Annotated in this window: 97 protein-coding genes, 3 tRNA genes and 1 pseudogene (2 of these 101 cut by a window edge); 16 read left to right on the forward strand and 85 right to left on the reverse strand. The window is 50.8% G+C overall.

Going from position 1 to position 115343, the window contains the following annotated elements; translation table 11 throughout:
• The 7 genes from BLQ82_RS11225 to BLQ82_RS11255 all read right to left on the reverse strand — a co-directional run.
• Positions 1–756, reverse strand: the 5' portion of a protein-coding gene (locus BLQ82_RS11225) for an endo-1,4-beta-xylanase (protein ID WP_341874796.1). The gene continues 267 nt to the left of window position 1, outside the view; the window shows 756 of its 1023 coding nt (coding positions 1–756); its start codon is at positions 754–756; its stop codon lies off the left edge, out of view.
• Positions 757–851: 95 nt separating this feature from the next.
• Entirely contained in the window at positions 852–2375 is a 1524-nt protein-coding gene (locus BLQ82_RS11230; RefSeq protein WP_062527172.1) for a response regulator transcription factor, read from the reverse strand.
• Positions 2368–4173 (reverse strand): sensor histidine kinase, encoded by a 1806-nt coding sequence (locus BLQ82_RS11235; protein ID WP_062527170.1) that lies wholly within the window; start codon positions 4171–4173, stop codon positions 2368–2370. Before BLQ82_RS11235 ends, BLQ82_RS11230 begins: the two co-directional genes overlap by 8 nt.
• 25 nt (positions 4174–4198) lie before the next feature.
• Positions 4199–5728 carry a response regulator transcription factor gene (locus BLQ82_RS11240; RefSeq protein WP_062527167.1) on the reverse strand — a complete coding sequence of 510 codons (1530 nt, stop codon included), beginning with the start codon at positions 5726–5728 and terminating at the stop codon, positions 4199–4201.
• A gap of 128 nt (positions 5729–5856) precedes the next feature.
• Positions 5857–6768, reverse strand: a complete 912-nt coding sequence (locus BLQ82_RS11245; RefSeq protein WP_062527166.1) for a carbohydrate ABC transporter permease — start codon at positions 6766–6768, stop codon at positions 5857–5859.
• 14 nt (positions 6769–6782) lie between these two features.
• The gene (locus BLQ82_RS11250; RefSeq protein ID WP_143013406.1) at positions 6783–7769 is read right to left on the reverse strand and encodes an ABC transporter permease; all 987 of its coding nucleotides are present in this window, start codon (positions 7767–7769) and stop codon (positions 6783–6785) included.
• 98 nt (positions 7770–7867) lie between these two features.
• Positions 7868–9535 carry a type 2 periplasmic-binding domain-containing protein gene (locus tag BLQ82_RS11255; protein WP_062527164.1) on the reverse strand — a complete coding sequence of 556 codons (1668 nt, stop codon included), beginning with the start codon at positions 9533–9535 and terminating at the stop codon, positions 7868–7870.
• Positions 9536–10394: 859 nt separating this feature from the next.
• Between BLQ82_RS11255 and BLQ82_RS31930 the strand changes: the two genes are divergently transcribed.
• Positions 10395–10568 carry a hypothetical protein gene (locus BLQ82_RS31930; RefSeq protein WP_157243855.1) on the forward strand — a complete coding sequence of 58 codons (174 nt, stop codon included), beginning with the start codon at positions 10395–10397 and terminating at the stop codon, positions 10566–10568.
• Positions 10569–11123: 555 nt separating this feature from the next.
• Here BLQ82_RS31930 and BLQ82_RS11260 read toward each other — a convergent pair.
• Genes BLQ82_RS11260 through BLQ82_RS11275 form a run of 4 tightly spaced genes read right to left on the reverse strand, consistent with a single transcriptional unit; the run spans position 11124 to position 16254 of the window.
• Positions 11124–13373 (reverse strand): glycoside hydrolase family 95 protein, encoded by a 2250-nt coding sequence (locus BLQ82_RS11260; RefSeq protein WP_425281077.1) that lies wholly within the window; start codon positions 13371–13373, stop codon positions 11124–11126.
• Positions 13374–13411: 38 nt separating this feature from the next.
• Positions 13412–14431: a zinc-binding alcohol dehydrogenase family protein gene (locus BLQ82_RS11265; protein ID WP_062527162.1), complete on the reverse strand. Its 1020-nt coding sequence runs from the start codon at positions 14429–14431 to the stop codon at positions 13412–13414.
• A gap of 2 nt (positions 14432–14433) precedes the next feature.
• The gene (locus BLQ82_RS11270; RefSeq protein WP_062527160.1) at positions 14434–15393 is read right to left on the reverse strand and encodes an aldo/keto reductase; all 960 of its coding nucleotides are present in this window, start codon (positions 15391–15393) and stop codon (positions 14434–14436) included.
• An 18-nt stretch (positions 15394–15411) separates the two neighbouring features.
• A complete protein-coding gene (locus BLQ82_RS11275) occupies positions 15412–16254 on the reverse strand; it encodes an amidohydrolase family protein (protein ID WP_341874797.1) in 843 nt (280 codons plus the stop codon).
• 128 nt (positions 16255–16382) lie between these two features.
• Between BLQ82_RS11275 and BLQ82_RS11280 the strand changes: the two genes are divergently transcribed.
• Complete coding sequence (locus tag BLQ82_RS11280) at positions 16383–17252, forward strand: AraC family transcriptional regulator (protein WP_062527156.1); 870 nt, start codon at positions 16383–16385, stop codon at positions 17250–17252.
• Between the two features lie 113 nt (positions 17253–17365).
• On the opposite strand, the gene BLQ82_RS11285 is transcribed toward BLQ82_RS11280, so the two are convergent.
• A complete protein-coding gene (locus tag BLQ82_RS11285) occupies positions 17366–19792 on the reverse strand; it encodes a glycoside hydrolase family 31 protein (protein ID WP_062527153.1) in 2427 nt (808 codons plus the stop codon).
• A gap of 120 nt (positions 19793–19912) precedes the next feature.
• On the opposite strand from BLQ82_RS11285, the gene BLQ82_RS11290 reads away from it, so the two are divergent.
• Positions 19913–20809 (forward strand): AraC family transcriptional regulator, encoded by an 897-nt coding sequence (locus BLQ82_RS11290; protein ID WP_163704260.1) that lies wholly within the window; start codon positions 19913–19915, stop codon positions 20807–20809.
• 775 nt (positions 20810–21584) lie between these two features.
• Here the strand turns inward: BLQ82_RS11290 and BLQ82_RS11295 are convergent.
• Both BLQ82_RS11295 and BLQ82_RS11300 read right to left on the reverse strand, forming a co-directional pair.
• On the reverse strand, positions 21585–23012 hold the full coding sequence (locus BLQ82_RS11295) for a family 43 glycosylhydrolase (RefSeq protein ID WP_074648158.1): 1428 nt from the start codon (positions 23010–23012) through the stop codon (positions 21585–21587).
• 16 nt (positions 23013–23028) lie between these two features.
• Entirely contained in the window at positions 23029–24870 is a 1842-nt protein-coding gene (locus BLQ82_RS11300; protein WP_163704262.1) for a family 43 glycosylhydrolase, read from the reverse strand.
• Between the two features lie 221 nt (positions 24871–25091).
• Here BLQ82_RS11300 and BLQ82_RS11305 point away from each other — a divergent pair, with 221 nt between their 5' ends.
• A complete protein-coding gene (locus BLQ82_RS11305; RefSeq protein WP_062527145.1) occupies positions 25092–26237 on the forward strand; it encodes a family 8 glycosyl hydrolase in 1146 nt (381 codons plus the stop codon).
• Between the two features lie 176 nt (positions 26238–26413).
• Here the strand turns inward: BLQ82_RS11305 and BLQ82_RS11310 are convergent, their stop codons facing one another.
• From BLQ82_RS11310 to BLQ82_RS11395, 18 genes are all read right to left on the reverse strand, one after another.
• Entirely contained in the window at positions 26414–27172 is a 759-nt protein-coding gene (locus BLQ82_RS11310; RefSeq protein WP_062527143.1) for a response regulator transcription factor, read from the reverse strand.
• The gene (locus tag BLQ82_RS11315; protein WP_062527141.1) at positions 27169–28914 is read right to left on the reverse strand and encodes a sensor histidine kinase; all 1746 of its coding nucleotides are present in this window, start codon (positions 28912–28914) and stop codon (positions 27169–27171) included. The genes BLQ82_RS11310 and BLQ82_RS11315 overlap by 4 nt, the downstream gene beginning before the upstream one ends.
• 100 nt (positions 28915–29014) lie before the next feature.
• A complete protein-coding gene (locus tag BLQ82_RS11320; RefSeq protein ID WP_062527139.1) occupies positions 29015–30628 on the reverse strand; it encodes a type 2 periplasmic-binding domain-containing protein in 1614 nt (537 codons plus the stop codon).
• A gap of 64 nt (positions 30629–30692) precedes the next feature.
• Complete coding sequence (locus BLQ82_RS11325; protein ID WP_062527137.1) at positions 30693–31574, reverse strand: carbohydrate ABC transporter permease; 882 nt, start codon at positions 31572–31574, stop codon at positions 30693–30695.
• Between the two features lie 17 nt (positions 31575–31591).
• Entirely contained in the window at positions 31592–32566 is a 975-nt protein-coding gene (locus BLQ82_RS11330) for an ABC transporter permease (protein ID WP_062527135.1), read from the reverse strand.
• Between the two features lie 183 nt (positions 32567–32749).
• Positions 32750–33556, reverse strand: a complete 807-nt coding sequence (locus BLQ82_RS11335; protein ID WP_062527134.1) for a Nif3-like dinuclear metal center hexameric protein — start codon at positions 33554–33556, stop codon at positions 32750–32752.
• Positions 33557–33583: 27 nt separating this feature from the next.
• A complete protein-coding gene (locus tag BLQ82_RS11340; RefSeq protein WP_039833155.1) occupies positions 33584–34477 on the reverse strand; it encodes a carbohydrate ABC transporter permease in 894 nt (297 codons plus the stop codon).
• Positions 34478–34489: 12 nt separating this feature from the next.
• On the reverse strand, positions 34490–35413 hold the full coding sequence (locus BLQ82_RS11345; protein ID WP_039833154.1) for an ABC transporter permease: 924 nt from the start codon (positions 35411–35413) through the stop codon (positions 34490–34492).
• Positions 35414–35482: 69 nt separating this feature from the next.
• Positions 35483–37027: an ABC transporter substrate-binding protein gene (locus tag BLQ82_RS11350; protein WP_062527131.1), complete on the reverse strand. Its 1545-nt coding sequence runs from the start codon at positions 37025–37027 to the stop codon at positions 35483–35485.
• 169 nt (positions 37028–37196) lie between these two features.
• Complete coding sequence (locus BLQ82_RS11355) at positions 37197–38792, reverse strand: helix-turn-helix domain-containing protein (RefSeq protein ID WP_062527128.1); 1596 nt, start codon at positions 38790–38792, stop codon at positions 37197–37199.
• Positions 38793–38803: 11 nt separating this feature from the next.
• Entirely contained in the window at positions 38804–40504 is a 1701-nt protein-coding gene (locus BLQ82_RS11360; protein WP_062527126.1) for a sensor histidine kinase, read from the reverse strand.
• Between the two features lie 107 nt (positions 40505–40611).
• On the reverse strand, positions 40612–41418 hold the full coding sequence (locus BLQ82_RS11365) for an alpha/beta hydrolase (protein ID WP_039833150.1): 807 nt from the start codon (positions 41416–41418) through the stop codon (positions 40612–40614).
• 26 nt (positions 41419–41444) lie between these two features.
• The gene (gene gtfA / locus BLQ82_RS11370; RefSeq protein ID WP_062527124.1) at positions 41445–42914 is read right to left on the reverse strand and encodes a sucrose phosphorylase; all 1470 of its coding nucleotides are present in this window, start codon (positions 42912–42914) and stop codon (positions 41445–41447) included.
• Between the two features lie 12 nt (positions 42915–42926).
• A complete protein-coding gene (locus tag BLQ82_RS11375; RefSeq protein ID WP_062527121.1) occupies positions 42927–43883 on the reverse strand; it encodes a carbohydrate kinase family protein in 957 nt (318 codons plus the stop codon).
• Positions 43884–44293: 410 nt separating this feature from the next.
• Positions 44294–45652 carry a glycoside-pentoside-hexuronide (GPH):cation symporter gene (locus BLQ82_RS11380; protein ID WP_062527114.1) on the reverse strand — a complete coding sequence of 453 codons (1359 nt, stop codon included), beginning with the start codon at positions 45650–45652 and terminating at the stop codon, positions 44294–44296.
• Positions 45653–45691: 39 nt separating this feature from the next.
• Positions 45692–47737, reverse strand: coding sequence for a beta-glucosidase (locus tag BLQ82_RS11385; protein WP_062527111.1), 2046 nt, complete (start codon positions 47735–47737; stop codon positions 45692–45694).
• A 195-nt stretch (positions 47738–47932) separates the two neighbouring features.
• Entirely contained in the window at positions 47933–50245 is a 2313-nt protein-coding gene (locus BLQ82_RS11390) for a GH39 family glycosyl hydrolase (protein WP_163704265.1), read from the reverse strand.
• Between the two features lie 378 nt (positions 50246–50623).
• The gene (locus BLQ82_RS11395) at positions 50624–51568 is read right to left on the reverse strand and encodes an RES family NAD+ phosphorylase (protein ID WP_163704267.1); all 945 of its coding nucleotides are present in this window, start codon (positions 51566–51568) and stop codon (positions 50624–50626) included.
• Positions 51569–52277: 709 nt separating this feature from the next.
• On the opposite strand from BLQ82_RS11395, the gene BLQ82_RS11400 reads away from it, so the two are divergent.
• Positions 52278–52835 (forward strand): class I SAM-dependent methyltransferase, encoded by a 558-nt coding sequence (locus tag BLQ82_RS11400; RefSeq protein ID WP_062527105.1) that lies wholly within the window; start codon positions 52278–52280, stop codon positions 52833–52835.
• Positions 52836–52978: 143 nt separating this feature from the next.
• Here the strand turns inward: BLQ82_RS11400 and BLQ82_RS11405 are convergent, their stop codons facing one another.
• From BLQ82_RS11405 to BLQ82_RS11440, 8 genes are all read right to left on the reverse strand, one after another.
• Positions 52979–53752, reverse strand: coding sequence for a helix-turn-helix domain-containing protein (locus BLQ82_RS11405; protein WP_062527103.1), 774 nt, complete (start codon positions 53750–53752; stop codon positions 52979–52981).
• A gap of 167 nt (positions 53753–53919) precedes the next feature.
• Complete coding sequence (locus tag BLQ82_RS11410) at positions 53920–54942, reverse strand: SGNH/GDSL hydrolase family protein (RefSeq protein WP_244280766.1); 1023 nt, start codon at positions 54940–54942, stop codon at positions 53920–53922.
• Positions 54943–55050: 108 nt separating this feature from the next.
• Entirely contained in the window at positions 55051–56661 is a 1611-nt protein-coding gene (locus BLQ82_RS11415) for a hypothetical protein (protein ID WP_062527101.1), read from the reverse strand.
• 21 nt (positions 56662–56682) lie between these two features.
• On the reverse strand, positions 56683–59727 hold the full coding sequence (locus BLQ82_RS11420) for an alpha-mannosidase (protein ID WP_062527099.1): 3045 nt from the start codon (positions 59725–59727) through the stop codon (positions 56683–56685).
• Between the two features lie 39 nt (positions 59728–59766).
• Positions 59767–61389, reverse strand: a complete 1623-nt coding sequence (locus BLQ82_RS11425) for an extracellular solute-binding protein (protein WP_062527098.1) — start codon at positions 61387–61389, stop codon at positions 59767–59769.
• Between the two features lie 96 nt (positions 61390–61485).
• Positions 61486–62382 (reverse strand): carbohydrate ABC transporter permease, encoded by an 897-nt coding sequence (locus BLQ82_RS11430; RefSeq protein WP_062527096.1) that lies wholly within the window; start codon positions 62380–62382, stop codon positions 61486–61488.
• An 11-nt stretch (positions 62383–62393) separates the two neighbouring features.
• Positions 62394–63248 (reverse strand): ABC transporter permease, encoded by an 855-nt coding sequence (locus BLQ82_RS11435; protein ID WP_425281147.1) that lies wholly within the window; start codon positions 63246–63248, stop codon positions 62394–62396.
• 339 nt (positions 63249–63587) lie between these two features.
• A complete protein-coding gene (locus BLQ82_RS11440; RefSeq protein WP_062527092.1) occupies positions 63588–64436 on the reverse strand; it encodes a helix-turn-helix domain-containing protein in 849 nt (282 codons plus the stop codon).
• Positions 64437–64592: 156 nt separating this feature from the next.
• Between BLQ82_RS11440 and BLQ82_RS11445 the strand changes: the two genes are divergently transcribed.
• Positions 64593–65534 carry an MTP-1 family protein gene (locus BLQ82_RS11445; RefSeq protein ID WP_062527090.1) on the forward strand — a complete coding sequence of 314 codons (942 nt, stop codon included), beginning with the start codon at positions 64593–64595 and terminating at the stop codon, positions 65532–65534.
• 306 nt (positions 65535–65840) lie between these two features.
• The gene (locus BLQ82_RS11450; RefSeq protein WP_062527088.1) at positions 65841–66920 is read left to right on the forward strand and encodes a substrate-binding domain-containing protein; all 1080 of its coding nucleotides are present in this window, start codon (positions 65841–65843) and stop codon (positions 66918–66920) included.
• Positions 66921–67183: 263 nt separating this feature from the next.
• On the opposite strand, the pseudogene BLQ82_RS33190 reads toward BLQ82_RS11450, so the two are convergent.
• From BLQ82_RS33190 to BLQ82_RS11465, 4 genes and pseudogenes are all read right to left on the reverse strand, one after another.
• A pseudogene (locus tag BLQ82_RS33190) lies at positions 67184–67246 on the reverse strand (helix-turn-helix domain-containing protein); the annotation flags it as partial.
• 107 nt (positions 67247–67353) lie between these two features.
• A tRNA-Leu gene (locus tag BLQ82_RS11455) sits at positions 67354–67439 on the reverse strand.
• Between the two features lie 145 nt (positions 67440–67584).
• On the reverse strand, positions 67585–68010 hold the full coding sequence (locus BLQ82_RS32360) for a WGxxGxxG family protein (RefSeq protein WP_062527086.1): 426 nt from the start codon (positions 68008–68010) through the stop codon (positions 67585–67587).
• Between the two features lie 71 nt (positions 68011–68081).
• On the reverse strand, positions 68082–68768 hold the full coding sequence (locus BLQ82_RS11465; RefSeq protein WP_062527084.1) for a M15 family metallopeptidase: 687 nt from the start codon (positions 68766–68768) through the stop codon (positions 68082–68084).
• 180 nt (positions 68769–68948) lie between these two features.
• On the opposite strand from BLQ82_RS11465, the gene BLQ82_RS31940 reads away from it, so the two are divergent.
• The gene (locus BLQ82_RS31940) at positions 68949–69110 is read left to right on the forward strand and encodes a hypothetical protein (protein WP_157243853.1); all 162 of its coding nucleotides are present in this window, start codon (positions 68949–68951) and stop codon (positions 69108–69110) included.
• A gap of 35 nt (positions 69111–69145) precedes the next feature.
• On the opposite strand, the gene BLQ82_RS11470 is transcribed toward BLQ82_RS31940, so the two are convergent.
• Together BLQ82_RS11470 and BLQ82_RS11475 are read right to left on the reverse strand one after the other, a co-directional pair.
• Positions 69146–69481: a YolD-like family protein gene (locus BLQ82_RS11470; protein WP_062527082.1), complete on the reverse strand. Its 336-nt coding sequence runs from the start codon at positions 69479–69481 to the stop codon at positions 69146–69148.
• 219 nt (positions 69482–69700) lie between these two features.
• The gene (locus BLQ82_RS11475; protein WP_062527080.1) at positions 69701–70363 is read right to left on the reverse strand and encodes a hypothetical protein; all 663 of its coding nucleotides are present in this window, start codon (positions 70361–70363) and stop codon (positions 69701–69703) included.
• 204 nt (positions 70364–70567) lie between these two features.
• On the opposite strand from BLQ82_RS11475, the gene BLQ82_RS11480 reads away from it, so the two are divergent.
• Positions 70568–71068, forward strand: a complete 501-nt coding sequence (locus BLQ82_RS11480) for a PH domain-containing protein (RefSeq protein WP_062527076.1) — start codon at positions 70568–70570, stop codon at positions 71066–71068.
• A gap of 123 nt (positions 71069–71191) precedes the next feature.
• Here BLQ82_RS11480 and BLQ82_RS11485 read toward each other — a convergent pair whose 3' ends face one another.
• Positions 71192–72262, reverse strand: a complete 1071-nt coding sequence (locus BLQ82_RS11485; protein ID WP_074648163.1) for a glycosyl hydrolase — start codon at positions 72260–72262, stop codon at positions 71192–71194.
• Between the two features lie 257 nt (positions 72263–72519).
• On the opposite strand from BLQ82_RS11485, the gene BLQ82_RS11490 reads away from it, so the two are divergent.
• On the forward strand, positions 72520–72960 hold the full coding sequence (locus BLQ82_RS11490) for a NucA/NucB deoxyribonuclease domain-containing protein (RefSeq protein ID WP_062527073.1): 441 nt from the start codon (positions 72520–72522) through the stop codon (positions 72958–72960).
• 234 nt (positions 72961–73194) lie between these two features.
• The gene (locus BLQ82_RS31945) at positions 73195–73332 is read left to right on the forward strand and encodes a hypothetical protein (RefSeq protein WP_157243852.1); all 138 of its coding nucleotides are present in this window, start codon (positions 73195–73197) and stop codon (positions 73330–73332) included.
• Positions 73333–73380: 48 nt separating this feature from the next.
• On the opposite strand, the gene BLQ82_RS32610 is transcribed toward BLQ82_RS31945, so the two are convergent.
• Positions 73381–73536: a hypothetical protein gene (locus tag BLQ82_RS32610; RefSeq protein ID WP_157243851.1), complete on the reverse strand. Its 156-nt coding sequence runs from the start codon at positions 73534–73536 to the stop codon at positions 73381–73383.
• Between the two features lie 215 nt (positions 73537–73751).
• On the opposite strand from BLQ82_RS32610, the gene BLQ82_RS11500 reads away from it, so the two are divergent.
• The 4 genes from BLQ82_RS11500 to BLQ82_RS11510 all read left to right on the forward strand — a co-directional run bounded on the left by BLQ82_RS11500 (position 73752) and on the right by BLQ82_RS11510 (position 75543).
• Entirely contained in the window at positions 73752–73928 is a 177-nt protein-coding gene (locus BLQ82_RS11500) for a YjfB family protein (RefSeq protein ID WP_074648164.1), read from the forward strand.
• A gap of 114 nt (positions 73929–74042) precedes the next feature.
• Positions 74043–74585, forward strand: coding sequence for an ImmA/IrrE family metallo-endopeptidase (locus tag BLQ82_RS11505; protein WP_062527069.1), 543 nt, complete (start codon positions 74043–74045; stop codon positions 74583–74585).
• 82 nt (positions 74586–74667) lie between these two features.
• On the forward strand, positions 74668–74829 hold the full coding sequence (locus tag BLQ82_RS31955; RefSeq protein ID WP_155990357.1) for a hypothetical protein: 162 nt from the start codon (positions 74668–74670) through the stop codon (positions 74827–74829).
• Between the two features lie 324 nt (positions 74830–75153).
• Positions 75154–75543: a hypothetical protein gene (locus tag BLQ82_RS11510; RefSeq protein WP_062527067.1), complete on the forward strand. Its 390-nt coding sequence runs from the start codon at positions 75154–75156 to the stop codon at positions 75541–75543.
• 400 nt (positions 75544–75943) lie between these two features.
• Here BLQ82_RS11510 and BLQ82_RS11520 read toward each other — a convergent pair.
• From BLQ82_RS11520 to lspA, 13 genes are all read right to left on the reverse strand, one after another.
• Positions 75944–76017 (reverse strand) — tRNA-Ile (locus BLQ82_RS11520).
• Positions 76018–76064: 47 nt separating this feature from the next.
• A tRNA-Met gene (locus BLQ82_RS11525) sits at positions 76065–76141 on the reverse strand.
• An 82-nt stretch (positions 76142–76223) separates the two neighbouring features.
• Positions 76224–76388: a hypothetical protein gene (locus BLQ82_RS31960; protein WP_019909365.1), complete on the reverse strand. Its 165-nt coding sequence runs from the start codon at positions 76386–76388 to the stop codon at positions 76224–76226.
• 201 nt (positions 76389–76589) lie between these two features.
• The gene (gene pyrE / locus BLQ82_RS11530) at positions 76590–77237 is read right to left on the reverse strand and encodes an orotate phosphoribosyltransferase (protein WP_062527065.1); all 648 of its coding nucleotides are present in this window, start codon (positions 77235–77237) and stop codon (positions 76590–76592) included.
• On the reverse strand, positions 77234–78013 hold the full coding sequence (gene pyrF / locus BLQ82_RS11535) for an orotidine-5'-phosphate decarboxylase (protein ID WP_062527063.1): 780 nt from the start codon (positions 78011–78013) through the stop codon (positions 77234–77236). The genes pyrE and pyrF overlap by 4 nt, the downstream gene beginning before the upstream one ends.
• A 182-nt stretch (positions 78014–78195) precedes the next feature.
• Entirely contained in the window at positions 78196–81417 is a 3222-nt protein-coding gene (gene carB / locus BLQ82_RS11540; RefSeq protein ID WP_062527062.1) for a carbamoyl-phosphate synthase large subunit, read from the reverse strand.
• A 1-nt stretch (position 81418) separates the two neighbouring features.
• Positions 81419–82597, reverse strand: a complete 1179-nt coding sequence (gene carA / locus BLQ82_RS11545) for a glutamine-hydrolyzing carbamoyl-phosphate synthase small subunit (RefSeq protein WP_062527060.1) — start codon at positions 82595–82597, stop codon at positions 81419–81421.
• 135 nt (positions 82598–82732) lie between these two features.
• Positions 82733–84013, reverse strand: a complete 1281-nt coding sequence (locus BLQ82_RS11550; protein WP_062527058.1) for a dihydroorotase — start codon at positions 84011–84013, stop codon at positions 82733–82735.
• Positions 84014–84115: 102 nt separating this feature from the next.
• Positions 84116–85024, reverse strand: coding sequence for an aspartate carbamoyltransferase catalytic subunit (locus tag BLQ82_RS11555; RefSeq protein WP_062527056.1), 909 nt, complete (start codon positions 85022–85024; stop codon positions 84116–84118).
• A 2-nt stretch (positions 85025–85026) separates the two neighbouring features.
• On the reverse strand, positions 85027–85608 hold the full coding sequence (pyrR, locus tag BLQ82_RS11560) for a bifunctional pyr operon transcriptional regulator/uracil phosphoribosyltransferase PyrR (RefSeq protein WP_062527790.1): 582 nt from the start codon (positions 85606–85608) through the stop codon (positions 85027–85029).
• Between the two features lie 729 nt (positions 85609–86337).
• Positions 86338–87591, reverse strand: coding sequence for an LL-diaminopimelate aminotransferase (locus tag BLQ82_RS11565; RefSeq protein ID WP_062527054.1), 1254 nt, complete (start codon positions 87589–87591; stop codon positions 86338–86340).
• Between the two features lie 111 nt (positions 87592–87702).
• Entirely contained in the window at positions 87703–88677 is a 975-nt protein-coding gene (locus tag BLQ82_RS11570) for an RluA family pseudouridine synthase (RefSeq protein WP_025707719.1), read from the reverse strand.
• Positions 88670–89173, reverse strand: coding sequence for a signal peptidase II (gene lspA / locus BLQ82_RS11575; RefSeq protein WP_062527052.1), 504 nt, complete (start codon positions 89171–89173; stop codon positions 88670–88672). Before lspA ends, BLQ82_RS11570 begins: the two co-directional genes overlap by 8 nt.
• 243 nt (positions 89174–89416) lie before the next feature.
• Between lspA and BLQ82_RS11580 the strand changes: the two genes are divergently transcribed.
• Complete coding sequence (locus BLQ82_RS11580) at positions 89417–90148, forward strand: TraR/DksA C4-type zinc finger protein (protein ID WP_062527050.1); 732 nt, start codon at positions 89417–89419, stop codon at positions 90146–90148.
• Positions 90149–90184: 36 nt separating this feature from the next.
• On the opposite strand, the gene BLQ82_RS11585 is transcribed toward BLQ82_RS11580, so the two are convergent.
• The 24 genes from BLQ82_RS11585 to BLQ82_RS11705 all read right to left on the reverse strand — a co-directional run.
• Complete coding sequence (locus tag BLQ82_RS11585; protein ID WP_062527788.1) at positions 90185–90553, reverse strand: DUF5665 domain-containing protein; 369 nt, start codon at positions 90551–90553, stop codon at positions 90185–90187.
• A gap of 355 nt (positions 90554–90908) precedes the next feature.
• The gene (ileS, locus tag BLQ82_RS11590; RefSeq protein ID WP_062527048.1) at positions 90909–94001 is read right to left on the reverse strand and encodes an isoleucine--tRNA ligase; all 3093 of its coding nucleotides are present in this window, start codon (positions 93999–94001) and stop codon (positions 90909–90911) included.
• Between the two features lie 1564 nt (positions 94002–95565).
• Entirely contained in the window at positions 95566–96051 is a 486-nt protein-coding gene (locus tag BLQ82_RS11600) for a DivIVA domain-containing protein (RefSeq protein ID WP_062527046.1), read from the reverse strand.
• A gap of 321 nt (positions 96052–96372) precedes the next feature.
• Positions 96373–97155 carry a YlmH family RNA-binding protein gene (locus tag BLQ82_RS11605; RefSeq protein WP_062527044.1) on the reverse strand — a complete coding sequence of 261 codons (783 nt, stop codon included), beginning with the start codon at positions 97153–97155 and terminating at the stop codon, positions 96373–96375.
• Between the two features lie 9 nt (positions 97156–97164).
• Positions 97165–97431, reverse strand: coding sequence for a YggT family protein (locus BLQ82_RS11610; RefSeq protein WP_020427824.1), 267 nt, complete (start codon positions 97429–97431; stop codon positions 97165–97167).
• A 7-nt stretch (positions 97432–97438) separates the two neighbouring features.
• On the reverse strand, positions 97439–97882 hold the full coding sequence (locus BLQ82_RS11615; RefSeq protein ID WP_020427825.1) for a cell division protein SepF: 444 nt from the start codon (positions 97880–97882) through the stop codon (positions 97439–97441).
• A complete protein-coding gene (locus BLQ82_RS11620; protein ID WP_062527042.1) occupies positions 97882–98574 on the reverse strand; it encodes a YggS family pyridoxal phosphate-dependent enzyme in 693 nt (230 codons plus the stop codon). The genes BLQ82_RS11615 and BLQ82_RS11620 overlap by 1 nt, the downstream gene beginning before the upstream one ends.
• A 3-nt stretch (positions 98575–98577) precedes the next feature.
• The gene (gene pgeF, locus BLQ82_RS11625) at positions 98578–99432 is read right to left on the reverse strand and encodes a peptidoglycan editing factor PgeF (protein ID WP_062527040.1); all 855 of its coding nucleotides are present in this window, start codon (positions 99430–99432) and stop codon (positions 98578–98580) included.
• A gap of 152 nt (positions 99433–99584) precedes the next feature.
• Entirely contained in the window at positions 99585–99896 is a 312-nt protein-coding gene (locus tag BLQ82_RS11630) for a YlmC/YmxH family sporulation protein (protein WP_062527038.1), read from the reverse strand.
• A gap of 192 nt (positions 99897–100088) precedes the next feature.
• Positions 100089–100871 (reverse strand): RNA polymerase sporulation sigma factor SigG, encoded by a 783-nt coding sequence (sigG, locus tag BLQ82_RS11635; protein WP_019909334.1) that lies wholly within the window; start codon positions 100869–100871, stop codon positions 100089–100091.
• 78 nt (positions 100872–100949) lie between these two features.
• Entirely contained in the window at positions 100950–101672 is a 723-nt protein-coding gene (sigE, locus tag BLQ82_RS11640; protein WP_025707241.1) for an RNA polymerase sporulation sigma factor SigE, read from the reverse strand.
• 61 nt (positions 101673–101733) lie between these two features.
• Positions 101734–102690 (reverse strand): sigma-E processing peptidase SpoIIGA, encoded by a 957-nt coding sequence (spoIIGA, locus tag BLQ82_RS11645; RefSeq protein WP_425281078.1) that lies wholly within the window; start codon positions 102688–102690, stop codon positions 101734–101736.
• 325 nt (positions 102691–103015) lie between these two features.
• Complete coding sequence (locus tag BLQ82_RS11650; RefSeq protein ID WP_074648170.1) at positions 103016–104020, reverse strand: Rpn family recombination-promoting nuclease/putative transposase; 1005 nt, start codon at positions 104018–104020, stop codon at positions 103016–103018.
• A gap of 116 nt (positions 104021–104136) precedes the next feature.
• Positions 104137–105246 carry a cell division protein FtsZ gene (ftsZ, locus tag BLQ82_RS11655; protein ID WP_062527034.1) on the reverse strand — a complete coding sequence of 370 codons (1110 nt, stop codon included), beginning with the start codon at positions 105244–105246 and terminating at the stop codon, positions 104137–104139.
• A gap of 63 nt (positions 105247–105309) precedes the next feature.
• Positions 105310–106575, reverse strand: coding sequence for a cell division protein FtsA (gene ftsA, locus BLQ82_RS11660; RefSeq protein ID WP_062527032.1), 1266 nt, complete (start codon positions 106573–106575; stop codon positions 105310–105312).
• On the reverse strand, positions 106562–106744 hold the full coding sequence (locus BLQ82_RS11665) for a hypothetical protein (protein WP_060861387.1): 183 nt from the start codon (positions 106742–106744) through the stop codon (positions 106562–106564). Before BLQ82_RS11665 ends, ftsA begins: the two co-directional genes overlap by 14 nt.
• 176 nt (positions 106745–106920) lie before the next feature.
• Positions 106921–107685: a cell division protein FtsQ/DivIB gene (locus BLQ82_RS11670; protein WP_062527031.1), complete on the reverse strand. Its 765-nt coding sequence runs from the start codon at positions 107683–107685 to the stop codon at positions 106921–106923.
• Between the two features lie 64 nt (positions 107686–107749).
• Complete coding sequence (gene murA / locus BLQ82_RS11675; RefSeq protein WP_062527029.1) at positions 107750–109033, reverse strand: UDP-N-acetylglucosamine 1-carboxyvinyltransferase; 1284 nt, start codon at positions 109031–109033, stop codon at positions 107750–107752.
• Positions 109034–109254: 221 nt separating this feature from the next.
• The gene (gene murG, locus BLQ82_RS11680; protein WP_062527027.1) at positions 109255–110370 is read right to left on the reverse strand and encodes an undecaprenyldiphospho-muramoylpentapeptide beta-N-acetylglucosaminyltransferase; all 1116 of its coding nucleotides are present in this window, start codon (positions 110368–110370) and stop codon (positions 109255–109257) included.
• Positions 110371–110375: 5 nt separating this feature from the next.
• Complete coding sequence (spoVE, locus tag BLQ82_RS11685) at positions 110376–111473, reverse strand: stage V sporulation protein E (RefSeq protein ID WP_062527025.1); 1098 nt, start codon at positions 111471–111473, stop codon at positions 110376–110378.
• A 49-nt stretch (positions 111474–111522) separates the two neighbouring features.
• Positions 111523–112941, reverse strand: coding sequence for a UDP-N-acetylmuramoyl-L-alanine--D-glutamate ligase (gene murD, locus BLQ82_RS11690; protein ID WP_062527023.1), 1419 nt, complete (start codon positions 112939–112941; stop codon positions 111523–111525).
• Between the two features lie 3 nt (positions 112942–112944).
• A complete protein-coding gene (gene mraY / locus BLQ82_RS11695; RefSeq protein ID WP_062527021.1) occupies positions 112945–113910 on the reverse strand; it encodes a phospho-N-acetylmuramoyl-pentapeptide-transferase in 966 nt (321 codons plus the stop codon).
• Between the two features lie 16 nt (positions 113911–113926).
• A complete protein-coding gene (locus tag BLQ82_RS11700) occupies positions 113927–115339 on the reverse strand; it encodes a UDP-N-acetylmuramoyl-tripeptide--D-alanyl-D-alanine ligase (RefSeq protein WP_062527018.1) in 1413 nt (470 codons plus the stop codon).
• Positions 115336–115343, reverse strand: the 3' portion of a protein-coding gene (locus tag BLQ82_RS11705) for a UDP-N-acetylmuramoyl-L-alanyl-D-glutamate--2,6-diaminopimelate ligase (protein WP_062527785.1). The gene runs 1480 nt beyond the window's last position; the window shows 8 of its 1488 coding nt (coding positions 1481–1488); its start codon lies off the right edge, out of view — the gene reads right to left on this strand; its stop codon occupies positions 115336–115338. Before BLQ82_RS11705 ends, BLQ82_RS11700 begins: the two co-directional genes overlap by 4 nt.

Here is a 115343-nt window from a genome sequence, read left to right on the forward strand (position 1 = left end):
CCGGAACATCGAGAGGTCCAGCTCGGTAATGTGGATTCTAACGCCAAGCGAAGTATACAACTCAAGCGCACTGCGGATTTCGCCGATTGAAGGACCATAAATATTCCAGTGCGCCTGCATGCCTATCCCGTGTATCGGTGTTTTTTGATCAAGCAGGCTGCGGACCAGCCTGTAGATTTTGTCGCGTTTGACAGGATCGGTCTCATTATAGTCGTTGTAGAACAGTAAGGCGTCCGGGTCGGCCTGATGGGCCATTTCAAAAGCCTCCCGGAGATAATCCTCTCCGAGGATTTCCAGCCATTTCGTATCCCGCAGGTATTGATCGGATTTATCCTCAATGGCTTCATTGACCACATCCCAGGCATAGGCCTTCCCCCGGTATCGTCCCACAACCGTATGGATATGGGTTTGCAGGCGGCTGAGCAGCTCTTTTCTGGTGCACGGCCCGCCCGCCGAATTGCGGAACATCCAATCGCCTGTCTGGTTATGCCAGAGAAGCGTATGGCCCCGGACTCCAATGTGATTGGCCTCCGCGAACTCAAAGATACGGTCGGCGGCAGCAAAGGTATAGACTCCTTCTTGCGGCTGGACTTCCTCCGGCTTCATTGCATTTTCGGCTGTAATGCTGTTGAAATGCTTGGCAATGAAGGGAGCTTGGGCGGATAAAATATCAGTGCTGACCGCAGCGCCAATTTTGAAGGCGTCCCGGAACAATGCATGCAATGCGGGTAATCCGCTGCTTGCCTGTGTCATCATCTATAACCTCCTAATTACAATGTTGTTCAGGCATTTAAGTCAATGATATCGCTTTTGTATGCGTTTACCATTACCAAATTAAAGAAACCTGCCCCTCATTCTTCAGAATGAGCCTGGTTGCGGTAAGCGACCGGTTTCAGCGCGGTCCGCTTCTCAAACTCTCTTAAAAAATGATGATAATGCACATAACCCACACTCTCCGCAATGCTCCGGACGGTTTCGTTTGTTCCGAGCAGCCGCTTTTTGGCATGTTCGATGCGCAAATTATGAATATATTCGAGAATGCTGATTCCATTCTTCTTGATAAAAGCCTGCCCAAGATATACCGGATTGAGATAAAAATGCTCCGCAATCTCTTTTACGGTCAACGGCCTGAAATAATTGTCCTTCAAAAAACACTCTACCCGTATAAGCGGATGCTCGGAGCCGCGTTCCTTAAACTGCCTGATATATTCCATACATGAATACAACAAAACCTCAAGGGTGTCTTCCAGCGCTGCAAGCGACTTCGGCTTTGTTTTAAAAAATTCAAAAGAGTCGCTCCACTGCTCAGCCGTCCCTCCGAATTCCTGCACCAGCTCTATGCTTTTCAGCATGATATCAATGCTCGTCATCTGTACAACTTCGGGCGCAGTCCTATTCCGTTCGAACAACCTGAACATCTCACTCAATTTATCCGAAGCTTTCTGCTCTTGCAATCTCTCCACTGCGCTCATCAGTTCCTCGGTCAGCTCTGCGGAAGGAAGAGAATAGTTAAGCTCGCTCCGGGCATCCGTGGAGGTGTCAATGGGCCCGCCCGCCTCCGAATAGAAATAGTGGCGGGCGGCAGCCCCTGCCGCCACCATATAGGAGACAGGCAGCTCCCGGAGAGACTGCACACTCGGCCCGATGCTCACAGTCCCCTTCACACCGTTCCTTGACAATGACAACCCGGCATATATCCGCCTAGCCAGCTCCGCCGCCCGTGCTGAGCTTTCCACGACAAGCCCCGCCTGATCGCCGGGCAAATCAATGAACAAGGCGCCCTCCGGGCCAGCCAATTCCCGGCAGATTTCTGTGATATTGCTTTTGAGGCCATCCACATGGATATAAGTCCATCCCGAAACCGTCTCGTCCAGACGGTCCATTTGTTCGGCAATCTCCTCTTCAGGCTCCACCCACTGCCCTTCAAGCATACGGGCGATCGCAACGGGAAGAAGCCGGTTCGCCAGCATGTTCTGCTGCATCTTCTGCTTAACGCGCATGTCCAGCTCGTTCGAAATGGCCGCAAGCGCCTTCTCCCATTCCGCTTCAACGACTGGCTTCAGCAAATAATGTCTCACACCATAACGGAGTGCTGTCCGTGCGTATTCAAACTCGCCGTAACCGCTGAGGACGATGAAGATGGGCTGCTCCATCTCCAACTGGCGTACACGCCGGATCAGCTCCAATCCATCGATGCCGGGCATGCGGATATCTGTAATCACAAGGTCCGGCGAGCACTCGGCAACCGCGGTCAGCGCTTCTTCCCCGTTCTCGCAGGCTCCGCAGATTTCGAAGCCCAGCTCCTCCCAATCGGTCAACGTTCTTAATCCCTCTAATGCAATCGTTTCATCATCAGCCAAAACCACTTTATACATGGGATACCTCCACTCTTGGAGCCATAGCCAAGTCTATGGGGATGTGAATGGTAATAGCCGTCCGTTCATACTCGGTGCTTTCAATGGTGAATCCGGCTCTGCCGTCGTAATACATCATCAGGCGCTTATAGACATTCCGGAGCCCGATATTTTTACCGGAGTCTTGCTCCGCCTGCAGGTGGGACTCGATCCAATCCAGCTTCTCTTTCTCGATTCCCTTTCCGTTGTCAGTCACAACAATCATCAAACCTGCATCGTTCATGGAAGCAGACACGTGAATCTTCCTTGCACCTTTGACTGATTGCAGGCCATGCTTGCAGGAATTCTCCACCAGTGCCTGGACGCTCATTTTGGGAATGCGGCAGTTCAGCACGGCGGGGTCAATATCAATGTCGTAGGTGAACCGGCTCTGAAAGCGGAATTTTTCAATCTGCAGATACATTTCAATAAAAGATATTTCTTCCTCGACGGTAATCAGATCGTCCTTCCAGCTTAGCAGCCTGCGCAGAATAAGGGCCAGATTCCGGATCACATCGGTGACCTCTTCATACTTGTATTTTTTGCAAATGACCAATATGGCGTTCAGCGTATTAAAGAGGAAATGCGGGTCCACCTGACTCTCCAGATAGTTCAATTCGGCTCTTACCCGCTCAAGCTCAAGGTCCTTTTTCTGAATTTCCAGCTTATATACATCATTGATCAAATTGCGGATTTTCTCCGTCATCAGATTGAAGCTGCGGATCAGGCCGCCGATCTCGTCCTTCCCTTCATACATATCAATGTTCTCAAAATGCTCGTATTTGACAAGCTTCATATGTTTGTAGAGCAGCCTTACCCTCAAATTATAGGATTGTAAAATAAAGATCATTAACAGGGTAGGGATAATGATCGTCAGCACAGCAAAAATCAGCGAAACCCGGAGCGCGCGGCTCATCTCATGATTGATCTCCCGGCCTTCCGGAGTTCCGGTCAGTTTCCAGCCTTTCGTATATCCTGCACTGCCCAAAGTACGGACAATCTGCTTGGACGACTGGCTGTCCGTGTCAACGTTTAACAGGACATTTTTATCCAGCGAGTAAAAGGAATGATCCGATTCCAGCACGACGCGGTTCTGCTCATCCAGGAGCTTGAACCGCAAATAGTCGCGCTCCTTCTGGAACAGCTCCTGCACATTGTTCAACCGCAGATCGATGCGCAGATACTTGCTGTAGGGCTGTCCCGTAAAGCTATCCAATTTGCGGATAAGGCTGACAAACACTTCCTGCTGAGGCGGATTCAGCGGGTTGGTCCCCTGATAAGAGGTTAACAGTACCTTGTCCTCGCTACCGGAAATTTTACGGTACCATTCACTTTCCTTGTCGCTGTCGGACAACACAAAGTAACTGTTGCCATTCTGGATGGTCGGATTCGTAGTATACACGCCCATCCAATAAATATAGGAATGCAGATTGCTGTATTGCCGCAGCTTATCCCTCAGAACATTGTCATAGACTTCATAATAAGCCTCGTTATCCGGATAAGCATAATCCATGATTTCATTAAAAGCACGGTCTGCGGCAACCGTATTGCTTATCGCCACACATTCATTCACGATTTGCATGAAATCATAAACCACCCGGTCTACAGAGATCTCAAGATTCCCTCTTTCACGGGCATCCACATTACGGCTGATCTGAACATAAAAGAGGGCGTTAATGCTGAGTATGGGGACAAGAACGCACAGCAAATAGATAAACAGAAATTTGTATTTGAGCGGAATATCATTGACGATGGCAGATGGTTTCCGTTTACCCTTCATGCCGCTCCCCTCCTCCCCTGTGAAATTAACCCTTTTTGTATACCGAAGGCGAGACGCCATTCAGCGCTTTGAACTTGGCAGCGAACAAATCCGCGTCGGAATAACCGACGCGCCCCGAGATATCCGAAATGCTCATATCCGTCCGGCGCAGCAGCTTCTTGGCTTCTTCAATGCGGTATTCATGGAGAAATTCGTTAAAAGAACTGCCACAGTGTTTCTTAATTCGTTGTCCCAGATAGGCGGAATTCACATGTAACACCTTCGCAATGTCCTGCAGCTTCAGCTTCTCCTGATAATGCGCCCGGACATAGTCCATTGCGGCCGATACGATCTCGTCCTCCCGATTGTTGTCAGCTGCGGCAAACCATTCCGCAGCTTCATGCAGCTCTTCCTCCGTCTGCTGCTGAAGCAGCGGCAGGCAGCAAGCGGTGACCCGTGGCGGAAACCACTTCTTCGCCCATATTGCCGGGTCCCCGCCTCTGGCACCGATTTCGCGGAGAAGCTCAGCTTTGATATTGGCCAGAAAGGCGTCGACCCATGCATTTGAAGCAACATCCGCCGAGAAAATTCTAAATACATCGCTCAATTGGGAGCTTAACCGGTCACACTCCCCTCCGGTAACGGATTGCAGCAGCGATTTCCTCAGTCCTGCCGGAAGCAGCGCCATTTGATCCTTGTCCTGCTTCCGAAAGAAACCAATATCGCGGCTGCCCGAATCCGGCCTGCATAATCCAGCCGCCAGCGCTTCATGATAGGCAGTATTCAGAAACTCCGCCCCGTGATGCTCAAGGCTTGCCGAGAAAAGAACAGGACCGCTGTACTCAGTCCGCACCTCATGGACCCAGCTTGCCAGCATTTCCGGGTCAAGCACCGGGCCTTCCTGCGGGGAAACCAGCAGATAGCCATGCTTATGGCTTCCGGCCGTAAAAGGATAAGCGGTGATATTGCGGAACTGCTCCTTGGCGTTCATGGCACAGCCTTGGCTTCTCAGCTGCATGCTGTCAAGCGAAGCCCCCCGGACCAATACACAGCAGATCCGGGAATCGGGGCGGATATTAAGCGCCTTCAACCCCGCTTCCAATTCTTCTTCCGGGGGGTTCTCCCGCATCAGAAGACGGGATACGGTTTCCACCTGCATGAAGGCGGAAACCGCTTCGCGCCGTGAAGCCAGCTTGCGCTCAGCGTGTATTTGCCGGGCTGCGGCCTGCAGTGCCTCGGTCAGTTCTTTTTCATCCAGGGGTTTGGTCAAGTAGTTGGACACACCATACTTAAGTGCCTTCTTGGCATACTCAAAGTCAGCATATCCGCTAAAGATGATGAACTTAGGCTGGAAATCGCTTTCAGAAAATTTCTCAATGAGTTCAAGGCCGTCGATCACAGGCATGCGTACATCGGTTATGACCACATCAGGCCGGGTGTTATGAATAAGCTGCAGCGCATCTTCGCCATCCAGGGCCTCGCCGCACACTTCGAAGTCCAGTTCCTCCCAGTCCACCAGGAACCGCAGCCCTTCCAGCATCAGCGGCTCATCATCGGCAAACACTACCTTTAGCATTGTATCACCAACTTATATCTGAATTTTGATTCCGGCAAGCTTGACAGTTGTTGAACAGGAGAAACCGCTTCGGTCACTGCCGAAACGGTTGTTCTTCACCTATGACCCTTTTAAATAGATAAGTTCAGTTATTCTTTAACACTTCCCAGGTTCAATCCTACCACGAAATATTTCTGCAAGAAAGGGTAGACGAACAAGATTGGCACTGCGGTAACGATGGTGATGGCTGCACGGATGGAAGCCGGTGTAACCAATGCCTGCGTCTGATTGTGCTGATTGCCTGCCAGCAAGGAAGGATCGTTGTTCGTGCTCATGGTGGACCCGAGCAGCTTCATCATTTCATATTGCAGTGTACTCAGCTTGATATCCGAGGATGCGTACAGGAACGTGTCAAACCAGGCGTTCCATGAGCCTACAGCGATGAACAAGGCTACAGTTGCCAGGACGGGAGTACACAACGGGAAAATGATTTTCCAGAAGATTCTGAAATCCCCCGCCCCGTCGATCTTCGCCGACTCCGTGAGACTCCCTGGAAGGCCGCGGATATACGTCCGCATGATAATCAGGTTGAACGCGCTGACCAGGCTTGGCAGGATATAGACCCAAAAGCTATGGAGCAAGCCCAGCTCTTTAATAAGGAAGTAGTTCGGAATCAGGCCGGCATTGAAATACATGGTCAGGATGAACAGCATGCTGATTTTTTTACGGAGAATGTATTGCGGCTGCGCCAGTGTATACGCCAGCATGGTGGTCAGAAAAACGCCGAATACCGTCGAGAGCACCGTACGGGACACGGAGATAAAAGCGGCATGGTAGATCGTCCCTGAAATAAAGACGGCTTTATAGTTCTCCAAGGTCCAGGCACGGGGCCAGAAATAAATTCCGCCGGCAAGAGTGTCACTGCCGTCATTTAAAGAAACAGCCAGCGTGTGGAGGAATGGATATAGCGTGATGGCCACCACAAAGAGCATAAATATCGTGTTGATCGTATGAAACACAACCGGCTCAATGCGGCTTGAACTTTTCGTCACAGCTTTCATATGGGCTTCCTCCTCTATACTAACCGCTCTTCGCCGAGGCGTTTTGCGATATAATTTGCGATGAATACAAGAATGACACTGACGATGGTTTTGAAGATCCCTGCCGCCGTAGCCAGAGAATAATTCCCCATAGAGATCCCATATTTCAGTACAAAGATATCAATGGTTTGCGACCAGTCTACAGTAAGCCCGTTGCCAAGCAAATATTGAAGCTCGAAGCCGGCATCCAGAATATGTCCGATGTTCATAATCAGCAAAATAACGAATGTGGCTTTAATCCCCGGAAGAGTGACATAGCGCATCTTCTGAAAACGCTTGGCACCATCCATGGACGCTGCCTCATACAGAGAAGGATCGATCGAGGTAATGGCCGCCAGATAAATAATGGTGCCCCAGCCCACCTCTTTCCACACGTTCGAAGCCCCGACAATGCCCCAGAAATATTTCCCTTCACTGAGCCACATAATCGGTTCCTTAATCAAGTGCAGCTTCATCAAGATTATATTGACAATCCCGTCGTCAACCGACAGCGAAGTGGCAACGATGCCCGCTGCGATAACCCAGGACAAGAAATGCGGCAAATACGATATCGACTGAACAATACGCTTGAAAAACTTGACTTTGATCTCATTCAGCAGCAAAGCCAGGCCGATTGCCGTAACAGTACCAAGCACAAGGTTAATAAAGCTCATGGCGACCGTGTTGCGCAGCACCATCATAAAGGTCTCATCCGAAAATAGAAATTTGAACTGCTGCAGGCCTACCCATTCCTGCTTGCCGAAGGATAGCGCCGGACGGTAGTTCTGAAAGGCCATCAGCCAGCCCCAAATGGGCGCATAGTTAAAGATAAGCAGATAAATGGCAATCGGCACTGACATGAAAATAAGCTGCTTCTGCATTTTTAGCGTTTTCCAGCTAAGGCTCACACCGATTTCCGGATCGACTCTGCGTTTTCGGGTCTTCTGTGTTTTGACCTGTTTGTCCAGTACGGTATCAGACATGTAGTGTTTCCCTCCTGTAAGATCATCTCTCCACACTATCCGGATTAATGAAGAGCGGGAAATCGTATTTCCCGCTCTGTTCCCGGCTTTGAATTACACTACTTCACGCTCCAGTTTTTGATGCGCTGCTGGATTCCTTCATTAATCCGGTCTTCATATGCCTTGATATCCAGCTTATGGATCTGGTTGACATAATCCGTCCAGACACTTTCAAATTCATCCGGACTGGCCATAATGGCCTTCGGCAAATATTTGACTTGAAGGTCATTAAGCTTGGACTGTGCCAGCTGGGCAGGCGAACCATCCTTAAGAACGATGGAGTAGGCAGGGAAGTAGATATTATTTTCTTTGGGTTCCTTGAAGAATTCAGACCATGATTTCTTGTTATACGCCTTCAGGATCTTCTGATCGTAAGGCTTCAGACTGTCGAAGAATTCCTGCGGCTGAGTTCCGGGATCTGCTGCATTCCCGTCGCTGTAGGTACCTTGAATCTTAGGCATATATCCATGCATGGTTGTGATTTTGTTAGCCACCTGCCAGCTGGTTTTATCTGCGTTCGCCCGTTGTTCCGGCGTCCGGTAGAATGTGCCGTCTTCCTTCACTTCATAATCTTCGCCTTTGATTCCCCATTGGATCGTTTTCTGCCATTCTTCTGTGATCATCTGATCCCAGAATTTGATAATCCGGACAGGGTCCTTGGCGTTGATGGAGATCCCGAAGCCGCGGTTGGTGCCGACCGCTCCGCGGTCGCGATACCATTCCTCAGCGCCCGGATAGAGCAGAGGGAAGCCGATATACGTATTTTCAATTTTGCCCTGGGAGATCAAAGAGGTTTCCCCATCCTGGAAGTTCCAGTGCTGGTCAAACATGCCGATGACCTTGCCGCTGGCGATTTTGGCCAAGTACTGGTCGTAGTTCTGCACGAAGGCTTCTTTATCCATCAAACCTTGAGCGTTAATTTCATTAAGCTTCTTGTAATAGGTCTTGGAAATGTCCTTATCGGCAAAAATCTGCGCTTTGTTGTTGTCTACAATAACGGCCCCGTCATTCGGATGTCCCGACAAGTGTTCAGGAGCGTTCTGAAGCGGGAATACCCGCCAGTCGAAGTTGAGCGATTCAAATCCAATCATATCCGGGTGCTTTTCTTTATATTTGGCAATGATATCGAAATACTCATCCAGGGTCTTCGGTGACGGATAGCCCATTTCCTCAAGTACGGCCTTTTGAAGCCAGAAGCCTGGTCCCTGGTAAGTCGGTTCAGTAATTTTACCTTGATATACACCATAGCTTGGCAGCACGTAGATGTGGCCGTCGCTCTCATCTTTAATCTGATTCCAGACCGCGGCATAATGCTTCTTCAGGTTGGGAGCATACTTCTCGATCAGATCCTCAAGCGGAATGTAAGCCTTGGCATTGATTAATTTGTCATCGCCCGACATAATGTCCGGGTAGTCGCCTCCGGCAATCATTACCCCCAGCTTCTGCTGCAGGTCGCCCACCAGAAACTCCATATTGAAGCTGACGCCGGTTTTGTCTTTCATCAGTTTGAGAATCTTGTTGTCGGCCGTAGGCTGCTGCCCGGGACCGCTCATAAATACCGAGAATGTTACCGGAGCATTGTCGTCTCCGTTCGCCGCTGGACTAGCGGTTCCCCCATTAGCAGTGTTGCTGTTCGTGTTGTTCGAGCTGCAGCCTGCCAGTGCCAGTGTAAGTGCGAATGCACCGGCTGCCAGTGCCCGGGCCGAACGTTTTGCCGTTTTATGCATGGTTATGCCTCCCCTTTTTGACTAGTGCTTGTGTTACTGTCAATTACCTGGTGACAACTATAATTATACCTTTCAAGAATGCGCTTCCAATTCATAAAATATAGTTCTTCCCCCCCAAAAATACGATACAATGAAAACGTTTGCTGTTCATGTACTCCGTAGACTTGTTTCTATACAAGGCTTGTCTACACCAGACTACAGAAATGGATTGCCCGGGGCGAAGCCCCTGTCCCGGCAGAATAGGGCTGGCGTTAATACGCCAACCCCAGCCAGCACTATTCTATTATACAGACAACCCGGCTGCTCCGTCCTTCGCTGGACAGGGGCGCCGGGTTGGATATGGACAAGATGGCCGCGCCTTCGCTGGACAGGGCAGGCGGGTTGGATATACAAGATGGCTGAGCCTTCGCTGGACAGGGCGCCGGGTTGGATATACAAGACGGCGACGCCTTCGCTGGGCAGGGGCACCGGGTTGGATACTCAAGACGGCTGCGCCATCCTTCATTGGACGGTGCAACCGTCTTGGATTTCAGTCTGGCGTCACCTGGAGCACAACTCCCCATAATCCTAAGGCAACTCCAAGTGGAAAAAGTATAACTAATTTGCTCGCGCACCCTATCTCCACAGAGCTAGGTGGAAAAAGGTACACTAATTTAGCTCATTTCGATCCTACTGAGGGAATATGGCCCAATTAAGTTTCCTTTTTCCACTTAAATCTCATAATTCTTGATTTTGGGGAGAAATAAGCTCCCTTTTTCCAACTAACGCTTGCGAAGAAGCCGGTTTGCAGGCGCTCGTTGGAATAAGGAGCTATAGACCGGCAGATCCCCCAGCTTTATATCTTCCAAAATACAAGCCAATGGGCAAGCGGCGCTTCAACAACGGCATTTCTACCGTTGTTTCCGGGCAAAACCGCCAGCGGCGCTTCAACAACGGCATTTCTACCGTTGTTTCCGGGCAAAACCGCCGGCGGCGCTTCAACAACGGCATTTCTGCCTTTGTTTCCGGGCAAAACCGCCGACGGCGCTTTTAACAACGGCATTTCTGCCTTTGTTTCCGGGCAAGACCGCCGGTGGCGCTTAAACAACGGCACTTTTGCCGTTGTTTACGGGCCAATCGGCCTTCGCCACTCTCGCCCGCATCGCGTGGGTAGAACATCGGTTGTTGACTATGCGATTTCATCATGTGCGTGTGAGTGCCTCTGCGGCACGATCAGCTCCCTTCACGATCGATCCGGGGCTGATGCAGACAGGAAATCCGTTATTTGACAGGGGTTTGTCCATTCAGCCGGGCATCCGGACTGAATTCTAGTTCCAGAGTTTCCGTTATTTGTCCTTTTCCCCCTTATTCCAGGCTCAATCGAACAATATAACGTCGCCTGAGTCCTTATCCGCTCGAAAGTCGGACTTTTTCACAAAATAAGAGCTTCTCTGTCCGCTTCTTTATCCCCTTCTCTGCCCCCTTCTCTATCCGCTTCACTCCGCAAATAGATCCCAATCCTGCTCCCCCGCCTATATCATCTCAGGCTGCCAAGTTATATTACATAACTTCCTAAACGATGACAGCACAGGCTTCTTCCTATTAACACTTACCGGATGAACGTATAAGAGCTTCCGGCTTCCCCGGTGAACACAACGGGATCAAGACCGGGACCTTCCAGCCGGCAAGGACCGGATACCGTGCAAGTCACAACTGCTTCCATAACCAGCCCCTCCGCCCAGGTAAAATCGAGGGTATACCCGCCTCTCGCCCGCAGGCCCTTGACGCTGCCCTCACTCCAGCTTGTCGGCAGCGCAGGCAGCAGCTTGAGTCCCCCGGCGTGGCTCTGGAGCAGCATCTCGGCAATCCCCGCCGTTCCTCCAAAATTCCCGTCAATCTGGAACGGAGGATGGTTGTCGAACAGGTTGGGCAGCGTAGAATGATCCAGCAGAGCGCGGACATTCGCATAGGCCTTGCCCCCATCCATCAATCTGGCCCAAAAGTTAATGATCCAGGCCCGGCTCCAGCCGGTGTGGCCGCCGCCGCCGGCCAGCCTGCGTTCCAGCGTCGTCCGGGCGGCTTTGGCCAGTTCCGGCGTATGCTCCACGGTGAAGGCATCGCCGGGGTACAGCGCAAACAGATGGGAGATGTGGCGGTGCCCCGGCTCCGCCTCTTCATAATCCTCCATCCATTCCTGAATCTGCCCGTATTTTCCGATTTGCGCTTTGGGCAGCCGGGCCAGTGCGGCGGCGAGTTCTTCGCGGAACGCCTCGTCCCTGCCGATGATCTCCGCACTGCGGATGCAGGCCCCAAACAGCGCTTCAATGATCTGAAAATCCATCGAAGCCCCGGCGCAGAGCACCCCCGACTCGCCGCCCGGCAGCTTATAGGTGTTCTCAGGGGAGACGGACGGGCAGGTAATCAGCCGGCCTTCGGCGTCTTCCACCAGATAATCAAGCAGGAATCTGGCCGCCTCCTTCATCGTCTCATACGCCTGCTCCAGAAAATAACGGTCCTGGCTGAACCGGTAATGCTCCCATAGATGCAGGCACAGCCAGGCAGCGCCCAGCGGCCAGAAGGACGCCGGCAGGTAGGTATCCTGCGGAGCCGTATCTGCCCAGATATCCGTATTGTGATGCGCCGTAAATCCTCCGCAGCCATACATGACCCTGGCCGTGACCCGCCCCGGCTCCCGCATCCGTTCGATCAAATCGAACAGCGGCTCATGGCATTCGGCCAGATTGCAGATTTCGGCAGGCCAGTAGTTCATTTGCGCATTGATATTGATCGTGAATTTGCTGTCCCAGGCCGGGCTGAAGCTGTCATTCCAAATGCCCTGCAGATTCGCGGGCAAGGAGCCCGGGCGGCTGGAAGAGATAAGCAAATAGCGGCCGTACTGGAAATAGGTCGCGATCAGGCCATTGTCCTCCTCTCCCTTCTGAAACCGCTTCAGCCGCTCGTCCGTCGGCAGCTCGTTCAGATGCGGGTTCTCCGGCAGCGTAAGCGTAACCCGCCCATATAGTCCGCGGTAATCTGCGGTATGCCGGGCCAGCAGCTCTTCGTAGGGAACCCGGCTCAGCTCTTCCAGCTGTCTTTTGGCGTAAAGCCCGGGATCGGGATGGCGGAATGTCGTTCCGGCAGCAAGCAGCAGCGTAACTGAGCTTGCCCCATCCACAAGCAAATACTCGCCGACGGTCCGGCAGAGGCCGTCTTCTGCAACTGCCTTCAAGACAGCGGCAAAGGAGCTGCCCCCATGGCCGCCGCAATCACCGCTCATAGCCAGTCCGCTGTTCTGCCATTTCTCCGTCTTCTCCAGGTATCTCCAGTTGTGGCGGTTAAACCGCGCTTTAAGAGAAATTCCGTTCTTATGGTCGGAGGAAAACCGGAGGACCATAACCTGATCCGGGCAGCTCGCAAACAGCTCGCGGGTATACCGGACCCCGCCAGTCACATAGCTGATCCGGGAAACGCCGCGCTCCAAATCAAGCTCTCTCCTGTAGTCCACGGCAGGCTGCCCGTGGCCGCCAAACGATAGCAGCAGTTCGCCCAGCGGCAAATAATGCCGCTGCGCTTCGGGCAGTCCCGCCATCGACATGGCAGCCAGCTCCTCAGCCTCCCCCAGCTTTCCCTCCAGAATCAGCCTGCGGATCTCGGGCAAATGCGGCAGCGCGTCTTCGTTGTTGCGGTCACGGGGACCGCCGTACCATACGGAATCCTCATTGAGCTGCAGCTTCTCCTCGGCTATGCCGCCAAAAATCATAGCACCGAGCCGCCCGTTTCCAATGGGCAGAGCCTCGTTCCATTCCCGCGCCGGTTGGCTGTACCACAACTGCTGCTTATGTTCCATGCTTGTCATCATTGATCCGCTCCTTCAATCCGCATAATACGGCCTCGTGATTAGTCCAACTCTACCAGCGCCTTAATCACCTTCGATTCAGGCTTGAGCCAGTTCTCGAACTGTTCGATCATGTCCTCGAACCTGCTACGATGGGTAATGTAATTGCTGACATCGATGTAACCGTCCCTGATGGCTTGAAGCACACGCTCAAAGTCCTCCCGGGTGGCATTTCTGCTGCCCTGCACCGTCATTTCGCGCGCATGAAAATCGGGATCATTGAAGGTAATCATACCTTTCACCAAGCCAACATAGGTCAAAGTTCCTCCATGGCCGACAAGCCCAAAGGCACTTTCCATCGAGGAGATGCTGCCGGTGGAATCGATCACATAGGGCAGGAAGCTGCCTTCTGTAAGCTTGGACAACTGTTCCTTCGGCTCCCGCAGTGCGCTCACCGTATGCTCCGCCTGCGCCCATTTCCTGCAAAAGTCCAGACGTTCATCGTTTACATCCATGGCGGTCACCTTGGCACCGGCATATCTGGCCATCGCCATGACGCCCAGCCCGATCGGGCCTGCACCGATAACCAGGACTTGATCGCCGGCGCCAAGACCCGACCGCCGGACGGCGTGCGCGCCGATCGCCAGCGGCTCCAGCATCGCCGCCTGATCCAGCGTCAGCCCATCTGTTTTTAATAGATTGTGTACAGGCAAGGACACCCGCTCCCGCATTCCGCCGTCCAAATGAACGCCGAATACCCTCATCTGCTGACAGCAGTTGGTTTTGCCGCTCAGGCAGGCCCGGCACTCGCCGCAATGAAGATAGGGAATGACACTGACCTGGTCACCGACCCGCAGCCCTTCCGGGTTGTCGCCGATGTGCTCAATCGTTCCGGACAGCTCATGCCCAAGCACGCGCGGGTAGGTGAAATAAGGCTGGTTGCCCCGGAACGCATGGAGATCGGTACCGCAAATGCCGATCCGGCGAATCCTGACAATCGCTTCGCCGGCCTGTGGCTGCGGCTCCGGCAGATCCTCCCTGTACACGAATTTCCCGATTTCCCCGCAGATAATTCCTTTCATTATTATATTCGCTCCCCGTTCTGATTTCGCTCTTCGTTCCACTCCGCCCGGCCGCTCGGCCATGTTGCACCGTCGACCGGCTTCAGAATGTCCAGCACTTCCTCCAGCAATTGTTCGTTCATCGGCTCTTCTGTCCACAATATATTGTTGCGGATATTTGCCGGTGTCGCCGTGCTTACCAATGTTGTCGGGATCTGTTCATTCGCTGTGGAGAACTGGACCGCCAGCTTCGCAATATCCTCTCCCTTGTCCCGGCAATATTCGGCGGCGCGCTTGCACGCAGCCTGGATGTCCCCGCCCGCCGGATGCCAGTCAGGCACCTTGCGGCTGCTCAGCAGGCCCATGGAAATGGGCGACGCATTCATCAGTCCGGTTCCCTGCCGCTCCAGCAGCGGAAGGAGGCGAAGCAGCGTCGTATCGTTCAGGGAATAATGGCAATACGACAGGACAACATCCAGAGTCGTACGGGATAATACCGTTTCGAAGATGTTCAAGGGCAGGCCGGTCACCCCGTAGAAACGGATCTTCCCGGATTGCTTCAATTCCTTAAGAGCCGGAATCCCTTCTTCCATCACCTGCCCGATCCGGCCGAATTCGATGTCGTGCAGCAGCAAAATATCCAGATAGTCTGTTCCCAGCCGGGTCATGCTTTCTTCCGCGCTGCGGATGACCCTTTCCTTGGAGAAATCAAATTCATCCTGGCCGTAACGTCCCGCCTTCGTGCTTAGAATATACCGGTCCCGCGGAACCGTCCGCAGTGCCTCTCCCAGCACCATCTCTGCCTTCGTCAACCCGTAATACGGGGATACATCAATCAGATTAATTCCCATGTCGATGGCGGTATGGACCGTACGGATTCCCTCTTCCTTCGGAACATCCCGGAATACGCTTCCCAGCGAAGACGCCCCGTAACTAAGCACAGAGACGTCCAGGCCCGTATTTCCCAGCTTTCTGTATTTCATCGCGTTGAACCTCCATTGTTATGATAATTTTAACTTGTAGAACCTCGCCGCATTTGCTCCGAAGATGGGCTCCATCTCTTGCGGCGACAGCCGCTCCTGCAGTACTTGCCGCAATGCCTCAACAACCTCATCATAGGTTGCAGCCATGAGGCACACGGGCCAATCGCTGCCGAACATCAGCCTCTCGGGTCCAAACAGGTCCAGCACTCCATGCACGTAAGCAGTGAAATCCTCTTGCTTCCAGCCCTGGGGATCAGCCTCCGTCACCATCCCGGACAACTTGCAGTAAATGCCAGGGTGCTGCGCAATTTCCGCCATATGGCTTCGCCACGGCTCCAAGCTGCCCGAAGCAATCGGCGGCTTCGCCAGATGGTCGATAACCCCCCTGAGTCCGGGAACCCGATCCAGCAATTGAATCAGCTGCGGAAGCTGATCCGCCAGGACAAGCAGGTCAACGGGAAGATCCTTTTCCGCAAAATATGAAAGCGCTTCTACATAAGGGGTTGATAAAAGAATGCCGGGATCGTCCATCTCCTGTATCATCACGCGGATTCCCATGAATTTCGGATGCCCGCAGAACCGCCGGTATTGCGCTTTGTATGACGGGTTCTCAAGGTCCAGCCAACCGACCACCCCGGCTATGAAATCGGCTTGACCGCTTAATCCAAGAATATATTCGGTTTCCTCCACCGTGGGTGCAGCCTGTACCACAATCGTGCGGCTGATCCCGTGTTTCTGCAAATGCGGTTCAAGGTCGGAGGGCAGATAATCCCGGAACAGCACCGGAATTTCAGGTGTAATCCAGCCGTAGTCGTTTCGGTCAATCCTCCAAAAATGCTGATGAGCGTCAATACGCATCATCCCACCTCCATTCCATCTTATTTTAAACATCCGATAAAAGAATAAAAATAGCTTAAACAAACAAATTTATACCTTATTTTGATATGATGACTGTAAGAAACTATAGGTTTAACTAAGGAGGCAGGGCCATGAAACCGATCCGCAAGGTTTTTGACAACGAGCTGCCGTTTTCTCTGCTTTTGGATTACAAGGAAACGAAAAGCCCGCAGCGCGAGCTTCCAGACCATCAGCATCACTGGTATGAGTTCGTATACGTCTACCGGGGAAAAGGGACTTTTTTTATCGATCAGACGTTTTACGAGATGCGCCAGGGCGATGTCATCGTCGTTCCCGGAAACACGGTGCACCGGGGATTTCCCGACAAAGAGGAGCCGGTGACGTCCTCCGCCGTTTTTTTCAGCCCGGATCTTATTCATAACCACGCATTCAGTGAGGCATACGCCTATCTGAAGCTGTTTGACGCAGCCAAGAAGAATAAGCAGTACAAATATTCCCTGCCTCCCGAACACGCCCAAATCGTAGAAAGCGATATCGGGGCCATCCACGTTGAATGGGAGCAGAGACGCCCGGACGGCGGGCAGGCCATGGCGCTGCTGCTCCATCTCGCGCTGCTTCATTTGAACCGGTACTGCTTGCCGCAGGCGGCCGAGCCGGGCGCACCGAACGCCTTGGTCCCGGATTGGTTCCGGGAAGCGCTCGCCTATATCAACGACCATCTGGACCGGCCGCTGGAGCTGGGGGCGCTGGCAAAACGGGCGGCCGTATCCCCGGCCCATTTCAGCCGCGTCTTCAAGCAGCGGTTAGGTATGAACGCGACCGATTATATTTCGACCAAACGGATTTTTGCGGCCAAGGACGGCTTGCTCCAGTCCAACGACAAAATTGAGCACATTGCCATGGCCTGCGGCTTTGAGAGCATGCCCCATTTTTACCGCACGTTTAAAAAATATACGGACATGACTCCCGCTGCTTACCGGAAGGGCAACCGGCCACACTGAGGCATTCATTGTTCTTTACGCCCGCTGCCAACCTGCGCATAAGAGAACGCGCTTCCTTCTGCTGCATGAAGCTCTCTCGTCCAACACATTACTGTGAACCCTGCGGACCCGTGCTAGCTCTTCAAGTCTTTTTCCCTGACAGCTACAGGTTCGCCTTGATAAGACACAATGCACCTTCCGGCAATTCCGGTGATCTCTACTGCAAATTGTCTTTCCGCCGGCATACCGGTGTAGCTCCCGCTGCGCTTCCCGATCGTCAGGGTACGGTCCGCTTCGCTCCACTTCATCTCAATCGTGGTGTACGAACCGTTCTCGTAATTATAGTTATCCCCTTCATCTTCATACAGTGTGTATGAAGCATCCTTGCCGGAATATACCTTCAAGACAATCATGGCTTCCGGCTGTTCATCCGCATATTGAACATCCGGACCAAGCGGAACAATCGATCCGGCACGGACAAAGAGAGGAAGCGTCTCCAAATCAGCTTTGGCTTCAATCGTCAAGCCGCCCTGAGTCCGTTCATCGCTCCAGTAATCGTACCATTCACCGGCCGGAAGGTAGACACTCCGCAGCTTGCCGATCCCCTGAAGCTCCCGCGAGCCGGGGCCATAATACATCGCAGTTGTGACAGGCGCAACCAGGAAGGCCGGTCCGAACATAAACTGATCGTCAATATTATGGACGCGCACATCTTCCCGGTAATCAAAAGCCAGCGCACGAAGCATCGTATATTTGCGATGTGCGACGGCCCCTGCCATAGAATAGATATAAGGCATCAGCTTGTAGCGGAGCTTCAGATACTTCACCAGCGTATCGTACATCAGCTCGCCCTCTTCGCCAAACCGCCACAGCTCTCTTGGCGTATCTGTTCCATGGGAACGGAACATCGGCAAAAAGGCCCCTAGCTGGAACCAGCGGACATACAGCTCACGATATCCGAGATCGGCGACACCTTCGTCGTAATCCCCGTTCCAGAACCATTGCTCCTTGAGATTGCGTACGAAGAAGGCACCGATATCCAGTGTCCAGTAAGGGGAACCTGTGACGCAAAAATTAAGGCCGTCTGCAATCTGCTTCCGCAGCGTCCCCCAATTGGCTGCTATATCTCCCGACCATGTAATCGTGCCGTAGCGGTGCTGCCCGGCAAAAGCGGAACGCGTCAGATTCACAACCCGTTTGACTGTGTCCGCCGCTCGCTGGCCTTCATAGATGCCCTTGGAATGCAGCAGCGAATAGGCATTGATAAGACCCGGATCAAGATAACGCTTGGATTCTGCCGTGTTAATCAGCATGCGCTGCTCCGGTTCCGGCTTCACCGCCCCATTCCAGTCGGCCTCGAACGGCTCGGTGCAGTCGCACCACCAGGCGTCAATTCCATGGGAGAACAGTCCGGTATTGGCCTGCTTCCAGTACAGCTCACGCGCTTCCTCCCGGAAGGCATCATATGTGGCCTGATTGCCGAGCAGGAAGCCGCGCCCGCTCATTTCTTGGTGATTATCACCGCCGGCTGCCATAATCGGCCATATAGATACCATTAGCTTTGCATTCATGGCATGCAGGCTGTGCATCATTTGCGGAGGGTCCGGGAAACGTCCAGGATCAAACGTCTTTTGTCCCCACAAATTGCCCGGCCACGACTGCCAATCCAGAACGATGCAATCGAGGGGAAGCGAACGGTCACGGTACTCCTGCACGGTGGCAATCAGTTCCTCCTGGGAAATGTAACGTTCCTTGGATTGCACATAACCGAAAGACCATTTCGGAAGCATCGGCGCGTCCCCCGTCAGGTGCCGGATTCCGGCTATAATCTGATCGAACTCCGGGCCGTAAATCACATAATAATCCATTTCTTCATCCACATCCGTCCAGAGATAGGAACCGAATGCATCATCATGAAAAGTCATGTACGAACAGGAGTCTATCAAAATCCCGTAGCCGCGCGTAGATACAAGCACCGGGACAACCGCTTTCATATTTTGCTGGTACAAATATTGATGCCGGCCGCGAAGATTCATCATCCCCTCTTCATGTGAGCCAAGTCCATAGAGAGCCTCATCCTCCTGCCATTCGAATTCCAGCTTCGTATGATAGGCTTGCCTGTCAAGCCTGCGGTTGATCCCTTCCGCTCTTGCGCGCAGGCCATCCGCACCCTGACCGGTTTCAACCTTATCCGCCGCAGCATCGAAAACCGTACGGTATACCTCTGTCCGCTCCAGCGTTTTGCCGCCCCTGGACGGTTCCTTTGTCAACAGCTTGCCATTGGCATCCCAATAACTGAAGGCGCAGGTCAACTTGTCCACCTGAATCGTAAGGAGCGCAGTCGAAATTTCCAGATGGCCCGGGTGGTCCGCAACCGTCCATTGAATGCCCCCCGCCTCCGGATGGCTCACCACCACAAGGCTCTCTTTCCTGCTGAGCTCCGAATCCAGGGTATAACGAATTCTGGCAATTCCCGGCGTGCTAAAAGCAATATGCATGATCCCTTCTGTAGTCTCCAGCCTGACGCCACCCGAACCGGAGTGCACATCCTTCAGTTTCACGGCTTATCCCTACCCTTTTTCAAGTTCAGCTTATATAATATAATGATATTATTGTTGGTATCGGGATATCTAACATATATTTCTGCATTATCAACACAATATTACGATTTGTGGGAGGGCATGATGTACGAGCACCGTTACCGGGAGGTCAAGCTGCACGGCCAGCCCGAATTTCCGCTTCATATCTATCAAGTAGAGCATCCGGCCAGCGTTCATTCCATCCTTCCCGTGCATTGGCATAATGAAATGGAAATTATCTATCTTGCCAGAGGGACTGCCGCCTTCACGATCGAAAACCGTGAGTCCGCCATTCAGGCAGGGGAAGCATTGATCGTTCATCCCGGAGAACTCCACTCGGGGATTGGCACTGCCTGTGACGGAACTTGCTATTACTCCATCGTGTTCAAGTTATCCTGGCTGTCTTCGCCGCAATCGGACCGGATTCAGGAATTATTCTTTGAACCCATCCTGCAGGGGACTGCCAGGCTGCCTGCCCTGTTATCGGCTGCAGACGAAGTCCACTCCAAATTGCTTCATTGCGTACGGGAACTGCTGGACCGCTATGAGCGCCAATCCACCGCTTATGAAATGAGCATGAAGGGCCTCCTGCTGCAGTTCATTGCGGATATTTACCAGTACGGGCTGATGGAGAGCAGCAATGTACCGGGAAGCCGACACGGGCGGGAATACAACCGGCAAATCAAGCAAGTGCTGGCATATATGGAGGCGCATTCAAGCGAGAAGCTGGAGCTGGATCAGCTGGCTTCCGTGGTGTCGCTTAGCCGCTCCCATTTCTGTACATTTTTCAAAACCCTGACAGGAATGCGGCCGATGGAATATTTGAACTATATCCGCATCAACAAAGCGGCCAGCCTGCTCCGCAGCGGATCGTACAATGTATTGGAAGCCGCGCTGGAGTCAGGCTATCAGCATGTCAGCTACTTTTCCAAATGGTTCAAATTTTATATGAATATGACGCCTTCAGACTACAAGGCCCGTTATTCTACCGGTCTTTAGCCGTCGGCCCCCTCATGTTCTACATTTAACCTGCGCCATTCCACCAAATGTTACGGACTCAGATGACCCTATTTACCTGTAAAACGAAGAAATGGGCTGCTTTCGGACTCAGATGCCGTTATTTGGCCGTTTCCCTCTCCTTTTGCCTCCAAACCTGCAATATAAGGTCATCTGAGCCCGCATCCCTGGATAAGCACGCATTTCGGCAAAATAACGGCTTCTCAGTCCGCATTGCTCTACATGCTGAAACTAAACATTCCAGCAGCGGACTGGCAGCCAACAAGGTTGGCAGCTAATGGCACCGGTAGCCATGAGAATTGGTAACCATGAGAATTGGTAACCATGAGAGCTGGTAGCCATGAGAATTGGTCGCCAACTCCATTTTCCCCCTTTAGTTCTCCTCGTTTCCCCCTTCTCTCCTTTTTAGCGCTACACCGTACTTGACTCGATAGATTTGCCTGGAGCACCCTTTATGAGCCCTGCGGCAATTACAAGTGGAAAAAGGGTAACTAATTTGCCCGATTCCCCTGTTCTCCACAGGTTAAGTGGAAAAAGGATAACTAATTCAGCTCATTTCGCTCCCTTCAGAGAAATATTGCCCAATTAAGTTTCCTATTTCCACTTCAATCTCACAATTGTGGATTTGTGAGGGAAATAAGTTCCCTTTTTCCAACTAACATTTCTCACCTGCTTCTTCGTAAGCACAAGAAAGCAGCACCAGAGAATCCCTGGATGCTGCTTTCCTTTTCCAAGCGAATTCAGATTCTCCTGCCGGTTATTCCAAAGTAAACGAAGCCAGACTGGCGCCGCCGTGGCCGGTATACGTCAAATACAGTGCTTGTATACCATCTGGAATGGCTACTTCCGTAGTGTATTCCTTCCAGACATTCGTAAAACCTACCGGTATCCGTCCCAGTGCCGGTCCGTCCCATGACGTTTTGACTTCAAACGCGCCCTGGCAATATCCGCGCACCTTGATTTTGATCCGGGTGACTCCCCCGCAGGCGAAATATTTAAAACCGGCGGTAGCCGAATCCGTCATATTGGCAATATAGCCGGTTTCCTCGTCGCCGTCCCTGCCGTCCTGGGTAATCTTCGGAAACCGGCTGTCCATCCATGCTCCCATAGGGCCAAAGCCTCCGGTGTACATTTCCTGATCTTTGCAGAACAAATGACAGGCCAGGTATGCCGGATATTCCCCCCGGCCTTCGAGCGGCCCCCCGTTCGGACCGCAGGATGTGATCTCCACCTGGGGAATAGTGCCATCCCCGCGGAATTCAATTCTCTCGATGCAGCCCTGCCGGCAGAACGCCGTCCCATTGGTATGGCGGTGATAAAAAATATACCATTCACCGTTGATTTGGGTGATGCTGCCATGGTTATTGCCGCCGTAATACATGGGCTGATCCCCCGGCTTGTACGTATTGATATGAAGATCGCAATTGCTGACAATGACTCCCTGGTAGGTAAACCCCCTGGTCGGATGCTTGCTGGTCGCATAGCACAGCTCGTGCATGGAGATCGAGGAATAGATAAGGTAGTAGGTATCTCCCCTTTTGCGGATGGAAGGCGCTTCAAAAAACTCGTAACCTTCGAATCCGCTCCCCTTGCTGTATGGCTGGCTTGGCGCAACAAATACAGGCTCTTCGGCAATGGTGAGCATATCCGGGCCAAGCACCGTTGCCATTGCCCCGTGTCTGGATTGATCTCCATACGCGCAGAATCCGGTGTACAGGTAGGTGTTCTCTCCTTCGGTCAGCACGCCGGGGTCAAACTGCGGTTCGTCGCCTTCCCGCTCACCAAGGCGTGTTCCATCGGCATATTTGACATAACCGTAGAACTCATACTTGCCGCCCGGCTTGTCGCAGACCGCCACCGAAACGACAGGAACCTTATCAAGCACATAGTAGAGATAATACCGCCCGTCCGGTCCCACGGTGACATCGGGAGCATACAGGCACATGCTGCCATCAGGATTCAACGGGTCATCCGTAGTCTGGTAGATTACACCTTCATACCGCCAATCGGCCAGATTGTCCTCCGGTGCCGACCAGCAGACATAGTCATTCAAGCAAAAAGCGTGTCCGTTAAAACGGTCATGCGAGCCATACACATACACTCTGCCTTCAAAAACATACGGCTCGCCGTCAGGGATATATTCCCAGGACGGGAGATACGGATTGAATCCTTGTTTTTTTGCCATTGCAATTTCACCCTTGTCATTTATTAATTTTGTCTGTTTCTGCGTGCACAATCACTTGCATGGAGCAATCGGCATAATCCGGGTGCACATCTCTTTCTTTAGCCACATCCAATACAGGTACGCCCTGGCGGTTGAAATGGACTCTGTGCATGGCCGAGCATCTTGTTCCGTGCTTCACCAGCTGCTCTTCCCCGTGATACAGCATCAGCACATTGCCGTCATAATCCCTGAAAAATGAATTGTGCCCGGCCCCATAGATCCCTTCGATTGAATAATAAGACATTACAGGCGTGCTCACCTTGCTCCATGCGTTGTTGTCCAAATAATCGCTTCCCCGCGGGATGCTTAACAGTCCCAGCGCATAGGTGTAACCCGTCGCGGCACCGCCGGAGTAGGCGATATATACCCTATCCTCCGTAATGAGAGGATAGGGGCCTTCATTGTTGATGGTGCCCTGTGCATTCTCCCAGCCGAACAGCGGCCGCGAGAGCAGTACTGGTTCACTGGTCAATACCGCAGGATTATCTTCATGTACCGTTGCGATATACAGCATGGAGCCGGTATCAAGCGGCGTGCCGATTCCCTTGCGGTAGGACCAGACCACACATGATGTACCGTCTGCCTTGTAATAAGTCATATCCAGCGTGATGCCGTCTTCTGCCAAATAAGCACCGTCCGCCCGCTTCACACGGACCGGCATATCCCAATCCGCCGCATTCATAATGCCGCCGCCCTTGTTCAGCTTCATGAGATGGCACTGCGGCCCCCATTCTCTGCCGCCTACGGCGAACAGAATATATAAATCCTCGCCAATGACATGAAATTCGGGTGCCCAAAATGTCTGGAAGAAGTTGTGTTCCTCATTCAGATCAAGAATGACAGCTTCCTGGTAACCGGGAGCGAATAAACCGTTCAATGTGTCCGCCTCACGGACGTAGATGCCGATATCATTAGCGTTGTCATTGGTGGCCAAGAAATAATATTTGCTGTGCCATAGAAGGATTACCGGATCGGCATAGCCGCTTGCCAAGGGGAACGGAAACTCATGCGTGACCACCTTGCCTGGTACGGTATACGTTCCGGGTGCGGTAAAATCAATGCCTTGGGCATCCCATGCTACCTGTTTGTCTGCGGTGGAGCCGTCGGAGTATACCGCAGTGGCTTTAACCGCTTTCAAATCTTCTGCAGAGGTGACGCTGACGCTCTCCGGCACGCAGATCTCAGTGTTGTGCAGCGGTGTCCAGGAAGCCTGCACCGAGCGGCCGGTCCGGCTGTCCACCGATATCACATTTCCGGGATTAATTCCAGGCAGCGTTTCATCAGGCCGTTCTACCGCAAAGGCTTCAGCCGGTTCCGGCGGTGAAATCCGTTCCGGCTTCATAAGATCGGACAAACGGTTCAAATAATAATTCCCCTCGTTGTCCCGCCAGCGTATCTCATATTCTTCGCCAGTGCTGTTAAGGTGACATATGGCCTCTTTGACATAAAGCTCCTGGTGCAGCTGAACCAGACCCTGATTATGAAAGGTAACCAGATCCGGGGATGTCCACAGAAGAATATGCCCTCTGCTGTCTTCGTCATCATTTCCGAGCGCATCAACTCTTACCGCGACAATGCCAAAAGAGCCGTCAGCCGTACGGAACAAATACGGGTTTTTGAGTCCTTTTTCATGAATCACGTTGTTCTCATCGACGGTTGCCGAAGCGAATAGTATGCCATAGTTCCGGTTCAATGCTTGAAATTCGTTATGATCATCCGTACAGGCTAAATGAACACTGTTGCTGAGAGAATCGGTGTAATCCTGATCCGATTTGCGCGTATAGACGGCAAGCTTCATATGATTTTGCACCCTAGTCATAACCATCACCCTTACATTTTTTTGGCTTCACGGTTTGTCCCTTACAGTATAGTGATGCGCCTTGACTGAAGTCCATGACTTATAGCCACTTAACATTGATCTATACTAAGATTATAGGCCCAACCCGAATCACCTATAAATTCTAAGGAAAACGCTTTAATTTCTATAGTTCCGGTTATGTTATACTTTGGGCAAAACCCTATCCATTGGAGGATTGTGTTATGAATAGCTTCACAGAAGGCTCCTTCTATACGCGAGAATACAGAAACCTGTTTCTGGAAAACGGGATGTCGGAAGAGGCAATCCGGCACAGGCTTGACGACACCTGGAACGAATTGTTCTACGGTGCGCCCGATGTCCGAATCTACCATCCCATGGGTGACGATAAGGGCTATATCGTGGATACCGGCAATACCGATGTGCGGACAGAGGGCATGTCCTACGGGATGATGATGGCTGTTCAAATGGACAAGCAGGAAGAATTCGACCGTCTCTGGAAGTTCGCCAAGGTATATATGCAGCATACGGAAGGCCGTTACAAGGATTATTTTGCCTGGCACTGCAAGCTGGACGGAACACGGCTGTCGCCCGGTCCGGCGCCGGACGGGGAAGAATTTTTCGCAATGGCGCTGTTCTTTGCCTCCAAGCGCTGGGGCGACGGCGCCGAACCGTTCAACTATTCCGAGCAGGCCCGAATCATCCTCCGCGCCTGTGTGCATAAAGGGGAAGACGGAGAGGGCGATCCGATGTGGGACCCGGCGACCAGGCTGATAAAATTCGTTCCTGAGACCCCTTTCAGCGACCCCTCCTACCATCTGCCCCATTTCTATGAATTATTTGCCCTGCAGGCGGATGAACAGGACAGAGCTTTCTGGAAAGAGGCTGCAGCCAGAAGCAGAGCTTATCTGCATAAGGCTTGCCATCCGGTAACCGGTCTTTCCCCCGAATATGCCAACTATGACGGAACCCCGGCTGAACCCCAGCCGCATGGAGACTACCGCCACTTCTTCAGTGATGCTTACCGGGTCGCGGCCAACATCGGGCTGGACTATGAATGGTTCGGCTGTGACCCTTGGCAGGTGGAGCAGTCTAACCGGATTCAGGCCTTTTTCCGGGATATTGATGTCGCCGATTACCGGCGCTACACGATTGACGGCCAGCCTTTTGAGGAGCCGTCCCTGCATCCAGTCGGCCTTCTGGCAACGCTGGCCATGGCCTCGCTCGCTGCCGATGGGCCGGATGCCGGACATTTCGTCAAGCTGTTCTGGAATACCCCGCTGCGGACCGGGGTCCGCAGGTATTACGACAACTGCCTATACTTCTTCAGCTTGCTGGCCCTAAGCGGAAACTACCGCATTTATTTATAAATAGAAACAAGAAATCGCTCTTTACAGGAGAATGAAGGCATAGTCCTCCTTCCTCTAAGGAGCGATTTCTTTTGGGCATAAACCGAAGTTCTCATACACAATTCCGAGCCATTCTTGGATTCCGTTCTCGTGTGCAGCCCCCACTTCATTTACAACACTTCTTGGTGGCACTTTCATTATTGGGAAAACCCGCCGGATGTACCGCCGCCATCAGCATTCCCCTCCGCTTCACCCTCTTCCCGGTAGGCGCCCGGCGTCATGCCCGTATACTTTTTGAATACTTTGGTGAAATAATGCTTATCTTCGAAACCGACCTTCTTTCCGATGACGTTCACGGATAGCTGCCGCTGGGACCTGAGCAGCTTACGGGCCTCCTTGATCCGGAATGCGTTCAAATAACTCACAAACGTCTCACCCGTCACTTTCTTGAACAGGCTGCTGATGTAGTTCGGGTGAAGATTCATCAATTCGGCAAGATGGTCCAGTGACAGATCGTTCATATAATGGGTTTTGGTATAGGCCAAAATGCGTTTCGCATGCCCTGAGCACTCCTGATCGGCTTCGGAAGGAAGCTCCTGGTTAATACGCGCCAATAGTACGGCAATCTCATTCTTGTCGATCGGCTTCAGCAGATAATCCACCACTCCCGTGCGGAGCGCCTTCCGTACATAGTCGAATTCATCGTAGCCCGTAAGGATTATAAAACGGTCGCACAGTCCATTGTCCCTGGCTGCCTCAATCAGCTCAAATCCATTTTTCTCCGGCATATGAAGATCCGTAACGGTCACATCCGGCATGTAGTCCTTCATGAGATCCAGTGCCTCAAAAGCGTTGTTCGCCTTGAACACCTCAGTCCCGAGCGGTGCCGCTTCACCGATGATCTTAACCAATCCGTTAAGGATAAGCGGCTCATCGTCTACAATCAATACTCTCATGCCGGACCTGTCCCTCCTTTTGAGATGATGATGTTTAGGCATGTCCCCCGGTCCTGCTCACTGTCAATAACCAGCCGCGAGGAGCCGCCGAAGAACGATTTGATCCGTTCACTGACATTGAACAGCCCCACGCCTCCCCCATTCTCCGCGGCCGCTCTGTTGTCGCCCCCCCTTGCCAGCCGGGAGCGTATTGCCAGCAGCTTGTCCTCCTGGATGCCTGTTCCGTTGTCCGTAATGGAGATGCGGATTTCATCTCCGGTTTCCCGGACCTGGAGCTTAATATGGACGGGCCTGAGTATGGCGGACGCCCCGTGAACGATGCTGTTCTCGACCAGAGGCTGAAGCATGAATCTTGGACAGTCAAGCTGCTCCGCATCCATGGCGACATCAATCTCGTAGGTCAGTCTGTGCTGGAGCCGCATCTGGTGAATATTCAGATAGAAGATGACCGTTTCGATTTCTCTGGCCAGAACGGTCCGGTCCCCTTCCGAGGACAGGCTGTAACGCATCAGCTTGCCGAACCAGAACGAAATATCAGCTACTTCCTTGTCATTATTGGACTCAGCCAACATCCTGATCGTCTCAAGGGTATTATAGAGAAAATGCGGTTTGATCTGGGCCTGAAGCACTTTATAAGCCGCTTCTTTATTCCGCAGCTCGGACCGGTGGACATTGTTGATCAGCTCGTCCATGCGCTGGATCATCGTATTGTAGGTCGAGGTCAGAAATCCGATCTCATCCTGGCGGTTCGGTTTATCGTGCTTGCTGATGAACTGCTTCATATTATCGTCGTCCAGATTGCGCATATGTCTTGCAAGGAGCAGGATGCGTTTGGTAATTGTTGATGCGAGCGCATAATACACAAATGACAAGGCGGCAAGAAGCGCGATGATCGTAAAGACCAAAATAATCTCCTTGCGCTTGATTGTGCGGAACACATCGTCAACCTTACCGGTCACGACGACCCTGACGCCCAGCTCCTCAATATACAACTGATTCACAATGGTTTTATTGTTGATGAAATAGGGCCGGGTATCATTTGAACCGAGCAGCTTCCAGGTTGCCTTGTCAATTCCTGCCGGGGCGCCTTCCGCCGGCGGTACCCCCTGTTCGGGAAGCAGGAAGGCTTGCCAATTGTCTCTCCCCCCGGCCGCCTCGTACAATTTCCGGATCAGACCGCTGCCGACGCGCAGCTCAAGAAGTCCAATTTTCTCGGTAAAATTAGAGTTGTAAATGTTCTGGTAGAACATCAGCGAAGGCGCCGCCGCCCCCGGATCGGGCAGTATCCAAATTCCTTGGCCGGGCTTCAGCGTGCGTGCGACCTCCTGGCCCTGCGGATCCAGAGATGAGATATCCAGAAAGCGGTCAGTAATCGGAAGCACCCGTTGTTTGGTCTTATAGATCCGAAAGCTCTCAATTTCGGGGTTGATAAACAGCGATTGGGTGATAACCGGACTGATATAACGGTTATAGGCGTAAATGCTGTGCAAATCGGATTCATATACTCCGTCCAGATAATCCGTGACATACGGGTTATATTGCAGCATTCGCTGGATGGAGTCAATCCGGGTCAGGTCCATCTTCATATTGGCATGGGCCTGTTCCAGTATTTTTTGACGGCTTTGGACGAATTGATTGGTCAGGTTGCCGTAGATTTGGGAGTAATAGTAGTAACCGAACACGACAACTGGAATAAAAATCAGGATGACATATCCCAAAGTGATTTTACGAACGATGCTCACGGTGACGAATCCCCCTGAATCCCGGATTGGTTTCTTCTAAACGTACCATGAACAAGCAAAACCCGGTAGAGGCATGGCGCCTCTACCGGTTGTCCTTGGCTTACTTGAACAAATCCTTCTTTTTCTCATAGGTTGCATTGGCCCAATCTACCAGCTTCTGCAGTCCCATATTCTCTGCGTTCTTAACCATACTGTTGTAATTCGCCACTGCTTCCTCTTCAGATTCCGCGAGGTAAATTTTGACCTTCTCATTTTTGACCATCTCGTCAATCTTGGTCTTAATCGTCTTCTCCTCGGAATCCGGCTGTGTCTGGATTAGGCCGATTTGCGGCTTATAGACAGTGATGGCTTTGGTTTCCATCAGGGCCTGGGTCTTCTGTAAGCCGGGAACATAGGATAGCATGCCTTCTGTAACACCGTCGTTATACAGGTACCACCACTTGATGCCGTTGCCGTTAACGAAATCCGCATCGGAAGGGTTGTATTTCAGATCCGGATGCCCTTCATTATTCCAGGTCCAATGCTCCCCTTCAACTCCGAACATCGTCAGCTTCTTACCCTCATCGCTTGCCAGATACTGCAGGAATTTGATCGAGGTTTCCGGATCTTTATTTTTCTTGGTGATGAACGTTCCGGCAAAGCCAAGCCCCGTACTTACAACCTTTGCGTCTTTTGACAAAGCGCTGGGCAGCATTTTGAACGTGAATGTGCCGCTTCCGCTGCTTTTGATCTTGATGTTGTCCGTATCCGCTGTGGCCACCGTATGGCTGTGGGCGAACGCTTTGCCGTTGGTCGCATACTGGTCATCAATCTGATCGTTCGCCAGCGCGAAATTTTCGGCCAAAATGTATCCGTTGCGGTACAGGCTGTTCATAAACTTGAAGAACTCCAGCATTTTGGGCTGCCGAATGGAATAATCGACTTTTCCATCCTCTTCATACCAGCCATCCAGAAGGACTTCCGTGCCGAACTGTTGGAGGAAATATTGCTCCAGCCAGTCTTTGTCCATGATGAGCGGCACCATGTCCGGGTATTTCTTCTTAACCATACCCAGCACTTTCACAAAATCATCCAGCGAATTGATCGGCGGATTGCCCAGCTCTTTCATGATATCTTCCCGTACGGCAATCCCCGGATTGCCGTCGCTGCCGATCGAATACTTGTTTTGTTTCATTTCCTCCTGTGTAGCGAAGGAATTCCGGACCGTATAGAAGTTGCCGTCGTCCATGGTATGAATCGCAATTCTCGTCTTGTCGATCTTGAAATCCGGCGCATATTTCCCGATCAGCTCATTCCATGGATACGAGAGCTTCGAATCCGACAACCGGCCAACGTTGGAATAGGTAAAGACAAGATCCGGGAGGTCGCCGGAAGCGATCATCAGCGGAAGCTGCTTGTCATCTGTTGCGACTGTAACCTTCAGCTTCACCCCTGTTTTCTCGGTGATTTTATCTGCAACGGGTCCTTTCCATTCTTTCACCGGATACCAGGGTGCATCGATGAACAGGGACAATTCCTTCACCTGGCCGTTGCCCGAATCCCCTGCCGCGCCAGTATTATCCTTGTTGCCGGCATTGTCTCCCTGCGCCGCATTGTCCGATTTGCTTCCCTGGTTCCCGTTCCCGCCGCCGTTACCGCAGGCGGACAGGAGCGAGATCATCATGATGGCCGCCAATACTGCCGCAAGCATCTTGTAGCTTCTGATTGTTTTCAAACTAACTCCCCCATTTGTAATTGAATATATTAAAGCAAGCGCTTTAATATTGAAACTGCTTTTCTCAGCCTTTTACGGAACCAAGCATAATGCCATGCACGAAATACTTCTGCAGGAATGGATACACACAGATGATTGGCACGATGGAGACTACCATCGCCGTTACCTGCAAGGAGAAGCTGGTCACGCCTGCCGAAGAACTGTTGGCCGCGGCAATGGCATCCATTGGAGAATTGCTCTTGTTAATGACTTCCATCATGCGGAAGGCAAGCGTCCGCAGGTTCTCCGACTGGACGAAATAGGCGGAGTCCAGCCAGGAATTCCATTGGCCCACACCCATGAACAGTGCCATTGTGGCAAGCAGCGGCATGGATACCGGCAGGATGATCCGGAAGAAGATGACGAATTCACCGGCGCCGTCAATGTGGGCGGATTCCTTCAGCTCGCCGGGAATTTCCCGGAAGAATGAGATCGCAATGAGCAGGAAGAACGTGCTGAGCATCGACGGAATGATATAGACGCCAAACGAATTCAGCAGACCGATCGAGCGCAGCACCACGTAGTAAGGGATCAGGCCGCCGGAGAAATACATCGCAAAGATGATGATTGTAAAATACACTTTGCTGAACAGCAGGTCGCGGTGCGAAAGTCCGTAAGCCACCAGGCTTGTCAGCAGCAGCCCCAGGGCTGTACCCGAAATCGTCCGGACAATCGTGACCATGAAGGCACGATACCATTTAGGATCGTCCAAAAACATTTTATAATTCTCCAGAGTAAAGCTTCGCGGCCAGAGATAGACGCCCCCCAGAAGAGAATCCGATCCTTTGTTGAATGAAGCGATCAGGACATAATAGAACGGGTACAGCATGGTGAGCATGATAATGAAGAGGATGGTATAAACAACGCTGTCCAAAAGCAGGTCTTTCTGTCTTTGACTCTTGAGCACGGCTCCTCCTCCTTTCCCTAGAATAAACTTGAGCCTGACATCCGTTTGGCGATAAAGTTACTTGAGAATATTAATACCACCGAGATGACCGACTGGATTAAATCAATAGCCGCTGCATAAGAGAACCGTCCGTCCCTCAGCCCCACCTTGAACGCATAGGTCTGCACAATTTCCGAAGTCGGATTGTTGATGCTGTTGCCGAACAGGTACGCCTGCTCGAAATTGGAGCCAACCAGCCCCCCTCCAAGAATACTGCCGATCGTCAACACCAGCACCACCACGATGGTTCCCTTCATCCCCGGCAGCGTGATATGACGGATACGGGCAAGTCTTCCTGCCCCGTCAATCTCAGCCGCTTCGTACAGCGCCGGATTAATGCCGGTAATGGCTGCCAGGAAAATGATCGTCCACCAGCCCATTTCCTTCCAGATGGCGCTTCCGACTGCCAGTCCCCAGAAATAGTTCGGGCCTGTCAGAATATTAAGCGGCTCGCGGATGAAGCCGAGGCTCATCAGGGCTTTGTTGACCACACCGACGTCCGCGGACAGAAAGGCATAAGAAACACCGACCACCACGACCCAGGAGATAAAATGCGGCAGATAGCTGACCGTCTGAACGAACCGTTTGAAGGCCATGTTCTTCACTTCATTGAGCATAATGGCGAGCAGAATCGGCGCCGGAAAAGCGAAGATCACCTTCAGAAAGCTCAGGACCAGCGTATTGCGGACAATTTTGCCGAACTGATAATCATGTACAAATTCATCAAAATACTTCAGCCCCACCCAATCACTTGTAAAAATTCCTTTGATGCCGCTAGAAATGCTGTAATCTTTAAACGCCATCAGAATCCCGAACATCGGCGTGTACGAAAAAATCACAAGGAACACCATGCCGAGTCCGACAAATAAATGAAGCATCTTTTGTTTTTTGAACCGCTTCCATAACCGGCCGCTGTCGGCCTGCGGGCTGATGGGCTGTGTCTCCAGTTGCATATGCGCCCCTCCTTTATCTGTAGTTTACCCTCCCGGACAACGGCGGCGTAAGCCAACATTCTTAAGAAAGCGTTGTCATTTTTGAATATCCGCAACACAAAAACAGCGATACTCCGGTTAGCGGAACATCGCTGCATATGTTTTTGAATCTGTCTCCCTCATGCTGCGGCTCGGTGGTTCAGCCTACAGATAAATAAACGGCTCCTTTGCATCAACAAACGTTACCGGAAGTCCGCTCACCAGCAGCGCCAGCCATTCAGCCATATATTTCATGCCCCACTCCTCGGAACGCTCATGGCCAATCACAATCATCGCTTTGTTCTGGCCGAGCATCGAGGCATCGTTGACATATGCGCACAAGGTCCACTCGGTAATGTCGCCGCAGATCATCACATCGAGATTTTTCTCCTGCATCAGCTCCATGGGCATTTGCTCCCGGCCCAGGCCAAGGCTTCCGCCTCCAACCAATATGCCTATGCGGGAGCAAGCGGAATCCGGATTGCCGACAATCTGAATGACATCCATGCCGAGTCTTTGCTTCAGGAAGCGAGCCAGCGCCCGGACCGTCGTCTCTTCGATCAGATAACCCCAGGAATCCTTGGCATCAAGCTTCTTGTCCTCCCACGCCAGCTCCTTGAGCAGGCCATCATAAATGCGGTCTGTGTCCGCCAAATGCATATGGTCATGAAATCTCCAGATTGCGATTCCGTGCTGCTCGATCAACGTCCGCTTGGCCAGATACACAGGGTCCTTCTGCAGCCAGTCCAGCGTATCCATTCCGGTAAAATAGGTTGGCTCATGGGTAATAATCAGGTTTGCTCCGATGGCAGCCGCTTCCCGGATGACGTCCACTGTAGCCATAAATGTAGTAACGATGCCTGTCACTTCCATGTCCTTATGGCCGCTCGCCAGCACATCGCAGGTCTGCTCCAGCTTCCGGCCGCCGCAGCAATCGAGCAGAATCCGGTCTATCACCTCTTGCACTTTCATCACTGCACTCTCCTTTTCATCTTTTCTTTAGCCTTTCACTGCGCCGATGACCACCCCGCGGGTTAAATACTTCTGCATAAAGGGCAGAACGAACAATACCGGCACAATGCCCAGCACCGCCATAGCCATCCGTACCGCCGTGCTCGGCAGCTTCACCGCTTCTGCCCCGATCACACCGCTGGCCTGGCCGGAGTTGAGGAATTGAATGTTGTTCATCAGCTGGATCAGCAGATTCTGAATGCCGTACCATTTCGGCTTCGACACAAAATAAAGCGCGTTGATCCAGTCGTTCCAGTAGGCCAGCCCCATAAACAGGCCGACGGTGGCCATAACCGGCATGGACAACGGAAGCATAATCCGGAAGAAGGTCCGCAGCTCCGACGCCCCGTCAATCTGGGAAGCCTCGATGATTTCCACGGGCACATTATTTTTGAAATAGTTCCGGACCAGCAGCACATTGAAGCCGTTCGACAGCAGGTTCGGCACAATAAGCGCCCATAGCGTATCCTTGATATGGAAATACTGGGTCCACATGATATAGGAAGGGACAATCCCCCCGCTGAACAGCATCGTAAAAAACACGATAAAAGCCAGCGTATTGTGATATTTGAAATCGGTACGGGACATGGGATAAGCAAGCATACTTGTAATCAGCAGACCAAATCCGGTACCCAGCAGCGTAACCAGAAAGGAAACCCCGTAGGCTCTTACGAAGGTGTATGCTGAAGCTTTAATGTATAAGTACGCGTCAAGACTTGTCTGCTCGGGAAAAAAGCTGTATCCGTTCCGGATCAGGGCCGTTTCGTCGGTGAACGAGGCAATGACGATCAGAAGGAAGGGCAAAAATGCAAATACAGTCAGCAAGATCATCACGATCGCAGAGAAAATAACAAATGTTCGTTCCCCTCTGGTTTGTATCATAAGTATTTCCTCCTAGAACAAAGCGTTTTCTGAATTAACCTTCTTGACGATGGCATTTACCGTAAGCACCAGCACAAATCCGACCAGGGATTGATACAAGCCTGCTGCTGCGGACATTCCGATATCATTCAACTGCATTAAAGCGCGGTAGACATACGTATCAATAGTTTGGGTGGCACTGAATAGTGCACCCGAATTCATCGGAACCTGGTAGAACAGGCCGAAATCGGAGTTGAATATCCGTCCCATCGACATGAGCACCAGCACAATGACCGTCGGCTTCAGAAGCGGCAGTGTAATCATGCGGATCTGCTTCAGCTTCCCCGCGCCATCAATCTTGGCGGCTTCATAAATACTCTTATCAATTCCGGCGATGGAAGCGAAATAGACGATGGAGCCGTAGCCTGCCGTTTTCCAGATCTGAATCATAACTAACAGATAAGGCCAATATTTCGGCTCAGAATACCAGTTGATCTCCGGAAGACCGAGCGGGCGGAGAATAGAATGATTGACGAACCCGCTGTCCGCGTTAAGGAAAGCAAAGACCAGCAGGGAGAGAACAACCATGGAGATCAAGTTGGGCAGAATCAGCCCGGTCATAAAAAGCTTCGAGTACAGCTTGCTCAGCAGCTCCGACATCAGGATGGCAATAATAATGGAAACAATGGTCCCCAGCGCGATAAAAGTGATATTGTAGAGCAAGGTATTCCGCGTCATAATCCAGGCATCGCTGGTCTGGAACAGAAAGGTAAAGTTCTGGAATCCGATCCAATCGCTTCCGAAAATTCCTTTGGCGTAATTGACATCCTTGAAGGCGATAAACACCCCGAACATCGGAAAATAGCTGTTGACCAGAAAATAGAGCAGGCCCGGAGCGGCCAATATTAATAAGGGAAGCGTCTTTTTGAGAGGTTTGGATTTGCGTTTGGCGGTCATGTCGGAATTCACCTCCACCCGCTGGGAACAGAGCCTGTGAACGGCTCCATTCTCAGCAGTTCTTTGGAATTATTTGTTTTGCGCGGCAATCCATTCGTCCAGCTGCTTCTGCTTGCTGTCAATGATGGCCTGGGCCCCTGCATCCTTGAGCGCATTGATGAATTTCGGAATAATCGTATCCGGGTCAAGCGAGCCGCTGACCAGCGCCGGCAGGAATTGATTCACGACGTTGTTCACGGCGCTCATCTGTGTTTTTACTTGACTCTGGTCGAAAATAAATCCGAAATACGGCGATCTTTCCGTATCCTTGTTTTCCTTCAGCTTCAATTCCACATCCGACCAGTTGATGCCCTCGAACTGATACTGGAGGGATTCCGAGCCTACAACTCCGGAGCTCAGCATTGCTGTGTAAGGCACCGTGTTGGCATCCTTGCCTTCCGGGAATTTCACATGATGCTCGTCAACCTTCAGGTAATCCTCCCCTTCTACGCCAAAGAGAATGGTATTGATCAGATCGGCGTCTGTGTAGAGCAGGTTCAGGAATTTCACAGCGGCCTCCTGCTCCTTAGAGGTGCTGGACACCATCCAGGTTACAGAGTTCACGGCGCTTGTATCAAAATAAAAAGGAGCGATCCGTTTGGTTTCCAGCGTTTTGCCTGCCAGGGCGCTCAGGGTTTTACCTACCTCCATGCCGCTGTAGCCTCCAATATAGGAGAAACCGCGTCCGGAAGAAATCAGCTCCATGGCTGTAACCGTCGTCGTTGCGGTATCCTTTTGCAGATAACCCGCATTGAACCAGTCTCTCATCATTTGAATTCCGTTCTTAAAGATATCGGTTTCATAGTAATTAACGACTTTGCCGCTGTCGCCAATGACAACGCCGACTCCGGTTGTATCCGTCAGGTAATCGACCTTGTTCGCGCCTTTCAGCATATTGATAAGCCCCGTATCTGTCGGATTCACACTGATCGGTCCGAACGGAACCACATCGGGATTCTTCTGCTTCACGGCCGCGAAGACGGCGGGCAGATCCTCAGCCGTGCGGATCTGGTCAGCCGATACCCCCGCTTCTTTCAACATATCGGAGTTGTAGATCACAATAGTGGGCAAGGCCATCCCTTTATTCACCGGAATTCCGTAGATATGCCCGTCCATCGTTGTAGCTTTGAGAATATCGGGACCGAAGTCTTTTTCCAGGATCGCAGTCATTTCCTTTCCGTATTTCGGAAGAAGCTCTTCGAGCGGAGACACCTGGCTTTTCGACACATAATTCGAGAGCTGCCCCAGGGTGGTGAAGACATCCATTTTCTCTCCGCTCTGCAGAGCCAGATTGACCTTCTGGGCATAATCGGAAGGACCATACAGACGGAAATCCACCTTTACCCCGATCTTTTCTGTGGTGATCGCATTGATTGCGTCTGTTACTTTGCTCAGATCATCCGGAATCCGGTTGAATGACGGCAGGGCAAAAACAATCTCCGTCAGTTTCTCCTTTGCCGGGGTATTCCCGGAATCGGTTGCGGATGTATTTGAATTGTTGCTGCAAGCCGCCAGAAGTGAACTGCATAACACCGTTGACAACAATAATGAACCTAACCCCTTTTTACTTTTCATATTCATGCCTCCTGTTCTGTGCTTTCGTTATTATTGTACTTGTTTGGGGGATGCGGAGCTTTTAAAAAGACGGTGTGTTTTTTCGAAAAACCGTGCTGTCATGCCGTTCTTATAAACCAAAACAGCGACTTTCCCCTCACAGGAAAATCGCTGCTTGGCCGGCTAACGGTTACCGGACAGATTTATGCTTGGAGCGGTAGGCAATCGGTGTTTCTCCGGTCAGTTTTTTGAATACCGTGGAGAAGTAAGAGATCGTATCAAACCCGGTATCCATAGCGATGTCGCCTATGCTGGCCGTACTCTCAATCAATCTCTGCTTGGCCTCCTTGATCCGGCAGTCATTCAGATACTCCTTAACCGTCTGCCCCGTCTCATTCTTGAAGACCTTGGCGAGATAATCGCCCGTCAGATAGACGCTTGCCGCGACATCCTCACGGCTGAGATCCTGTCTGAAGTTCTCATGAATAAAGCGCTTGGCTCTTTCAACCACACCTTCGGATTGCAGCACTTCTTTAATGGAATCTACCGTTTTATCCGTTACCGCCTGGGCCCATTTCATGAAATCAAACACGCTGCTGTCGGCATTATGAGCCAATTGCTGGGCGGCCTCCCCGGCAAAAAGCCGGTGCGCTCCAATCTGGTGCCGCGAGAGCAGCGAATAGACCACCTGCAGGAAGTCCTCGCGGATCGAATGCAGTGTCGCCGAATTCAGCTTGTTCAGAGCCGCCAGCGTCTCCAGTTCCTTCTTCAGCCGATTTACAATCTGGACCTTCTCCTTCTGGATGAACAGCATGGTGAACAGCTCCATATCCAGCGTGAAGCGCTCGGTAGTATCGTAATGGAAAGGCTCATTCTGATGATGCACCTTACCCCTGAAAATGATGTTGGACTCATCGAGCTGCTCCAGCTCCGTCTTGATCTGCGAGAGTCCCGAAACAGCCGCCTTCTCACTGAAATAACAGGTAGCCGTACATTTCAAATATTGCCTGCACATGAGGATGATATGCTCCGCACTGTGCTGAAGCTCCCGTATATCCATGCCGTTCTCGACGAGAATGGCATTGTAGAATACATTGTCGGCTTGATAAGCAATAATCCGGCCCGCACTGATCTGGCCGGTGAGAATTTCGGAAATCAGGTTGGTCAGCGCATAATGGAATATGCTATCATCCCACTCCCGTTCAATCTGGGAGCGCGGGACGCTTACGAGAAGCAGAACGTATTCGGTATCGACGGAGACGTCCAGCTCCCGCTTCTGGGCTTCACTCTGAATCAGATGGACTCGGGGAGAAATCGCGGCGGTCAGCACATCGTTCCAGAAACCTCGCTCCACCAAATCTTTATTCTTCAGCCAGGCCTTCCCCAGTTTGCTGTATTCGCCCATCAGCGCCTTCTTCTTGAGCGTCTCGATGGATTTCTGCACCGCAGCTTCCAGCTCCTGCTTGTCCAGCGGTTTGACCAGATAAGAATCGGCATTGTAGAGAATCGCCTGGGACGCGAAGGTGAAGCTCGCATGACAGGTCAGGAATATGAACCCTCCCTCATATTGATGCTCCCTGGCCCACTGGATCATATCCATCCCGGAGCCTCTGGGCATTTCAATATCACAGATAATCAGATCGGGCTTGCCGCCATTGAAGATTTGCTTCGCTTCCTCTATGTTATAAGCGGTCAGCACCTCGGTCACTCCAAATTCCTCCCAATTTACAATACCGAGCAGAGCATGAACCGTAGGGATATCATCATCAATTAACAAGCAACGCATACTTCCCCCTCCTAGATCGGCTCGCGGCGGGCTTCCTGTACCGGTATCCACAATTCCACTCTTGCTCCGGCCTGCCCGGCATTGGACAGCTTAAGCAGATCGGAGCGTTTGTAGAGCAGCCGGAGCGTTTTTCGAATATTGGCAATGCCGACCCGACCCCCATCCTCCGCAGCTTCTTCGGCCTCCGGGTTATTCAGCCATTCGGCGGAGAAGCCTCCTCCGTTGTCCTCGATTTCAATTTTGACAAACGGGCTTCCCTCCCTTGTCTCCGACCGGACACGGATGAATATGGATAACATCTCTTTATAGAACATCGCGTGCTTGAACGCATTCTCCACAAAGGTCTGAATCATGAATTGAGGAATAGGGACGCACCGGGACTCCTCATTAATCTCGGTCATATAGAACACTTGGTCAGGATAACGAATCTCCTGCATCCGAATGTAATTTTCAGCATGGCGGATTTCTTCCTCCATAGGGACCTCTGCAAGTCCGCCCTTCAGCATATACCGAAGATGCTCGGACAGACATTGGATCAGCTGCCGGATTTCTTCGTTTTTATTCTGATAGGTCAGGCTGGTGATCGTCGAGATGGCATTCAGAAAGAAATGGGGCCTGATTTGCATCTGCAGATATTTGATCTCCGCCCGGCTGGTTTCAATCTGTTCCTCATAGGATTGAATCTTCAAGCCGCTGATTTCGCTGACCATGGATTCGAACGCATGAAACAGCTTCATGAACTCCAGGGAATACGGCGTGCCCTTGGGAACAGAATACTCCAGCTGCCCCTGCTCCACCACTTTGGCCGCCTTCACCAGCTCCAGAATCGGCTTCAACACATCCCTTGTCAAGAACCGCAGCACGAGCGGGACTACAATAACCGAGAGAACGGCCAAGAAAACGATGCTCCATTGAATCAGCTTTAAGCCCGCAAACAGGCTTCCCTTGGCTACGATATTTGTAATCTGTCCGAATTCCGTGATTGGCTCAGACACAATCAGATAGCTGCGCTTGTACTCTCTGGTCAGGCTGTCCAGAGTGGCAACTGCCTGCAGCACGATATGGTTAGCCGACAGAATTCTCCCCTCTGTACTGCTCAGCACATACCGGTTCTGATCGTTGCCTCCTCTGTTAACCATCGACAGCAGGTTGTCCGCTTTGACAAACGTTCCAAAGCTGACTCCCGAGTAGGTAATATAATTGAACAGATAGTAGTCTCCCTCGATCTGCAGCGTCTTCCATGGCTTGGCTTCAACGGATGGCCCGGAGCTGAACTCGTAAGTGTCAAGAAAATTGACCAGAGCAAGCTTGTCCCCGGATTGTATCCGGTTGCTGAACTGCTCAAGCGCAGACTCGCCGGGAATTCTGATGAACATGCCGTCGCTGGCATAATCGTTCGACATCTTGGCCAGCAGCGTATTTTTGAGCTCCATAGCTCTGAAATACTGGCTGCTCTCCTCCAAGTAGGAAAAACCCACTGCGGCATCAATATTATTATCGAACACTTCGGTCAGATCTTTGGAGAAGTTATTAAGGTTGTTATGAATGTTCGCCTGGTAGATGGCAAGTGTATTCCTGGAGCTGGTAAGCGCATTGCTTCGTACCACTTCCAGGGAGTAAATATTGCTCAGCACAAGGATGGACAGCAGAATCGCCAGAATAACCGTCAGCTGCACCGAAAACTTGAATACGATACTGTTTGTCCGAATCATACCACCACTTCTTCCTCCCCGGAATTCAGCAAGCCCCTGAACCAATTCCAGCTTGACCGGAGCCCAGGGGCGTACAAGTATTCGGCTTTCAATTATTTATCAGGCTATTAAATAGCAGCGCTGTCTTCCGCTGCCCACTTCAGCGCAGCTTCAATGTGCTTATTCCAATAGTCCCAGGTATGGGCTCCCGCATCTTCAACATATAGATGCCCGACCTGTTCCCGTTCAAGGAATTCATGGAACCTGCGGTTCACGTCCAGCAGGAAATCATCCGTCCCGCAGGCCATATACAGCTCAGGCTGCTTAAGTCCCTTCTTTTTCATATCAAGAACAAGGCTTTCCGGGTCTTTGTCACTGCCAAGCAATTGACTCAAATCACCAAAGGTGCTTGTGTAGTAGTTATAGCCGGCTATAACGTCATCGTAATCCGGAGCCACATTCGCAATTCTATAAGGAATCAGCGCTGAGGACAAGGCTATAATACGTCCAAATTGTTCCACATACTTCAGACCGTTGCGGATTGCGCCATAACCTCCCATGGACAAACCGCCGATATAGGTATCTTCGCGTCTTGTAGACAGCGGGAACAGCTTGCGAGTGAAATCCACCAGCTCCTTACCGATGTATTCTCCGAACCATTCGCCCCTGTTCTCATCATCCAGATAGAAGCGATTTTCGCCGGCAGGCATAAAAACCGCAATCTGGTACCTGTCCGACAGTTCCCTGATCCGCGAGAAATTCATCCAGTCGTTATGGCTTCCGGAAAAGCCATGGAGGAGATAAATGGCCTTCAGAGGTTCCCCCGACCATACCGGTTGTCCAAATCCTTCAGGCAGATCGACCGGCAATAATGCGTTGAAGATCACCTCTCTTCTCAGGCATTTCGAATGAAAACTTATTTGCAGCGTAGCCAAAATAATCACTCCCTATAAAATTTAGACTATACCTGATACGTGGCAGGCCTTCCTTCTTCGTCCACATATTCAATAACAGTCTGATACGTCTGCAGGCTGATGAACAGCCTGCAATATTTCCCGTCTTGTTCCCACAGCAAACGGATCTCATCCGGTGCAGCATCCAGCACCTGAAACGCCCCATCAAAGGCACTGTAAGTATTGCGGAAGCGGATCAGCTTCATGAGCCGCTTCACGACATCTTGTTCAAGTCCCCGCCCGATTTCCTCCACGGTATAGTTATGGCGGTTGATTTCCCGCCCTTCGCCCGTCTTTTCTACCTGTTCTATGTCATTTCTACCGGCCATTAAACCCACATAATACACCTGCGGAATGCCTGGGGTGAAGAATTGGATCGCTCTGGCGGCGATATACGCATCATCGTTTTCATTCAGCGCACTATAATACGTACAGCGGATCTGATGGACATCGAAGCCGTCTGCGGCTTTGTGCTCCTCCGACAGAATGAGGCTCAGATTCGCCCCCCTTTCCACGCAGATATCGACCAATTCTCTGGCTTTATCCGTATCGATGAGATCGTCCAGATCCGGCTTAACAGGAATGCCGTCATGGCAATCAAGCATGGTGAACTGCTTATGCGGCCGGGTTCTGAGATAGGAATACAGCTCTGTATTAGACCTGCCGGTAAGCGCCTCAAGCACCCGGTAGGGCAGGATGAAATCGTATATCCAGCATCCATATTCCGATAGTTTGTATTGAGTGCTATAGTGCGCATGTACCTCGGGCAGCAGCTCCATGTCCAGCGAATCCGCCATCTGCCTGATCCAGCCGAGAAACTCGTAAATCTCCGGTTCCACAAAAAAACAACTGGTCCCCAGTTTCTTGATAACATACCCGACAGCATCCAGCCTTACAATCTTGACGTTCTGCGCCTTGAAATTCTCAAAAAATGACTGCAGCAGCTGCCGGGTGAGCGGAGAATGGATATCCAGATCAATTTGCTCCGACGGGTCCGTCTTGCCAAAGGTCGTCCACACCTTTTCTTCCCCGCCGTTTCCGAGGGTGGAGAAGCTTGAATACGGGACTGACCGCCGCAGGAACATTTTCTCGATATCCGCCCCGACAGGCTCTCCGTTCTCCCATATCTTGTCCAGGGTTATAAATAAATCGGCATATTCGGAAGCCCGGCCTTTCTCAAGGAAGTCTTGAAAATACAGCGATTGTCTGGAGATGTGATTCACCATCAGGTCCACCAGCACATTGAACTGTTCGCCTATCGCCCGGATATCCTCCCATGTGCCGAAGTCCGGCTCGATCTCAAGGTAGGTGAGCGGAGCAAATCCCCGGTCCCCGGAGGAAGGAAATGGAGGAAGAATATGAATACCGCCCGGAAAAACATCGGTGAAATGCTTCTGAAGCAGCTCATACAGCACCTTCAGATTTCCGCCCATGGAATCGGGATATGTAATCAACTGTACTTTATTTTTGATAGCCACAGCTATAACCTCCTACAAATTGTAGTATGCCTGGATGTCCTCAATTTTTGGCAGATCGACTACAGCTCCGGTATACTTCAGTTTGAAGGCACTTACAGCAAATCCGAGATTCAAGGCTTCCTGCAGCGTATACCCTTTCACTGCCGCTGTATAAAACCCGGACCAGAACGCATCTCCGGCCCCCGTGGTATCCACAACATCCGTGGCCAGGGTCTCAAAGATTCTTGTTTCTCTCCCATTCGAGACAATGGCCCCGTTCTCCCCTAACGTCAAAATAACCAGCTTGGCTCCAAGCTCAAGAAACTTCTCCAGTTGACGGTAAGGCGTGTCACGTCCGAACAGCCGCTCGGCATCGTCCTCCGATGGCTTGATAATATCCACTTTGGAGATTAAGTCTTTCACGTACTGTACGCCGTCTTCACCCTCCTGCCAAATCGCAGAATGATAATTGGGATCGAAGCCGATCAGCATCCCCTCTTTTCTCGCCTCTTCAATCATCCTTTCGATGGTTTGCCGGGAAGGGGTTCTGGATACGGGCCAGCAGGAAAAGTGAACAATTCTGGAAGACTTCAAAGCGGCATCAAGCATTGGCGTATAAGCCAGATGATAGTCCGCACCGCGGTAAAAAATCGGAACCGGAGTCGATTTGCTCTTGGACACCACCACCAAGCTCGTAGAATTGGAGTTACGCTGAATGCCCTGTGTCTCCAGTCCTTCTCCCCGCAGCCGGTCTACCAGAAACTTGCCAAAGCCGTCCTCTCCCACTGCAGAAACTATGACGGAACTGATCCCAAGCTTCCTCACGTTGATCGCGATATTGGAGGGTGAGCCTCCCGGAAACTTAGTATATCCGGCAGACTGAAATGTGTCATCATACTCATTGGAGATCATGTCAACGAGCAGTTCACCGGCCGCCAGCAGGTCATTGGATTTATTTTCAAAAATCAGCCTGTCATTAAAACCAATCATTTTATGGCCCCCTTGCTCTATATCAAAGCGTCACAACTATTGGACACCTATAAGTTTAGCCGGACACCTGGCAGGATGGCTTGCAAAAATCAGTTCTTTTTTTACAAAAAAACGGGCGAATCCAATTGTACCAACAGCATCATTAATGGGTATATGCCGATTAGACTCAGACAGAGGCTAAAATTCATCCGATCAAAAATTATTATTCGAATTGGTATCCGGTCCAAGAGCAATCATTTTATCTATACTTGAATGCTTATGTTTTTTTGATTTGCATAATCACTGCTCCTCTATAGTTTAAATAAGCTTCTAGCCATCGCAACGCCCCTTTATTGGGGAGGCTCACCGGAATTGATGAAAAAAGAAGCTCTCTTTCCTCGGAAAGGGAGCCTAACGTGATTTTTGCGATTCTATTGAGCTCTTCTCGTTTCCAATTCCGCAACAATCTCATGATGGGGTTTGTCCCAACGGTATAGAAAAACCAAAATGAGAATCGACAATATACATAACAGGATTGGCAGCCAGATAAAACTGATTTCTATCATTCGAAGTGCGGTCGGCGTCTGGGTTTGATTGGCAACATATCCTCCTGCCGCAAGCAACCAAGCCGGTATCGCACCGCCAAGGCCGGAACCTAATTTAATGGCGATCCCGGAAGCAGTGGAAGCAAGCAAGCCTTGCGCGCGAACGCCTGATTTCCATTCACCATAATCCACCGTATCGGCAATGAGTGCAAACAATAACCCGACAGGCAATCCAAGACCAACGGCACCAACGACTATACCCGTAAGCACCATAGCCGTACTGTCGCCACCGAGATAAATAATCAGCTGACCGAGCAGGCTGACGGCCATTCCGGTGATCATCAACGTTTTTTTACTAAACTTCTTGGATAAGAACGGCACACAGATAATTCCCACCAGTGTCAACGAGCCGAGCGTATTGGCCGTAGTGACGAGGTCAGGCTGATTCAGATTGTAGGTAATGTAATATATGCCTGACGACAATTTCACCACGTACAAGATAAAAAATACGACGCCTATTAAAACCCCGGCAACCCATGGCATATTGCCTTTAATCGCTTTGACGCTCTCCCTGACAGGCAATGATTTGCCCCCGGATCTATCTAGAACACGTTCTCTCGTATTGAAAAATGTGATCAGGAACATCGCCAGCCCCACTGCGCCAAAAAGAATCATCGTATGGAAGAAGCCCTTCTGCTGATCCCCATTCCCGAAAAATGCGACAAGCGGCAATAACGTCAGATTGACCAGCAATCCGCCCAGTTGCCCGCCAAACATCCGAAAAGAGTTGGCCACCGTTCGTTCCTGAATTTCGCTGGACAAGCTGGGAAGCAAGGTAGTTAACGGATTGTTAACGGCTGTATACAGAATGTTGGAAGCAATATAGAAAATGTAAGCATACACCAGTTTACCGGACGCGCTTAACTCAGGTCCCATAAACAACAGGATCGTCACGATGGTAAACGGAAAGCAGGACCATAGAATCCACGGTCTTGATTTCCCCCATTTGGTATGCGTCTTGTCGATAAGGATGCCGAAAATAGGACTGTCCACCATATCCACAAGTCTTGCAACCAACAATAGTGTACCTACTGCGGCAGCGCCAATGCCATAGACATCCGTAAAATAGAAAGTTAAATAAGTGGTAACCACCGCATAAATCAAGTTTGAAGCCGTATCTCCCAAACCGTAGCTTACTTTTTCCAATAAGGATAACTTTTGATTGGACTCTTCTCTTATCGCCATTGTGCATCCTCCTGTTGGGAACGTTTTCAAGGGGGGGAACTAGTGTAAGATAATGCTTCCCTTGATTAAATCCTTTTCTGCGCTGCTGGTTCCGATGTACACCTCATAGGCCATCTTTTCAAGCTCCCACCGGTTTGCGGCAGGATTAAACCACTTGATTTTTTCCACCGGACAGGCGATTTCAACCTTCTTCTTTTGTCCCGGCTTCAGCGTGATCCGCTTAAATCCGCGCAGCACTTTAACGGGCCGGTCCAGCCCGGAGTTGCCGAAACCGACATACAGCTGAACGACTTCGTCACCCGTTACGTCTCCTGTATTTTCAACCTCGCAAGCTGCGATGATGTGATCATCCACTGCTTGGAAGGAGGCATGGGACATTGCAAAGCTGGTGTAGGATAAACCAAATCCGTAAGGCAGGGAAGGCTCGATTCCTTCCTTCTCCAATTTGGCATACCCATGATAATAGTCATATTTGATCTCGGCTGCATCCCAATCCACTTGGGGAAGATGGCTTTCGCTCGCCGGTACAACAAAAGGCAATTTGCCGCCCGGGTTAACGTCCCCGAACAACGTTTTCGCTATGGCGGTGCCGCCTTCCATTCCCGGATAATAGGCCATCAGGATGGACGACACGGACTGCTTCCATTCTTCAATCATGATCATATTGCCGCCGATCAATACAGCAGCAGAGTTGGGGTTAACGGGGCCAACCGCTTTAATAAGTTCAACATCCTTCGTATGCAAACCAAGACTGTTTTTACGATCCCCGCCCGCCTTCAAATCTGCATCTTCGTTCGTGACGGATTCCCCCTCATCATCGTGGTCATATCCTGCGACAAAAACAACGGCATCAACGGATTTCGCCAATTGCTTCGCTTGCTCCAAATCCTCCCCGCTGTCGAAGACCACCTCGGCATTTGGAAGCAGGCGTTTAATTCCCTCCACCGGTGTAACAATGTAAGGCGGAAACACCCGGCTTGAGCCATGATCGCCAATGTTTCCTTTGCTGCCGAGTCCGCCAATAACCGCGATACGCTTTGTCTCTGTTTTCGAGAACGGCAGGACATGGTGATCGTTTTTCATCAGGGTCATGGATTTCTCGGCAGCTTCCAGCGCCAATGCGATATGCTCTTTGCTTGCGATCAGGTCCTTGCCGTACGTATCCTTGTCCGCTCCTGTAAATGCCAGTAATGTACGAACAATTCTTATTGCCGACTCATCGATTTTTTCTTCGCTGACTTGACCGTTTCTTACAGCTTCAACCAGCTTGCCGCCAAAAAATTTCGTATGGCACATTTCAACGTCCATGCCGCCATTTGCAGCATCAACCGTATCTTTGATGCCCCAGGCAAAATCACTGATGACAAAACCGTCAAAATCCCACTCATCCTTCAAAACCTGATTCAACAAATAATCATGATGCCCGCAATGAACTCCGTGGTACAAGTTATAGGCACTCATTACACTGCCGGCACCTGCATCTACACAATCCTTAAAGTGCGGCAAAAAAACCTCGCGTTCCGTTCGTTTATCAGCGATGACGCTCACCTTAAACCGGGCCCACTCCATGCTATTGAAAGCAAAATGCTTCACGCAAGCGATTACATTTTCTTCCTGAACCCCTTTTACCAAAGAGGAACCCATGACGCCCAGGTGGAACGATTCCTCGCCGTATACTTCCTGGCTTCTGCCCCAACCCGGGTTATACGGGAGGTTAATGCAAACGCCGCCAAAAAAATTGCCGCCTTGCGCGCGAACCTCTTTGCCTATAGCATGTCCAATGCGCTCTTCAAGCTCAGGGTCAAAGGCAGCACCTCTTGCCATGGCTACCGGAAAGCAGGTGCTGTTGCCGGATACGACTCCGCGAGGGCCGTCGACAAATTTCAGTTCCGGCACCCCCAAGCGCTCATTTCCGCCGGCGGGATAAGGTCTCCAGTTGTAATGTCTCTCCTTAAAATCTTCCAGCATTTCCTCCATGGAGACTCTTCCGCTCATGAGATATACTTTTTCCTCCAAGCTCATTTGGCTTACAATTTCCTTCGCCTTCGCAGTATATGATAAGCGAACCTGTTTATTGGCCTTCATCCACAATCTCCTCCAGTCTGTTTTTCAAATCTCTATAAAACCGCTTTCAAACAAATTGTAGTTCAGATCAGTCCATGTTTCCTTCCTATTTCTTGGGCAAGTGATAGGAAGATAAGGGCAAGTGTCCCGGATATCCGCAAGAAAAAAGAAAAAAACCAAAGAATTACCCCCAAATGATATGGGGAATTCTTTGGCTTATTTATAAAACTTATTTAGGATGATGCATTCGACCCCGTGAACCGGAACATGCAACGAAAGATGAAAATCGCCTGTTAAGGTAAGCTGCTTTAATTGCAGGGAAGGTCTGGATATATTTTTCAAGTAATCCGTCTCTTCATGATTCAGATCAGCATATTCACCCATGCGAATCCATTCGTCATAAGCAGATCCATGGTCTCGGTTAAGACTGTATTGTTTGCATTTATAGGTTCCGTAGATATTTTGCAGGTGAATATTTAATAGTAAATCATTGGATTCTTCAAAAATATCATAAGAATGTTGATCCGGTTGGCCTCCCTTCATGAACAATTGGTCAGGGTAGGTGTGATTGTAAGCTAATATTTGGATGTTTTCTCCACGTTTGGTCATGATATAATTTTTGCCTTTGGCAAACACGGTGCTTCCCAGCTTAGATAAAAATACGAAGGCATAATACGCGGATTTCTTTATCCCTTCCGTATTCACCAGCCCTGTCCCCCCAAAAAAGGGATTGCTTTTAATATCCCATTCATAGAGAATATCGGAAGCCGATAAAAAACCGATGGCCTTGGCATGGGCCGCTGAGTGATCAAGCATATGATCAATAATAAAGGTGGCCATAAAAGCCGTATCATGAAGGAAATTCGTAACATCCCAGCTAAAGTTCCAGCGCGTTACGATGAATTCAATATCTTCCTTATAGTGAGTTTCCAACAAGCGATGCATCTTCTCCAGCAAATGCCTGGTATGGTTTTTGGCTTCATATTGAAACGGAATTAGCTTAATATCGACAGGACTTGTTTGGGATCGCTCCAGCCAATCTTTAAATTTGACGCGGTTATGGTAAATATTGCAGCTGTAAAAATCAAGGGGCACCGCATTTTCCCTGCAAAATCCGAGCAGTTTCTCCGAGAGCTGATCGTCCGTATGGAAATTTTCAGCTGCAGGTCCCACCTTGAGCGATGGAGATATTCCCTTAATGAGCAGCGCCGTTTGCTTATATAATTCGAAATATTGTTCAAGTGTACCGCTCCAATGAATCCCATACGCCGGAAGCTCAGTCCATATTTGAAAATACCATTCGGAAACCGTATCAAGGCCGTAACGGTTAATGCAATTCATCATAAAGGATTGAACCAGGGACAGCCACTGGCTCATTTCTTTCGGGGGCGAGGTATTTCCCTGATAATTAAAAAAACTGGTGCTTTTGCTGGCAAATAAAAGCGGCATATAACTCAGGCAAATAAATGGTTTGAGTTCAAGCTCCCGGGTATAATCCAGAATATTGTTAATAAATTTCCAACTGAATTTTAACCCGTCCCGATCTTTCTGAATCACGTCCAATTCCTGATTGAATACGCCTTCAAAACGTAAATATTCAATTGGGATTTCTTCCCGCATCTCTTTGATTTGATCACGTATATTCTGATTCAGCAGCGTATTGGCAGATCCAATGTTCATGATTTTGTTCCACACCTGCTTTAATTCGTAACCTTCCGCTTGAATATCCTTGACAATGGTGGATTGGATCGTATTTTCCTCTATTGCTTTTAGTTCGAGCGGAAGCGAGGCGTAGTGATGAATCAATTGCTCCTTGGAAAAGTCGGTCAAAGCCAGGCCGTCCTGGTTCTCCTCCAGATGTTTTTTGCGCAGCTGCAGAGGGGTTAATGAAAATTTATCTTTGATGGCTTTATAGTAACTTTTTTCATCACTGAAGCCTGAAGATAAGGCTATGTTCGTAATTGACGTTTCCTGGTTTTGCAGCAAGAACAAAGAATACCTGATCCGGACTTCTTCCAAATAAGCTTTAAACGTAACCCCGGCGTTTTTCCGGAAAATGTCAGATAGATAAGATGAATTATAATGCTGTTCCTGTGCGATTTGATTTAACGTAATCTTCCCTTTGAAATCCAGTTCAACCCTGTTCAAGATTTGCTGGACAATATTAAATTCTTTATTTGAAGCACGATTGTCCGGCTCCGGCGAGGGAAGCTTTTTACTGAAACGGGACGTTATGTAGCCCAACAACCGGAGAACATCGTTATTTTCTTCCCCCTGCCCGACCAATTGACTAAATAAAATACGAACAACATCATACGGATGTTGGTTGTCTTCACTATTTTTGAAGGATTTCAGATCATAGTTCAAGTTGTAGAAATCGTGATTGTGCTTATATATAAAAAGGCTGTCCACGTGCAACTGAATAAAGCGGGTATTTAAGGCCTGCGGAACTACGCGATGGGATTCGAAATGGTTAATTAAAAGCAGATTGTCTTCATGTAGATGATAATCATTTTGGCCGATGGTCACCTTCAGTTTCCCAGTAAAAAGCCAGATTATTTCCAGACCCGAGTGTCGATGCAGCTCTTCGGAATTAGTATCATTGACCTTGACATGGATCGGACACCCCGGCAGATACGGAATCTGAATAACGGAATACTTCAAATCATCACCCCCTTAATAATTTTAACCAACAGGTTTGGTACCAAGTCTGGCTCTAGAGTTTGGAACAGTGAAACAGCGACAGCAAAGGATGGGAAGATAAATCCTAAGACTATCGCTGTTTCATTGAACTAGCACTTCCTCTCAACACCAATATCTACACTTTTTTTGAATTTTTGCCGGGTCAAGAAAAGTCTGGATCGAAGCATGAAACTAATACGTCAAAATAAATCACTGCTTAATAATTTATGAACTAAGAGATTCCATTAATCTTTGTTTTAATATTTCAATTTTAGTATTACTATCATTAAATAAAAATATTTCATTAACTTGAAAATCATTTATATGCTCTGAATAACTAATTAGTGCTAGGTTCATACCTTCATCAAAGCGCACACTCGGATATTTGATAGCATGGAATCCAGCAGCTATAGCACAATCAGCAATAAATCTTGTAAAGACATAGTGAGGCTTGTGCCACCCCTCCCCTTCATTTGGCGAACTCATTAAGGATGACCATCTTATTAAGTTAATGATGTTTGACTCATGTGATTGCATTGTTAAGTCTAAAACTTTAATTGGTTTTTTTATACGAATGTTTGCAATCATCACACCTTCTTGGGGTGAACGTAGTTCATGGAAGCATGTTTCCGGCTCCTCAGAAAGGTATAATACTTGTTTTCCAGCATGATTATATCTTCCCTCAGCAACCTTCTCTTTAGGAGGAGCAAAAAAGTCAGCTGCAGTATAAACAATTTCATTATTGAATATTCGGGCTCTGTATACTGCATCAGATAAAATCTCAGGATCAATAGTTTGAGATATATTAGTGATTTCTTGAAACACCTCAAGTGCAAAAGGATGTTCATTAAACTGCATATTATAAGGATAGATGATTCCACGTAATTTTTGGTTGCATCGAGGACATACTAAATCAGATAAGAATTGGTTAAATTCATCTTCAGTTATAAAATCACTGAATCGCATCATCGAATACAATGATGAAATTTGTATTGAGTAGGTTTGAAAATCCTGATCGTTAATATAGACACCCGGCCAGTATTTGATAAATTCATCTACACATTCTTCACAGCATATGATATCTGCTGAAAAAATCGAATCAAATTCTTCTGCAAAAACTAAATGAAAGAACTCTAGTTTATCCTGGAGTGTTATTTCATCTTCGATCAAAATCATCACCTTTCGTTTCTTAAACTTATAACGTTTGACGAGGTCGGAATCGTCTGCCTAATAAACACAGTGTTCTTCTTGACTCATTGACTTATCTAAGTAAATTAATCTTACAATTTGAATGAAAAAAAGAATAGTATCCAATCGACCTATGCACATGGGGAAACTTCTCAACTACTGATTATTTTATACGTATGTTGATGGCCAAATGTTAATTGACTGATTGCTTAATCTGTAGCCGCATCATCAGTTTTGCTTCGATCAAAACGATATCTCTTTTGATCCTCTTTATTAACATAGAAGATGGACTGGCCCTCGCAATAGAAACTCATCACAGGAACATCTATTAGTTTATGTATTGTAAAATCTTCTCGCTTCTGTTTTGCTTTTCTTTTTGCAAACGTAAATAATAACTTGGTGCTTACTTCTCAGCAAGCGTAAGTACGTATTATGATGCTACACGATATCAAGACAGAGAATTTGATATCTTTTAGGTGTGAAATTAATTACAAAATCAATATACCCTGACAACAGGTGGAGGGCAAAGCCCAAGTGTCAACGAGCAGTTCCCGACCGCCAGATCATGAAAACCAACCATTTTTGCGGCCTCCTTCTCTATCTGTAAGCGTCCCAACTACAATTGATTTATTTATTGAATAACATATAATGTAAGTTGTGTTATTCCAAACAAAATGGAGATGGTATTTATATGAAAGTGGTCATTGGAGCAGGGCAGACAAAGTATGATGGTTGGCTCAGTACCCAAGAAGATGAATTGAATTTACTATCTTTGGAGAGTTGGATCAACTTATCTGAACCAGAGAGTATTGATGCACTCTTGGCTGAACATGTGTGGGAACATCTAACTTACGAGGAAGGGGTTACGGCTGCGAAGTATTGTTATCAGTTTTTAAAACCTGGCGGTTACATCCGTTGTGCGGTTCCCGATAAAAATTTCCGTAATGAGTGGTATCAACAGATGGTTCAAGTCGGAGGTCCTGGACCAGCGGATCATCCTGCGGCATCCCATAAAATAGTTTATGATGCAAAGACTTTTGTATCCGTATTTGAAATGGCAGGGTTTGATGTAACATTGTTGGAGTATTGCGAGGAGAACGGAGATTTTCATTATACATACTGGAATGAAATGGACGGGAAAATAGGGAGATCATTTCGTTTTGATACAAGGAACTCCATTAATGAATTAGGAATGGTATCCATTATTATAGATGCAAAAAAGCCGTTGCTGATAAAAAATAATACTTAAGATTTGAATTAAATTCGCCCCATTTCTCGGGAAATCTTGAGCCTAAAAATGGGGTGTTAGCCATATCATTAAAGGTTTTAATTTCGCGAATCACGGGTACTGCGATTAGACTCAGACAGAGGCTAAAATTCATCCGATCAAAGTTACATCAGGAATTGTGTTAGCAATTCTATTCTTCCTTTTAAATTATTATTCGAATTTGTATTCGGTCCAAGAGCAATCATTTTATCTATACTTGAATGCTTATGTTTTTTAGAATTTTCAATTTTCTCACAGATTACAGATACAACAGTGTTTATACCTTTTTTCAATTCAATAATATAATCATCCTCATTGAACATTTCAGGTAATAGAATTTCTCGGCACTCCCAAACGTGTGGTAGTGTCTTAGCTAATTTTATTGCCTTATCATTTTCATTTATTTTCAGATACAGAAAGCAAAGATTTGCTTTAGTTGTGCAGCGGACTTTTTCATTTGTACTACTCAACAGCACACGTTCGGATAGGGAAATAGCTTCATTAACTAACTCGGATTTTGTATCCGTATTATTTTTTATCGTTAATGCTAATGCAAGTTCAGACAAAAATCCACAATTGTTAGGGTATACTTTTATGGCCTCTCTAAGCGTATGAATAGCTTCATCAATTCTCCCGTTTGACTCATATTCATGTACAATAGAAAATGTGCTGTTAATTTTTTCGACATTGCGAATATCATCCATTCCTAGCAATTCATCAATGGATGTATTATAGAAATTTGCAATGCTGGGAAGCATAGTTACATCCGGATAAGTAGTATTATTCTCCCACCGGCTAATGGCTTGAGGGGATACGCCGAATACCTCTGCAAGCTTTTCCTGTGTGAGTTCGTTCTTAATTCTAAGTTTTCGAAGATTTTCGCCAATTCTGATTTGCATAATCACTGCTCCTCTATAGTTTTTATAAGCTTCTATAGAAAACATACTACAAGCAGCTTGCAAATCACCATTACTCATTTGTTGAGTAAAAGACAACTAAAGTGAGAAGAGTCCTTACTACCCAATTACATTGGCTGCGATAAGTCCTTCCCGGTAAGTGAAAAATTTCAAAACACGCATTCCGTGGCGGTCAACGGACGCTTAAGCAATTCCCATCCGGTCTTGGCGGAGATAAAAGAGGCAAGCTCCCATCCCATCCGGTAATGCGTCTGATAGCCGGGATGGTATCGTCCGCCCCACCCTTCCACCTCTGGATGAATCAGCCCTAAATCAACCAATGCTACCTTTCGGTTTCCAATTTGATTAAAATAGTCCACGACCTTATTCACACTGGCAAGATAGTTGTTATTCATGGTTCCAACACAGCAAAAGACATAGGGATCGTTATATTGATCCAGGATAACCTCAATGAATTTTATATAAGCGGCAATATACTCCTCATCATCGACTGGCGTAGAATAGTCGTTTTGGCCCAAGTTAATGATAATTCCATCAGGAATATACCGGGAAAAATCCCATGGTGCCGTCTCTTTGCCGAGTGTTCCGAAAAAATGCTCCGGCAAGCCATGCTTATTCCCTACGGCATCCTGCAAAACGCCAATGCCGCAAATGGCCATCGTATGATATTCGGCGTTCAACATTCTGGCGCTGATCCCGACATAGGACATGTAACCGTCGTCAAGATGCGGGGCTTCAGCGAGCACATGCGGATGGCCGATCCCTGCTCCATCTGTGATGGAATCCCCGAAGTATTCAAGCCGGATAGGTTTGGCCGCAGGCGGGGCAAGGAAGCTTCCGCCGTCCGGAAGAGAAAAATGATGAAATGCAATACTTCCGGTCAAAATCCCCGTCCGCTTATGGATTTCCAAAGTGTGCCCACCATCCGGGAGCCCCCGTTCGATTATGTATTCATGGACCCCCTTCTTCAGATTAATCCAGTTACGGGCGACACCGTCCAATACGATTTCTACGTAATCCTGGCCATCGGAACCCTCTGCTGTCATGGAGACGGCCGTACCCCGGAAAGCAAGATGAACAGCACTGTTAACCCATCCGCATTTCGGATTCCCTTTCTCAGTCAGATCAAATCTCCCCACCAGCCTGGTGTACTTGGTAAAGTCAAAATCCAAAGTAACTCCTCCCATCAAATTCTGCATAGGTTATCTCATTTCCATAACGCTCTGCATAAATGACCCTTCCCGAATGCCTACAGCGCTTCCGGAAGGGTCCTTGTTCAATTAGTTCATATGAGTAAGCCCCAGCTTCGGATTCGCCAGGTCGAGCTTATACATGACCTGATTGTAGTTATACCGTGGTGTCGGGACCTGATTCGTGAACGTATTCGTATAAGTCCCCTCGAAGTAGATAACCCGGCCGCCATCCTTATTGAAGTTTTTGTGCTGGGCAACATTGTAAAAAGTATAATTATTGTGCGTTACGATCTTTTTGGCATGGGTCCAAGGACCTTGAGGCGCCGGAGCTTCCGCGTACCAGATTTCTCCGAGCACTGACGTCTTCCCCTGCACCTGCTGCCCGATCATCACGTAACGCTGCCGGTAATCGTTCCATTGGGCGGCGCTTGAGGAGATTTGAACCTCTTCACCGGTATCGGCATCTTGCAATTGATAATAATGCGAATCATCCGCTTGGATCACGCCTAAATGGATCAGTTCCTTCTCTTGATTCTGGTTAAGCGGCGGAGTATTCTTTTTCCAACCCCATACAAGCTTGCCGTTTGCATCGCGTTCCAACGAAGTTTGAGCCCCGTTATAGGTCGTTCCCGGTGTCAAACATGTGAAGGATTCATATTGAGTATAGTCGATGATGGCGTCATAGCTTGCGGGTACGCGTAAATTCGGCATCCGGTGTTCGGTAAAGAGCCAATAACCCGCCCCGCTCTCCTCATAATAGGTCGCCTGGCCGCCCGGATGGCGCCAATCGTCCTTGGAAGGAAACTGGACGACTTGCTCAAACTCCTTAATATTGTCATTAAAGGCAAGGATGCCGAAGGCGCTGAGTCCGGGATTATGCGTACTGTAGCCGGCGAGCAGGCGCTCCTGTCCGGTGCTGTCCCTGGCGGTCATCAAACCGAACACCCAAGCTATTCCGGCGCCGTCAGGCAGCTGCGGCACCAAGCTTTTGACGAAACCGTCCCCGTTGGTAAAATAGTCCAGATTCACGCCGGCATCCGGGTCCAATCCGCCGTTTTGCGGCAGCTTAGACGTCGCTCCCGTCACCCGGAAGTTCCCCAGCGGATACGCCGGTCTGTCGGTATCCCCCCAGAACCAGTACAGCTTATGGTTGTACACGATCGTCTGCACGGAATCCTGTCCCATGACCAAACCGTTGATCAGCGGCTCCTGAACCGGCGCCCCCAAACCAAGGAGCATACTGTCCCGATAAATGCCTTGGCCGGTAATCCGGTACAGCCGTTCAGCGATGTTGACCCGGTTCATCCCGATTGTAATCATGCCCCCGGGGATAATCTGTACAGCCTGCCCGCGATTGCCAAACATATCGGCAGGGATATCATAGCCGTGGCTCGACAAATGGAAGAAGACTGTCTGATCCATCAATCCGGGTTCGTTGAACGCCACTACACCAGCACTATCCGTGTAATACAGAATGTTGTTCGTCGTCTTCAGCTCAACAAGAGGAATGCCCCGGCCCGTCTCGGCATCCACGACCTTGATCCTGAACGGCTCCTGGACCCTTTTCTTTGCGCTGCTCAGATTCTGCCCGGCGCTGCTTTCCGCCGCCTGTGATGCACTCGCGCTGACCGGAGCCGTCATAATCATCAGCACAATACAAGTCCAGATTCCCGCACTTTTCCACTGTTTCATTTTCATTTTCTTGGCCTCCCTGCTTATTCATATCACGCCTTGCTTGAGCACCATTCGAATGGTCTTCACCTCGAACGGACGGAATTGGAGCATTACAACACCGCCTTCTTGCGGCACCTCTGCAATCTTCTCCTCCAGCATATTTGCATCACTAACTGCCGCAACGGGCAGCCCGGTGTGAAGCCTGCAGACTACCGAGGCCCCTTTACTCTCGTACAGACGCACAACCCAATCGCCCGATCCGTCTTCGGCCAGTTTGACCGTCTCCGTAATCACATTGGCCTGATCGATGCAGAGTAAGGATTGTTCCCCGTACCCTTCCCCAGGCACAAGGCTGACAGGATAGTTCAGCTCATAAGCTTCGCGCACGACAGGACTGTCGAGAAACGCGCCGTTCCAGAATGTAAATCCATAAGTAAAATGTTGCACCCCTTGATCGGACGTTTCATCCGGCCAAGTTGGAGCCCGAAGCAGCGTTAGGCTCATCGTGTTATCGTTGACCGAAATGCCGTACTTGCAGTCGTTCAGCAGGGCGAAGCCGCGGTTTGCCTCTGCAAGGGCAGACCACTTATGCTGAACCACTTCGTAACGGTCCGCATCATGCGGACGCGAAGCATGATTCGGCCTCTTAACGTAACCGAACTGAATTTCCTGCAGGGACTCGTTCGTATGAATGCGGACAGGAAAATCGGCTTTCAGCAGCTTATTCTTTTCGCGCCACTGAACCGTTGTATGGAATTCCACCCGGCGGCTGCCGGCACCCAAGCGGATATCCTGAATCATGGTTGAATGATTCAATTCCCGCTCAACCCGAATATTCGCGAAGAGCGGCCCATTCGCAGTAACGGATACTTTGGCATTTGCGTTCAGCCCGACGGGCGCCAAGCGGTAGCGCCGGTCAATCTCCCAGGCATCGAAATCCGAATTTTGATCCCGGTACATCCGCATGACATTGCAGTGGCCTGCTGCCCATTCCGTACCGGTCTCCTTATCGAAAATCCGCGTGATCTCACCCTTTTCGTTAAATTCAAGCCCGATCCATTCATTCTCCATATGCGATTTACTTACAGAGACTGCCGGCAGAACAGGAACGGCTGGCGCTTCCGGTTCAGTCTTGTACGTCAACCAGCCCATGGAAGGAGCCTCTAGCCGGGCATAGCTGACACCTTCGTGCAATTGCACCGGTAGAGCTGCTCCATTCCTATCCGCAATCCCGTGAACGCCATTAGGTAATGCTGCCAGTTCCCGTCTAGCCCAGGACAGCGAGTTAAATACGGTAACACTGGAGGGCTTTCCGTCCGTGAGCGCATCTCTTGCTTCTGAAGCCATGTCGTACACGTTCTTATTCAATTCCACCAGTTCAAGCTGCGCCTCTTCATGGACACGGTGGATAGATGAGCCCGGCAGAATATCGTGGAATTGGTGCAGCAGCAATACCTTCCACAGACGGTCCAGCTCCCCGTAAGGATAGGTCCGGTTATTAAAATGCTCCGCCGCAGCCCCCCATAGCTCCGCCTCACGGAAGCCTATTTCCGCCTTCCGGTTCAGTTTTTTGATGACCGCTTGTGTTGTATAAGTCCCGCGGTGAGCGGGATAATAGAGCTCACCTACATACTTGGCATCAGGAATGCCCTTTTCGCTCTGATCCCGGAAAAAATCGATGGGCGAGCCGTGCTTCGTCTTGGGGACGCCCTCCAGATTGCCGAGCCTGCGCATAAACTCAAGATCGTCCCGGTTGGAGCCTCCGCCTCCGTCGCCATGCCCGAACTGCGTGAGCCGCGTAGAAATTCCTTCAAGCTGGACGCGGTCTTTCCACTGATGGATTAAGAACGACGGACTGATCCGAATCGGGTAGTAGTCTCCATAGTTGAGCAGGTGCGACAAGATTTGCGAACCATCGATCCCTTCCCACAGAAACGTATTATGCGGAAACGGATCTGCTACATTATCATAAGTACCGAACAATTTAACGGAACCAAAATACTTAATCCCGCAGCCCTTCATGATTTGCGGCAGGTTCCCGGAATAGCCGAACACGTCAGGCAGCCACAGCATTTCGTTGTCTACGCCGAATTCTTCCTTGAAGAAGCGTTTGCCGTGCATCGCCTGGCGGATCAGGCTTTCACCGCTGGTGAGGTTCGTATCCGGCTCAATCCACATGGAGCCTTCGGGAATGATTCTGCCGTCCTTCACCGCCTGTTTGATGCGCGTATACAGCTCAGGATACAGCGTCTTGACCAGCTGGAACAAATAAGGCTGGCTCTGCGTGTAAGTATATTCCGGATATTCGTCCATGAGCGCCAGCTGATTGGACATGGTCCGTGCAATCTTACGCTTCGTCTCCGCAATCGGCCACAGCCAGGCTACATCCAGGTGGGACTGTCCCATAAGGTACAGAGTAGGCGCCGTCGAACCGTTTATACAGGATAAAAGCGGTTTCATAATCTCCCTGCACTGCTTGGCGTTCTCTTCCAACAATTCCTGGCACAGGGTCAGGTCGACCGCCGCAAATACCTGAGTCAGACAACGGTCAATCTCCGCAACGCGGAGAGATTTGACATCGAGATGGTTGCGAAGATCGTACAGGCATTCCAAATCGATAAAAAACTGGTACACTTCTTCTTCAAAAATACAGAGCTGCGACTCTCCGAACATCGGCTGGGAATCCGAATGGCCGGCGTAAGCCTCTGCGACAATCACGAATTGCTCGCCGCTTTTCGCCGAACGGGTTAAGGTTACGTAATGATGGTTAAAGTCCTTTGCACCACTCACAATGCCGTCAACATACACGGTCGCTTCGGACCCAAAATCGAGCATAGCCACCAGCCGTTTGCCTTCGGCCTCCTTCGGAACGATGATTGTCGAGCGGAACCAGCCGTACCCCCACTTCTCCCCCCACGGTTGTCCCGGGGCAATGCTCTGGAACGGTTGTTCTTCCATTTCATGAATGAACAGCTGTTCCTTTGTCGTGAAACCTGAAAACTCCATTGGAGAAACCTTTGTAATCATAAATTGATTTCTTTTATTCAGAAGCTTTTCGGCATGGAATGCAATTTCTTTTTTCTCATTCAAAGCTCTTCTCACATCCTATGGTTTCGTTAACAATCTCTATTAATTTGCTGTTACTCTTTGCGCAGCATCGTTATAAATTTTCAGCGCTTCATCAATGGCGCCCATTTGTTGAACCTTATCAATGAATGCCTGCCAATCATCGAAGCTGCTCTTGCCTGCCACGAATTTGGCCTGTTCTTCCGTGACAAACGTTTTAACCGGGTTCATAATCTCCGAGATCCGTTGGTTTTCATCCCCTGTGAGTTGAATCGAAGGCTCGCTCAGCCAGGAAGGAACATACTCGTTCTCTGGCATTGGTAAGCTCGTCAGGAATTGTGACTTCTCAATCGGCACCTCTTCATATTTGCCGTTAAATACGGTATAGTCTGTCGCGGCAAAATCTACAAACGCTCTTGCGTCATTAACCATCTGCAGGCCAGGGTTATGATTCCGGCTTGCCCGCATGCCGTATTTGTCGCCTTCCAGCCACGGATCTTTGGCATTTTTCAACGAGTCCACAAAGGTCGGAATCCCATTCTCCCCAATCGTATAGGTCGTGCCCTCAATCCCCCAGGTAATGAGTCTGATCATTTCATCCGAATATTGATAATCGATGAATTTGATCAATTCTTCGGGGTTTTTCACTTTTGAACTTAGGCCGAAAGCGGCCCAACCCAAATCAGGAGTATTGCCATTCACCACTTCCTGCCAGGCTTTCCCGTACTTCGGATTGTCAGGATACAGGGAAACTGCAAAAATCTTGCCATCGCCCGCCGTTCTTGTGTACTCGGCCGGAGTGGTAAACCACTGCGTCAGCCACATGAGATTGTCGCCATTCAGCGCTTTTCTTTTCAGCGTATCATCTGTATCTATCGTATACTCCGGATCTAACAGCTTTTCCGCATACAGCTTATTTGCAAATTGGAGCGCATCTTTAAACCCTTCTTCCAGCACCCCATATACATATTTCTCGCCGTTCCAGAAGATTTCGTCCTTGATATGGTTCGCAGAGAACAGCGATCTCAGGCTGTTCCATTTGGTTGCGACGGGATATTTGCCGGGATAGAGTTTTTTAAGGCTTTTGGCAGCCTCATAAAATTCATCAAGCGTTTCCGGAATTCCGATATGATTCGCTTTGAACACGTCATAACGGTAAGAGGACACATTCTGGATGAGCATACCGCGATCCTCGGGGAACCTTGGAGTGGAAGTTTCCATAAAGGTATACATTTCGCCGCCTGCATTCGTTACCCGCTTCATTCCATTTTTGACCTTGCTGATGTAGTTCATATAGTTCGGCATTAAATCTTTATATTGGGCTAATTCGAGAAGCTGGCCCTGACCGGCCATTTCGCTCGTATCATAAAATAACGGCGTCACGAAGAAGTCCGTCAGATCGTCGCTTGCAATCATGAGTTTGACCTTCTCGTCATACTCGGAAGACGGAATATAGTTATATTCAATTTTCACCTTTTTACCCATGTATGCTTCCATACGTTTGTGCCATTCCTTGCCTACGAGACTATTCGGATTATCCACGCCATACGTAGGCAGAGTCACCGAGAAGCGCATCACTTCCTGATTCTCCCCATTGGCGGCAGAATTCTTGGAAGCATTCGAACATCCTGAAAAAATCATCAGCGCGGCCAACCCGAGGATAAGTATTTTCGCCAGCTTGTTCATTTAAGTTCCCCCTAATTTGCACGATAATCGCTTTTTCAACTCTCATCATTAACAATGAACCGGGCATTCAGCTCTTTACACCCGCGCATCGTGAGCTCAGCCTTTGACGGAGCCTACGAATAACCCTTTGGTGAAATGCTTCTGAAAGAAGGGATAGATGCACATAATCGGAAACATAGTAATAATAATGACGCTCATTCGTACCGCCTTCGGATCAAGCGTTTCTCCCGGGGCATTGACAGCAACAGCACCGCCTCCTACCCGGCCTTGAATTGCAGTTGTATCCAGAGTGAACAGATAGTTTCTTAACACCATCTGCAAAGGGTACTTATCCTGATCCCGCAAGTAAATCAAAGCTTCGAACCAGCTGTTCCAGCTTCCGACCAGACCGAACAGAGCAAAGGTTGCAAAAAGCGCTTTTGACAACGGCAGGATGATTTTGAATAGGACTACCAGATCATTCGCCCCGTCGATATATGCGGAGTCCTTCAGCTCAGAAGGAATATTAAGAAAGAAGGTACGGAATAAAAATACATTATAAGCGCTGATTGCACCCGGGAGAATCATGACCCATACCGTGTCTAACAGGTTCAGGCTGCGCATTAGCAGATAGGTCGGAATTAAGCCGCCACCGAAAAACATCGTTATCATCAGGAAGAAGGTTAAAAATTTCTTACCCGCAAATCCAGGAATCGTGAGCGGATACGCCATCATTGCCGTAAAAAGCAGCATGATCCCCGTCGAGCCTGCCGCATAAATAATCGAGTTCAAATACCCTTTAAAAATGTATGGATCATGAAATACCGTCGTGTACGCTTCCAGATTAAACCCCTTAGGCCAAATCGTTACGCTCCCGGAAGAGATGTAATTTGCACCGCTTAGCGATGTCGCGACAATGTGCAGTATCGGATACAGCACAACAACCAGGATGAACAGCATGATAACAACGTTTAACGCATCGAAAGCTCTGGAACCTAGGCTAACCCTTCTCAACTTCTCACCACCTAGAACAAACTTGTCTCGGATACCTTCCGGCTAACCCAATTGGTCCAGTAAAGAATAATAAAGGAAATAAGCGACATGAACATTCCGATTGCAGTTGTGTACTCATATTGCGCACCCAGTATACCTTGACGATAAACATAGGACCCAATGACATCCGCTACTTCGTAAGTCTCAGGTGAATAGAGCAGAATGATCTTCTGAAAATCACTTCCAAGAACTCCCCCCACGGCGAAAATCAGCAAAATGATTGTGGTCGGCTTGAGCGAAGGCCATGTAATGTGCACAACCTTCTTCCACCGGCCTGCGCCGTCTACATCAGCCACATCATATAGCGTTGGATCTATTCCGCTTAATGCGGCAAGGTAGATGATCGTGCCGAACCCGATGCCTTGCCATATACCGGAAGAGATGAAGATGGTCCGGAAAAAATCAGACTCCAAAAGAAACATAACCGGTTCTCCGCCGAAAAAGGCGACAATATTGTTGAACAAGCCGTCTCTGGCCGTAAATTCCTTAAGCATTCCCGCAATAATGACGACCGAAATGAAGTGCGGGAAATAAGATACCGTCTGAACAATCTTCTTAAAGCTCTTGTTCTTCAGTTCATTAAACAGCAGTGCCAATATAATCGGTGCCGGAAATGACCAGAATAAAGTATACAAACCGAGAAGTAAAGTGTTCTTCAAAACCCTAAGCGCCATGGGATCATTAAAGAAAGAAGTGAAGTACTTGAATCCCACCCACTCGCTTCCCCATATCCCCTTGGAAGCGTTAAAATCCTTGAAAGCGATTAAAATTCCGTACATCGGAAAATAGTGAAAAATTAACAGCGTTAGGAAGCCGGGAAGCACCATAAGGTAGAGATAGCGGTGCCTGATAATTCTGGCTATGAAACTGTTATTGCTTGCCTTCACAGATACACCTCCTGACTGTCAACATGTTGTAGTCTGATACGGCTGGTACTAGGCTCACAGATGCGTGAACTCCGTGGTCCAGACCTATTGAAAGCGCATTCATTTTCACCTCCAGATTGAGTTCCCGCATTCGTCGAAACCCGGATGCTTCTGCTTTCCGTTTCATACAGATTAGGCTATCATGATGCCGAAGGTTATTATGCTAAGTAAAAAAATAACACATACTATTTACTGCGTCAATATATAAAATTCAAACATCAATAAGATTGATTATGTATACTATTTGTGAATAATACCGAATTGACGATACCGGTGGGGCGTCAGATTGTGTCTCCGTTTAAACAAGTCGTAGAAGTAGCTAACGTTCTCAAGGCCGATCTCCAAACTGATATCCACGATTTCCATATCCGTGTTCAGCAGCAAATTCTCAGCGTAGGAAATCCTCAATTCATTGATATACTGTGTCGGAGACATCCCGAGATACTCTCGGAACATTCTGCATACGTAGGCATGCGATTTGCCTGACAGTTGGACAAGCGCAGCCGCTCCCCGTGTAAATTGTTCTTTCTTTTTCACATCTCGGCATAGGGCCTTTAACCATTCCGGCTGTCCCGCCGGTTCGAACGGCTCCGCTTCGGCTTTGATGTAACGGGAGAACAGGTCGGTCAAGATGGCTCTTACCTCTGCTTTGATAGCCAGCTTTTTCTCCTGCGGAATCAGACTGAGCTGCTCCAGCCGGTACCGCACATATTCCTTCTCCGTTTTGGACAGCAAGACCGACGGCGGCATGGCCGGCTCAAGAAGCCTTCCACTCGGGAATCCCTCTCCCAAGAAAGCAATCAGGTCGTCCAGGACCTCCCGTTTGAACGACAAATTGACGAACTGGCAATCGCTGTCTGTCGTCTGCTCATAGCAGTGCACATCCCGGTCCCGTATGAACACGAGAGTATTCTCCTGCAACAACTGACGATTGTTGTTAATGACATGCACAACGCTTCCCTTCAGAATAAGAAACAATTCAAAAAAGTCATGGCTATGCATGCCGGTCGTATCGCGCACCGAAGCGATCAGCCGGTAATGGGCCTGTATTTCAGAGTCAATGCCGTTGGCAGCGAGAAGCTTCAACATTGGCGGTATTCCTCCTTGTTCGTATATGTACAACGATAAAGACAAGTTCTTTCCATGTCAAACCACCATAATACATCCAAAATTGGAGCAAGAATCAGGACATAACTATCCATTAGGATAGAATTGTTATTGAAGCCTGAGAGGAGATTGCCGCAAATGAACTTATTGCAACTGCGTCAGCAATTTGAAGCAAACAAACGCATTTATGAAAGCGCCAAGCTTGTATTCCTCGGAGTCGAAGACTTCGATGTCTACAATCCTACAATCCCGTTTGAATGGAACGGCAAGCGCTACATGTATGGACGCCTGGAAAAACGCCATGAGTGGGCAAGGTCCTGGGTCCGCCTGTTTGAGCAGAGCGGTCCGGATGAGTGGACAGCCGTGCCGGACGCAATGATCTATCAGCTTGAAGACCCTTATATTAGCAAGATCGGCAAACAGCTCGTATTGGGCGGTACCCATGTCCGTTACAAGCAGGGACAGATTGATACTTTCTACGGTTACTTCTACAAAGGCTGTGATATCCATGATCTCTTCTACTTCACGACCGGTCCGGATTATATGAAAGACATTCGGCTTGTAGAGCTTCAGGATGGCAGGATCGGCGTCTTCTCGCGACCACGCGGAGAAGAAGTACGCAAGGAATTCGGAAGTGAGTCTTTGGTTGGATTCGCAGTCATCAACAGCCTCGACGACCTGTCTCCGGAGGTTATCGAGAACGCCCCTAATATCCGTGGCCTGTTCCGCAAGGATGAGTGGGGAGGCTGCAACCAGGCCTACTTGCTTGAGAGCGGGAAGATCGGCGTCATTGGCCATATCTGTTATGCTCAAGGAGATATATCGGCCTATATGAACATGGCCTTCGTATTGGACCCGCAGACAAATCAATTCTCAGAATTGAAAATTATCGGCACGCGTCCTTGTTATCCAGATGGTCCCGCCAAGAAACCCCATCTGACGGACTGCGCATTTACCGCCGGCATCGAAATGCGTGCCGATGGCAAGGTCAATCTGTACAGCGGCATCGGCGATTGCGAAGCTGCTCGTATCGTCATCGACTACCCGTTCGGGAAGGAAGGCGCCATTGTTACTATTTAAATGATATACTCAAGCATCGGGCTGCTGGATTGCCAGCAGCTCTCTTTGTTGTCCGTTGACGGCTTTACGGGCTGCAGTAAAGATATTATATCAACTTAATTAAAAAGCATACCTTATTTGACCCCATAGTAATACAGACCTTCATTAAATTCTAATATTTTATGTTATTCAGCCTCATTATTACTTAATTTCCGAGAATTTTCTGCTGATCTGGTAAAAATTTAGCTAAAGCACACTCCAAGTAAGTATACTTTTCAAAATGATGTACGCTATAATTGAGGAAATGCCGATATGAGGTGAACTTACTTGAGCAAGAAGGATTTGGCTCTGCCAAAGTACCAGATGGTTAAAGACTATGTCTTATCCCAGATTGAGAATCAGGAATTTACAGAGGAAGACCGGATTCCTAGCGAGTCGGAATTTTCCAAGCTGCTGGATGTCAGCACGATCACTGTGCGCAAAGCACTCTCAGAGCTGGTGAACGAGGGTGTGATCTACCGTATCAGGGGCAAGGGGAGCTTCGTCGCCAGTCAAGCGGCCATCCCGGAAAAGACCTCGAATCTGGTGGCTTTTGTCATTTCCGGCGTCGAACTGTACGATATTTCGTATATGCAGATCATGAGGGGCATCCAGTCCTTTCTGAGCAAACATGGCTGCAAGCTGATCATTGAATTCGTGGAGAATGACTTTGAACAGGAACGCGAGCTCGTTCTAGGGCTGATTGAAACGGAACTAAGAGGATTACTCATCTATTCCTCTGATCCCGAAGCGGCGAAAGGCTATCTCGGGGAAATCCGAAAAAAAGCGATTCCGTTCGTTATGCTTGATCGTTCGCCTTCCGGCTATCCAGTCAACGTCGTCACATGTAATAACCACGACGGTGCTTATGAAGCAGTAGAATACTTGATACAGCAAGGTCATCGGCGAATCGGATTTGCGGCTTACGACTATCATCTGAGCCCGGAGATTGACAGATATAACGGTTATTGCAATGCCATGCTGAATGCGTCCATTCCAATATCCGAGTCCCTCTTGTTCCTGGAGAAGGAAATGAATCACTCTGCACTTGCACAGCTGATTCAAAGCGGGGAGATGACCGCACTTTTCTGCGCGAACGATAAGCGGGCCCTTGAGGTAATCGAACGGCTGACTGCACTTGATATCCGCATCCCTGAACAAGTATCCCTAATCGGCTTTGACGATTTTGAGAACTCCAAGTTCGCCAGGGTCGCCTTGAGTACAGTGAAGCAATATTTCGACGTCCTCGGCTATGAGAGTGCCAAGCTGCTGTTCGAAATTACCGAAGGCTCATCTTACGGCAACAAGAAAGTCATGCTGCCTACAAGCTTGGTCATACGTGATACCACTAAGCCATTTCAGGGCTAATGGAATATTGGAGATGATCCCCCGGGCGATTCTATCCTGATTATGTTTGAACGCAAGCTTCATACCTGATCTATCAATGGTTTATAGGTGAGCAGCCGGGATCATTAGATTAGGCCGGCCCCCTATCTTAGGGGACCGGCCTATATTTAGAAGAGGTTCACTTGAAAGAAATTGAAGAATGGCTAGGTCACAGCATTATCAGTATAAGATTTTTTTGAAGATTATTTATCTGTCAAAAAGAAAAGCACCCTCCCGAATACTTTCTATTCTTCTGGCACATACTCAATTAATTCTGACAGCTTGCATTGAAACGTATCACAAAGTTTAAATAATCACATGCTTAATTCGCTCCAGGATTTACATTATCCTTTTTATAACCCATGTGCAAAAAAAGACGCATTCACTTGAATGCGCCCTTCACTGTTGCTATGGATGCCGAGGACGGGGGTCGAACCCGTACGGTACTCACGTACCGCAGGATTTTAAGTCCTGTGCGTCTGCCTATTCCGCCACCCCGGCATGGTAGAAGCGTTGATAACGCGACAAGAAATATGATATCACGTATCCGGTGGATACGCAATCTAAATTTCCATTAAGTTTTTGTTTACAGTAAAACGGCCCGATCAGCCGGAGCCAATGGGCCGCTTGCGCTTCCATAAAATGACTAGCGGCGTTCGCCGCTTTTGTTTCTCATACCGGCCAGTCCTAGCAGACCGACCAATCCCAGCCAGCCCCAATCGAAGTCATTGTCGTTGTCTGCAGCGTTGGTAGTTGTAGCGTTAGCCCGGTATCTGCCAGTCTGCGTAGTATTGGATAGTGGAGAAACGTTGTTGTTGTCTCCGCCACGGTTACGCATGGTCCCAGTGGTTCCAGTAGTGCCAGTTCCAGTGCCAGTGGTTCCAGTAGTGCCAAAACCAGCGGTTCCAGTGCCAGTGGTGTTATTCATCATGGTGTTGCCCTGCTCATTCATCATACGGGTGCCTGTTCCAACCGCTCCAGTTGTACCGGAAGCAGTAGATGCATATCCTACGCCAAGCAGACTCATGGACAATACGGTACCGCAGGCAAAGCTTGTTAGCAGCTTATTCAAGATGTTGTACCCCCTTGTGTGGTTTGTCCCTGATAATTTCCCCCTGCGGCGTAGAATCTATGCAAGAAATTTTATACGGTCACCACATTTACCGTCTTGCTGGCAGGATCATAAGTCACCTTGGCTCCAAGCGCTTCCGCCAATGCCCGTATTGGAACGTAAGTAGTTCCGTTATCCAGCACTCCGACTGTAAGCTTCACTCCGTTCAGAGTGACCGAAACCTCCACATCCTTGTTCACTTCATCCTCACCCCCGTTGATCCTTTTCAGAGCCTCCTCCACTTGATCTGCGGCCGGACGGCGGCCTGCCTTCAGCTCTTTAATACTCAGTCCAAAAGCCAGCTGAAAATGGGAATAATCCTTAAAGGAAGTCCAGTCTCCACCCCATTCAAGTCCCAGCTTCTTGGCTTCCTGTACGACTTCTTTCCAGTCTGCAAGCTTGTCTCCGTCCCCATCCCGGCTCATGTCCCAGGAGATGTTCTGTCCATCCGGCAGCAGCAGCGCGAAGTCCATCGCCAGGCCGTAATTATGAAAGCTGCTGCCTCCCCGCGCGTTGGTTACAATCGCCCCCTTCTTGGTTCGGCCCTGCGCATACAGGGCATTCTGTTCAGCTATGGTCCGCAAGCCCTGGGTGATGACAATCGGGATGCCCCGCGCATAACACCGCTGTATCAAAACATTGGCAGCCGCCAGCAGGACGGGATGCAGACCGCCAAGACGGGCTGCCGATTTGCTGTTCACCTGATCCAAAGTCAGCATTTGATCACCCCCTGGTATAGTAAATGCCTTCTATTCCTCCGTTGCTTGTACGCTTTTCCCTGATTGTACAAGAAAAACCCCGAACACGACCCGGGGCTTTTGTATCTTTATGGATTACCGTTTTCATGGATGGTTCCCGTCCTAACAGGCCAATATAAAAGTGAAAGGTGGGAAAACCTAATGGAAATTCACAGTGACAGCTACAAGGTGGCAGCCTTGAGCGACCAGGGGGACGCGGTGGAGATCATCCGCCAGGCAGAAGCAGCCATAGCCCAAATCAACGGGAACAAACCGGTGACCCTGATCGCTTATGAGAGAACAGAGCCCAACTCCCCTAAATAATACAGGACTGGTTCAGCAAAAAAAGACCTGCTGCCTCAGACGATGTACGCTTCGACAATATCATCGACCTGAATCCACTTCCATTCCTCCGCCCACTGCAGCTTGAACTCACGCGAGTGGGTGTGAATGGAAGTCACAAAGCCGTTCAGCTGCTTATTCCCAAAAGGATCAAACAAGACTACGGTTACCCGGACATGGCTCCGCAGCGACAGCGCCAGCGTACATTCAATTTCCTCCAGCTTCTGCTCATCCAGAAGGGGCTTTTCCCGGTGCTGCATCTCCCGTTCATCTTTATGTATCCGGCTTTTATGCTCTGGCAGCAGCATCCTGCTGCTCTCCCACAGGCCGTACCCCTCCAGCTTCTTGCCCATTATGTTTTCCTCCTTCCAGGGATGACCTGTTTTCATTTCAGCGATTGCGCTCCACAATAATCGAACGTATGTTTGTATTATATGCGTATTCCCGCTTTTTAACAATCAGAAAAAAATGTCAGAACCGCAAGCAAAAGGCGCCCACAGTGTCCGCTGTGCAGCGCCTTTTGCTTGTCCAATGACAAGTAAGCCTTGTTTCTTACCTTAGCAGGGTTTCGCTTATTTAATCTCTGTTACGGAAGTTCCCTTACCGGTCTGCGGATTTACCTGGATATCTGTTTTGCCTGTATTGGCTTGGCTGTCTGTATCCGCCTGAGAATCCGCTGCAGTCCCGCTTCCTGTACCGGCCAGTGTGTCCGTAGCCGCACTTCCCGGTTCTATCAGACCTGCTGCCACTCTAGCCTCATTCAGCTTGGAGATGCCATACAGCATCGCCACATCTGCCTGTTGGTTCATGTCCTGGAATTCCTCGGCAGTAACATCGGGAGAAACCGCACTTTTCGAGGCTTTTTCCTTGATGGAATACGCACTCTGGAACGCAATGGCCGATTCTTTAAGCAGCTTCCGGATGTCCTCCGGCAGGCTGTTGGAGATCTTCACATCCTTGACTTCTTCAGCGATATCCGAAGCGGTGTCCTGAAATTCATCCACTGCCTTCTCCATCTCGCTGTCACTCGCTTTTCCTGTGGAGTACGAAGTTAAGGTTGTGTTGAATGCCTCCAATGAGGACTTGCCCATTTCATCGAACTTTGACATTTCATTATAAAAGTTTTGTACGTTCTCCTGCACCTCTTCATGGGAAGCAGGCACTGAGTTATTATTGCTGCAGGCGCTTAGAATGCCAACCATCATCAGCAAAGCTGCCAGTAAGGCTTGTCTCATATTAAGTATCCCTCCACTTAACAGAATAATAGCGAGTTTTGTAAAGTGCAACTGAAAATAATGTTAAAATAGCAGAGATGAAACTTATTGCAGAATTGAAGCGTATTTCGGGCAAGTACAAACAACAAAGATCCCCAGTAGTGACTGGAAATCCTTGTTATACTATAATGATTTCAACATGAATAATAGAGAGGAAGATAGCTTATGCCTTACTGCACAAGCTGCGGCGCGGAATACAAGCAAGGTGCTAAATTTTGCGGAGAATGCGGCGCAAGCACTACCGGGGGCGCAGCTGCACCTGAACGCCGGGCGGCATCCGGAGCAGCACCAGGTTCCGGCTCGGGACCTGAAACAAAGCTGTGGCAGGGCAAGCCCGCAGGCATTTCCGACCGCCTCAAAGGCATCGTGCGCCTGAATACAACCACATACACCATCACCAGCCAGCGCATTATGGTCAAAACCGGGCTGATCGGGAAAGACGTGGAAGAAATCGAGCTGCTGCGGGTCAATGATTTTTCTGTGGACCAGTCCATCCCCCAGCGTATTCTGGGTATCGGAACACTTACAATATTCTCGGATGACGCTTCGTCGCCGCAGCTGCTTCTCCACAGAATCCGTCATCCCCAGACGGTGAAGGATGTGCTGCGCCAAGCTGTACGCGATGAGAAAATCGCCAACAATATCAGCTACCGGGAGCAAATCTAACCCGCTGGCCAACCTTATTTAGGGAAGAGAGATCGCCCCGGCCGGAATGAGGCTTTTCACTTGGCTGGGGCTTTCCCACATCAGCACCACCCGCGCATCCCCCTGGTTCTCATAGCACTCCACCTACTGCCCGTTCAGACCCGGCATGGGTGCAGCTTCAGTTATTGAAGCATACTGCGCCACCTTCGCCGCGTATTCCTCTCTGGTGAGCACAAAGGAATTCTTCATAAAAGCCTTGATGACTGCATCGCTGTTCTTCTCATACAGCAGCTTCCCCCAGTTCATCTGGTAAGACCATTTATTCTGGGTTTTGGCCAGCACCGCCGGGGATGGGAGTTCCCCGTTCTCGCCTATGGCGATCAGCTTGCCGCGGCCCAGATTCCACATGGCATCATGGTGGCTCTTCTTGAAATCCGCTTCATAGATATCCAGAGCCAACACATCCACCTTGCCGGCGCCCGGGTAATAGTCCTTTGGCTCATCAGACCACTGGTTTTTGGCATTAGGGCTCCACACCCACAGCAGATTATGCAGCTTATGATACGCTGTGTACCGGTCGAACATGATGTTCCACAGCTTGCTGAACGAGCTTTTCTGGCCCCACCAGAACCAGCCGCCGTTCATCTCATGGTACGGACGCCAGAGTACCGGCACGCCTGCATTTGCAAGCTTTTTCAAAGACTGGGCGGTCTTGTCCAGCTCCGCGATCAGCTTTTTGTACTGAGCGGTACCCGGAGTGATATATTTGGCAAAATCCGCTTCGCTAAGACTCATCGAGACATTCGACCAGGCCGGAGCGGTCCCCGGCAAATTCTCATGATAGCTCATGGTGACGATTCCGCCCGCCTTATGCCACCGGATTGCGCTGTCTACCACGGCCTGCCGCTGAATATCGATTTGTTGCGCCGTCTGATTATCAATCGCTCCCAGCTCATAGCCGTGGAGTGCGGCATATTGTCCGCTGGTCACCTTGAGCTTGCCGCTGAATTCATCCGGGCTCTCCAGATAATCATGCTGCCCGCTGATAATTCCTTGTCCCTGTAAGCGGTATAACGTTTTTAGCAGCTTCCGGGCCGGAGACGCAAGCGCAGCATCTGCAGGGGACATCTGCACATTCCGGAATGCCGCCTGCCACTGTACATCCCCGACCAGCCGTGATGCGGAATCCAGCAAATCCCGAATGCGCGATTCCATCTCTTCCACCATCCTATCCCTTTTTTCTACATCATACGGGGAACTGTCGGACAAGTGCACGGCGAATCGACATAAAATCGGCGTATCCTCCCTTCTTTTGCTAAGTTCACTATTCTAAAGGAAGCAATAATTAAGCTATACTGATTAAGTCTACGCTTATAATAGCAGCGGCTCACAGCTAAAGCTTAGGCTTTCAGCCATTTTTGTACGAGGCTGTATTCTGGAGCATAGCTAACCCAATTGTAGGAGGCAGCAACGTGAAGTCCAAGAAATTCATCCCAAGTCTCATCATCACCGTGCTGCTCTTGATTGCCGCTTATTGGTTCGAACAGAACGGCGATCTGCCCGGCAGCCGGCCGGCTGCAGAAGAAACAGACGTTGTCCAGTTGATGTTCCCGAGCGACCGTTTCCCGGAGACGGCCCGGCACATTCAGGACGCCATCCGCAGCGGAGAGTCCAGTATCTGCACCATTGACCGGCAGGAAGCAGACGACAACCGCAAGGAATCTCTGAAAGGGGTTCCCACCAAAAAAGGCTATGACCGTGACGAATGGCCGATGGCCATGTGCGAGGAAGGCGGCAGCGGGGCCGATATTGAATACATAACGCCCAGCGACAACCGGGGGGCCGGAAGCTGGGTTGGCAACCAACTGGAGGGACTTCCCGATGGTACGCGGGTAGAATACATACTCAAGTAACGGGGATTATGTAAATGATCCCGATTACCTGCCCGATCAGCTTTTCCATATCTCTGCGCCCATATTGACCCCTCCCCTATAAAGAAACAGGAACATTTGAATGCATCACATGAGAACGAATGTTCCTTATGCAACAATACAGATAAAAGGCGTAAAATAGGTGGGATATTATTCCACACGCGGAGAGCCAGGGTGTTCTATATCTGTTATCGGGGAAAAAAACTGTATGGGCCTATGTCTGAGGAGGAGGCCTTAAAAGAATGGTTTGCGCTTGCAGGAACGGTCAAAGAACTGTATATCATTGAGACGGATGAGGCCACAGGAAAAATCAAACGCCAGATCGGACCTTCTGTCCGCAGGAAAAAGAAATAGCCCTATCCGGCAATTCGCCAGACAGGGCTGCACTCACTGATCGAATGTTTAGAATATACAGGCTTTAGTGATAATAACCAGCAAAATGAACAATACCAGAATCGCACCTGTTGAAGTAAAAGGACTGCACACCGGCATTGGAGGGCCTTGATTCACTCCACCTACATTATTGCCACATCCGCAACCATAATCTGCTCCCATCATTCATTCCTCCTCACAAATATTGACTACAGCACAGAATATGTAGAAGGCAAACATGCCGTATGGGCCAATTGGCAAAGAAATACCATTCACCTAATCAATTGCGCCCGTGGAGTCGATATACTAAGGGAAGCCATAAAACTAAGCTTTTGCAGTTGAGGCGGGTTTTACGGAGTTCAGGGCATAACGCTCACTAACTTTGTTCAGGAGGTGCGAAAATGGATGTTGCCGCTCTATCGGTATCGATGAACCAGGCCAGTCTGAAACAGGCTGTAGGCCTTCAGGTGCTTAGCATTGCCAAGAATCAGGCTGAAATCCAGGGTCAGAATTTAACGCAAATGCTTGCACAGAGCTTGGACCCAAACTTAGGAAAAACACTTGATATTAAGGTTTGATTGCTTTATGCTTAGATACATAAGAACACAGGTTCGCGGAACCCCCTAAGCCCCTTTGGGCTTTTCTTTTGACCATAAATACGAACATACGATCTTATATCTGAGGTGAATCGCATGCATTCCTATTATCAAATGACTGCTCTGGAGAAGTGGACGGAGGATTTGTATGAACGGCTGGACATCAAGAAGCCGGAACAAATATCAATTGCATATATTGCCGAACGCCTGAATATCTGGGTTCATTATCTGGATGTGAGGAGTAAAGGGATTGAGGCCTCTGCCGGCATGTACAGCATGTTCATCGATAACCGGCTTCCTGAAGAACTGCAGCGCCTGGAATTTCTGCATGAGCTTTGCCACCTGCTCCGTCATGCCGGCAGCCACACACTGATGCCTGAGCAATTCACGCAGGCAGAGAAGGATGAATCAGAGCGGTTTATTCTGTATGCGGCCATGCCTTACTCCATGATCTCGAAGATGATACTGCCCGAACTGCGGGAAGATGCGATTCAAGAGCTTGCTGCAACCTTTCAGGTCCCGCTCGAGCTGGCACTGCAGCGGATTGACCAGATTCAGCGCCGGGTATTTCAGGGGCAGCTGATTGCTGTGATGGAGCGGAACGAGGACAGAAAATTAATCCACAGACATATTCGGTAAATGCAGCGGGGATAATAATACACATCATGCAGAGCAGTGCCTCCAGACTAAAAGGCGAAATTAACCCGTAAGGGGGAGCAGTATGGAAGCCATCCAAGTTATCCAGCTATTATTGACCCACCCGGATTACAGTGTGGACGCAGTACACCCCGAAATTCCGGATTTTGTCGGCATCGAAGCCATTGAAGTAGATCATGAAACCCAGACCTTCTCCATTCTATTGCAGGAGCCGCAAGATGATTGATGTCTTAACTATAAGGAATACAATCTGGCCGTTGAACCCAAAAATGCCCCTGCCGTTATCCGGCAGGGCCCATCTATATGAATCAGGGGAACCTTATGAAGCAGGCCTGAATCATACACGTTGAGACCGCCCAATCTCAGCTATCATCCCCTCCGTCAACAGTTTGTCATTTTTTATAACATAAATATGTTTTTGTCAGGTCAAATCCGTGTAAATAATACTATAATCGCAAAAACCTGAGTATTTTTTACATAATTATGCATTCATTATGTATTTAATGTGATTATATATACCGCAAGCATCTAGACAAGGAGATGACAGTATTTGGAAATAAGCCTGCCACACGATATCCCTCTGCTCGTTTCTATTCCGGTAGCCAAAGCGTTTTACCCTTTCCCGATTTATTTCCTGCGTCTTGCCGCTCCTGCCCCCTATGACAAGAGCATATCCAGAATCCTCAACTCACTGAACGAAAACAACTATTCTTCTATTGATAAAGTGCAGAATGCCACGATCGGAGAACTGAGACGGGTTAGAAATTTCGGTGAAAAAGGACTTGTTATCCTTCTCGAGCTCTTGCAAACCTTATCCCGGCAGCCTGAATTAGTACTCGAAACCGATAAGCTTGATCCCAGCCTCCGTGCTGAACTTGAGCATCTCAAACAGGTGATGCCTGTAAGGCTGCAGCTGCTGGATATTGGAATCGAAGTATAATTATAGACCAAGAATGATAACGCCAAGCGTCATATACATAAAAAGAAACAGCTAATTGTCCTTTTTTAATCGCGGCGGTTCTTTAGGATCAAGCTGTGTCCAGTCTGAAGCATCTCTGTCTGTGAAAATATATTTAGTATTAGGCTCATCAGCAAATATTACATATACAGGAAATTTAGGCATAGAACTAAACTTAGCTTTAACACTCACTATATCAGATTCAGAATACCCCTCTACAGTAATTTCCCAAGATGAAATTGAGCTAGAATCCAGAGGATATTTCAACTCCGTGACAATGTAGCCATTTCTGATTTTACCGCTTTTTCTAACCTTCCGCTTCTATTTCTTTACAGACCTCAACATAGCAAAAACCCCTTGCTAGGCAAGGGGTTTTGAGAAGTGGGCCCTACAGGACTCGAACCTGTGACCAATCGGTTATGAGCCGACCGCTCTAACCAACTGAGCTAAGGGCCCGGATCTAGGATTCCGTATATACAATGGCTGTCTGAGAAAATAAAAATTGGTTGCGGGGGCAGGATTTGAACCTGCGGCCTTCGGGTTATGAGCCCGACGAGCTACCGGGCTGCTCCACCCCGCGTCAGTAATCATATTCAAACAGCGACAATAGATAATATACATCATATCCGGGTCAAAAGTCAAGGATGATTTTGGTTAATGAGTCAGGGAAGGAAACGTACCCCATACCGCCCCTTGCGCGAACGGTATATTTCCACAAAGCGCGGGTCATGGTAGCCGTAGATCCAGCCGTCCTGCTCCAGCCTTTTGGCCAGGCAGCCTGCTTGAAATCTTGTCCTGAACAGCTTAGCAAAGTAGATCCAATTCATCGTCCCCTCTTCTCCTTTTCACAAGTGATGTCCTTCCGCTTGATGTCCTTCCGCTGTGAAGTTATTATACCCCGTTTCAGAAGAAAACCTTAGGCCGAACCGGGAAGAGGGGCTGCCAAATTCTGTGTGGGTGTACTTCAGACTGAAAATCCCTCACTGCTGAAGTGAGGGATTCGTATGCAATATGTCTATCCTAGATTCCTACTTCTGCACACCAAACGATGCCGGATCTTTACGCCAGGATTGCAACAACTCTACATCCGTGTCAGCGATAGTTCCCTGGGCCAGGGCCACATCAATCAGAGTGGTATAGTTGGACAGGGTCTGCAGCGGCACACCTGCTGCCGCGAACGCTTCGGCGGCACGGTCCAGCTCATAGCTGAAAATAGCCAGCACAACCAGCGGAATGCCCCCTGCTTCCTGAACAGCCTGAGCGGCCTTGATGGAGCTGCCGCCGGTGGAGATCAGGTCCTCGATTACGACAACCTTCTGCCCTGGGGAGATCAAGCCTTCGATCTGGTTCTGCTTGCCGTGGCCTTTGGCCTTGTCACGGATGTAAGCCATCGGCAGGTTCAGCTTGTCCGCTACCCAGGCCGCATGCGGAATGCCCGCAGTAGCTGTGCCTGCAATAACTTCAGCATCCGGGTAGGTGCTGGCAATCGTCTCGACGAAGGCGTCAGCGATGTAGCCCCGGACTTCCGGGAAGGACAGTGTCAGGCGGTTATCACAGTAGATGGGGGATTTGATGCCGGAGGTCCAGGTAAAAGGGTCCTGCGGACGCAGCGCTACCGCACCGATCTTCAACAGGTAACGGGCAATTTGTTCACTTTTATTCAATAATGGGCTCATGCTTGGGTCATCTCCTCAATAATGGTTAGTGCGGCTTGGCGCGGGTCTGCCGCCGCCGTAATCGGGCGTCCGACAACCAGGAAGTGGCTGCCCTGGCGGATCGCTTGACCAGGTGTCATGACACGGGACTGGTCGTCCAGGGAAGCTCCGGCAGGACGAATCCCAGGGGTCACTATACGGAAGTCCGGGCCGCAGGCAGCAGCGATGACTGCTGCTTCCTGCGGGGAGGCCACAACGCCGTGCAGGCCCGCCTCGGCCGCCAGCTTGGCATACCGCACAACGGTGTCCGTTACCGTCCCGGATATACCGATCTCACTGTTCATCATCTCCTGGCTGGTGCTTGTAAGCTGCGTGACTGCGATAATGAGCGGAATATGCAGCGATGGATGCAGGCTGACTGCCTTGGCCGCACCTTCGAGCGCAGCAGCCATCATCGCCGTGCCCCCGGCGGCATGCACATTGAACATATCCACGCCCAGCAGGGTCAGGCTCTCTGCTCCTCCGCGCACCGTATTGGGGATATCATGCATTTTGACATCCAGAAAGACAGAATAGCCGTGCGCCTTCAGCTCTCTGATGAAGTCGGGGCCCGCTGCATAAAACAGCTGCATGCCCACCTTCATATAACATGGAATGCCTTCGAGCTTCTCGATTAGCAGCCTCGCCTGGGCCACATCCGGAACATCGAGGGCAACCATCAGCCGCCCGGCCATTTCCTCGCGCTTTTCAACTTGTGCGACCGTCTCATGCCCATGCTGTGCGGCAGTCTGCTCCATTCGCCGATCCTCTCCCTTTGTCATCGTTCAACGCTCCTTGCCATGCGGTACACCGCATGTTTTATTTTCGCATAAGGGTATGTTCTTTCCGGGAATTTGTCCCCGGGCACAGCGGAACGGTCTGCGCTAACGCAAACCGTCCCTGTAGCGGCCCCGAAAGGCAGCCTAGTTCAATTCATCCATTATTGTCCGACAAAAGCGGGCATCGACTGCGACGAGAAGTTGATCGTCTGGAGCATTCTCAGCAGTGCAGTTACGGTATCGAGCGAAGTCATACATACGACGCCGTTCTCTACCGCTTCGCGGCGGATGCGGAAGCCGTCGCGCTCCGGTGTTTTGCCCTTGGTCAGGGTATTGAAGACGAAGTTGGCTTGACCGCCGCGAATCAGATCAAGGATGGTCGGCTCTCCCTCATCCAGCTTATTGACGTTCATCACGTTCAGGCCCGCTTGTTCAAGCGCATGCGCGGTGCCGCCGGTGGCAATGATTTTGTAGCCCATGGCATGGAAGCCCTTCATCAGCTCTACGGCTTCGGCCTTGTCTTTGTCCGCTACCGTAACGATGATGGCTCCGGTCGTCGGAATCTTCATGCCTGCTCCGATCAGCCCTTTGTAGAGGGCTTTGGCATACAATTTGTCGCGGCCCATCACCTCGCCGGTCGATTTCATTTCCGGTCCGAGGGTAGGCTCTACTCTGCGCAGCTTGGCAAAAGAGAACACCGGCACTTTGACCGAAACATAGTCGCTCTCCGGCCACAGGCCTTCCGTATAACCCTCCTCTTTCAGCTTGCCGCCGAGAATGGTTTTGGTGGCCAGATGGGCCATCGGAATGCCGGTCACCTTGCTGAGGAAAGGCACCGTACGCGAGGAGCGCGGGTTGACCTCGATGACATATACTTCATTTTGATAGATAACAAACTGGATATTTACCAGCCCGATGGTTTTCAGTTCTTTGGCAATCTTGATCGTGATATCCGCAATCTTCTGCTTCAATCCTTCATCCAGATACTGCGGAGGATATACGGCGATTGAGTCGCCGGAGTGAACGCCTGCGCGTTCAACATGCTCCATAATGCCCGGGATTACTACCGTCTCGCCGTCGCAGATGGCATCGACTTCAACCTCTTTGCCCAGCATGTAACGGTCGATCAGCACCGGATGCTCCGGATTGACCTTCACGGCTTCTGCCATGTAATTCAGCAGTTCCGTATCATTGTACACAATTTCCATCGCACGGCCGCCCAGCACATAAGAAGGACGTACCAGAACCGGATAACCGAGCGATTGTGCAGTATCTACCGCTTCATCGATGTTGATGACTGTCTTGCCCTTCGGTTGGGCAATATCCAGACGGGCCAGCAGAGCTTCGAACTTCTTGCGGTCCTCGGCTTCGTCAATGCTGTCCAGGCTGGTGCCCAGGATATTTACCCCCGCAGCCGCCAGTGGTGCAGCCAGATTAATTGCCGTCTGTCCGCCAAACTGGACGATGACGCCGATAGGATTTTCCTGAGCAATAACGTTCATGACATCCTCAAAGAACAGCGGCTCAAAATACAACCGGTCCGAGGTATTGAAGTCCGTAGAAACTGTCTCCGGATTGTTATTGATAATTACAGCTTCATAGCCGGCTTTTTGAATCGCCCAAACCGCATGTACTGTAGAATAGTCGAATTCGATGCCCTGGCCGATACGGATCGGACCGGAGCCCAGCACGATGACCTTCTGCTTATCGGAATGAATAACCTCATTCTCTGTTTCGTAGGTCGAGTAATAGTATGGCGTAGAGGCTTCGAATTCAGCGGCGCAGGTATCCACCATTTTGAATACCGGAACCAGCCCCTGCTGCAGACGCAGCACCCGCACATCGGATTCCTTCGTCTGCTCAAGGCCAGGACGGCCCTCGGCGCGGATCTCGGCAATCGCACGGTCAGTGAAGCCCTTGCGCTTTGCTTGATAGAGTGTTTCCGGCGACAGTGCTGCTTCGCTGCGGATCACCTCTTCAAAGTTCACCAAGCCTTCGATCTTGGAGAGGAACCACCAGTCCACGCTGGTAATGTCCTGAATCTCCTGCAGGCCATAACCACGGCGGAATGCTTCAGCAATCAGGAACAGGCGCTCATCATCCGCTTTGGCAAGTCTTGTGCGCAGCACACTGTCTTCCAGCTGCTCTGCTCCAGGAAGTCTGAAGCGGTGGATGCCGATTTCCAGGGAACGGATCGCCTTGTGAATCGACTCTTCGAAGGTACGGCCAATCGCCATAACCTCACCGGTTGCTTTCATCTGCGTACCCAGCTTGCGGTTCGCATAGATGAATTTGTCAAACGGCCAACGCGGAATTTTGCTGACGATATAGTCCAGTGTCGGCTCAAAGCAGGCATACGTCTGGCCGGTAACCGGATTGACGATTTCATCCAGCGTGTAACCCAGGGCGATTTTGGCCGCCATCTTGGCAATCGGATAACCGGTCGCCTTCGACGCCAGCGCCGAGGAACGGCTGACACGCGGGTTCACTTCAATCACATAATACTGGTAGCTCTGCGGATCGAGCGCGAACTGCACATTGCAGCCGCCTTCGATGTTCAGCGCACGGATAATCTTCAAGGAGGCGCTGCGCAGCATCTGGTACTCACGGTCGGACAAGGTCTGGCTTGGCGCTACGACAATACTGTCGCCTGTGTGTACGCCAACCGGATCAAAGTTCTCCATGTTGCAGACCACGATACAGTTATCGTTCGCGTCGCGCATTACCTCATATTCGACTTCCTTCATGCCGGCGATGCTCTTCTCCACCAGACATTGTCCGATCGGGCTGTAGCGGATACCTGCTTTGACGGTTTCACGCAGTTCTTCCTCGTTGTCGCAAATCCCGCCGCCGGTTCCGCCCAGCGTGTAAGCAGGGCGGACGATCAGCGGGTAGCCGATTCCGGCTGCGAAGCCCATGGCTTCCTCCACACTGGTGATGATCGTGCTTTCCGGTACCGGCTGTTCCAGCTCACGCATCAGCTCGCGGAACAAATCGCGGTCCTCAGCCTTCTCGATGGATTCCAGCTGCGTACCCAGCAGCTTCACGTTCTCCTGCTCCAGCACGCCTGCGCGGGCCAGTTCCACAGCCATATTCAGTCCGGTCTGTCCGCCCAGTGTTGGCAGCAGTCCATCGGGACGCTCCTGGCGGATAATTGCGGTCACAAATTCAAGGGTAATCGGCTCGATGTATACCTTGTCGGCCATATTTGTATCAGTCATAATGGTGGCCGGATTGCTGTTGATCAGCACAACCTCTACGCCTTCTTCTTTCAGTGCCTGGCAGGCCTGGGTTCCGGCATAGTCGAACTCGGCGGCCTGGCCGATGACGATCGGGCCCGAGCCGATCACGAGGATTTTCTTAAGCTTATCGTTCTTTGGCATGTTATAGAGCTCCTTTCACGGCTTCACGCTGCGGTGTAATAGTTGGTGCCGTGATTCTGGCGTTGGCCGCAAGCTGCGCCTGGCGCGAGCCTGCCGGTGTCTTGGCCTTGTGATCGGCAATCATTTGCAGGAAACGGTCGAACAAATAGCTGCTGTCATGCGGTCCCGGCGCCGCTTCCGGATGGTATTGCACCGAAAATGCAGGGTAACGGGTATGTTTTAATCCTTCAACGGTCTTATCATTGTTGTTGATGTGCGTCACTTCAAGATCGGTTTTCAGCACAGACTCCTCGTTAACCGTGTAGCCGTGGTTCTGGGAGGTGATGAAGCAGCGTCCGCTTTCGAGTTCTTTTACCGGATGGTTGCCGCCGCGGTGGCCGAATTTTAGCTTCTCTGTATCCGCACCGCAAGCCAGTGCGAACAATTGATGTCCGAGGCAGATGCCGAAGATCGGATATTCGCCGAGCAGCTCGGAGATCGTCTTCACGGCGTAAGGCACATCCTTCGGGTCCCCGGGGCCGTTGGAGAGCTGAATGCCGTCCGGATTCAGGCGGCGGATCTCATCGGCGGTCACATCATGCGGCACAACAACCACATCGCAGCCGCGGTTGTTCAGTTCACGCAGAATACCGGTCTTTGCGCCGTAATCGACAAGCACGATCCGTTCCTTGGTGCCAGGGCTGTTATAGGCTGCAGTGGTAGAGGTACGGGCCACCTGATTGCGCAGCTCTTCAATGGTTGTGTCCCCCATCATTTCCATGAGCTCTTCCACACGCTTATTGGAGGTGGTAAGGATCGCCTTCATGGTGCCGTAATGGCGGATAATGCGGGTGAGCATCCGGGTATCAATCTCGCTGATTCCGGGAATGCCATATTCCTTCAGCAAGTCGTCTACGCTGTATTCGGCGCGCCAGTTGCTGGGCACCGCCTCATGGCGGCGCACGACAAAGCCGTGCACGAATGGACGCACAGATTCGAAATCATCGCGGGTGATGCCGTAGTTTCCGATCAGGGGGTAAGTCATGGTCACGATCTGGCCGCAGTAGGAAGGGTCCGACAGCACCTCCTGATAACCCGTGATCCCTGTGTTAAAAACAACCTCGCCCGTCTTCTCGCCTTCCGCACCAAATGCGGTGCCAGTGAACAGCGTTCCGTCCTGAAGCAGCAATCTCGCCTGCATTTCCTTCCACTCCTTCTTGTTTCTGTAGTCTGGTTCTTATGTCTGGCCTCAATTAACCGGAGCAGGCGCGCGAAAATGCCGCCGTATGTCAACCTGCCCCATACAGCCGGCAGCTTCGCTCTACCCGTCCGTCCGTTATTCTTCAGTCCATACAGCTGTGCCGTTAACCCATGTCTTGACCGGCCAGCCTTTAAGCTTCCATCCGCCAAAAGGTGTATTGCGTCCTTTGCTGGCAAACGAAGCGGGATCAACTTCCTTTTCTTCCGTAAGATCAATCAGGGTCAGGTCCGCAGGCAGCCCAACCGTGAGGCTGCCTGTATTCAGCCGGAATACCCGGGCCGGATCAGCCGTCATGCGCTGTACCAGCAGCGACAGGTCCCATTTGCCGGTTGCGACAAAAGCGGTATACAGCAGCGGAAATGCGGTCTCAAAGCCTACGATGCCGAATGGCGCAAGCTGCATGCCTTTGGCTTTTTCTTCTTCGCTGTGCGGCGCATGATCGGTAACGATGATATCGATTGTACCGTCCAAAAGCCCGGCGATGCAGGCTTCCACATCGCGGCGCGAGCGCAGCGGCGGATTCATTTTCCAATTGGCATCCATTCCCGGAATGTCTTCCTCCGAGAGCAGCAGATGATGCGGGCATACCTCTGCGGTCACCTTGATGCCGATTTCCTTCGCCTGGCGGATGAGCCGGACCGATTGCTCTGTGCTGACATGGCAGACATGGTAGTGTACCCCGGTTGCTTCAGCGAGCAGAATATCACGTCCGACATGGATAGCCTCCGATTCATTCGGAATCCCCTTCAGTCCATGCTTGTCGGCAAAAGTGCCTTCGGCTACCGCGCAGCCTTCCACCAGCGAGTTGTCCTCGCAGTGGGCAATGACCGGCATATCCAGGCCTGCTGCGATCTTCATCGCATCCTTCATCATCTGGGCGCTTTGCACACCCACACCGTCGTCCGTGAAGCCAATCGCTCCAGCCTCTTTCAAGGCGGCAAAATCAGTCAGCTCGCGTCCAAGCTCGTTCTTCGTAATGGCTGCATATGGCAGCACCTTCACCAGTCCGGCTTCAGCGGCTTTATCCTTCACGAACTGTACAATTTCCGGACTGTCCGTTACCGGACGCGTATTCGGCATGCAGGCGATGGTAGTGAATCCGCCCTTGGCAGCTGAACGCGCCCCAGTCTCAATGGTTTCCTTATGCTCAAAACCCGGCTCGCGCAGATGCACATGCATATCGATCAGCCCCGGAATCAGCAGCCTGCCTTCCGCTTCAATGATCTCTCCGGCTTCATCCACAGCCTCGCTGCCGTTCTTGATCGCTGAGATAACTCCATCCTGCACTACGATATGTTTGCGCTCCAGCACGCCTTCCCCATTCAGTACACTGGCGTTCTTGATGATCACGGTTATGATTCTCCTTTTACCCGCAGGCCGCAGCCGCGAGTTCTGTAGTTATTATATAATAAAAATTCATCTTTGTGTATAATTATTAAAGAGATTATGTCAGGTTTTTTAGTGTATCGCTCTTTCAATTACGGCCATGCGCACAGGCACGCCGTTAGCCATCTGAGGGAAAATCCGCGATTTGTCGCTTTCCACCACGGCGTCATCAATTTCGACATTCCGGTTCACCGGTGCAGGGTGCATGATAATTGTATTCTTGTCCAGTTTCGCGGCACGTTCTTCCGTAAGTCCGAACTGTTTCCGGTACTCATCTGCGGACTGCAGGATACCTGAGGCATGGCGCTCCAGCTGCACCCGCAGCATCATGACCACATCCGCTTTCAGCGCTTCCTCCATGGTTACATAAGGGGCGAACTCGGCAAGCTCGGGAGCTTTCATATTATCGGGAGCGCAGAACTGGACCTTGGCCCCCATCTTCGTCAACCCCCAGAGGTTCGAGCGCGCCACCCGGCTATGCATAATATCCCCGATAATCGACACTTTGAGGCCCTTTAGTTCGCCAAAATTTTTACTCATGGTGTACAGGTCCAACAGCGCCTGTGTCGGATGCTCGTTATTGCCGTCCCCCGCATTGATCAGCGGGATGGATACCTTCTCCGCCAGCTGCTGCAGCACCCCTGCAGGCTTCAAGCGCACAACTCCGGCATCGATCCCCATCGATTCCAGCGTGCGCACGGTGTCGTAGATCGATTCGCCTTTTTCTACACTGGAAGCCGCAGCTGTAAAGTTCAGCACTTGAACACCCAGGCGTTTCTCGGCCATTTCGAAGGAAAAGCGGGTCCGTGTGCTGTTCTCAAAAAACATGTTGGCTACAAAATGTGATCTCAGCACCGGTGTCAGCTTCTCGGCTTGATTGTCCCAGTAGGCGGTTCTGTTCAAAAGCTGCAGGATCTCCGTCCGGTCCAGTTCCTTAATCCCCAGCAGACTGCGTTCCTTCACCTTGGTTGCTGTCATCATTGTCATCGTTCCTCCCGGTTGGAAATAATGTAAACCTCATCCTTGCCGTCGAACTCGGTCAGCGCTACTTCGATCTGCTCATGTCTGGAGGTAGGTACGTTCTTGCCAATGTAGTCTGGCCGGATTGGAAGCTCACGGTGCCCACGGTCTGCGAGAACAGCCAATTGGATCATCCGCGGCCGTCCGCAATCCATCAGCGCGTCCATGGCGGCGCGGATCGTGCGGCCGGTGTACAGCACATCATCGAACAAAATCACTTTCTTGTCCTTAATTCCCGGGGAACCGGCGGGCAAAGTAAGATTGCTGTTCACCACCGTGCGGTCCATGGCTTCGCGGTTGTCGCCGCCTCCCTCACGGTCATCGCGGTAATGCGTGATGTCCAGCTCGCCGTATGGAATATCGACCCCTTCAATCTCCTTGATGCGTTCTGCAATCCGCTGCGCCAGATACACTCCCCGTGTACGGATGCCCACCAGCAGGCAATTCTCAATACCTTTGTTCTTCTCCAAAATCTCATGGGCAATGCGCGACAGCGCCCGGCGGATTGCCGTTTCGTCCATAATCACATTTTTTTCAGTAACCATCATCCTGCCATCCTCCTGCTTGATCGCCTGTTCAAGTTCCCCGGATAACAAAAAAACTCCTTGCCCGAAGCAGGCAAGGAGTGAAATCCGCAGATTCAAAAAGATGGCGTGTCCGCGCGCATAAAAGACCCTCCGTAGGCATACGGACTCCTCTCTTCATGTCGCGAACCTCGATTCACGTTACCTTGCCAGCCTCACGGGACTGAATTAAAGGCGCATATTCAACTACGAGAATTATGACAGATGTTGCGGCGGGTGTCAAATTTGGAGTGGTTATTTTAAGCTGATGATCGTAACTCCGGGGAATGTTTGGACTTCCGGCCGCTGTTGTCTCCAGATGTTCTGATTATAGTCGCTGGCAGCGGACAACATCCGGAGACAAAGGCGGATGCGTTCGCTCCTACAGTTCCAAACTTCCCCTCCGCTACTTCGCACCTTAAAATAAAGGGTTATAAGTAAAGGCAAAAAAATCCAGCTTCTATTTCACGAAGCTGACGATCATTAGCAGGAACAGCGCTAGGATGCCGTTACGGTATTTCCGCCGTTGTTTCCGGGCAAGCCGGCCTTCGGCGTATTCTGCCGCTGTTCGTTACAAATTCGTCCAAAGGTGTCTATCCCAAACTTTATGCATAAATTACCCATAAGCGGAAGTAATCATAATTACCTATACAGTCAAAAAAGCCGCCGCAGATTTCTCCGCAGCAGCCTCAAGAACCACAACTTCTAAACTTAAAATTCAAATTCAACGTCGCTAAGGCGTCTCTGGATTTCTGAGATCACGCGTTTTTCTTCTTCCTCGCCTTTGGCGATGAAGGTTACAGAGAAGCGCACGAACGGGCCGGCATCATCCCAAGGCACGGTGGAGATCAGCTTCTCGCGGATCAGGAACTGCGAGAAGTCTTCGCCGGATTCAAAACGGCGTCCGCCCTTAATGCCTTTTGGAGCAGCCACATAAAGGAAAAATGAGCCTTTGGGTTTCTCAGCCGAGAAGCCCAGACTGTTCAGCGCATCCACCAGCATGTTATGGCGGCGGGAATACTTGGCGGCAATCGCTTCGGTAATTTCTGGATGCGCCAAGCCGTATGCTGCTGCTTTTTGAATAGCGATGAATTGACCGGAGTCATTGTTGTCCTTCACATCGCTGAATGCCTTGACCACCAGCGGATTACCGGCTACAAATCCGATTCTCCAGCCCGTCATGTTGTAGGACTTAGACAGGGAGTGCAGCTCTACGCCGACATCTTTTGCACCCGGCACGGACAGGAAGCTGAGCGGCTTCATACCGTCATAAGTCAGGGCAGCGTATGGAGCGTCGTGAATGACGACTACATCATATTTCTTCGCCCAGGCTACCACCTCGCTGAAAAATTCAGGAGTTGCGCTTGCACCAGTCGGATTGTTTGGATAGTTCAGGTAAAGCAGCTTTGCTTTGCGGGCCACATCTTCAGGAATTGAATTCAGGTCAGGCAGGAAGTTATTTTCTTTTTTAAGCTCCACAGTGAACACTTGTCCACCCAGATATTTGGTGTGTGTGCCCAGCACCGGATAACCCGGAACCGTCATGATCGTAATGTCTCCCGGGTTGATGAAGCAGGAGGGCAGCATCGCCAGCGCAGGCTTCGAGCCAATGGAGTGCACAACCTCAGTTACAGGGTCAATGCCGTCTACTCTGAAAACTTCCTTCAAATAAGCTGCGGCTGCGGCTTTGAACTCCGGAATTCCGTTGTCGGAATACCCGCGGTTTTCTTCTTTGGCAGCTTCTGCCGCGAGTTTGGCAACAATACCTTCGTCCGCCATTTCATCGGGTTCGCCAACCCCCATATCAATCAGCTCAATATTCGGAAAATCCTGTTTCGCCGATGCTTTGGCACGTTTGATTTTCTCAAATTTGTAGATGGCTGTATCCTTGCCGTAATTCGCACCGCCGATGCGGTCCGCAAAATTAGTCTGAATAAAAGTTTCCTGATATTGTTCAATACTCATAATCTTTGTCTCATCTCCTGGCTTTTTTATTCCTACATAAACTGAACTATGTTCTAAATATGCCGCAAAGCCGGCTTCAAAACCATGGATTTATAATCACTTGATTTGTACTTATCTGCTCCGCAGAGCAAACAGCACTTCTTCCATATCGGCCGGAATCGGCGCACTGTACTCCATATATTCACCGGTGGAGGGATGCACAAATCCCAGAACAGCGGCATGCAGAGCCTGTCCGTTCATAGTCGTCCCTTTGCTGCGTCCATAGATGGGATCTCCGACCAGCGGATGGCCGATAAACTTCATATGCACACGAATCTGGTGCGTGCGTCCGGTCTCAAGCTGCAGCTCCAGCAGAGTGCAATCCCCAAACCGCTCCAGCACGGTAAAATGGGTCACAGAACGTTTGCTGTTCTTCTCTGTTACGGTATAGAGCTTGCGGTCATGCGGATCACGGCCAATAGGCGCATCTACCGTACCTTGGTCATGGGACAGATTACCGTGTACTACAGCGATGTAGCGGCGGGTTACACTATGCTCTTTGAGCTGGGCTGCGAGCGAAGCATGGCTGGCGTCATTTTTGGCGGCCATAATCAGTCCAGAGGTGTCTTTATCGATACGGTGCACAATCCCCGGACGAATCTCGCCGTTAATGCCGGACAGGTCCTTGCAATGATACATCAGAGCATTGACCAGTGTGCCGGAGGGATGCCCGGCTGCCGGATGAACCACCATCCCGCGCGGTTTATTTACAACAATAACATCGCTGTCTTCATAGACCACTTCGAGCGGAATATCCTCCGCAATCAGGTCTGTCACCTCAGCTTCCGGTACAGTAACTGCAACCAAATCGCCTTCGGCCAGTTTATAGTTGGCTTTCACCGGAGCGCCATTTACGGTTACATGACCTCCGCTGATCCACAGCTGTACCTGGGAGCGTGAAATCTCATCTTCCCAAGACTCCGTAATGTATTTATCGATCCGCTCCCGGGCATTCTCCCCGGCAACAGTCCATTCCGTGACGTCCCTTTCTTCTTCCGCGGCACCGGAGGGCACCTGCTGATTGACGTCCTTATTCAACTCATTCATTCCCTTCCTTGACTTCCTTGGTTTCCTTAACCTCGTTGATTTCTTCTCCGCTCTTCATATCAAGCAGCGTATCCAGAATAATCAGCGCCACTCCGATCACAATGCAGGAATCCGCCACATTAAAGATCGGAAAAGTGTAGCTGCCGAAATTGAACATCAGGAAGTCAACAACCTCACCGTTCAAAAGCCTGTCCAGAAAGTTGCCTACAGCTCCGCCGAGCACTAATGCCAGTGCAGTGGGCAGCAGCTTGCGGGTTGCTCTGGCCTTGTTCAGATACCAGACGATGCCCGCCACAACTATAACCGTGACCACGACAAAGAACCACTGCTGTCCCTGAAGAATGCCAAAAGCGGCTCCTTGATTGCGGTGGGAGGTGATAATGAAAAAATCCTTAATGACCGGAATCTGCTCGCCGAGCTCCAGCCGGGTAGCAATCAAATACTTGGTACCCTGGTCCACCAAAAATACGATAAGCGCAATCAGATAGTACACCACAGAAGTTGTCACTCCGTTCTTATTTTTCCCGCTGCAGGCGGTACGAATACTGTATAAAGACTTGTATATTGTAGCACAGGCCTCAAGAAGCCGTCTATTGCAAGGACAGGGCTTAACTCCCCAGACCGGGGAGTATTTGCCATCGCTAAAAAGCTTGCTCTCCGGTCAACCTATCCAATAAGCATCCGGGACATGTCGCAATCGAACGATGCTTAAGAATGTAATACGAAAGGAGCTACCCCTATGAGCCATCTGCCGGCAGAGCAGCTTGCCAAGCTGCGGGCTGCGGTTATTCAGCAGCGGGAAGATATTGAACATAGATTGAAAAACAACGCCCACTACGGGCTGCAGGACTCCATGCGTGATATGACTGGAGATCTGACGGAGATTGACAACCACCCCGGCGATGCCGCCACGGAGCTGTATCACCGGTCCATGGATATTTCATTGCTGGAGCGTGACGAGCATGAACTGGACGACATTGCTGCAGCCTTAGCTGCCATGGATGAAGGAACCTACGGGATCTGTGCAGTCTGCGGAGAACCCATACCTCTGGAGCGCTTGATCGCCGTACCGCTTACCCGCTTCTGCAAAGAGCACAACCCCCGCCAAAGCTCGCCTTTTACAAGGCCTGCAGAAGAGGAATTTTTGTACCCGCCGTTTGGACGCACCAGTCTGGATGAACGCGAGGAACAGAACCGGTTCGACGGTGAAGACGCCTGGCAGATTGTTGAGAGCTGGGGCAGCTCCAATTCACCGGCCATGGCCGAGGGCAATGACATTTCTTCTTATAATGATATGGAGATTGAAGCTGACGAAACCGAAGGCTTCGTGGAGCCTTGGGAGAACTTTATCGCTACCGACATCGCCGGGAACCATACGATGGTCATCAAGGGATCAAGCTACCGCCACTACATGGACAGCGGGGAAGGAAGCTATCTTCTCGATCCGCTGAGTAAAAAAGAAAGGGAGTAGCCTGGGGCTGCTCTTTTTTTAATATAAGGGGTTATTTTAAAAGGTCTTCAGCTCCAGCTGATGCTGTACAATCCGCACAATGTCTGCAATGTAATCGCCGATGATCGGCAGATTGAGCGCCCCAAGCACCTGAAGCACATAAATGATCGTTGCGGCAAAAAAAGTAAAGCCCAGTGCAATCCCCAATCCCCGCGCCGTTCCCGACAGGACATTCAGCCAAACCAGACGCCAGGGTGAGTTCAGGAGCTGCGTATACTCGGCGATCCGAGCTTTCTCCATCTGCTGGACTAGCCCGGTTGTCAGCCGGTAGACGGCATTCAGCTTTTCTTCCGGGGGAATCTCACTAGGATCATCGTTAATGCCGCGGAAATCCGCAGGAGGATGGTCTGAACCATATGCATTCATGTCCACAGAACGTCCCTGCTTCGTTGCCGCCCGCTCAATATGATGCGGCGAGTGCTGCTGTTTTGGAGTGCTGCTATCCACCTGACTGCTGCTTATGCCTCTCTCCGTGCTGCTGCCCGCCCCGGATGTTCTGATGGAGATTCTTCCTGTTTTCCCGAAGCGGTGCTTGTCCTCTTGCCGTCCCTCCATGGCGTTGACTCCTCCCTAGCGTCACTTAAGATCCACAAAGTAAACGAGCCCGGTCAAAAGAGAGAGGACTCTCTTTAAGCACCGGGCTCGTCATTTTGCCGCTAACCCCTAGAATCTTATCCTTTGCCGCTAGTATATGCCATTAAGGGACAGGTAATGCAAACCTTTAGGCTTCGATGTGAATTCCGATCGATTTGCCTCCGGCCTCTACGGTCTCAAACGCATGCTCACCATCGAAATTAACTGTAGTTACCAGCACATTTTCACGGAGCACATGTTCAAATGCCGTCACTGCTGCTTTCAGCTCGGCGTCCACCTTAAGCGTCAGCGCGATCCGTTTCTCAATCGGCAGATCCAGGCGTTTGCGGTAATCCTGGACCGCGCGCACGATCTCGCGCACCCAGCCTTCCTGCACCAGCTCCGGTGTGATCTCCGTATTCAGCGCTACCGTAAGCCCGTACCCGGATGCCGAAGCAAAACCCGGTTTGGCCTGCTTCTCTACGAGCAGCTCCTCAGCGGTAATCTGCAGCTCTTCTCCTTCCGGAGATACAATCGCAATGACACCATCCTGCACGGTTTTGCGGGTAGCTTCACTATCCAAAGCTTTCAGGAAGCCCTGGAGGAAGCCGACGTTTTTACCGTATTTTTTGCCGGCCACCTTCAGATTGAGCTTCAGTGTAAAGTCTACAAACCCGCTGTCGCTGTGCTCCACCACAATCTCTTTGACATTGATTTCATCCTTGATGATCTCTTCGTAATCCGCCAAATGGAAGCTGCGGTCGATCGACACGATCAGCTCGGACAACGGCTGGCGGTTCTTGATGCCGGTCTCATTGCGGACGTTGCGGGCCAGCTCAACGATCTGTCTCGCACTCTCCATATCCTGCTCCAGCTCCAGATCGATCAGGCTCTCATCGGCCACAGGATAATCTGCCAAATGCACACTTTCTCCACCGCCCAGATTCATAAAGATATCCTCGGACAGCATCGGTGTAAATGGAGCCATCAGCGTAGCCGTAGTCAGCAGAACATGCGTTAATGTGCGGTACGCATCAAGCTTCTCCTTGCCCAGCCCGCTGCCCCAGAAACGGTCACGGGAACGGCGGATATACCAGTTGCTCAGCTCATCCACAAAGTTCTCAACCGCCTTGGACGTATTGACGAAATCATTCACCGCCAGGCCCTTATCCACCAGCAGGATCAGGCTGTTCAGACGGGACAGAATCCAGCGGTCCAGCTTATGCTGCGATACTTTGAACGGATGATCGGCAGGATCATAGCCGTCGATGCCGGCATACAGCGTCAGGAACGCATGGGTGTTGACCAGCGTATCCACAATCTTGGATTTGGTCTCACCGACCAGGCCGCGCGAGAAACGTTTGTTGTTCCATGGAGCGCTGTCGGACAGGATTGCCCAGCGGAACGCATCCGTGCCGTATTCGTTCATGATTTCCCAAGGGTCAATAACGTTGCCTTTGGATTTGGACATTTTTTGGCCGTTCTCATCGAAGATGTGGCCGTGGGCAATCACAGCCTTATACGGAGCTTTGCCTTTGAACAGCGTCGATACCGCAAGCAGGCTGTAGAACCACCCGCGTGTCTGGTCAATCCCTTCGCAGATCATGTCTGCCGGGTATTGGTCCTCGAACTTGTCTTGATTTTCAAAAGGATAGTGGCTTTGGGCGAACGGCATCGAGCCGCTGTCGAACCAGACGTCGATGACCTCCGAGGTCCGCACCATTACTCCGCCCTCGCTGAACGGACTGCGCAGCTTGATGTTATCCACATAAGGCTTGTGCAGCTCGATATCCTCCGGTACTTCCCCGATAGCCATCGATCTCAGTTCAGCAATGCTGTGCGGTGCAAATTCCTTGCCCGTATCCTGGCAGACCCAGATATTCAGCGGAGTCCCCCAATAGCGGTTGCGGCTGATGTTCCAATCCACCAGTTCCTCCAGGAATTTGCCGAAACGGCCTTCGCGCACATGATCAGGGTACCAATCCACACTGTTGTTGTTCGCAATGAGCTGGTCCTTGATTGCCGTTGTCTGGATAAACCAGCTGTCTGTTGCATAGTAGAGCAGCGGTGTATCGCAGCGCCAGCAGAACGGATAGCTGTGCTCGTATTTTTCTTTGCTGTACAGCAGGCCTTTCTCGGAGAGCACCTTCACAATATCCAGATCGCAATCCTTCACAAACCGGCCGGCAAAATCAGAAACTACATCCGTATATTTACCGGAAGTATCCACCACATTGACAAAGCTGATGCCATTCTCGCGGCAGCTCTTATAGTCATCTTCCCCATGTGCCGGAGCCATGTGTACGATCCCTGTACCGCTGGAATCTGTAACGAAGGAAGCTCCGACGATAACATTATGTTTTTCGGCCTGGATGTATCCGAATGGCGGTGTATAGCTCTGGCCGATAAAATCCGTTCCTTTATGTGTAGACAGGATCGTATATTCGCCCTTCAATACCTCATCCGCAAGATTCTTCGCTAACACATACACGCCGTCCTCCTGCTGGGCGCGGACATACTCCATGTCCGGGTTCATCGCCAGTGCCATATGCGCCGGTAACGTCCAAGGCGTGGTCGTCCAGGCGAGCACATAGTCGCCGCTGCCGTTCAGCTTGAATTTGGCCGTTGCGCTAAGGTCTTTGACCGTCTTATAGCCCTGCGCCACTTCATGCGAGCTCAGCGTCGTCTGGCAGCTTGGGCAATACGGGCTTACCCGGTGTCCGCGATACAGCAGCCCTTTCTCATGAACCGTAGCAAGGATGTTCCATACACTCTCGATGTACGTATTGTCCAAGGTAACATACGGATGATCCAGATCGGTCCAGTACCCGATGGCTTCCGTGAACTCGCGCCACTGCTTCTCGTACCCGAAGACACTTTCCTTACACTCCTTGATGAACTTTTCTACGCCGTATTCTTCGATCTCTTGCTTGCCGGAGATTCCCAGCTTCTTCTGTACGCCGAGTTCTACCGGCAGCCCGTGAGTATCCCAGCCTGCCTTACGCACTACCCGGTAGCCCTTCATTGTCTGGTAGCGGCCGATAAAGTCCTTGATGACACGCCCGAGCACGTGCCCGATATGCGGTACGCCATTGGCCGTCGGCGGTCCTTCATAGAACACATAGTTCGGACGGCCTTCGCGGTTCTCCATGGATCTGCGGAACGTATTTTCGTCGCTCCATTTCTTCAAAATACGGACGTCTCTGGCCCGCGCTTTTTCTTTGACATCTACCTTTTGCATTGATGGTCAATCCTTCCCTGGTTTTGTCTTAAAACCTCTTCGATCCCTCCCAAACCCTCCCTTAGCCAAGGGAGGGCCCCGAGGGCTCTGCCCTCTGGACACCCGGAACATTGGTCTAAATTCGGGGGAGAGCGGGTTTTGATCTACTGTTGTCGTAATGCCCGCTTATCGCCGCAAGCGGCACGCTCTACCTCAGGCCACCTCCCGCCATGGCCTGGCTTTGCCCAGGCGACCCGCCCGCGATCCCGTAGGGCAGCACGGGGCGGGGAGCCTCTCGCGGCGGGGCGCAGCCCGCCGCTGCTTTGCCTTGCCCAGGCGACCCGCCTGCGTTCCCGTAGGGCAGCTCGGGGCGGGAAGCCTCTCGCGGCGGGGCGAAGCCCACCGCTGCTTTGCCTTGCCTAGGCGACCCGCCTGCGTTCCCGTAGGGCAGCTCGGGGCGGGGGGCCTCTCGTGGCGGGGGGCGCAGCCGCCGCTGCTTTGCCTTGCCCGGGCGACCCGCCTGCGTTCCCGTAGGGCAGCACGGGGTGGGGAGCCTCTCGCGGCGGGGGGCGCAGCCCACCGCTGCTTTGCCTTGCCCGGGCAACCCGCCCGCGATCCCGTAGGGCAGCTCGGGGCGGGGAGCCTCTCGCGGCGGGGCGAAGCCCGCCGCTGCTTTGCCTTGCCCGGGCGACCCGCCCGCGATCCCGTAGGGCAGCTCGGGGCGGGGAGCCTCTCGCGGCGGGGCGCAGCCGCCGCTGCTTTGCCTTGCCCGGGCGACCCGCCTGCGTTCCCGTAGGGCAGATCGGGGCGGAGAGCCTCTCGCGGCGGGGGGCGCAGCCCGCCGCTGCTTTGCCTTGCCTAGGCGACCCGCCTGCGTTCCCGTAGGGCAGCACGGGGCGGGGAGCCTCTCGCGGCGGGGCGAAGCCGCCGCTGCCTTAGTCTCTGCTCTTTGCTCTTCGCTCTTGTCGCATGGAAGGCCCCGCAGGCGTCCCCGCCAGGGGAGCCTAAGAAGGGCCGCTCCCCAGCCGAACAAATCCTTTCCCTTCCGCAGACGCCCATTCCCCCACGAACAATCCCTTGTTGCGGGTGTCCAGAGGGCGGCCAGCCCTTGGGGTCCCCCTTAGAAGGGGGATTTAGGGGGATGCTACACGCAAAAATGCGTCGCCCCGCCCCCCAAGGGGCGAGACGACGCTCGCGATACCACCCTAATTCTGTGCCTCATGCACATCCGCAGGCGGTGTGTATTCAGCACAATCTCAGTTCCGCGCAGCATGCCGGCCACGCGGGTCCGGGATAACGTCCGGCAGACGGCTTAGGCCTACACACGTATGGAACGCTTCAGCTTAGCTTCTAGGGGAAGATCTTCCGAGCAAGGCATGAACTATCGGCTCGCAGCAATCACCGACTCTCTGGAGAACGTTACCCTGACGTACTTGTCCCGTCATCGAATAGATATGAACAGATTACAGATATGTTCTAGTTATAGACGTTTTAAGCAGAAATGTCAATCTTGAAGGCGGCAGCAACCCTCAGCAGCGGATAGGGCCACGGTATACATTGAACGGTCTGAAAGACCATCTGCCGCTCAGAGCGCGTTCTCACTTACCTCGCGGCTCTCTAAGGCGTTCCAGTCGTCGGTGGACAGCAGCTCAAGCTGCGCTTCCAGCAGTGTACGGAAACGAGTACGGTAGATAGAGGCCTGTTTGCGCAGCTCTTCCGTCTCGATCGCAACCTTGCGGGATTTAGATAATGCTTCGTTAATGATCCGGTCGGCGTTCTTCTCCGCTTCCTTGATGATCAGCTGGGATTCTTTTTTGGAGTTGTTCTTCACATCATCGGCTGCTTCCTGGGCAACGAGAATCGTTTTGGACAGGCTCTCTTCGATGTTCACAAAATGATCGAGCCGTTCCTGAAGGGACAAAAGCTGGTTGTTCAGCTCTTTATTTTCACGGATGACGCTCTCATAATCCTTGATGACCTGATCCAGAAATTCGTTGACCTCATCTTCATCATAACCGCGGATTCTCCGGGAGAACTCCTTGTTATGTATATCGAGTGGTGTTAATGGCATGCTGTGCACCTCCTAGAAATTTCGGACCTCTTGTGCCCCTGAACCCTAATCTGTCCGCAGACAAAATAGAAAGACTATATTTAAGTAGAAGCAGTTGCCCTCCTTAAGAGAACAGTATCCGTTTCAGTGGAACTATAAGATCAGCTTTAGCAAGCTGCTATATGCCCTTATAGTTCAAGTATATGCGGATCGCGGAATTTCATCCGGCTGCCGCTTCAGGGGCCGCCTCTTCTACAACTATCGGCGTTCAGCTTTCAAAATGTTTGGCTCCCTATAGAGATATTCAATTTCGACAGACAGCACTGGATTCCTGCATAGATTTCAGACAAATTTGCCGACCTGCACCCGGTAGCGGCCTTTTTTGGTCAGAGACCCGATCTCCAGAATCTTGAACCGGCCAAAACCCTGTATGGAGACCATATCCCCGTCCTTAAGCCCGCAGGAAGGATCTTCCTCAACCTTCCAGTTGACGCGGACCCGGCCAGCCTTGATAGGCGCAAGAATTTTACTCCGGCTAAGCCGGGTTACATCCGCCGCAATGCCGTCCAGCCGCAGCGAAGCAACTGTCAAGTCTATGGTCTCCAGCTTCACATCGCTGCTGCGCAGACCGGATAAAGGCAATACCTCTGTACTGACATTTATCCGGTGCACACCGGTTAGGTTCATCGCCAAATAATCGGCGATGTCCGCCGCCACAACTACATGACAGCCATCCTCGAGCACATGGATATCGCCGATTTTCCCTCTCTTAATTCCCAGTCCCAGGATTGCGCCCATGTAATCGCCATGTTCCAAAGCCAGAAACTTTTGTTCTCCAGAGGAAATGGCGAGGACCTTCAGCTCCATATCTTCGGCCTCAAGGTCCCGGTAATCGGGAGCCACCAAAGCCCGCTTCCGTTCTGCTCCCGCTGATCCGCCTTCCCACCTTACAGAAACATCCGGGTGGCGGTTAACTAACGTCTGCAGAATAAAACCTTGGCGGGGGTCCAAAAACTCTGTCAGCTTGGTCTCATGGTACTCTCCTGCACTGGTGACCCATTCCCAGGCCTTGTCCACAAATTGCCGTTCATCGGGGTGGAAATGTCCGTAAATTTCATTCTTCATCGCTGCAGCCTAAAACACATATGCCACAATGTACTGCAATCCGTTCTTGGCAAATTCCAGTACAAACAGGGCAATAATCGGGGAGATGTCTATCGTTCCGAACAGCGCCGGAATAATCCGCCGGAAGGGGGTAAGGTAAGGCTCCACCAGCTTGCCAAGCAATTCTCCAATGAAGCTGTCCCGTACATTCGGGAGCCAGGACATAAGGACATAGAAGATGATCATCACGAAGTAGATGTTGTATAGAATTTCAATAATTAGATTGATTTGGGACAAATCCCGTTCACCTCATTCTGTTGTAGTCTTGATCATCACCCAAAATCTCCGAAATGGAGCCTTGGATTTCAACGGTATCCGGTGTGCACATAAATATATTGCCCCCAATTTTGGAAATTCCTCCACCCAGGGCATAAACCGTTCCGCTGAGAAAATCAATGATCCGCATCGCCTGGTCATTTCGGACGCGCTGCAGATTGATCACTACGGTGCGGTGGGCTCTGAGGTGGTCAGCAATTTCCTGAGCTTCCTCGTAAGAACGGGGCTCATACAGCACGACTTTCACATTTTTTTGCGAATGGATACTGACGACGTTCGCCCGCTGATTTTTGCGGGTTTCTACAGGGGCAGGCTCATATTCTTCCTCATCGCGGGAAATTTGCTCCCGCTCTACAATTTCCTCTTCCTCCTGCAAGCCCAAAAAACTCATAAACCGGTTCATCACGCCCATCAAGCTCCCTCCTCATGACCTACTAATACCGTTCCCAGGCGCACCCAGGTGGCTCCTTCCTCTATCGCCACTTCAAAATCATTCGACATTCCCATCGACAGCTCTTGTATAGGCTCAGGTGTCAAGGCCAGCAGATTAAGCTTATCGCGAAGCTCCCTTAACCCCCGGAAAACCGGTCGGGTCTGCTCCGGCTCTGCTTCATAAGGCGCCATAGTCATCAGTCCGATGACCTTAACGCGGTGCAGAACGGCGATTTCACGCAGAAACCCGGGCACGTCCCCGGGGGCAAGACCGAATTTCGTATCTTCTCCTGAGATATTCACTTGGAGGAAGACGTTTACGGTAAGTCCCGCAGCATCGGCCTTTTTGTGCAATTCACGCGCCAGCGACAAGCGGTCAAGCGAGTGTATATATTGAAATTTGCCAATAACATCCTTGACCTTATTGGTTTGCAAATGTCCGATGAAATGCCAGGTTCCTGTATGTCCCAAGGCATTCCATTTGGGTTCAGCATCCTGCCAGCGGCTTTCGGCAATATCCCCAAGCCCTGCCTCCAGCACCTCGGATACCGTTTCCAGTGATACATATTTCGTCACAGCGATAACCTTGACGTCCGCCACATCCCGGCCGCTTGCCGCACAGGCACGTGCTACACGTTCCTCTACGCCGGCTATTCTTTCCTGCAGTGTCAACGTTCAGCTCTCCTTTATTCCGATCCAGCTCGTCATTCTTCCTGTAACTCCGTTTTCCTTCCGGTACGAAAAGAACAAATCCTGATTACAGCTTGTACACCAAGATGTACATTCGATATGAGTCGGCAATATTCCTGCTTTAATCATAATGCGTCGATTCATTTCTTTCAAGTTAAGCATGCTTTTACGGTCATCCGCTTCCGATGTCCGGTATAAGTCCTGCGAGGGGCCGCAAACCGCCGCCTTCAGTCCATCCTCAAGCTGCCGGATATGGTCCATGACATAATCGTCTACTTCATAACAGCAGCTGCCAATTGAAGGTCCGATCCCGGCAAGCATATCCTGCGGGCGGCTGCCATATACCGTCTCCATACGGGCCACCATAGCAGCGGCAATCTCCGCCACGGTTCCTTTCCAGCCCGCATGTGCGAGTCCAACCACTTTCTTAAGGGGATCATAGAAGTAGAGCGGCACACAATCGGCATAAAAAGAGGTCAAAAGCACACCCGGCACACTGGTGAGCAAACCATCCGTCGCTTGAAACGCCGATGCTCTGTCCAAACTGCCCCGCCCGCGGTCATCCGCTTTAACCACAGCTATATCTTTACCATGGGTTTGCTCTCCGCAGGTCCAGTCCTGCAGTGTAAATCCGAGACTCTCTGCAAGCAATGTACGATTCCCGAGCACATCCGACGATTCATCTCCAACATGAAAAGCACAATTAAAACTGTCATAAGGCGCCTTGCCTATGCCACCCTGTCTGCCTGTGAACCCTGCAGTGATTTCGGAATGCTCCGCACGCCAAGGCTCCAAATGAAGCAGCATAGGCGCGCCGGTCTTTTGCATAAACGGTTCCATATCTTCACCTCGCCCTAAGTGTACCACAAGATGCCGTCATAGAGTGGAGTCAGACTGCCGGACTGCTTCTGGTCCAGACTACCTCATACTCCATACATCCCCAAAATAATCAAGCAGAAACGGCTTTTATATTTAAAAATAGACGCACCTTGTCAATAAGTGCGCCGGTCACTGCGGTCTCCCCGCTCCAGATACATCGTTTCCCGCTCTTCCTGGTTTTGCGGCATCCGGATTTCCTCCATCTTGACGAGTACAACATCGGCGCCGATCTTCACGATATTCCGCCAGGGAATAATCAGATCTGTACCTCCTCCGAAGAGGCCCATGAAACGCGTGTACCCCGGGATAATGATTGCATCGATCACGCCGCGGCGGAGATCCAGTTCCAGATCACTGATCTGCCCCAGCCGCTTCCCGTCGATAATATTAATCACATCCTTCGTCTGAAAATCAGAGATTTTCATTTTTTTACCGCTCCCTATAGAATCGTCGTTCACCTCGCCACCCCTGTACATTCAGACGTATAGTCCAATATATGTTGTCCGGGCTTGGCCACATGCCTAAATTCAATTGCGCCTGTCCAATAAAAAGGGTGCCCGGACAGCGATTTTTCACCGCACACCCGGAACACCCTTGTCCAACCCTGCTATGTGTGTTTAAGACTTAACGTGCTTCTGCATCTGCTGAATGGCCGACTTCTCCAGGCGGGATACCTGAGCCTGAGAGATGCCAATTTCATCCGCGACCTCCATTTGGGTTTTGCCTTCAAAAAAACGCATCGACAAAATCCGTTTTTCCCGCTGCCCCAGCCGCTGCATCGCCTCCCGGAGCGCAATTTCCTCGATCCATGACACATCCTTATTCTTGTCATCGCTGATCTGGTCCATCACATAAATCGGATCTCCGCCGTCGTGGTAGATGGGTTCGAACAAAGAGACCGGGTCCTGAATCGCGTCGAGAGCAAATACCACATCTTCTTTGGGGACGCCAAGCGCCTCGGAAATTTCAAAAATCGTCGGTTCCCGTGAATTCTGATTCGTCAGACTGTCCCGCACCTGCAGCGCTTTGTAAGCGATGTCCCGCAGGGACCGGGAGACCCGGATCGGGTTGTTGTCACGTAAGTAGCGGCGGATTTCACCGATGATCATCGGCACCGCATAGGTGGAGAACTTCACATTTTGCGATAAGTCAAAGTTATCGATGGCTTTCATCAACCCGATGCAGCCTACCTGGAACAGGTCATCAACGAACTCTCCCCGGTTATTGAATCTTTGAATAACGCTAAGAACGAGTCTAAGGTTACCGTTTACCAATTTCTCTCTGGCGGATCGCTCGCCCTGCTGCTGCAGCGAAGTGAACAGTTCCCGCATTTCCACGTTCGTCAGAACGGGCAGCTTGGCGGTGTCCACACCGCAAATCTCGACTTTATTTCGGGTCATGATGATTTACCTCCCAAGGAGAAACATTACTGTACATTATCTCCCCGGTCCGGCATTTTATTCCTTGGCTTTTTAAGCTTAGACCATCTTGTTGAACTCTTTGCGCAGCCGCTTGATGATTCTTTTCTCCAGACGCGAGATGTAGGATTGGGAGATTCCCAGCAGATCGGCAACGTCCTTTTGCGTTTTTTCTTCACCGCCGCGCAGCCCGAAACGCAGCTCCATAATCAGTCTTTCCCGCTCGCTTAGCTTCTCCAGCGCCTTCTGCAGCAGTTTGCGGTCCACCTGCTCTTCAATGTTGCGGTAGATGGTGTCATTCTCCGTGCCCAGCACATCCGAGAGCAGCAGCTCATTGCCGTCCCAGTCGATATTCAGCGGCTCATCAAAAGAAACCTCACTCCGGGTTTTGCTGTTGCGCCGCAAATACATCAGAATCTCATTCTCAATGCAGCGCGAGGCATAGGTGGCCAGCTTGATTTTTTTCTCCGGGTCAAAGGTGTTGACGGCCTTGATCAAGCCAATCGCCCCGATGGATACCAGATCCTCAATGTTAATGCCGGTGTTCTCAAATTTACGGGCGATATAGACCACCAGCCGCAGGTTGCGTTCAATCAGCATGGCACGGACCGCCGCATCACCACTGGAGAGCCGCTGCAGCAGGAATTCCTCTTCTTCTCTCGTCAGGGGTGGGGGCAAAGCCTCACTTCCGCCGATATAATAGATTTCTTGGCTCTTCAGCCCCAGCAGAAACAGCATGCGGTAGTATTGCAGTTGCAGCGCAATCTTCCATTTGACCATTATTGTTCCTCCTTCAAGAAGTGCACAGTAGCCCTGAGATGTTCTTTTGTCCTTCAGTGAATAATCATGAAGGCACCGCTGCCTCCACAGCGGCCTCTCTTTGGGTCAGGTCAGGGTGTATGACCGCCCGGTACGCGCCGTCTCCCGACAGTGTCCCGCCATCCAGCCCGATAAGAACCCTCTTACTGATAAAGGTTTCCTCTCCAAGCTTTATCGTCACCAGATCCGGCTTCAGCGCGAGCATAAGTGAAGCTCCGCGGTTGACTCCCCTATAAGGCACAAGCCGTAATCTGTCCTGCCAGGCAAAAGACTGCCCGTCCGCTTCCAGCAAAAGCTTGTCGCTGCTAATCTCGGTCAGCCTGCCTTTCCAGGAGGCCGGCAAATGTCCCTCCCACAGCGACGCTTCCATCACCATCACCGGAATCCGGGTCAACGGATCATTTAGACGGTTACCGGTGTCCAGCAGACCGGGGCATAAGACGCTCACCCCCTCAATCTCTACGCATACTTCCCCGATGTACGTCTCCAGTTGTTCCCTCCGGACTTTTGAGGACTGGATCACTTTGAAGAGAAGTAGGACCAGAGGAAAAAGCGCAAGCACGAACCAAAACCCGATTTTAAAACGGTAAGCTTGGCCGCCGGAAGAGGTGAACAGAATCCCGTTCCAGATGTCGCCAGAGCTCTGCAGCAAGTAATGGACGCCGACAATGCCGCCGGCTGCTGCAAAATTAATCATATAAAATGCCCCTAGTGCCCGAAGGTAGCTTTGCAGACTTCTGAAACCAAAAGCGATCCACAGCATGACTACCGACAATCCAAACTTGATGAGAAAGGTGTACAGGAACGATAGTTCCGGCACAAACATCATCACCACATAGAGTGCGCCAACCAGCGCGGAGAGAATGAGCCGCCACCAAGAGACTTTCAGTTTGACCAGCCAGCCTGTGAGCCATAATAGAATTCCGTCGATCAGCAGATTGGCCGCGAAGATCAAGTCAATATAAACAACCAGTGGATTCACCTGCCTGCAAGCGGGGTATCTATCCGAAAGACTAAGGTTCAAGCTCTCTTTTTGAACGATATGATTAGTATAGAAAGACTCACTTCCAAAGTCTGTCTAAACTTGGGGGGCATTCCTGAGGTTTTTTTGTCGGTTTATAGCATCGCTTGCCCTTCTCTCGGACATACGGCCAGCAGCCTCTTCCACCCTTCATGCACTGCACCGAGTAGATTCAAATGCCCGCTTGGTGCCGGACAGCATCTTTTTGAAAATCAGGCTCCAGGCACTGCCAAACGCACAAAAGCCAGCCTTCGCATGGCTGGCTTCGAACAAAACTATTTGTCTTTTATTGAATAGATTGTATTTCTTCCTCGCTCAAGCCCGTCGCTGCCTGTATAGAGGAGACGTCCAGTCCCATAGCCAGCAGGTTTTTTGCTACCTCGAGCTTGCCTTCTCTCAAACCTTCCCGTTTGCCTTCTTTGATTCCTTCAATTTTGCCTTCTATTTTGCCTTCTTTGATTCCTTCTTTGATTCCTTCAATTTTCCCTTTATTAATTCCTTCCTTTAGTCCCTTTTGCAGTCCCTTTTGCAGTCCCTTTTGCAGTCCTTCTTGCAGTCCTTCTTGCATACCCTTAGCAAAGCCTTCTCTTTGGGCACCATCCCTTTGCGAGGCTTCGTCATGCAGAGCTTTCTGGCGTTCTTCGTATTTACGCCGCGCTTCAGAATCCTGACTTAAAAATTCCAACGTCTCCATGGCCTTTCTCAAAGCCGGTTCATTCATCCGCAGTACCTCCCAATTCGAATTGTCGCTCCCTTTTAGAAAGAGGAGCCAATTGATCAAACCGCCTTCACCGGGAACAGCCGGCTGATTCAGCTTAGGCAGTTCCAAAAAATGAATCTCTATGTCATCTGTAAGCGGTGCGCCGCTGCTATCCTCCCGAAGATGAAAGACACTGTGAGTATGTTCATTGGGCAGCACCTTATAATTTAAGATATTAATCGTTACACACTTTTTGAGTTCTGTGTATCTGCCGCCGGTCTGCAATTGTCCCGAGTACCGTTTGCTCCAGTAATACAAGGTCCGCTTCTCCATATCGTATTTGTTGAACAACTGCATTTCAATATTGATCAGCTTGCCATCCACGGTTTTGGCCCAGATATCAAAGATCGACAGCTTATCCAGCGGGTCATCCTTATCTGTATAAGGGTTAAGCAAGACCACCTCATCCAAGGGGGCATCTCCGGCATCCATAAAGATCCGGTTTAAAAAAGCCAGCAGCACATCTTTGTTATTCTCGCTTGCAAAAATTCTCTTGAATACAAAATCGACCCGGGGGTCCAGCAATTCCATGAAATTCACTCCCGTTACCCGTATTATAACAGCTAAAAAAACAAAAAACACCGTATCACTCCATAGCAAAAGCTATGGGGATACGGTGCTTCCGTATACTCGTATAGGACTATAGACTAGTCGTTATTGCCGCGTGTGCGGTTCCGCAGGAACGTTGGGATGTCCAGCTGGTCAGAAGGTGTCTGATTCCCAAAAGGACGCAGGTTGGCGCTCTTGTCGGCTGCAGGCTCACTACTTGCTGCCGGACGGCGGTTAGGCGCAATCGGAGATGGCTTATGCTCAAAACCGGTGGCGATCACTGTTACTTTAATTTCATCCTTCATGCTCTCCTCAATAATGGCCCCGAAGATCATATTCACTTCAGGATCGGAAGCGGAAGTAACAATCTCAGCTGCTTCATTGACTTCATACAGGGAGAGGTTGGATCCGCCGGTAATGTTCATGATGACGCCGCGGGCGCCTTCGATCGACGTTTCCAAAAGGGGACTCATAATCGCTTTGCGTGCAGCCTCCGAAGCGCGGTTCTCGCCAGTGGCAATTCCAATGCCCATCAGGGCCGAGCCGCGTTCTGTCATAATCGTTTTCACATCGGCAAAGTCAAGGTTGATCAGACCGGGAACTTGGATAAGGTCGGATATCCCTTGGACCGCCTGTCTGAGCACGTTGTCCGCTTCGCGGAACGCCTCCAGCATCGGCGTCTTCTTGTCGACGATTTCCAGCAGGCGATCATTCGGGATCACGATCAGCGTGTCCACTTTTTCCTTCAGCGATTCAATGCCTAGTTCCGCCTGCATAGCGCGTTTTCTGCCTTCAAAAGTAAACGGACGCGTTACAACGCCAACTGTCAGCGCTCCACATTCTCTGGCGATTTCAGCAATCACAGGTGCGGCGCCTGTACCGGTACCCCCACCCATGCCTGCGGTTACAAATACCATATCCGCACCTTTAAGCGTATTGGAAATCAGATCGCGGGATTCTTCGGCCGCTTTCTTACCAACCTCAGGATTGGCGCCAGCGCCAAGCCCCCGGGTTAGCTTGTCTCCGATTTGCAGTTTATGCTCCGATTTGGCCATATGCAGCGCTTGGGCATCTGTATTAACTGTGATGAATTCAACACCCTGAACGCCATTTTCAATCATCCGGTTGACAGCATTGCTTCCTCCGCCGCCTACGCCGATGACTTTTATTTGCGCCAAGCTCTCCATTTCAAAATCAAACTCCAACATATTGTTCCATCTCCCCCTAGAATAGTGCTTGGATGGCCGGTCCAAGTATATCTGGACTTACACTTATATGAACTCGCTGAACATATTCTTTAGACGCTCCACCAAACCGGGCTTTTTCGCGGTATCCTGGCTGGGTACAGCGTTCTGCTTGTTTCGGTTGACCGTCTTTTTGTTGCCGCTTCCCCCGCCATTGCTGCGTCCCCGGAAGCTGCGGACAACATTATGCAGGATGCCTACACCACCGGTGAAACCGGGGTCCCGGACGCCGATATAGTCAGGTACAGCAATGCGCACTGACGCTGCCAGCTCGGTCTGAGCTGCTTTCAGCACGCCTGGCATGGATACAGTCCCACCCGTTAGTATATAACCTCCGGGAAGCTCTGTGTAACCAAGCCGTTTTACTTCCTGCCGGATCAGATGAAAAATCTCCTGCACTCTCGGCTCGATAATCGCAGCCAAATCTTCCTGGTTGAACTCTTTTTCCACATTGCTGCCGATACGCAAAACCTTGAACACTACGTCTGAAGCAGCATCATCAATCCAGGCGCAGCCATATTTCAGCTTGACCTTTTCCGCCTGATCAGTAAGTGTCCGAAGTCCGTAGGCAATATCATTGGTTACAAATTCCCCGCCGATCGGAATCGTGGAGGTTGCACAAAGGGAACCCTCTTCATATACGGCTATCGTTGTTGAACCTGCCCCGATATCCACCAGTACAGCACCCATTGATTTCTCATCTTTGGAAAGCGCCAATCCACCGGCTCCAAGAGACATCAGCACAAGATCTTTAACTTTCAGCCCTGATTTCTCTACACAGCGAAGCAGATTATGTATTGGCGTTTTGGCTCCGGTAATAATCGTCGCCTCCACTTCCAGACGAACGCCGATCATTCCGCGCGGATCCTGGATACCTTCAAGACCGTCTACGATATATTGTTTGGCGACAACATCAATCACTTCGCGTTCAGGAGGCAGTGCAATGACTTCAGCCGCCTTGATTACCCGGTCAATGTCATCCTCGCTGATTTCACGGTCCTCATTCTGAACAGCCACAACACCGTGACTGGACTGCAGGCCGATATGATTGCCGGATATGCCGACATAGACCTCGGAAATTTGGATGCCAACCATTTGCTCCGCATGGTCTACAGCACTTTTGATCGATTGTACGGTCTGGTCGATATCTACGATCGCACCTTTGCGTATTCCTTCTGAATCAGCAGATCCAACGCCAATAATATTAAAGGTTCCATTGGTAACTTCCCCAATTATTGCCCGAACTTTGGATGTACCGATGTCCAGACTAACAATGATGTCATTGTTGCTCAAGTCCTATGGCACCTCCTGATATGATCAAAATAAATGGTAAAGCCAGTAAAACAGCTTGTTCCCGGTCATGGGAAACTCCTCTGTACATATTCAACATACCTAATCCTTTCCCTCTTTTTTCTACAAATTTTTTGAATGGAATAATATAACAAGCATTCCGCATAAACATAGATGCCTCCTAAAATCTGTAAAACAAGAAGACTGTGAAGTAAAAATAAGTTTAATCAAGAAACACCATCCATATTTACGGCTACAGTTCAAAAAATCCGCAGAAAAAAGAGGGATACAGCTTATTGCCCGTAAATCCGATTGTAGCATTTTTCCCGCCCTAATAGTAGGGACTATTTACTCTTGTGCGTCTTGTTTATCCTTATTTGCCGCCTCTGCGTCCTGAAATGGGACATAGGAATCAGCTTCCAGCATTTTGATCAGTCCCGGCTCCTCGGTTTCGATGATCTGATTCAAATATTCCACCTTATTCTTAAGCAGGGATATCGCTGTGATGACTTCAAAATGCGACCGTGTATAAAGCTTGATCCGGTCCGGAAAGGACAGCGTCGGCGACGGCACGATCTCGGAAATATCGCTTGTCAGCTCATTCGGGATGCCGGCGAGCGCCTGGCACAGTTTAGCCTTGTAGGGGTCCTCTTCCTTCCAGCCTGTCAAGATGGGCTTCTCTACCGCAATTCCGGTTTCATTCACAGCAACGGCCGCCCCGCTGGATAAAATGGCTTCTAGTACACCGGCCTGGTCCAACTCATAAGCGACAGCAGGATATTCTTTAATGCTTATGGTCACTGTGCCTGGAAAACTTTTCACCACCTCAGCCTCCTGGATGGTCTTAAGACGCTTGAGAGAATCCTCCACAGAAGCTTTGGAGACGGCAAAAAATTGTCCCCCTACCACCAGCCCGCTTTGGGCCAGAAGCTCGTTCCGGGTGGTGTACTTGTTGCCTTCAAATTGAATCTCTGTAATGCGGCTGAGCGACGAACGGAAAAAAATTACGGCCAGCAGCGCTATGAACAGCAGCAGCAGAATGATCGTAACCTTCCGGCTCATTTTTTTGCTTGGCTTGTCCTCTTTAAGCAGAGGTAGACGGGTTTTAGGCATTCTCGTATCTCCGTAATAAGGCCCTGTCTCCTTCCTCGCAGCAAGCTGAAGGAGACAGGGAGCTTTAATTGGCCAAATCTAGCGGACCCGGCACAGGTACTTTGCGGCTGATGCGCGCTCCAAGCTTCTGGAAGAGTTTTTCAATGCCATCATAGCCGCGGTCAATATGGTGGGCCTGCTCAACCACCGTAGTTCCATGAGCTGCGAGACCCGCGATCACCAGGGCCGCCCCGGCCCGCAGGTCGGTTGCTTCCACCGTAGCCCCATATAACCTCTGCACCCCGCGGATGAAAGCGCGGTTCAGGTCAATGGAGATATCAGCACCCATCCGCGCCATTTCTTCCACATGCTTGAAGCGTCCTTCGAATACAGTCTCTTTAATGACGCTGAATCCGTCGGCCAGCGACAGCAGCACCATAACCTGGGACTGCAGGTCCGTAGGAAAGGAAGGATAGGGGGATGTTACGATTCTCTCAACCGCGCGCGGTCTTCCCATACAGCTGATATTAATTATATCATTGCAAACTGTAATTTGAACACCAGCCCGTCTGAGCACATGAATAAGCGACGTTAAATGACCGGCATTGGTATGGGTCAACGTCACATTGCCCCGCGTGGCGGCCGCAGCAATCATCACAGTACCGGCTACAATCCGGTCCGGAATCACCTCATAGCTGCAGGGATAGAGCTTTTTTACGCCTTGGATGGTTATCGTATCGGTACCCGCACCGATGATCTGAGCCCCCATCTGGTTCAGAAAATTCTGCAGGTCCTGGATTTCCGGTTCCCTGGCCGCGCCCGATATCGTCGTGGTCCCTTCCGCCATGGCAGCGGCCATCATAATATTCTCGGTCGCCCCGACACTCGGATAATCAAGATGAACTTCGTTTCCCGTCAGCCTGGCTGCCCTGCAGGAAATCCGCCCATTAGACTCCTCAATCTCCGCGCCAAGCTGTTTGAGCCCCTGTAGGTGAAGATCGATCTTGCGTTCGCCAATCGCACAGCCTCCCGGCTGGTAAATCGTCACCTCGCCGAATCTGGATAGTAACGGTCCCATCAGAAAAATGGAGGATCTCATCTGCCGCATCAGATCCTCTGGAACATGAGATGTGCCCAAGGGCGAAGTATCTATCGTTACTGTCTCTTCTTCATGAGCACACCTGCACCCCAGCCGTTCCAGAATGTTCAGCATCGTTTCGATGTCCAGCAGCTTCGGCACATTGTGCAGTGAGTGAACTCCTTCGGCCAGCAGGCTAGCCGCCAGAATCGGCAGTGCCGCATTTTTTGCTCCATGGATACGTATGGTGCCTGACAGGGGATTTCCACCCTCAATCACCAATTTGTCCAATGTATCACCTCCGAGATTACCGCTCACCCACCACTGGGCACTTCCCGAACAAGAATCAATGAACGGTCAGGTAAGCTCTCCTGTCCTGCATTGCATGGACTAAGAAGTGCTCTGGGTGATTGTCACGATTATAGGATTATCCTATGTTCGTGGCCCCGGGTGTGTGACAGTGAAGAGCGATGGGCAGGAAACCCCTTCCAGCCGGAGGAACCAGACGTTCATTACTGCTTCCTTTTTGCCGCCAGTCTGCGCAGCTCGCTCACAACAAGGGCAGCGGAATCCCTTTTGCCCAGGCGCCGGGAAGCTTCCGACATCTGCCTGCGTACGGACTCCTCACCGATAATCTTCTGGACAGCTTCCATCAGGGACTGGCCGTTCAAATCCTTCTCAAGCAGCACAACCGCCGCACCTTCACGCTCCAGTTGCCTTGCATTCGCTTCCTGGTGGTTATTTGTCACGTTAGGGGACGGGATGAGAACGGAGGGGATGCCAAGTGCTGTAATTTCAGCAAGAAAAGAAGCGCCCGCCCGGTTCACGATAAGAGATGTACAAGCCAGCACCTCTGGCATATTGTGGACGTAAGGAAGAAGATGCAGCCAGCTTGGCTCACTGCCCAGCTTCTCACGCAGCGTTTTGCGGGTTTCTTCGAAATAAGTCTCACCGGTCACATATACATAGTGGACACCATTACCCTTACCCACAAAGGGGACCATCTCAATCATCGCCTGATTAATAGCCCGGGCTCCGCCGCTGCCGCCTACCATCAGCACAACTGTGCTGCCCTCGGGAATACCGAGTGAAGCAAAACCGCGCTGGGGGCTCGCAGCAGTCACTGTAGTTGCCCGGGGATTGCCGGTATAAATGACATGTTTGCCACCGGGAAAAGCCGATTCTGTTCCTTCAAAGCTGACAGCAACCGTATCGGCGTAACGGCTGAGAAAACGGTTGGTCAGCCCAGGAATCGCGTTCTGTTCATGGATCAGGGTAGGAATGCCCAGCTTCGAGGCCGCATACACGACCGGTCCGCACACATAACCGCCTGTGCCAATCACAACATCCGGCTTGAATTCCCGGAGCATTTCCTTGGAGGCTTTGACCCCTTTGAGAAAACGCATTACCGTCTTCACATTGTCCATGGAAAGCTTGCGGCGGAAGCCGGTAATATCTATCGATTGGAATGGAAGATTCTCATTAGGAACCAGCTTGCTCTCCAGACCCCGCTTCCCGCCAATATACAGGAAGGCCGGGTCTTTTTCTTCTGCTTGAAGCTGCCTGGCAACGGCGACAGCGGGATAAATATGTCCCCCTGTGCCGCCGCCGCTTAATACGATACGCATGTCTTTCACCTCGCATAACGGGATAGGTTGAGTAAAATGCCGAGTGCCGTGAGCATCAGAGTCAGTGATGAGCCGCCATAGCTGATCAGCGGAAGCGTGATGCCGGTAACCGGCATGAGGCCGATGACGACGCCGATGTTGATGACGACCTGAACAGCCACCATGCAGACGATGCCTACCGCCAGATAGCTGCCGAAACGGTCCGGGAGGCTCATCGCCACCTTCATGCCCCGCCAGATCAGGATCAGAAACAGGAGCAGCACCATCAGCCCTCCGATGAACCCCAGCTCCTCAGCCAATATGGAAAAAATAAAATCAGTCTGCGGCTCCGGCACATAGCTGTATTTTTGCCGGCTCATGCCGAGCCCCAGCCCGCCAAGCCCTCCGGGTCCAATCGCATACAGTGACTGGATAATCTGGTAACCGGCACCCAGGGGATCGGACCAGGGGTCCAGAAACGCCGTAATCCGCTGCAGGCGGTAAGGTGCAGCAGCCACCAGTGCCGCAAAACCCGCCACACCCAGAGCGCCCAGGGACAGCAGATGCTTCATCCGGGCCCCCGCTGTAAAAACCATCATCAGGGCGGCGCCAAACATGACGGTGCCTGTCCCCAGGTCCGGCTGCAGCATGATCAGCGCAAAGGCGGAGCCGATCAGCGCCAGCGGAGGCAGCAGCCCCCGTGTGAAGGCCGAGATATCATAATCCTCCTTGCCCAGCCAGTTGGCCAGATACAGAATCATCCCCATCTTCATGAATTCGGAGGGCTGAATCCCGAAGGAACTGATGCCGAGCCAGCTGCGGGCTCCGCCGCGCACCACGCCGATGCCGGGAATCAGCACCATGACGAGCAGAATGAAGCAGACAATCAGCGCCGGTCTGGCAAACTTCTTCAGCACCAGATAATCGGTGTTCGCGGTGACGAACATTGCGCCAAGTCCTAGCCCCGCGAACAATAGCTGTCTTTTAACAAAATAAAACGAATCGCCATAATTGCGGAAGCCCAATACGGACCCTGCGCTGTAGACCATCACCATACCGATGGCCAGCAGGGACAGAATAACCATCAGTATCCAGATATCGGGCGCATGACGGGATTTGTTCATCAGGAGCACACCTCTTGCCTTGGTAGTAGGGGCTTATCCACCCCCCTACTTAAAGGTTATGCACCGCCTCTTTAAAAATACGCCCGCGCTCCTCATAGGATGTAAACATATCCCAACTGGCACAGGCAGGAGACAGGAGAACGATATCTCCCGCTTCCGCCAGAGCGGAAGCCTCCCGCACGGCTTCTTGCAGCACGGCGGCGGCGCTCTCCCCATTATCGACGGAGATAATGCGCTTTACTCCTGCCATGCCTGCAACGGCTGCCAGCTTGTCCTTGGTCTGCCCCAGCGCCACAAGGGCTTTGACGCCGCCGAGGACAGGCAGCAGCTCCATATAGTCAGAGCCGCGGTCCAGCCCGCCGGCAATCAGAACCACCGGCTTCCGGAAGGAAGCCAGCGCCATGGAGGTCGCTTTGGAGTTGGTCGCTTTGGAGTTGTTGTAATAAGCAGCACCTGCTTTATCCGCCACATACTCCAACCGGTGCTCCACGCCTCTGAAATTCGCCAGCACTTCCGCCAGCCCGGCAGGGTCTGCGCCCGCAGCGATGGCTATCCCGCAGGCAGCCAGCGCATTCTCCACGTTGAAGCGGCCCGGCAGGCCGATCGAATCCACAGCGGCAATTTCCGTCTCACTCCCGGAATAATCCCGGTAGACAATCATCCGCTTAAGGTCATCCTCGGTTTCCGGAACAAAGGCCGGACGGACAAAGACCCCCTGAACCAGCTCCTCAGTCATGGAGAACGGGAGAATTCCCGCCTTGATATAAGGCACGAGTTCCCGGCAGACTGGATCATCCCAGTTCAGTACCGCAGTATCGCTTGGCTCCTGATTGGCAAACAGCTTAGCCTTGGAGGCTATGTAATCCTCCATTCCGCCATGATAATCCAGATGAGTCTCAGCCACATTCAGCAGACAGCCCACCTTAGGGCGGAACGCTTTTGTGCCTTTGAGCTGAAAGCTGCTGAGCTCGACAACCATCCAGTTGTCTGCGTGAGCCTCCTGTGCGGCCTGGCAGAGGGGTGTGCCGATGTTCCCGGCTACAATAGGGTTCATTCCCGCAGCGTCCAGCATGCGGCCCACCCAGGTGGTTGTCGTCGTCTTGCCGTTGGAACCGGTAATCCCAATCATCGGTGCTGCACACAGGTGGTAGGCTACCTCCACCTCGGTCACTACCTCAATGCCCAGCTCCAGCGCTTTTTGAACGGGAGGCACGGAATAGGGGATGCCCGGGTTCTTAACCACAAGGCTCACACCCGGGTGAATCAATCCCTCCGGATGACCGCCGCATATAACAGAAATTCCCAAAGATTCCAAGTCGGAAGCTTCGGGACTTTGATCTCTTTCTTTTTTGTCGTTAACCGTTACGGCCGCGCCGTGCTCATGCAGCACCTTGGCCACCTGGACGCCACTTTTGGCTAGGCCCAGGACGACCACTTCTTTACCGCGGTATTGATCTGGATGCTCCATTCTTTACAACCCCTTGCTCAAGATTAATCCAATTGCCGCCAGCACCAGGCTAACCGCCCAGAAGGAGACGACTACCCGCCATTCCGACCAGCCGCCCAGTTCAAAATGATGGTGGATCGGGCTCATGCGGAAAATGCGTTTGCCGCGTGTTTTGAACGAGGTGACCTGCAGTACGACAGACAGCATTTCAATAACGAACACACCGCCGATTACAACAAAAAGCAGCTCGCTTTTGGTGACAATGGAAATCGCCCCTATAGCGCCGCCAATCCCGAAGGAACCGAAATCACCCATGAATACCTTCGCCGGATGCGCATTGAACACCAGAAAGCCAAGAACCGCCCCGATCATTGCCGCCGCACAGACGCCGGCTGCAATCGAAGTAGCCTGCATAGCCACCACGGCAAAGGCAGCGAGCGCAATCGCACTCACACCTGACAGCAGCCCATCTACTCCATCGGTAAAATTCACGGCATTTGTTACAGCCATCATCATGACGATAATGAACGGATAGTAAAACCAGCCGCCCCAATCGAAGCTGATGGAGGTGCCCGGGATACTGATGCCGGTATTATGCCCGGCGTTAATCAGCAGCACGCACATCACCGCTCCGACCACCAGCTGGCCCAGCAGTTTCTGGCGCGGAGTCAGCCCCAGGGAACGTTTGAACGCAATTTTGATGTAGTCGTCCAGGAAGCCGATCAGCCCATAGCCAAGCGCAGCAACCAGCAGAACATAGAAGTCAGAGTTCACGACTGAAAATTTCAGAAAAGACAATGTAAAGGCCACCATGATGATAATGCCGCCCATCGTAGGTGTTCCTGCTTTTTTCAAATGGGTTTGTGGTCCGTCGTCACGGACCTGCTGCCCGAATTTCATCCTCCGCAGCAGCGGAATGAACAGCGGAGCGGCAATGACCGCAAGGATAAAGGATACAGCAATAGTCAGCAGAAGTAGTTGATAATCCATGGGTACACCCCCTCCATTAGTTTGGTTCTGTCTGAGAATGGTCGTTCAGGCTGTGCAGCACTTCCTCAAGACGCATTCCCCGGGAAGCTTTGAACAGCACAACATCCCTTGGATCGATTTGGCCGGTTAAGGCTGCAGTAAGCTCCCTTTTATCCGTAAAAGCAAACACGCGTCCAGGACCAAACCGTTCTTCCGCCTTCCGGGCGATGTGTGCTGAAAGAGGGCCAAAAGTAAACACCAGGTCTGTTTGGGCAGGATCAAGGTAACTGCCGATCTCCTCATGGAAAAGTGCCTCATCCGGCCCAAGTTCCAGCATGTCCCCGAGCACAGCGATTCTTTTGCCGCCGCATTTCATGGCCTGCAGCACATCAATGGCTGCTCTCATGGAGGTAGGACTCGCATTATAGGCGTCGTTCAGCATAGTCAGGCCTGAAGCCGCCTGCAGCATTTCAATCCGCATGCCGGTTAGCTTAAGCTTGCTTAAACCCTCTTCAATGTTATCTTCGGATATGCTGAAGTGGCGGGCAACCGCCAGCGCTGCCAGAGCATTCACCACGTTATGCTGCCCGGGAAGCGGCAAGGTGAAGGCATGCTCTGCATGAAGATGGGAAGTAAAGGTCATCCCCCCCATATGCGTCATCACCCCTGTCGGGAAGTCAGCATTGTCAGAAGACAAGCCAAAGCGGAAGGTTCTCATCCCCTCCGGGGCACGGAACGCCGGCTCTGCAATAACCTCGGCAAGGAGCGGTTCGTCGCCGTTATAAATCAGTAGACCTCCAGGCTTCAGCCCTTCGGCGATTTCCAGCTTGGCCCGGGCAATTTCCTTACGGGAACCGAGCTGCAGCAAATGGGATTCGCCTACATTGGTAATGACAGCCACATCAGGCGGCGCCAGGGAAGCCAGCAGTGCAATCTCTCCGCGCGAGCTCATCCCCATTTCCAGTACAGCGATCTGAACCTTCTCGTTCATAGAAAGAATCGTCAGCGGCAAACCGATATGGTTATTGAAATTGCCTTGGGTTTTGTGAACGGTGTATTGTCTCTCCAGCAAGGCAGAGATCATGTCCTTCGTGGTTGTCTTCCCGTTACTGCCGGTAACGGCAACCACCTGAGGAGCGATTTGGCTTAAATAAGCGGAGGACAGCTTCTGCAGCGCAGAGAGCGTGTCGTCCACCAGGATCACACTGCCATTCTCAGGAGCTGCACCTTTATTCCGCTGCCATAAGGTGGCGGCGGCGCCTGCCGCCAAGGAGGCGGCACTATAATCATGTCCGTCAAAATGATCTCCAATCAGCGGAACGAACAGACAGGCAGGCGTAATTTTGCGGGAGTCGGTAACGACTCCCGCAATTCTCTTATCCATATCATAGGCGGAGGACAGCTCTCCTCCGCACATGGCAGCGATGTTTCGCAGCGTTCTTGTAATCAATAGC

Origin of the sequence: Paenibacillus jilunlii, assembly GCF_900102965.1 — a bacterium.
Classification (GTDB): domain Bacteria; phylum Bacillota; class Bacilli; order Paenibacillales; family Paenibacillaceae; genus Paenibacillus_AQ; species Paenibacillus_AQ jilunlii.

What these genes read in the sequence shown, in the direction of transcription:
- BLQ82_RS32610 (WP_157243851.1), bottom strand. Translation starts at nt 73,536, where the DNA reads ATGATGGGAGCAGATTATGGTTGCGGATGTGGCAATAATGTAGGTGGA.
- ftsZ (WP_062527034.1), bottom strand. Translation starts at nt 105,246, where the DNA reads ATGTTGGAGTTTGATTTTGAAATGGAGAGCTTGGCGCAAATAAAAGTC.
- BLQ82_RS11300 (WP_163704262.1), bottom strand. Translation starts at nt 24,870, where the DNA reads ATGACTAGGGTGCAAAATCATATGAAGCTTGCCGTCTATACGCGCAAA.
- BLQ82_RS11290 (WP_163704260.1), top strand. Translation starts at nt 19,913, where the DNA reads ATGATGTACGAGCACCGTTACCGGGAGGTCAAGCTGCACGGCCAGCCC.
- BLQ82_RS11565 (WP_062527054.1), bottom strand. Translation starts at nt 87,591, where the DNA reads ATGAGTATTGAACAATATCAGGAAACTTTTATTCAGACTAATTTTGCG.
- BLQ82_RS11425 (WP_062527098.1), bottom strand. Translation starts at nt 61,389, where the DNA reads ATGAACAAGCTGGCGAAAATACTTATCCTCGGGTTGGCCGCGCTGATG.
- BLQ82_RS31940 (WP_157243853.1), top strand. Translation starts at nt 68,949, where the DNA reads ATGGAAATTCACAGTGACAGCTACAAGGTGGCAGCCTTGAGCGACCAG.
- BLQ82_RS11375 (WP_062527121.1), bottom strand. Translation starts at nt 43,883, where the DNA reads ATGATTGGTTTTAATGACAGGCTGATTTTTGAAAATAAATCCAATGAC.
- BLQ82_RS11435 (WP_425281147.1), bottom strand. Translation starts at nt 63,248, where the DNA reads ATGGTGCTTCCCGGCTTCCTAACGCTGTTAATTTTTCACTATTTTCCG.
- BLQ82_RS11295 (WP_074648158.1), bottom strand. Translation starts at nt 23,012, where the DNA reads ATGGCAAAAAAACAAGGATTCAATCCGTATCTCCCGTCCTGGGAATAT.
- BLQ82_RS11250 (WP_143013406.1), bottom strand. Translation starts at nt 7,769, where the DNA reads ATGTCTGATACCGTACTGGACAAACAGGTCAAAACACAGAAGACCCGA.
- BLQ82_RS11580 (WP_062527050.1), top strand. Translation starts at nt 89,417, where the DNA reads ATGAGCCATCTGCCGGCAGAGCAGCTTGCCAAGCTGCGGGCTGCGGTT.
- BLQ82_RS11585 (WP_062527788.1), bottom strand. Translation starts at nt 90,553, where the DNA reads ATGAATGCATATGGTTCAGACCATCCTCCTGCGGATTTCCGCGGCATT.
- BLQ82_RS11245 (WP_062527166.1), bottom strand. Translation starts at nt 6,768, where the DNA reads ATGAAAGCTGTGACGAAAAGTTCAAGCCGCATTGAGCCGGTTGTGTTT.
- ileS (WP_062527048.1), bottom strand. Translation starts at nt 94,001, where the DNA reads ATGCAAAAGGTAGATGTCAAAGAAAAAGCGCGGGCCAGAGACGTCCGT.
- BLQ82_RS11415 (WP_062527101.1), bottom strand. Translation starts at nt 56,661, where the DNA reads ATGAAAATGAAACAGTGGAAAAGTGCGGGAATCTGGACTTGTATTGTG.
- BLQ82_RS11330 (WP_062527135.1), bottom strand. Translation starts at nt 32,566, where the DNA reads ATGCAACTGGAGACACAGCCCATCAGCCCGCAGGCCGACAGCGGCCGG.
- spoVE (WP_062527025.1), bottom strand. Translation starts at nt 111,473, where the DNA reads ATGAACAAATCCCGTCATGCGCCCGATATCTGGATACTGATGGTTATT.
- BLQ82_RS11235 (WP_062527170.1), bottom strand. Translation starts at nt 4,173, where the DNA reads ATGAAGGGTAAACGGAAACCATCTGCCATCGTCAATGATATTCCGCTC.
- BLQ82_RS11600 (WP_062527046.1), bottom strand. Translation starts at nt 96,051, where the DNA reads ATGCCATTAACACCACTCGATATACATAACAAGGAGTTCTCCCGGAGA.
- BLQ82_RS11310 (WP_062527143.1), bottom strand. Translation starts at nt 27,172, where the DNA reads ATGAGAGTATTGATTGTAGACGATGAGCCGCTTATCCTTAACGGATTG.
- BLQ82_RS11615 (WP_020427825.1), bottom strand. Translation starts at nt 97,882, where the DNA reads ATGGGCGTGATGAACCGGTTTATGAGTTTTTTGGGCTTGCAGGAGGAA.
- BLQ82_RS11445 (WP_062527090.1), top strand. Translation starts at nt 64,593, where the DNA reads ATGAACTTATTGCAACTGCGTCAGCAATTTGAAGCAAACAAACGCATT.
- pyrF (WP_062527063.1), bottom strand. Translation starts at nt 78,013, where the DNA reads ATGGAGCAGACTGCCGCACAGCATGGGCATGAGACGGTCGCACAAGTT.
- BLQ82_RS11380 (WP_062527114.1), bottom strand. Translation starts at nt 45,652, where the DNA reads ATGGCGATAAGAGAAGAGTCCAATCAAAAGTTATCCTTATTGGAAAAA.
- BLQ82_RS11480 (WP_062527076.1), top strand. Translation starts at nt 70,568, where the DNA reads ATGCCTTACTGCACAAGCTGCGGCGCGGAATACAAGCAAGGTGCTAAA.
- BLQ82_RS11230 (WP_062527172.1), bottom strand. Translation starts at nt 2,375, where the DNA reads ATGTATAAAGTGGTTTTGGCTGATGATGAAACGATTGCATTAGAGGGA.
- BLQ82_RS11650 (WP_074648170.1), bottom strand. Translation starts at nt 104,020, where the DNA reads ATGGAATTGCTGGACCCCCGGGTCGATTTTGTATTCAAGAGAATTTTT.
- BLQ82_RS11335 (WP_062527134.1), bottom strand. Translation starts at nt 33,556, where the DNA reads ATGAAAGTGCAAGAGGTGATAGACCGGATTCTGCTCGATTGCTGCGGC.
- BLQ82_RS11665 (WP_060861387.1), bottom strand. Translation starts at nt 106,744, where the DNA reads ATGTTTATGCGGAATGCTTGTTATATTATTCCATTCAAAAAATTTGTA.
- BLQ82_RS11360 (WP_062527126.1), bottom strand. Translation starts at nt 40,504, where the DNA reads ATGATTCGGACAAACAGTATCGTATTCAAGTTTTCGGTGCAGCTGACG.
- pyrR (WP_062527790.1), bottom strand. Translation starts at nt 85,608, where the DNA reads ATGGTTACTGAAAAAAATGTGATTATGGACGAAACGGCAATCCGCCGG.
- BLQ82_RS11275 (WP_341874797.1), bottom strand. Translation starts at nt 16,254, where the DNA reads ATGATGCGTATTGACGCTCATCAGCATTTTTGGAGGATTGACCGAAAC.
- BLQ82_RS11240 (WP_062527167.1), bottom strand. Translation starts at nt 5,728, where the DNA reads ATGCTAAAGGTAGTGTTTGCCGATGATGAGCCGCTGATGCTGGAAGGG.
- BLQ82_RS11470 (WP_062527082.1), bottom strand. Translation starts at nt 69,481, where the DNA reads ATGGGCAAGAAGCTGGAGGGGTACGGCCTGTGGGAGAGCAGCAGGATG.
- BLQ82_RS11475 (WP_062527080.1), bottom strand. Translation starts at nt 70,363, where the DNA reads ATGAGACAAGCCTTACTGGCAGCTTTGCTGATGATGGTTGGCATTCTA.
- BLQ82_RS11405 (WP_062527103.1), bottom strand. Translation starts at nt 53,752, where the DNA reads ATGCAAATCAGAATTGGCGAAAATCTTCGAAAACTTAGAATTAAGAAC.
- BLQ82_RS11280 (WP_062527156.1), top strand. Translation starts at nt 16,383, where the DNA reads ATGAAACCGATCCGCAAGGTTTTTGACAACGAGCTGCCGTTTTCTCTG.
- BLQ82_RS31945 (WP_157243852.1), top strand. Translation starts at nt 73,195, where the DNA reads ATGTCTGAGGAGGAGGCCTTAAAAGAATGGTTTGCGCTTGCAGGAACG.
- BLQ82_RS31955 (WP_155990357.1), top strand. Translation starts at nt 74,668, where the DNA reads ATGGAAGCCATCCAAGTTATCCAGCTATTATTGACCCACCCGGATTAC.
- BLQ82_RS31930 (WP_157243855.1), top strand. Translation starts at nt 10,395, where the DNA reads ATGGGCAAGCGGCGCTTCAACAACGGCATTTCTACCGTTGTTTCCGGG.
- BLQ82_RS11465 (WP_062527084.1), bottom strand. Translation starts at nt 68,768, where the DNA reads ATGCTGACTTTGGATCAGGTGAACAGCAAATCGGCAGCCCGTCTTGGC.
- BLQ82_RS11630 (WP_062527038.1), bottom strand. Translation starts at nt 99,896, where the DNA reads ATGAAAATCTCTGATTTTCAGACGAAGGATGTGATTAATATTATCGAC.
- BLQ82_RS31960 (WP_019909365.1), bottom strand. Translation starts at nt 76,388, where the DNA reads ATGAATTGGATCTACTTTGCTAAGCTGTTCAGGACAAGATTTCAAGCA.
- BLQ82_RS11355 (WP_062527128.1), bottom strand. Translation starts at nt 38,792, where the DNA reads ATGCGTTGCTTGTTAATTGATGATGATATCCCTACGGTTCATGCTCTG.
- BLQ82_RS11305 (WP_062527145.1), top strand. Translation starts at nt 25,092, where the DNA reads ATGAATAGCTTCACAGAAGGCTCCTTCTATACGCGAGAATACAGAAAC.
- murG (WP_062527027.1), bottom strand. Translation starts at nt 110,370, where the DNA reads ATGCGTATCGTATTAAGCGGCGGCGGCACAGGGGGACATATTTATCCC.
- sigG (WP_019909334.1), bottom strand. Translation starts at nt 100,871, where the DNA reads ATGACCCGAAATAAAGTCGAGATTTGCGGTGTGGACACCGCCAAGCTG.
- BLQ82_RS11340 (WP_039833155.1), bottom strand. Translation starts at nt 34,477, where the DNA reads ATGATACAAACCAGAGGGGAACGAACATTTGTTATTTTCTCTGCGATC.
- BLQ82_RS11485 (WP_074648163.1), bottom strand. Translation starts at nt 72,262, where the DNA reads ATGGAATCGCGCATTCGGGATTTGCTGGATTCCGCATCACGGCTGGTC.
- BLQ82_RS11440 (WP_062527092.1), bottom strand. Translation starts at nt 64,436, where the DNA reads ATGTTGAAGCTTCTCGCTGCCAACGGCATTGACTCTGAAATACAGGCC.
- carB (WP_062527062.1), bottom strand. Translation starts at nt 81,417, where the DNA reads ATGCCAAAGAACGATAAGCTTAAGAAAATCCTCGTGATCGGCTCGGGC.
- BLQ82_RS11270 (WP_062527160.1), bottom strand. Translation starts at nt 15,393, where the DNA reads ATGAAATACAGAAAGCTGGGAAATACGGGCCTGGACGTCTCTGTGCTT.
- BLQ82_RS11605 (WP_062527044.1), bottom strand. Translation starts at nt 97,155, where the DNA reads ATGAAGAATGAAATTTACGGACATTTCCACCCCGATGAACGGCAATTT.
- BLQ82_RS11345 (WP_039833154.1), bottom strand. Translation starts at nt 35,413, where the DNA reads ATGACCGCCAAACGCAAATCCAAACCTCTCAAAAAGACGCTTCCCTTA.
- BLQ82_RS11500 (WP_074648164.1), top strand. Translation starts at nt 73,752, where the DNA reads ATGGATGTTGCCGCTCTATCGGTATCGATGAACCAGGCCAGTCTGAAA.
- BLQ82_RS11505 (WP_062527069.1), top strand. Translation starts at nt 74,043, where the DNA reads ATGCATTCCTATTATCAAATGACTGCTCTGGAGAAGTGGACGGAGGAT.
- BLQ82_RS11385 (WP_062527111.1), bottom strand. Translation starts at nt 47,737, where the DNA reads ATGAAGGCCAATAAACAGGTTCGCTTATCATATACTGCGAAGGCGAAG.
- BLQ82_RS11670 (WP_062527031.1), bottom strand. Translation starts at nt 107,685, where the DNA reads ATGCCTAAAACCCGTCTACCTCTGCTTAAAGAGGACAAGCCAAGCAAA.
- mraY (WP_062527021.1), bottom strand. Translation starts at nt 113,910, where the DNA reads ATGGATTATCAACTACTTCTGCTGACTATTGCTGTATCCTTTATCCTT.
- BLQ82_RS11255 (WP_062527164.1), bottom strand. Translation starts at nt 9,535, where the DNA reads ATGCATAAAACGGCAAAACGTTCGGCCCGGGCACTGGCAGCCGGTGCA.
- BLQ82_RS11400 (WP_062527105.1), top strand. Translation starts at nt 52,278, where the DNA reads ATGAAAGTGGTCATTGGAGCAGGGCAGACAAAGTATGATGGTTGGCTC.
- BLQ82_RS11350 (WP_062527131.1), bottom strand. Translation starts at nt 37,027, where the DNA reads ATGAAAAGTAAAAAGGGGTTAGGTTCATTATTGTTGTCAACGGTGTTA.
- BLQ82_RS11260 (WP_425281077.1), bottom strand. Translation starts at nt 13,373, where the DNA reads ATGATGACAAGCATGGAACATAAGCAGCAGTTGTGGTACAGCCAACCG.
- murD (WP_062527023.1), bottom strand. Translation starts at nt 112,941, where the DNA reads ATGGAGCATCCAGATCAATACCGCGGTAAAGAAGTGGTCGTCCTGGGC.
- pgeF (WP_062527040.1), bottom strand. Translation starts at nt 99,432, where the DNA reads ATGGAACCGTTTATGCAAAAGACCGGCGCGCCTATGCTGCTTCATTTG.
- BLQ82_RS11265 (WP_062527162.1), bottom strand. Translation starts at nt 14,431, where the DNA reads ATGAAAGGAATTATCTGCGGGGAAATCGGGAAATTCGTGTACAGGGAG.
- carA (WP_062527060.1), bottom strand. Translation starts at nt 82,597, where the DNA reads ATGCAGGCGAGATTGCTGCTTCAGGACGGAACGCTGTTCACTGGCACC.
- BLQ82_RS11570 (WP_025707719.1), bottom strand. Translation starts at nt 88,677, where the DNA reads ATGAATGAGTTGAATAAGGACGTCAATCAGCAGGTGCCCTCCGGTGCC.
- BLQ82_RS11555 (WP_062527056.1), bottom strand. Translation starts at nt 85,024, where the DNA reads ATGATGACAGCAACCAAGGTGAAGGAACGCAGTCTGCTGGGGATTAAG.
- pyrE (WP_062527065.1), bottom strand. Translation starts at nt 77,237, where the DNA reads ATGAGCCCATTATTGAATAAAAGTGAACAAATTGCCCGTTACCTGTTG.